This is a genomic window from Loigolactobacillus coryniformis subsp. coryniformis KCTC 3167 = DSM 20001, assembly GCF_002706425.1.
Classification (GTDB): domain Bacteria; phylum Bacillota; class Bacilli; order Lactobacillales; family Lactobacillaceae; genus Loigolactobacillus; species Loigolactobacillus coryniformis.
Window position 1 is genome coordinate 576,715 of sequence record NZ_CP017713.1, and the last position, 115,343, is coordinate 692,057.

Below are 115,343 nucleotides of genomic sequence, written 5' to 3' on the forward strand. Positions count from 1 at the left end.
TCCCAACTTCGCGGCAAATGATGGCGGCAGCTTTCGCTAAAGGCCGCCGGGTTAGTTTCAGTCGCCGTTTTGTGGCTTTTGTGGTCGATTGGCTTTGTTTGGCGTTAGTCACGGCAGTAGTCAGCCTGCTTAGTCGCCGGTTACCTTACGATATTACCAGCACACCGGCGATCTGGTATAGTTTGGAAGTGCTCGGCTATTTTGTACTTTTGCCGGGATTGTGGCATGGGACAACCTTAGGAAAACGGTTGGTGAAAATTAAAATTACTGCTGCGCTACCAGTACCATTACATTGGTGGCAGTTGATCTGGCGACAGCTTTTATTGTATGGTGCGGTGGTACCAACGTTTATTTTGCCAGTGATTCTTTTAAATGGCCTGAGTCAGGCACCACGTGCGCAGTTCGATTACTATTTATTAGCGTTACTGGTTGTGGGTGTCGTTTTAGCAGTGTTTTGTCTACATGCGCTGCTGACAATGCTATTTCGGCGTGATCGGTTATTCTACGAACGACTGAGCCACACCAAAGAAGTCAGTACGCTAGATCGTGCACAATAATTTAGCTAACACAGTCTAATTATTGTGTGTGGAAATATTTGTTTAAATTAGCGTCACGAATTAATTTTCGTGGCGTTTTTTCGTCGCGCGATACTTGTCAGTAATTCAGGACTAAGCTATGATTGATGGAGTAAATGCCATCCACTTGCATGATTGGTCTAGAGTGGTTTAAAAACTGTTCAGTGATATGATTTAGAATTGCGGCATATTTTGACCGAGCGTAGCTGCAGCGGAGTGGAAAATAGTTGTTTATTGGCATCACTGCTAATCGATAACTTTAATTTTAGAATAGAGGTAAAAAAATGACAGCAAAATATACGGTGATTTTGGCCGCTGGTCAAGGCACCCGCATGAAATCAAAGTTAGCTAAAGTCTTACATCCAGTTTGTGGTCGGTCAATGGTGGAACATGTTTTAACTCAGGCGGAACAGTTGCACCCCGATCAGATCGTAACGGTCATTGGTCACGGCGCAGATGCCGTCAAAGCTACTTTAGGTCAACGGACAGACTATGCGTTGCAGGCGGAGCAGAATGGTTCCGGCGATGCGGTTTTACGCACTGAGGCGTTGCTAGGCGCTAAAGACGGTATGACCATGGTCGTTAGTGGTGATACACCATTATTGACCGCGAAAACTTTTGAGCAGTTATTTGAATACCATAAAGAAAAAGGCGCTAAAGCCACCGTTTTAACGGCAACGGCTGCTGATCCCGCCGGTTATGGTCGCATCGTGCGCAACGAATTAGGTGTCGTTGAAAAAATCGTTGAGCAAAAGGATGCTAATCGTGAAGAAGCTGCGATCACGGAGATCAATACCGGCGTTTATTGCTTTGATAATCAGGCGTTGTTTGCGGCATTGCACGAAGTCGGTAACGATAATGCGCAAGGTGAATATTATTTAACTGACGTGATCGGTATTTTGAAGGCTAAAGGTGAGATCGTTTCGGCTTACCGGATGAAAGATTTTACGGAATCATTAGGCGTCAACACGCGCGCTGCCTTGGCTCAGGCAACAGTGATCATGCAGCAACGGATCAATGCGGAACATATGGCTAACGGTGTAACGTTGATCGATCCAGCAGCAACTCACATTGATGTTGGCGTTAAGATCGGCGCGGACACCACCATTGAAGCCGGTGTGACCTTGAAAGGCAAGACAGTGATCGGTAGTGATTGCTATATCAGTTCTGGCTCTGCTTTACGGGATGCAACGATCGGCAATAATGTGCGGATCACTAGCTCAACGATCGAAGAATCGATCATGCGTGACCACAGTAATATCGGGCCGATGAGTCATTTGCGGCCTCAATCTGATATCGGCGAATACGTTCATGTCGGTAATTTCTGTGAAGTGAAAAAGGCTAAACTAGGTGCGTACACCAAGATGGGCCACTTATCCTATGTTGGTGACGCCACGTTAGGCGAACATATCAACATTGGTTGTGGCGTTGTGTTTGTCAACTATGATGGTTTGAATAAGCATCATTCAACAGTTGGTAATTGGGCCTTTATCGGTAGTAATGCCAATATTGTTGCGCCGGTTAAGGTTGCGGATCACGCATTCGTTGCCGCTGGTTCAACGATCACAGCAGATGTTGATTTTCACGATATGGCCATTGCCCGTGCGCGTCAGGTCAATAAAGCAGATTATTGGGATAAGTTACCCCACGAACCTGAAAATTAGGCTTTCATGAAAATAGCGTAAGTTTTCGCAGTCACGCTTGATTTGTACGACTAAATTACCTATTATTTATAATGTGGGTTTAACTTAAACGACATTAAATTAAAATGGAGGCTCTCATGTCAGAACATTATTTTGATCCAAAGCTTAAAATCTTTGCTTTGAATTCAAACAAGCCATTGGCGCAAAAAATTGCCGATGAAGTTGGGGTCGAGCTTGGTAAGACCACGGTCGATCGTTTTAGCGATGGTGAAATTCGCATTAACATCGAAGAAAGTATTCGCGGCGATAACGTTTACGTCATTCAATCAACTTCAGCACCAGTTAACGATAATTTAATGGAATTGATGATCATGATCGATGCATTGCGGCGGGCTTCGGCTGCTTCAATCAATATCGTGATCCCTTATTACGGTTATGCACGGCAAGATCGTAAAGCTCGTTCACGGGAACCAATTACCGCTAAATTAGTCGCTAACATGTTAGCAATGGCGGGTGCAACACGGATTTTGGCTTTAGATTTGCATGCAGCTCAGATTCAAGGCTTCTTCGATATTCCAGTGGATCATTTAATGGGCGCACCATTGATCGCAGATTATTTCTTGACGCGTGGTGTTGACGATGATGCTGTTGTTGTTTCACCAGATCATGGTGGGGTAACGCGGGCCCGTAAATTAGCTGAATTCTTAAAAGCACCATTAGCGATTATCGACAAACGGCGGCCTAAAGCTAACGTTGCCGAAGTGATGAACATCATTGGTGACGTTAAAGGCAAGAAGTGTATCTTGATTGACGACATGATTGATACGGCTGGTACGATCACATTAGGCGCACAAGCCTTGATGGATGCCGGTGCTACTGAAGTTTATGCGAGTGCGACCCACGCAGTGCTTTCTGGCCCAGCTATTGAGCGGATCTCCAATTCACCGATCAAACAATTGGTGGTTACTGATTCAATTCAGCTAGCCCCAGACAAATTGATCGATAAAGTGGTACAAATTTCAGTTGGTCCATTGATCGGTGATGCGATCAAACGGATCCATGAAAACAAACCAGTTAGTCCTTTATTCGAAAATAAGTTCCACACAGATACTAAATAATAAATGAACTTAACCTGAGTGTGCTAAGCTAGCGGCAACGTCGCTGGTTTTAGTGCACTCTTTTTAATATCGTGGTCACGTTCCAACTTAACGTGAATCACCTTAGTAGTGGGATACGAAGGAGGGATGCCGATGTGGTGGCTGCTAAGTTTATTCGGTACGGGGTTACTACTTGCTTATTGGCGGCGTTACTTTTGGCTGGCCGGTTATTTGTTAACGCTAGTTGGTGGATTGGTTGGCTGGTATTTGGCTGATGAGTTGGCATTACTGAACTGGTTACTGAAGTTACAAATGATTATGTACGGTTTAGTTAGCGTGGTATTGTGGGGTGTCGGCGGCTGGTTTTGGCGCTTTGCCCACCAACTGCTACGCCGCCGGGGTGAAAGTATGGCTTACCGTGGTTTACAATTAGTGGCGATAATTTTGCTAGTGTTGCCAGTTATCACGCTAGGGTGGCAAACTAAGATGATACAACTACTTTGGTTAAGCGTTGGCTATTTTGCGATTGGATTGGTGGCCTATGTTGTGGGGTCATTGTTATTACTGAGTTATCCACGGCAACGTCAAGTACAGTATCTGATCGTATTGGGGTCAGGTATACGAGCTGATGGCCAGTTGACGGCGACTTTACGCCGTCGCGTGCAACGCGCTGCAAAAATTTATCATGGCGATAAAACACAATATCTCGTAGTTTCTGGTGGTCAAGGGTCGGATGAGCCAATTAGTGAAGCTCAAGCGATGGCGTCTGCTTTGCTCAAATTAAATGTGCCGCACAATGCCATTATTTTAGAAGCCCACGCTACTTCAACGCGAGAAAACTTACAATTTTCGTTAGCCCAGTTGCCGGCTACCGCGACAGTGGGAATGTTGACCAATGATTTTCATCTTTTGCGCGCGGCACTATATGCCCGACGATTAAGGCGACCATTTAGCTATTATGGTGCAACAACGCCACTAACTTATTTGCTACGCGGCGCATTACGTGATTATCTTGCTTTACTAGTCATGACCCGCTGGGCGCAGTTAGTCGGATGGTTAGTGTTACTGGGACTGGAAATTTGGCTATGAAAAAGGCCTACGTGATCAGCGTAGGCCTTAAGTCATTACTTATTTTGTTGTTGGGCTAAAAGGTCGCGGATCTCTTTTAAGTATTCTTCTTCCTTCGTTGGAACTGGTTCTTCAGTAACGGTCTCATGGTGTCCAAGTTCACGGAGCTTGGTAATTCCTTTGAGTAATAAGAAAATCACAAAGGCAATAATAACGAAGTTGATCACGTCATTCAAAAACGAACCAACTTTAAAACGGGCGGTGCCGAGAGTCAAAACGATCCCCGAAAGGTCGACCTTGCCGACGAACAAGGCTAATAATGGATTGATCAGATTGGTGGTCAGTGATTTGACGATCGTGGTAAAGGCGCCGCCAACGATAACGGCAACGGCCAGATCCATTACGTTACCGCGTAATAAAAATTCCCGAAATTCTTTGAGCATGATTATCCCCACTTTCTATAATAATTATAATTATAGCGAAAAGCCGCTAGAAACCCAATTGAAACCGGCTCTTTTTGCAGGTAAACTTGAATTAGCTTGCGCCCAACGCTGAGGTAGGCTAACATAGGCGTATTGTGAACGCATGAAAACGGAGGCAGTATAATGGTAAAAACGTCCATTTATGGATTGAACAAACAGGATTTAATTAATTGGTTTATTGAACATGGCGATAAAAAGTTCCGCGCAACGCAGGCTTGGGATTGGCTATACGTTAAGCGAGTTGCTAGCTTTGCGGAAATGACAAACTTGTCAAAGGCCACCATCGCGTCGTTAGAAGAAAATTTTGATTTCAGTCCGTTAAAACCTTTGGTCGTTCAAGAAGCTAAAGATGGCGAGACAACGAAATATTTATTTGAATTAGAAGATAAATTAATGATCGAAACCGTACTGATGCGTCATGATTATGGATTGTCAGTTTGTGTAACTACACAGGTCGGCTGTAATATCGGCTGCACCTTCTGCGCTAGTGGTTTAGTTAAAAAGCAACGTGATTTAACGGCTGGTGAAATTGTTGCGCAAGTGGTTCAGATCCAGCGTAACTTAGACGAACAAAACAAGGGTGAGCGGGTCAGTCATATTGTCGTCATGGGCATCGGGGAGCCATTCGATAACTTTGACAACGTCATGAAGTTTTTGGAGATCGTCAATGATCAAAAAGGCTTAGAGATTGGTGCTCGCCATATCACAGTTTCGACTAGTGGCTTAGCTAACAAGATCCGTGACTTTGCTGACCGTGATACACAAGTCAACTTGGCAATTTCATTGCATGCACCGAATGATGAATTACGCAGCAAGATCATGCGGATCAATCGGACTTGGAATTTGGAGAAGTTATTCGCTGCGGTGCATTATTATTTAGATAAAACTAACCGCCGAATCACCTTTGAATATATCATGTTGAATGATGTTAATGATCATACCGAAGAAGCGTTGCAATTAGCGGCGTTGCTTAAGGATATTCGCCACTTGGCCTACGTGAACTTGATTCCGTATAATCCAGTAGCCGAGCATGATCAGTATTCACGCAGTCCGAAAAAACATGTAACGGCATTTTATGATACGTTGACGAAACAAGGTATCAATGTGCAAATTCGCCGTGAATTTGGTACTGAAATTGATGCGGCTTGTGGACAACTACGGACTGAAAAAATGAAAGAATTAGATCAATTGAAAAAGTAAGCTAAAAATTAGACAAAGCGACTTATATTCTGCGTTATGCAGAATATAAGTCGCTTTTATTATAAACAATAATTTTAATTTATTTTTAATCTAATATTCATTTTTAGCTAGCTACTTAAGCGCAGTTCGGCTACAATATAGGTAATTTCAAAAGGGGGGTAAGTTCATGGATGAAATTGTGTTTGGTGAACGTGATCCTAAATTGACTTATAAAACCCGTATTGGTGCCTATGTGGTAGTGCCGGATGCAGCGCAAAAACAAATTTTAGTCGTTGAACCACCTAATCATTCGTATTTATTACCAGGTGGTGGTATTGAGCCTGGCGAATCTGATGTTGAAACGATTGTCCGCGAGTTGATCGAAGAAGTTGGTGGTACCATGCAAATTACGGATTATTTAGGCCGCGCTAGCGAATATTTTTACTCGACTTGGCGCAAGCAGGCCTACTATCATCCTGCTCACTTCTATGCGGGTACTGGCTTGATCAAAACGCAGGCACCATTGGAAGGTGATTTTAACCAGATCAAATGGATGCCGCTTGAGGAAGCCGCCGCAGCTTTAAAACGACCGACACATCGGTGGGCTTTGGCTAAATGGCGCCAACAACATCACTGTTAAGGCACTAGTGTTCCATTTAAAATATGACTTTGAAATTCTTGGTAAGTTGCGGCAAATAAGTTGTCGGTAGTTTCCTGACGTAGCATCTCTTTGGGGAAAAAGAAACGTTCGTCGCCGGTCATTTTGCCACTGATCGCGGCAACGATATCACTCAATGCGGATAACTCAATCAAGCTACCATCCGGTTGGCTGATCTCGATTTGCGTTTTTGGATTAGCTGAATGCGGATTATAGGCATCGTAGGGGAGATCGTAACTGTTGTTGATCGCGGTATAGTAGGTTGTATCATAACCAACCGCTGCAATCAATTGGCGCATTTTAGGTAGTAGATTTTGCGTTTTTTCGGTGACACTCACTGATTTTAATGGCCGCCGATTTAAGAAACGACTTGCCAAGTCGCTAAGGATCGGGTCATCGAAATCTTGCCAGTGAATGAAGTAAGTCGTCAGTACGCCATCATCTAATTTTAAATAATCAGCTAAGGTGAAATCGTTCTCCAAAAATGGTAGCAACAGATGAGGCACGGCTTCTGCTGGCAATGCATTTTCTTCATAAAGCGTTTTGACCCGCTGAAGCAAGTGCTGCAAGATGACTTCCATTGAGCGAGAAACGGGATGAAAATAAACTTGTAAATACATCTGAAAACGACTAAGAATGTAGTCTTCAACAGCGTGCATACCGTCCATGGAAAACGCAATACCTTCCTTGTAGGGCTGCATAACACGTAAAATACGAGTCAAATCGAATTTACCATATTCAGTGCCAGTATTGTAGGCATCGCGTAATAAATAATCCATCCGATCAGCGTCGATTTGACTTGAAATCATCTGGACGACCTGTGGATTAGGATAGTCATGGGTGATGACGCTGGCAACTTGTTCGGGAAATTCCGGACTCACACGCCGCAAAACCGCGTTGACTTCAGTTGCTGGATCAGTCAAGATCGCGACGGTCACTTGCTCGTGATTGGTGGCAAAAATATGCTCAAATGTGTGTGAGTAGGGACCATGGCCAATATCATGTAATAACGCGGCACAGAGGGCGACTAAACGTTCATGATCGTCCCACAAGCCATCACCAGGTTGTTGCGTTGGAAAATTACGCTGGAAATTATCACATATTTGGCGGGCAATTTCGTAAACGCCAACTGAGTGGCTAAACCGACTATGTTCAGCGCCGTGAAAGGTAAAAGAAGCAGTGCCCAATTGTTTGATGCGGCGTAAGCGCTGGAATTCTTTTGTATTGATCAAATCAAGGATCACTTGATGTTGTACGTGAATGTAGTTGTGCACAGGATCGCGGAGAACCTTTTCCCGTGGCAATATTTGATTACGATAGTCCATGGTTAACTTCCTTTTGAATTTAAATTGCGAACCGTTGTTTGCTGTTTATTGTTTTATTATACCTTTTCCACTGAAACACTGCAGTAAGTTGTGGATCATCAAATCACTAAGGTACGCAGAAATCAATGGGACTGATATAATAGGGTTATACAAATTGAAAAAAGGTGGCATTAATTATGGATCTTTCAACAAGCTTGCCGATCATGATTCATTTAGAAACGGTTGTACAGCAGGACGGCGAGTCCACCCAGCACATTTTTGATGAACCCGGACAGCTCGTACAAGTGGGGCGCTCGCTATATATTCGCTATAAGGAAACTTCTGAAGATGACGGTACACCGGTGCCAGTAACCATGAAATTAGAAGCGGATGGTGATGTGAAGTTAACTCGTGGCGCTAAGGAAGGCAATCAACGACTGCAATTACATTTTAGTCGCAATACTCGCGTGATTGCCCGCTACCAAACGCCATATGGGGTGATTCCGATTGAAACTGTTACGCCGCGTCTGGATATTCGAATCAAAGAACAACCAGTGTCTGGCGAAATTTATATTGAATATCAATTATTTGGCGGCAATGATCATCTCGGTGATTATCAATTACGACTTGTTTTTACTGCATGATATTGCTTTTTCGAATTTAGCATAGTATGATGTAGGATAGACTGCTGAAAGGACGTGTACCTGTTGGAACTCGACGTTTTTAAAGGACAGAAAAAAAACGAATTATCAATGATCGAAGTGGCGCATGCGATCTTAGAGCAAAAGGGTGATGTAATGCCTTTTGCTGACTTAGTCAATGCCATTCAAAAATATTTGGATGAAAGTGATGAGGAAGTCCGCAATCGTCTGTCGCAATTTTATACAGATTTAAACGTTGATGGTAGCTTTATTTCATTGGGCGAAAACGTTTGGGGTCTACGCTCGTGGTACCCATTCGATTCAGTAGATGAAGAGGTCAACCATCCAGAAGACGAAGAAGATCAGCCACAGCGCAAACGACGCAAGAAAGTTAATGCTTTCTTAGCTGATGTCAGTGATGACGATGATGTGATTGATTATAACGATGACGATCCTGAAGACAATGATGACGATTTAGACGCTGAAGAAGATTATGTCGATGATGACGACGTTAGTGGCGATACGGATCATGATTTATTGGCTGATGTTGACGCTGATAGCGACGATGCACCAGACGAAGATTTGCCTGATGGTATCGAAGGTGAATTAGCTGAATTCGATGATGATGACGATAGCTTCGCGGATGATAGCGATTCAGATGATGACGACGATAACGCTTAATTTATTTCATTGCAATTGAGTGCTTGACGCTTAAGTGATTTCCATGTATTATATTGCTTGGGCGCTTTACAAGTATTTGTAAAGCCAATGAACGGTTATGATAAGCTCCCTATTCTAAGGAATGGGGAGCTTATTTTTATTTTGAGAGTGTATGTTTTATGCGACCTGATTAAGTGTAGTGGCTGTAACCAAGTTAGCGTAAACGTGTTTTGAAAGGTAGGTTATTGCGTATAGTTACGCTTTCTGAACGATCCGCTGTGCGTATCTTATCAGCAAGCTAGACTATACTTCATAACCTGAGCACCTTTCAAAACACTCTCATGTGTTCCCCGAATAATATTGAAGGAGTTTTGATATGACCAAGTATATCTTTGTAACAGGCGGCGTTGTTTCATCATTGGGCAAAGGAATTATTGCAGCATCACTGGGACGGCTACTGAAAAACAGAGGTTTAAAAGTAACAATTCAAAAATTTGATCCGTATATCAACATCGATCCCGGCACTATGAATCCTTATCAGCATGGGGAAGTTTTCGTTACCGATGATGGTGCGGAAACCGATCTTGATCTTGGTCACTATGAACGTTTTATTGATGAAGATTTAAACCAATACTCCAACGTTACGACGGGTAAAATTTACAGCGAAGTTTTGCAAAAAGAACGTAATGGTGACTATCTTGGCGCAACCGTACAAGTTATTCCGCATATTACTGATGCTTTGAAAGAAAAAATCATGCGTGCCGCTAAAACGACGGATTCTGATATTATTATCACGGAAATTGGTGGTACGGTCGGCGATATTGAATCCTTGCCATTCGTCGAAGCCATTCGTCAAATGAAAGCTGATGTTGGCCGCGATAACGTGTTATACATTCACGCAACGTTGATTCCATATTTGCGTGCCGCTGGCGAAATGAAAACCAAGCCAACCCAACATTCAGTTAAGGAATTACGTGGCATGGGTATTCAACCTGATATTTTGGTCGTTCGTTCAGAAAAACCAATCACGCAAGATATGCGTAACAAGATCGCTTTATTCTGTGATGTGACTCCAGAAGCCGTGATCGAATCATTGGACGTTGATACGCTGTACCAAATTCCCGTCAACTTACAAAAACAAAATATGGACGATATCGTCTTAGATCGTTTCAATATGAAAAATGTACCAGCCGCTGATATGACGGAGTGGAACGGCCTATTACAACGGGTTCGTAATTTGAAGGGTAAGACTAAGATCGCGTTAGTTGGTAAGTATGTTGAATTACAAGATGCTTATATCTCCGTGACTGAAGCTTTGAAACATGCTGGCTACTTCTACGATGTCGATGTTGAGATCGCTAAATTCAACGCTGAAAACGTCAATGAAGATAATGTTGCAGAATTATTAGGTGACGCTGATGGTATCTTAGTTCCTGGTGGTTTTGGTGATCGTGGGCTTGAAGGAAAGATCACGGCAATCAAATACGCACGGGAAAATAATGTTCCATTTCTTGGTATCTGCTTAGGTATGCAAATGGCCTGTGTCGAATTTGCCCGTAACGTGGTCGGTTTGAAGGATGCGGGTTCTTCAGAAACCCAACCAGATATCGCTGACCCAGTAATTGATTTAATGGCTGATCAAAATGCTAAAGAAAACTTAGGTGGCACGTTGCGCTTAGGTTTATACCCTTGTGTGCTTAAAGAAGGCTCTGTAGCTGCAGCAGCCTATGATGGTGCCCATGAAATTCAAGAACGTCATCGTCATCGTTATGAATTTAACAATAAATACCGTGATCTATTAGCTGAAAAGGGCTTAGTATTCTCTGGCGTTTCACCAGACAATCGTTTGGTCGAAGTGATTGAATTACCACAAAATGATTTCTTCGTGGCTGCGCAATATCATCCCGAATTCTTATCACGGCCAAGTCGTCCGGAAGGCTTGTACAAAGCATTCATCAAGACTGCTAGCCATAGCTAAAAATAAACGCATCAAGGTAGGGAATTGCAGTAGTGCGATTCTCTATTTTTGTACATAGATCACGCAATGTGTATAATTCTAAATAATGAATCATGACGAGTAGCGAAGTACAAGCGCAAGTGTAGTTAGATAATCGTGCGTTTCATATTACATTAGATGACAATTATTAAGAATTTGTAAAATCCTAAAGTTGCTTAAAAGGCCTATTTTTAGGTATAGTTGACCTAGCTAGGCTTTATGGCTGTAAAGAGATTGTTAGAAATTACTAACCAATTCGGCTAAGGTATTGTATTTTTAGGTTACATTCTTTATCATTGAAATGATTATAATTGAAGTGAGGAAAGTAGCATATGAAGAAAATGAGGATCCAAGGTGGCAAACCGCTATCCGGCACGGTGACGATCGGGGGCGCGAAGAATAGTACCGTTGCGCTAATCCCCGCATCGATCTTAGCTGATACGCCGGTAACACTGGATGGGGTACCTGATATTCGGGATGTACATAATTTAATGTCGATCTTGGCATCGATGCACGTGACCTCAACGTTCACTGCGGATATCCTCAAAATCGATCCCACACAAATTGTGCCAACGCCACTACCTAATGGGCGAATCAAGAGTTTACGCGCTTCATATTATTTTATGGGCGCTTTGTTAGGTAAGTTTGGCGAAGCTATTGTTGGTTTGCCTGGTGGTGATGATATTGGACCACGGCCAATTGATCAGCATATCAAGGGGTTTGAAGCGCTCGGTGCCCAAGTAACGAATGAGCATGGTGCAATGTATATCAAAGCTCCCGCTGAAGGTTTACATGGTGCACGGATCTTTTTGGATATGGTTTCTGTCGGTGCCACGATCAATATTCTATTAGCCGCAGTACGGGCCAAGGGACGGACGATCATTGAAAATGCCGCTAAAGAACCAGAAATTATTGATTTAGCCACCTTTTTAAATAATATGGGGGCGCAGATTCGTGGCGTGGGGACCGATATTATTCGGATCGACGGCGTGGATCGTTTAGAAGCACACAATTCGCATACGATCATTCCTGACCGCATTGAAGCGGGCACTTATTTAGCGATGGCTGCGGCAATCGGGGATGGCGTGTTAGTTAAAAATATTATTCCCGAGCATTTGGATGCTTTCCTCGCTAAAATGGAGGAAATGGGTGTTCAACTAGACTATCACGAAGATAGCATCTATGTGAACCCATCAGATCATCTGAAAATGGTACAGATCAAAACATCGCCTTATCCAGGTTTTGCGACTGATTTGCAGCAACCGATTACGCCCTTATTGTTAAAAGCACGGGGCGAAGGGCTGATCATTGATACGATTTATCCGAAGCGAGTCAAACACGTCCCAGAACTGATTCGGATGGGGGCGGATATCACGATCGAAAACGATGTGATTATTTTGCATCATGCCGATCAGTTATTTGGTGCCGAAGTTTCAGCTGATGAAATTCGGGCCGGCGCTTGCTTAATGACTGCTGGTTTAATGGCGCAAGGCGAGACCGTGATCAGCAACGTAGAGAATATTTTGCGTGGTTACGATCGGGTGGTTGATAAATTGCATAGTTTAGGTGCGCAAGTCGAAATTATCGATGATGTCGAACAAATTTCGATCACTTCGCGCTGATCATGTTAATGGGACGAAGGGCGGCTAGCTTCGCTAATAGACTGAAGCAGCGTTTTTCGCCCTGTTTTTTTGTGGCATGACCTTTCTGACACGCGACTTTTAATGAACGGAGCAACATAATGAGTGACTTTTTGACTATGGGTGAGTTGGAAAACCAAACCCTGAAAGAGATTTATAAATACGCACGTGATTTCAAGATTCCTTATTACAGTCAAATGAACAAGAAAGAATTGTCGTTGGCAGTTTTGCGAGCACAGGCTAAGAAACAAGGTTTTGTTTCAATGGAGGGTGTTTTAGAAATTGTCAGCAACGATGGTTTTGGCTTTTTGCGGCCGATCAATTATGGTCCATCGCAAGAAGATATTTATATTTCAGCTTCCCAGATTCGCCGTTTTGGGTTGCGTACCGGTGATAAAGTGGTTGGCCGTGCGCGGCCGCCAAAGCCTAGCGAACGTTACTATGGCTTGATGCACGTTGATACAGTTAATGGCAAAGATCCAGAAGAAGCTAAGCAACGACCGCATTTTCCAGCGTTGACTGCTCTATACCCAGAACGGCAGTTACATTTAGAAACGACAGAGCAACAATTAGCAACACGCTTGATCGATGCGTTTGCGCCGATTGGCTTTGGACAACGAGGTTTGATCGTAGCGCCACCTAAGGCCGGTAAAACTAGTCTGCTTAAAGCAATTGCTGCAGGTATCGCTAAAAACTATCCTGACGCTTATTTGATCGTTTTATTGATCGATGAGCGGCCAGAAGAAGTTACCGATATTGAACGTTCGGTTAAGGGCGATGTGGTCTATTCAACGTTTGATCAGCAACCAGCTAATCATGCTCGCGTTTCAGAATTGGTTTTGGAACGGGCTGAGCGCTTGGTTGAAGATAAGCAAGATGTGATTATTTTGCTTGATTCGATCACGCGGTTGACCCGGGCGTATAATTTGACGACGCCTTCCAGTGGGCGTACCTTATCTGGTGGTTTAGATCCGGCAGCGTTCTATCGGCCAAAGCGCTTCTTTGGTGCGGCACGGAATATTGAAGAAGGTGGTAGTCTAACGATTTTGGCGACGGCCTTGGTGGATACTGGTAGTCGGATGGACGATGTGATCTATGAAGAATTCAAAGGTACTGGCAATTTAGAATTACATTTGTCCCGCGAACTATCAGAGCGGCGAATATTTCCGGCATTGGATATCAAACAATCAGGAACGCGCAAGGAAGAGTTACTGTTGGCTAAAAATGATTTGGAAGCCATTTGGAAGATTCGCCGTTCAATGACTGGTGATGCATTAGATTATACTGAGCAGTTGTTGCGCTTCATGCAGCGAACTTCGGATAATCGAGCATTTTTTAAAAACTTAAATAAATTAGAATTTAAACAGCATCGGCCAAGAAATTATCATCGCTGATTGCAAAATCAAATCGCACATGGTATTATTTATTGGTTGTGTAACCAAATTATCTCTGTTTCGCAGGCTAGCTTAGGTTTAACTAGTTAGGCTGTTTCCGGCTAACGACGTTAACACGCTAATGTTAGTATGATTCAGGGCAAAGGAGCGAATAGTAATGAAAAAAGGAATCCATCCAGATTACCATCCCGTTGTTTTCCGTGACTCTCAGACAGGTTTCCAATTCTTGTCTGGTTCAACGAAAACATCTGACCAAACGGTTGAATGGGAAGACGGTAACACTTATCCATTGGTTTTAGTTGAAATCAGTTCCGACTCACATCCTTTCTACACCGGCAAGCAGAAATTTACGCAAGCCGACGGTGCAGTCGATCGTTTCAACAAAAAATATGGTTTTACCGATGCCAATGCTGCACCGGCCAAAGACTAAGCAATTGCTATGGACGCTTGATAAAACTTTTGTTTTGTCAGGGGTCTTATTTTTTTGCACTAGAATAGAATAGGTTAAAATAAAGATAAATGCTGGTTTAAGTTGTGGTATGCTTTTTGCTGCAAGAAACACGGCAACGCGTCACGTGTTCTATGCGTCAGCGAATGGAACCTAATTGATTTAGTTTAAACATGAGCGTTCCGCTAAATAAAGGAGTCCCAGCCGCTCCCATTATTAAGTGAGATAGAGGTGAGGTTTAGTGAAAAAATGGCGTATTTATAATTATTTGTTAGCTTTTATTTTGATTTCAATGATCTTATCGCTGACTTTTACTGTTGTGGCGGTTTCAACAGTACCAGCAACCGGCCGTGGCAAGCAGCTGTTCTTGTTAGTGGAGATTGTGTTAGGGATCGTGATTCTGTTGTTACCGCAATGGATCGCTAAGTTAGGTAATTTTAAATTACCTGAAGTACTATACGTTTTATTCTTACTGTTCATTTATGGTTCCGTTTATCTAGGAACGGTTTATCAGTTTTATAGCCGCATTCCGTATTGGGACAAAATTTTACACGTTGGTAGCGCCATGTTACTAGGTTGTCTCGGTTATGCTTTGATCGGGGTATTTGTTCGTGGTGAGCAGCTGACGCATTTGTCGCCGTTGTTTATGGGGATTTTTGCGTTTACTTTTGGTTTGTCGATCGGTGTATTCTGGGAATTTTATGAATTTACTTTTGATGGCTTGCTAGGGCTAAATATGCAGCGTTATATGAGCCACGGCGTCTTGTTGCAAGGCCGTGCGGCATTAATGGACACGATGGGTGATTTGATTGCCGATGCGCTGGGCACTTTCGCAGTTGCCGCAATCGGTTATATTGGTATTAAGCGCGATATTCACTGGTTAGATAAATTTATGTTCCGCAAAATAGCACCAAAAAAATAATCGTCAGCTTATTGCTGGCGATTATTTTTTTGCTTTAAACGTAGTGGTTTGGTACTGCGCCAAACCCAAACGAAATTGATAAATTCTAATGCAGCGGTGGTAAAGAAAACACCATTATAGCCGAGAAAACCGGAGATTCCTGAACCAATTAATGGCCCAGAAACCTGACCAACTGATTGGAAGGATTGATTATAACTGAAAATTCGGCCGGCTATTGTATGCGGTGAATACTTGGCTAGAATTGTTTGGACGGCGGGTAATAACGCCGCATCGGAAATGCCGACAAAAACACGTAAAACGGCTAATTGCCAAACGTTAGTGACGAAACCTTGTGGCAAGTAGACGATAGTGGCGAAAATTAGTCCTAATAACAAGATCCGTTGTGTCCCAATCCGATCACCAAGTTTACCGAATTGGGGTGCGGCAATTAAAGTGGCGATCCCAGGTAAAGCAGCCACGATACCACTGATCAATGGCACATTACCATTACCATGCATTAATTCGCGCACGAATAAGGCAATGATTGGGCTGATTGAGTTATTGGCGGCCATGATAAACATGGTCGTGACAAACATCCCGATAATTAATTGCGGCTGCGGTAATTGTTGAATAATTGCCTTGGCTGGTTGTTGTTGCCCTTTTTCAACAGGTTCAAAGGTTTCATGAACGAAGAATAGGCATAATAAGAAACTAGTGGTCAGTAGCAAAGCAGTGATCAAAAAAGTGACCCGATACCCGAAAAAGCCGGCGATTGATCCGCCAAGTAAGGGGCCAATCATTTGACCAGTGACACCGCCAGTCGAAAGTGTGCCTAGTGCTTGTCCACTTTTGTTACGTGGTGCGGAAGTGGCAATTAGGGCATTAGCGTTACTGATGAAGCCAGAAACGACCCCCTGCAATGCGCGTAAAGCAACTAGCTGATAAACGTTAGTGACAAAGGCCATGGACCCAATGATGATCGCCATCCCTGCAGAAGCACGTAGCAACATTAATTTACGACCTTTACGATCGGCCAAGCGCCCCCACCAAGGGGAGACAATCGCAGTCACTAGATAAGTTGCGGAGTAAGTCAAACCACTCCAAAAATTAAGCTGCATATGAGTGAATTTTCCTAGTGTATCCACATATAATGACATAAAAGGTAGGACTAAACTAAAACCCATCCCGGTCATGAAACAACCAAACCATAAGACATAAAGGTTTTGTTGCCATTGCGGGCGTTTGCGCTGAACCGAGTTCAAGCGCTCACCTTCTTTCTGAAAAACGAGATAATTATATGGTAGCACGATTACGAAAAAATAAAAGGGGGCTATCCCACTATAAGCTGATCGTTAACTCGTAAGCGCCGAGACTAATTTAAAATAATGTAGACCAATCAACAATTTAGGCAGATTTTTTGCCTAATGCATCAATACTTTACTACAGTTTGGTTATATCCGAATTTTTGCGCTACGCTCTTAATTGACAAGTTGAATCGTATCTGTGACAATTAATGCAAATGAATAATAAAAAAGAAAAGAGGGTTTGCAATGCTGTGGATTATTTTAATTGCGATTTTATTAGCAGCGGTGGTCGTGATCGGTTACATTAGTTTCTATAATGGGCTGGTGCGAAGCCGTAATTGGACCGACGAAGCTTGGAGCCAAATCGATGTTCAACTCAAGCGGCGTAATGATTTGATTCCTAATTTAGTAGAAACGGTTAAAGGCTATGCTAAACATGAACAAGGAACCTTGGAAAACGTTATTGCCAAGCGAAATCAATTGGCGGCAGTCCCTAGTGACGATCATGAACAAACCATGGCCGTTTCTAACCAGCTCTCAGCGGGATTAAAGGATATTTTTGCCTTAGCGGAAAGCTACCCCGACTTGAAGGCTAATCAACAATTTGGTCAATTAATGGATGAACTGACTAACTCGGAAAACAAGATTGCTTATGCACGCCAACTCTATAATTCAAGTGCTGTAAATTATAATAATAAGATCGAAACTTTCCCAGGCAACGTGATCGCACCAGCGCATAATTTCCAGAAAATCAATTATCTGGAGACGCCGGAAGCAGAAAAAGCAGTACCTAAAGTTTCGTTCTAGAGATAATTAAGTTTATTTGCTAACTACCACATAATTAATTTTATGTGGTAGTTTTTATTAGGTAGCGGCTTGTTTTTTAAGTGGCTTTCCATTCTTTTCGTAGTACAATGTAGTAAGTATTGGTTAAAAGTGATGTGGAGTGGGATCATGAGTGTGAATGTTGTCTACGTTCATTTAGAGACGGTTTCTAATTTAATATTGTCTTACGGAATCAGTTTGCAGGATTTTGCTGGTGCGCTGCAACGCGTGCCGCATCATTTATTGCTACTGACGCCAGTCGATCTAGATGATGATGTTGATCCCCATACTGGGTTCAATGTTATTTCTGGTGCACCGGCGATTGCCGCATATTTTACCGATCCACATTTAACGACGCATAAGTGGATCGATTTTGCGCATGAATTGTATTTAGATCAGGTGACGCCAAATGAGGTGGCGCAGCTGCTTTATTTGGGGCACGCTTATACACATTTAGAATCACCATTTTATTATAAATTGCAGAACGATTATGTTTATTTAGATTTACCTGATGGCACGGTTAAAACCTACTACCGCCACTTACCGCAATTTTATGCCGTCTTGAATCGGAGCCTAAAGCGTCATTTACAGGAAAAATACCCGGATATGCGCTTCTTATTCCGGCGGCGCTCACTGATTCAAGATATTGATCCAGTGATCCTACAGCAATTGCAGCCATTATTCATCGATGGGGCGTTGTTCTCATTTGAAGATATTGACAGCCGGCAAAAGGAGATCCATATTCCAATTTTGTCCTTAAATAGTCGTTTCAAACTAGTTAATGACGACTGGCACAGTGCTGATCAAGAACGAGTAGCAGAATTAATTTATGATCATGGTATAAAAAAATGGCGTTTAAATGTGATCAATGAAGCAGCTTTTGCTAATCAAGGCTTGCTTTAAGCAAATGAAAGATAGAAAGTGTAGATCAATGACTCAAATTTAATGCACTGAGTCAGATGCGCTGGCGCATTTTCTACACTTTAGAAAGCAGGGCACGTATGCAGATTTACCTACTATATGGCGGTCAAAATGCCGAACATGATCTATCGATCGCTTCGGCGTTTGCAGTTATTCGCGCAATTTATTTTAAATATTATTCAGTGTGTCCAATCTACATTACGCAATCTGGTGAATGGTTGCGTGGGGCAACGCTGCATGAACCTTTACCTAGTGCTGCCACTTTACAGCTAGTGGCCGGTGATATAGCTAAATTTAATGAAAACAGTCCGTCGGTTGGTGTAGCGATTCGGCCTGGTGAATTAACGGTCAAAGACTCAATTGTTTTTCCAGTTATGCACGGTCAAAATGCTGAGGACGGTACGATTCAAGGCTTATTGCAGTCACTGGGGGTGCCTTACGTTGGTGATGGCGTCTTAGCTAGTGCAGTGGGGATGGATAAAATCGTCAGTAAAATGCTGTTTCAGCAAGCTGGTATCCCACAAGCACCTTATGTGCCCGTGTTAAAAGCGCAGTGGCAAGCAACCGCCGATAAAATTTTGGCTCGTTGCGAAGGCTCACTACTTTACCCGATGTACGTTAAACCAGCTAATTTAGGTTCAAGTTTAGGTGTTAGTCGAGTTAATGATCGCGCATCGTTAATTGCTGCAATTGAAAAGGCCTTTGAGTTTGCTTCGCGCGTTTTAGTTGAGCAAGGAATCGTTGCCCGTGAGATCGAATTGGGCTTATTAGGCGACGATACCTTGAAGTTTACCGTTCCCGGTGAAGTACTCAAAAAAGATAATTTCGTTGATTACGGTGCTAAACAATCGCGGGCAGCCTTGGCTTTGGACATTCCGGCCCAGATCAGTGCGGAAGTGATCACCAAAATGCAACAGTACGCACAACAAGCGTACGCGATCATGGACGGTTCTGGTTTAGCGCGCTGTGATTTCTTTTTGACAGCCAATGGGGATGTCTTGTTAAATGAGATCAATACCATGCCACTGTTTGATCAGTACGCAATGTATCCACAATTGTGGCAGAAAATGGGCCTTAACAGTGGCGATTTAATTGAAGAATTGATCCAATTAGCGTTGAAACGCTTTAAGCGACAACGTGCGCAACAGAATTTTTGATTAGACTAGCCATGTTTAGACTGATTTTTGGTGAATACTAATGTAGTAGCGACTTCAAAATAGGATCTGAAGTTGCACTATCCGTAACCTCAAAATTATTAGCGTATCTGGCTAATAACTACCTTAATTGTGAAGTAGGGCCATGTTTCTTGCGGTACGATTTTTGCCACAAGAATGGACACCGTTCGTAACCTCAAAATTATTAGCGTATCTGGCTAATAATTACCTTAATTGTGAAGTAGGGCCATGTTTCTTGCGGTAAGGTCTTTGCCACAAGAATGGACACCGTCCGTAACCTCAAAATTATTAGCGCACTTGCTAATAATTACCTTAATTGTGAAGTAGGAGTTTTTTATTTATGAAAATGCAACTTGCAGAAATTGCGCAGGCAGTAGCCGCGGAAAATGACTATTCACGTTGGCAAGATTTAGAAATTACCAGCGTTCACTTTGACTCACGCAAATTAAAAGCTGGGGCTCTTTTTGTGCCGTTAGTCGCCGCTAATGATGGCCACGACTATATTGGTAACGCTCAGCAAAACGGAGCCGTTGCTGCTTTTTGGCAATTAGGTCATCCCGGCAAACCAACTGATTTTCCAGTTTTGGAAGTTCGTGACCCGTTGAAAGCCTTGCAACAATTAGCGAAATACTACCTAAATAAAGTAGATCCCCGTGTGATCGCAATCACCGGTAGTGATGGTAAAACGACGACTAAAGACATGACTGCCGCAATTTTGGCGCCACATTCTAATGTGGTTAAAACCCAAGGTAATTTCAATAATGAAATTGGTGTACCGATTACTATTTTAAATATGAGCACTAACACTGAAACTTTGGTGATCGAGATGGGGATGGATCGTCCAGGACAACTGGATTTTCTTAGTCGGTTGGTCGCACCAGATGTTGCAATCATTACGATGATTGGTGAAGCACATATTGAATTTTTCGGCACTCGGGATAAGATCGCCGATGCAAAAATGGAGATCACGCACGGCCTAAAAGAAGATGGTGTGTTGATCTATGATGGTGATGAGCCATTATTACGGGAACGAACAGCCGATTTGGCACAGCGGACGAAGACTTTTGGTCAGCAAGATAATAATGATTTATATCCAACTGAGGTCACTGCTGGTAGTAAGCAGATTGATTTTAAGCTGAATCAATATCCGGATACAGAATTTAATTTACCGTTGTTGGGCGCATACAATGTTAATAACGCCATGGCTGCACTCACAGTTGGGAGTCTGTTCCAAATCCAACCGCAGCAGATGCAAGCAGCACTGGCAAATTTGCAATTGACCAAAAATCGGACGCAATGGCTGACTGGCGCACAAGGTGAACAGATTTTAAGTGATGTTTATAATGCAAATCCGACGGCAATGATGGCCGTGCTACGCGCGTTTGCGGCGGTACCAGTTAAAGGGCAACGAATCGCGGTACTCGGCGACATGTTAGAACTTGGCGAGCAAGCACCCGCATTGCATGCTGGGATAGCAACGGCCATCGACCCAACTAAAATAGAACAAGTTTATCTACTTGGGCCGATCATGCAAGCTTTGGCAACCGAACTAGCTAGAAATCCAGCATTTAAGGGGCGTGTTCATTATTACCCGCTTAATAAAAAATTAACATTGATCACTGATTTATTAGCAACAGTCACTGTCGATGACGCAGTATTGTTGAAAGCCAGTAATGGGCTACATTTGGATGAAGTTTTACGGGCATTACAAAATAAAGATTAGTGAGTTGAAGACTACAGTTAAGGCTGATAGTCTTTTATTTCGGCTGTGATTATTGACCAACGGAATGCATAATAATGATGGCTAGAACGATTTCATGAAAATGAATTGATACAAAAGTTTGTTTTTAATTAACTTTCGTGATAACATAGTAAAGATGCAAATTAGAAAGCATTAAATATTTTTTGCAAGGCAGACGCGAATGGGATCGGGAACTGTTTTGCAAATTGTTTAACAGACCCGAGGAGGAAACTATTTGAAATTTACAGATTTAGGTTTAGATCCAGAGCTATTAAAAGCAGTACGCCGTCAAGGCTTCGAGGAAGCAACCCCAATTCAGGCGGAAACTATTCCGTTGGCCTTAACTGGCGTCGACGTTATCGGCCAAGCCCAAACTGGTACCGGTAAGACTGCTGCTTTTGGCTTAGCAATTCTACAAAAAATCGATCTTGAAAATCCTAATGTACAAGCATTAATTATTTCACCAACTCGTGAATTAGCTGTACAAACACAAGAAGAACTTTATCGCTTAGGCCAAGACAAAAAAGTCAAGGTTCAAGCTGTTTACGGTGGTGCTGATATTGGCCGCCAAATTCGTTCGCTAAAAGATCATCCACAAATTATCGTTGGTACTCCTGGTCGTTTACAAGATCATATCAACCGGCGGACGATTCGTTTGGACCACGTTCAAGTATTGGTTTTAGACGAAGCTGATGAAATGTTGGATATGGGTTTCTTGGAAGATATTGAAAAGATCGTCCAACAAGTCCCTGATACTCGGCAGACGTTATTATTCTCCGCAACGATTCCGGCAGCAATTCGTAAAATTGCTGATCGTTTCATGCACGATCCCAAAATGGTTCAAATTAAAGCCAAGGAATTAACGGCTGATTTATTGGATCAATACTTTGTTCAAACTAAGGAATTTGAAAAGTTTGACGTCATGACTCGTTTGTTTGATGTTCAACAGCCTGAGTTGACGATCGTTTTCGGTCGGACTAAGCGTCGGGTTGACGAATTATCTAAAGGTCTACGTGCCCGTGGCTATAACGCCGAAGGCATCCACGGTGATCTATCCCAGCAAAAACGGATGAGTGTTCTACGCTCATTTAAGGCTGGCCGTTTAGACATCTTGGTTGCGACTGACGTTGCTGCTCGTGGCTTGGATATTTCTGGGGTAACTCACGTATACAACTACGATGTCCCACAAGATCCTGATAGTTATGTTCATCGTGTTGGTCGTACGGCTCGCGCAGGGCATAAAGGAACTTCAATCACATTCGTAACACCTAATGAAATGGGCTACTTGCGGACGATTGAAAAACTAACGCGCCTGAAGATGCAACCATTGAAGGCACCAACGGCTAAAGAAGCGCTTCAAGGTCAATTGTCTTCAGCAATCGAATCAATTCAAGAATTGATCGATAACAAAGACTTAAGCAACTATGAAGCACAAGGTGAAAAATTGTTAGATAGCTATACGCCATTGCAATTGGCAGCCGCTTTGTTGAAAGTAACCAGCAAAGATGATGCTTCTGAAGTGCCAGTTAAGATCACGCCAGAACGGCCATTACCACGTCGTAGTGCTGGTGGTCGTGGCGGTAACGGTCGTCGTAGTGGCGGTTATCGTGGCGGTCATCGTAATGATCGTGATCGTCGTGGCGGTAACGGTGGTGGCAGTCGTAATGGCGGCCATGGTCGTTCACGCGACAGTCACGAAGGCGGCGGTCGTTATGATCGTAAAAAGCGTTTTGATAAAAAAGATGGCGGCAAGCGTAACTATACTATTCATACGCACGCTTAATTAGACTAAAAAAGTCTGCGAATCTGCGCAGACTTTTTTATTTACTTGAAAGTACGATAATGGGAAGTCAATACAAATAAAAAATCATCAGTACTGCACGTAGATTTGCGCGCCAATACTGATGATTTTTTTGCTTATTTTGCTTCGTATAAGGCTAATTTGCCTTTAACGATCTGTTCACATAGATCAGGATAACTGATTCCTGCCGCTGCTGCTTCTTGTGGTAATAAGGAGAGTGGCGTCATACCTGGTAGTGAGTTACCTTCGATCACATAGATACCATCTTCGTTCCAGAAGAAGTCAATGCGACCATAGTTTGTCAGCCCTAAAACAGTCATTGTCTTAAGCGCGATAGCCTGCATTTCTGTGTGTACGTCATCTGGAATATCTGGTGGCGTTTGGAAAGTCGTTTGGTTTTCTTGGAATTTGTGTTCGAAATCGTACCAACCATCATTGACAATGATCTCAATTGCTGGCATCGCAACACCATTAACAACGCCCATCGAAAATTCGCGGCCTTTGATGAATTCTTCGATCACTACTTCGTCATCAAAGCGGTAAGCATCAGGTAGCGCAGCTTCTAATTCGGCTTGGTCATTGGCAATTTTCATCCCAATGCTGGAGCCACCATTGGAAGGTTTAACAACAACTGGAAAGCCGAAGTCGATTTGTGGCGTTGGTTCACCTTTTTTGACTGACACGTAGCCAGCCGTTTTGATGTGGTTGTGCAATAGTAATTCTTTGGAGATTTTCTTGTCCATGGTAACGCCTGAAGCCAGCGAACCACTACCGGTGTAACGAATACCGAATAGGTCAAAGGCAGCCTGCACTTTACCGTTTTCGCCATCTTCACCATGCAAGCCGAGGAAAACAATGTCAGCAGCAGCACAAATTTCTAAGACGTTTTTACCAAATAAACCTTTGGTGCCATCAGTGCGTAATGCATCGATGGCTTCGTCGGTCAAAATTTCGTCGCTGATCGCATAGTTTGTCGTCGTTGCATCCCGTTGGAACACATCAGCAACGTTTTTAACGTCGCTTAAGTCATCGCCTAAAAATAGATCGATCAAAACGGCTGCGTGACCTTTTTCGCGCAACGCGGTGGTGATCTTAGCGCCGGATGATAGGGAAACATTACGTTCTGGGCTACGTCCGCCCGCGAGTACAACAATCTTCATTAAATTAAGCCTCCGTATTGTATTGAACCTAAAGTTTACCACAAAATCGCATTAATCGGTAGTTGAAAGCGCTTTAAATTACCTTAAAAGTTTTTATCGGCTGATAACCGTAGTTTTTTGCAGCTAAACTAAAAATTTGCTAGAATGTACAAGTACATTATTTTTTAAAAAAGTGAGGCGACGCGGTTGATTTATGGTATTGGTGTAGATATAACAGATATTGCACGTATTCAAGCAGCTCAAGCTAAGAATGCACAATTTAAAGCGCGGGTATTAACTGCGGCTGAGCTAGCGATTTATGAACAGTTAACGCCAAAGCGCCAAGCAGAATACCTAACTGGGCGCTTTTCTGCCAAAGAATCTTTCGGTAAGGCGTTAGGCACTGGAATCGGCCGCGTTAGTCTACTTGATATTGAAATATTGGATGATGAACTAGGCAAGCCAGTGGTGACTAAAAATCCATTTGCTGGTCGTGCGCTAGTTTCAATTTCGCACACCGATACATTGGTGATGTCGGAAGTTATTTTGGAAAGAGGGACCGACTAATGGTAAGTGGGTTACATCGACCGACAAAATTAGTGATCGATCGGCAAGCAATTAAAGCAAATATTCAGCAAGAAATGCAAACATTGCCACAAACAACGGAATTGTGGGCAGTCGTTAAAGCAAATGGTTACGGTCACGGAATGGTAGAGGTAGCAGCCACCGCAAAAAGCGCTGGTGCCACTGGTTTTTGTGTGGCTATTTTGGACGAGGCACTAGCGCTACGACAGGCTGGATTTACGGAGCCTATCCTGGTGCTTGGTATTACTAGTCCTACATACGCTAAAGTTGCAGCAGCGGCGCATATTTCGTTAACCGTCGGCTCACAGGAATGGTTAGCAGCTGCTTTACCAATTTTACAAAGTGGGGCCCTAACGACTAAATTGGCTGTTCATTTTGCGGTCGATAGTGGTATGGGACGAATCGGTTTTCGTGATGCGGCTGGATTGCAAGCTGCCGATACTTTTTTACAGCAGCACGTTGAATTTGAATTAGAAGGTTTATTTACGCATTTTGCCACCGCTGATGAAAAGGATACGACTTATTTTAAGCAACAGGTGGCTAAGTTCCAGCAAATGCGTCAAGCCTTGGCAACCGAACCGCGATACGTGCATGTCTCCAATTCCGCAACTAGCTTATGGCATGCTGCTTGCAATGGCAATATGGTGCGTTTTGGCGTCGCTTTATACGGACTGAATCCCTCAGGAACAGCTCTGTCAGCACCATACCCCTTGCAACCGGCACTGACCTTTGAATCTGAGCTAGTTTTTGTTAAGCAAATGCAAACCGGCGATGCAGTTAGCTATGGCGCAACATACCATGCTAAACAAGCTGAGTGGGTCGGCACGCTTCCCGTCGGTTATGCCGATGGTTGGCAGCGTCGCTTACAGGGCTTTCACGTGTTGATCAATGGTCAGTACTGTGAAATCATCGGTCGCGTGTGCATGGATCAGATGATGGTTCGCTTACCAGCGCAGTTGCCAGTGGGGACGAAAGCCACTTTAGTCGGTGAAAATGGTGGCCAGACGATCAGTTTACAGGATGTGGCGGACTACGCCCATACGATCCATTATGAAATTGCTTGCAACCTGACAGACCGGGTGCCACGGACTTATTTACCTGAAAAGTCTTAGTAAAAAGAATTTAACTTTTCTTTCCCGTGTAAGCGTGGTACTATAATGTGGATAATAACTTGTATTGATGGGCTTTTTGGGGGTCACAAACATGGAAACACAAATAAAACAACGCTTATCTGTCGTTTGCGATAAGGCAATGTTGAACAAAGTTGACTTATTTTGCGACTATTACGGCATCAAAGAAAATGATTTAGGCAATGATAAGATTGCGTTTTTTAAAGCGCATCAAGCAAAACTAGATTCTCTCGCGCAAGGTTACGCCGAGATGGCATCTTTGAATACAGAAATTTGTGCGGAATTTTGCAATTGTGAAGAAGAAGCTGCTTTACGTATTCATTAAAGTAAGGGAATCGGTTAGGGGGTGCTGATTGGAGCTAGTTGTTAAGCGCGGTGACATATTTTTCGCTGATCTTTCACCAGTGGTGGGATCAGAACAGGGGGGCATGCGCCCTGTATTGGTGATTCAAAATAATATTGGTAATCATTACAGCCCAACTGTGATCGTTGCGGCAATCACCGCAAAAATTCAGAAGCCGAAAATGCCGACGCACGTTGGGATCAAGGCGCGACAGACAGGGATCGAGAAAGATTCCGTGATTTTATTAGAGCAGATTCGAACAATTGATAAACAGCGCTTACGCGATAAAGTGACTCACTTAAGTGATGAAGTGATGGCACACGTTGATGACGCGCTGGCAGTCAGTATTGCGCTAAAAAATCTATAATACTTAATGGCGAATTACAATTAAAGCGACTTTGTAATTCGCAGCAGTTTAATTTACTTATCAAGGGCAACAGCCGATATATCCCGGCTGCTGTCCTTATTTTTATGATCAAAAGAATAGCAAAACTCGTGCCATAAATTTAGATTTCTGAAAATGTAACACAAATGTAACTTATGCAGCGCGTCTATTTTATGTATACTGACTAATGTTGCTTAAAAACAGAAATTGTGAAATAGGAGATAATTATGCCACGTAATTTGAAAGAAGAAATTGTTTTTACAGCTATTATGGCTGGCTTGATGGTGTTCGTTATGGTTTGCTATAACGTTGTATTAGTTCAAGGATTTACTGAAGGGTTCTTATTGAACTCGATCAAGGAATATCCTGGTGGTTTGCTTGTTGCGATTATTTTAGATCTATTAATCGTTGGCCCCATTGCCAAGGGATTAGCCTTTAAATATATCATTAACGATTACATGAAGAAAAATGTAGTTCTGATTGGGATCACGATCTCAGTTATGATGGTTCTAGGTATGGTTTCATGCATGTCATTATTCGGGATGATCATGGCACATAACTTAGGTGGCAATGTATTAGCCACTTACGGTCATACTTGGATCTTCAACTTAATTATGGCTTTGCCATTACAATTGATTGTCGTTGGCCCAATTGCTCGCGGTGTTTTAGGTAAAATGCAAGCTGCTGCTGACAAAGCCAGCGCACCACAAGAAAAAACTGATAAAGAAATTGACTAACTAGCCGCGCTGTTGTCTTTAGAGACAGCGGTTGATCATATGAAAAAGCCCAAGCTGTTGCGATAATCCCTTTATGGTTGTCAGATGAAATACAATAATTCATCTAACAACTATGGAGGGATTTTTGTATGCCCAGATCTAAACATACGGTACTCGAAAAATTAGCAATCTTAAAGGAACTTACCCAATCAAAAACTGGACTACGGCCGGTGGCCAATCGTCATGGCATTGATCACAAGACGCTAGAACGTTGGCGAGATCGATACTCCCGTGATGGAATTAATGGTCTAAAGGAGGCTAAGAAAAACAAACACTATTCGAAAGAACTCAAACTTAAAGTAGTCCACGCATATCTTATAGGTGAAGGCACCTTTGATGAACTTGCAAATAAGTTTGGACTTCGTGGATCGCAGCAAGTCGTAGACTGGGTGAACAAGTATAATGGGGATAAACCTTTGACGGCGTCGCCGTCCAGAAAGCAGGTTCCCACTATGAGTCGTAAAACAACCTTGGAAGAACGCATTGAAATTGTCGAGTATGTCACCAAGCTGAAGCATTCATACACAGAGGCCGCTGAACACTTCCAAGTCTCTTATCAACAAGCACGTTCATGGGTGATCAAGGCCGAACACGGCGGCTATGAGGCACTCGTGGACAACCGTGGCCATCACAAAGAACAAGCTGAACTGACTGAACTCGATAAAGCCAATCTTGAAATCAGGCAGCTCAAAGCACAGCTCGCAGACAAAGAGCTTGTGGAGGCATTCGCAAAAAAATTGCTGGAACTCCAGCGCAGGGGGTGAGTAAACAACATCGACTGTCTTACTTCGCAATTAATGAGGTCAGTCAAGGCAAGCGCGGTGCAGTATCTACGCTGTTGGCCGTTGTCGGTGTAAGCCGGCAGGCTTACTACAAAGGGTTAAATCGAGAAGAAACTGCTTGGGAAACCCGTAATCGTCAGCTCAAGGAACGGACACAATACTGGTTTGATTTTCATCATCAAGGTATCGGTGCTGGGAATCTTTTAGTGAATCTTCAACATGATGAACTAATTGACTTCCCCGTTACTTTCAAGATGGTACGTCGTGTGATGCGGGAGCTTGGCTTGACATGTCAAATTCGGGTCAAGAAGCACAGTCGACATAAGGAGAACGAACAGCACATTCAAGACAATGTGCTCAATCAGAACTTCGACGTCGACAGTCCTAATCAGGTCTGGTTATCCGATTCGACGGAACTGACTTACGGCGTAAATAATAAGTATAAGGTGCGCTTGAGTGGCGTCCTTGATCTCTACGGCCGACGTTTGTTGTCCTACAATTTGAGCGCTACTGAAACATCAGCAGCAGAAATCGAGGTTTTCCAACGAGCCTTTGAGGCTTCTGGTGACGTCCACCCATTGGTTCACACTGATCGAGGATCAGCCTACACCTCTGGTGCCTTCAACAACTTTCTTGGTCGTTACAACGTCACACGTAGCATGTCTCGACCAGGAACACCATACGACAATGCACCAATGGAGCGCTGGTGGAACGAATTCAAGTTACGGTGGATGGCTCGCCATCCACTAGCAAAGACTTGCGAAGAGCTTGTGAGACTGGTTGAGGAAGGAATCGAATATTTCAATCACCACAATCGCTCAGCACAAAGAAACGGCCTCACCCCAGATGAATACTGGAGTGAAGCCGCTTAGAAACAGATTCAACTTTATATTATTTCATTTGTCAACTTGACAGGGCCTAGTGCTGTTGTCCAGCTTGGGCTTTTTTTACTTATTCGACGCGTAGATCTTCGACTTCGGGAACCGTGAATTCTTTGCGCTGTAAATGATCAATGATCTTATGCAGGGTTTCTTCAGAAGTGCCTGAAGGAAGCGTGAATAAAGTCCGGCGAATCAATTCACCAGGTTCTGAATCAAGCGTGATGCAGTTGGCGATGGACACATAGCGCGAAATAATTCGTGACATATCGGTTAGATCGCCGCGTTCGCCGGTGGAAACAACGGTTAGCACATAACTACCAACATTAACGTTCCAAGATTGCGATAACATGGTCATCAAATGATTATGCGTTAAAATACCGTAAAAGTAGTTTTGCTGATCCAAAACTGCCACGTAAGGTAAATCTTTGATTGTAAAGAAGACTTTGAAAAAGGGTGCGTCAACTGGAATATATTTAGTAGCATTTTTAAGTAAATGCGTCACTGGCAGATCCATGGCACCGCCGCGGGATTTATGGCGGTAAATATGCATTTTGTAAATATTGCCGCGAAAAATCTGACCAGATTCATCGAGGATCGGGACGCAGCGATAACCAGTGTCCTCAAGGATGGTCAATGCTTCAGCCAAAGTTGCTGTTTCCTTGATGCTGGTGATTTGTTCTTTAGTTTGCACCATTGATTTTAATAACATGGTTTTGCCTCCAGATTAAATAATTCTCATTTTACGTCTAGCATATCATAATATATAATCGAATAATAGACTACTATTCAGTTTGAAAAATTAGAGAACCTTAATGAAAGCAGGCAATTAATATGCACAATGAAATGATGCATCGTCCGGTGGTCAAACCTGCAGTGCTAGATTTTTTACGTCAAGGTACGACACAGTTAACGGGAGCACTCGGTGAATTAGAACAACAAGCCCATGAAAAAGGGGTTCCGGTGATTCCTCACGAAACGGTCACGTTTATGCAGACCTTGTTTAATCTGAAGAAGCCACAAACAGTTTTAGAGGTCGGTACAGCGATCGGCTTCTCGGCCAGTTTGTTTGCCACTTGTATGGGTGCTACAGGGCGTGTGACCTCGATTGATCGCTACCCGCTAATGCTGGAACATGCTAAAGAAAACATCGCGCATTTAGGCTTAGAAGGGCAGATTAAGTTACTGGCTGGTGATGCGGCGGATATTTTACCGACATTGACCCCCAGTTACGATTTGATTTTTATGGACAGCGCCAAAGCTAAATACCTTGATTTTCTAGATGATTGTTTACGGTTATTAGCGGCCGATGGGGTGCTGTTGATTGATGATGTCTTGCAAGGGGGAACCGTTTTTGCTGATGCAGCGACGGTCCCACACCGCAATAAAGCTATTTACCGCAAACTAAATCAATTGCTGACCCGTGTTTTCAATGATTCAACGTTAGTGGCGACCTTGTTACCATTAGGTGACGGTGTCTTGATGATCACCAAAAAATAAATTAAGATAACAAAAGAGCCACGACAGATAATTTCTGTCGTGGCTCTTTTACATCATTAGAAGATAACAACTGGCGTGCCGGTATCAACGAGTGAATATAACTTAGCCATTGTGGTTGGTGGAGTATTAACACAACCATGTGAGCCATGTTCTTTATACCAATCGCCGCCAAATTTAGGTTGCCATGAGGCATCGTGAATCCCAACGCCAGTATAATCGACAGGCATCCAATAGCTGACAGGTGAGGCATAAGCAGAACCGTCATCGTTAGTACCTTTCAAAGTAGCATTGGTTTGTTTGTTCCAGATAAAGTCAACACCAGATGGCGTATCCTGACCAGGTTTACCAGTCACTACATCGGTATCAAGTACTAACTGACCATCTTTGTAATACCACATATGCTGATTAGTTTTATCAACTTCAATGTAAGTATTACCGATATCGTTTTTGTCCGTGCTATAACCAGAGCCTTGCACAATTGGTGTCCGGGTAAAGTCTTTACCTGCTAACACTTTAGCGCTAAGTGCGGTCACTTCACTGGCAGTGTTGATGCTCCAACCGTAAGTTCCGGCTGGCACTGTAACCGTACCACGCTTAGTACTCTTGAACTGGCGATCTTTATTAATTGTTGCATACTGTTTGTTGAGGCTAACAATATAAGCCTTAACTTGCGCTGCATCTAGACTGACTTTACCGTTTGTGTAAGTTAGCCAACTATAAATTGTTGCCTTTGGTACAGTCACTTTATCGCCGTTGATCGCATAAGTGATCTTTTCGTTATGCAATTTTTCTAGCTTGGTGACTGCTTGCTTGAGACTGCTACTATCAGCGTTCACCGTAGGCTTAGCGTAAGCTGTCTTAACCGCAATCTGACCATTACTTGACGCTAGCCCTTGGCGAATCGTTGTTTTCAGCTGTTTAGCGGAAAGTCGATTACCGCTGACTGCACTGCTGATGGTAAAACTGCCATTCTTTTTAACGATTGTGGCGTTTTTACTAGCGGTGCGTCCTTGGTTGAGCTGTGTGATCGTTTTATCAACAAACTGATTGAATGTTGTTTGATCAACTGTCAGGCTTTGGCTGGCTTGTGCCATACTTGTACCCTTTACTAAATGCCATGGCCATGACCAAGGATTTTGTTGTTGCTTTAAACTAGCCAACTTTTGAGTGAACTCTGGCTTAACACCAGCTGTTTTCCCCGTGAAGCTCACTAGTTTCTTAGTGCCATCAACTAAGGTGAATTTTTGCTGTTCGAAATGCTTCTGTAATAACTGATTGGCCTGGGCTTCAGTTTTACCGCCTACATCTACGCCGGCAACATTGGTGCGTGGTAGATAGGTGTCACGGTAACGCTGACTTTGAAAAATATAAAGTCCGAAAACCGCAATGAGTATCACGCTGATAGTAATCACCATTCGACTGCGTTTTTTCATTGGATACGGTCCTCCTATTAATTATTCTTTAGCTGAGTGTAGCATTCGTGCAGTGAAAATGATAGCGAACGAACCTTTAATTTAGCTTAAGTATACAGCAAATAATACCAAACTTTGTTTATTTTAGGTAGATTGTAAAATTTAAGTTGAACATATTAGTGGACAGAAAAACCCGTAAAGGTCTTTAATGGTGTCACCACAACATTCCACTAGAAAGAAGGACCTTTATGGGCACCACTATTTTATCATTTGAAGACCGCGTTGTCATCGAAACACTTCATCATGAAAAGCACTCACTTCAATATATTGCCGATTATTTAGGCTTTAGTAAAACCACTATCTTTAATGAGGTTCATCGCTTAGCTGGTGAGTATCACGCAGTTAAGGCTCAAACTGACCATGAAGTTAAACTTAGTCATCGTGGTCGTAAAACCATCTTAACGACTAACCTAAAGCGATTGATTGAAGAAAAAATCAAGATCCAAAAATGGTCAATTGAACAAGTGGCTCATGTAGTTAGAATTGCCTACAAAACCATCTATAACTGGATTGATCAGGGACTACTGGATATTAATGTGACTGATTTACCTGACCATGGTATTCGTCGCAAACGATCTAAAGAAACCCGTGGTAGTTTTAGTCATGGACGTTCCATCGAAGATCGTCCAGCTGAAATTTCTGATCGTAATACTTCAGGTCACTTCGAAGCTGATACAGTTTTATCTGGAAAACGTAAAGGTCAAGCAGTAGCTACGTTTGTCGAGCGTAAGAGTCGGCTTACCATCGTTAAACGGCTTAATGGACGAGATAGTACTTCAATGACCAAGGCTATTTTAGAATTGGCTAACCAGTTAGGAGATAATCTCAAGACCCTTACTGTTGACCATGGGAAAGAATTCGCCAACTACAATTTGATTGAAGAACAGGCCGGTGTTCCGCTGTACTTTGCGCACGCTTATTCGCCACATGAACGAGGCAGTAATGAAAATCGCAACCGAGTACTACGCCGCTTCATTCCCAAAGGTCAACCGATTGATGAGATTACCGATGATGAATTGATTCAAATTAACTGGTATTTGAATTCCCGACCACTCAAATGTTTAAATTGGCGAACACCGATTGAGATCTTTTTGCGTAATCTGCGTTACTAAATTTGTTCAAGTTATTTCTTGCAATCTGCCATATTTTTTAAATAAAAAAGAACTTGAACATGATTGTCCAAGTTCTTTTGGTATTAATGGTCAAAGCATAATTAATTATTTACTTTTTCAGCACCTAAACGCTGAGTAAAGTTCTTAGAAATAACAACGAGATCGTCTGCGTAATCGCGCAAAGAACGATAACTATTGTAAGTAGCTTCCATTAACGAGCCAATATTACAACCAGTGACAACTTGCACTTTGTCGTTATGATAAGCTAATTCGGCGCAAACTTTAAATGGTGTACCACCGAAGATATCAGTGAACAATACGGTTGGTTCGCCTGGTTTAACTTCCTTAGCTAAAGCCTTCTTATAGTCAGCTTCGGCCATACCATTTTCAAAATTTACGAATTTATAATTATCGGGAATAATTGAAAGTAGGTTGAGGGTATTTTTGATCCCATCTGCGAAACTGCCGTGACCTGTGATAATTGTTGTGTATTGTGCCATAATGCATTCCTCCATTTTACTTTAGCCTATAGGAGTCGGTTTTTAAGTTTTAAAAACTGGCTTGTGATTCCTATACTCTTATGAAAGCATTTTTATGAATAAATGTCAACGCTTACACGATTTATTAAACGGTTTTTTGCAAGATTGTAATGTGGAATTAGCTTGGTACAGCAACCGATTACACTAATTTAAATAAAAATATCGTCTTGCAGCTGGCGGCGACCAAACGCAAGGCGATATCTGAAAAATCATTTAATTTTCATGAATATTATTGGCGAGTTTCAATTCCGTTTTCCTTAAAAGCACGATCGGCTAAGTCTTTCAATTCTTTACCTGACTTAGACATTGCGGCTTGTTCGGTTTCATTCAGTGGTAATTCGATGATGTGTTTAAGCCCACCGCGGTTGATCACTGCTGGTGTGCCGATATAAATATCATCTAAACCGTACTGACCTTGCATATAAGCGGAAAGGGTGATGATGGCATTTTCATCATCAAAGATTGCTTTGGTGATCCGCGCTAAGGCAGCAGCGATGCCATAGAATGTTGCACCTTTTTTCTCGATGATATCGTAAGCTGCGTCACGGACGCTAACGAAGATCTTATCAAGATCAGCTTGAGTCACTTCAGGATGATGTTCCATGAATTCGCTCATCCGTTCGCCACCGAAAGTTAAATGTGACCAAACAGAGAATTCAGAATCACCGTGTTCACCCATGATGTAGCCGTGCACTGAACGTGCAGCGACACCAACTAATTCAGCGACTGCTTGGCGTAAGCGAGCAGTATCTAAGGAAGTTCCTGAACCAATAACGCGTTCTTGTGGGAAGCCGGATAATTTCCAAGTGGCGTAAGTTAAGATGTCAACTGGGTTGGCTGCGACTAAGAAAATACCGTCAAAGCCAGATTCGACGATTGGATCAACGATTGATTTAAGAATTTTTAGGTTTTTACTAACGAGATCAAGACGTGTTTCACCTGGTTTTTGTGGTGCACCAGCAGTGATCACAACGACATCGGCGTCTTTAGCATCAGCATAAGTGCCGGCATAGATCGTTTTTGGTGAGTTCCAGGCTAACGCATGGGAAAGATCCAGTGCGTCACCTTCCGTTTTTTCCTTCGCAATATCGACGATGGCAATTTCTTGCGCAATACCTTGTAAGACAAGTGCAAAGGCATAACTAGAGCCTACCGCACCGTCACCGACCAAAAGCACTTTTTGATGTTTTTCAGTTGCCAAGATAGCTTTCATCCCTTCTTGTGGAGCAATTATTTTTTGGAAATTTCATCATAGCATACCCAGTTTGATTTGCCTAAGAAAAAGTGAAAAATCTAATGAAAATGCAAAGATTTAACTTAAAAGTTATTTTAGGATAAAATTATAGTTTATCTTTTTGCGGTTCCTGTTAACGAAAAACTAATATATGATGACTTCTAAATTCCATGTACCAACAGCACAGTAATGCGTTAGTGGGTATGTTATAATAGCCAATAATAATTCTGTTGTAACCGGCAATTTAATTTTGCCGGTCGTTTTCGTGTCATGATTTTTAAGAACGCGAAAAATATAGATAAGGTGGAGAGTTCACAAATGAAAATGATCGTTGGTTTAGGTAATCCTGGCAAAAAATATGAACAAACTAAACATAATGTTGGTTTTATGACTATAGATCGAATGGCAGCAGCACATCAGGTCACGTTTAGTCATAATCAATTTGAAGCAAATTACGCCACTTACTTTGAAAATGATGAAAAAGTTTACTTAGTTAAGCCGCAGACTTTTATGAATGATTCTGGGCGAGCAGTTAAGCCATTGATGACCTACTACCAGATCCAGTTGGCTGAGCTGATGGTGGTTTATGATGATATGGACTTAGTGCCCGGACGTCTGCGCTTACGGGAGCATGGTTCAGCTGGTGGTCATAACGGCATTAAAAGTTTGATCAGTTTCTTGCAGACATCTGATTTTAATCGCGTACGGATTGGTACAGGGCATCCTGAACGGCGTAGCGTGGTCGATTGGGTCCTATCACCCTTTAGTGATGAGGCACGGCCATTAGTTGATCGGAGTATTGATACCGCCATCGAGGCACTTGAAGATTGGGTCAAAGGCGCTGATTTCATGCAGGTAATGAATCATTACAATCGGAAGGGATAGTTATGGATTTAACAGAACTGCTTTTACAAGCACCGAAAATTAAAGATTGGCTAGGTCAGGTGACACCGCATAGTCGGCAGTTAGTTACTGGTTTACAGGACTCGGCGCGCTCATTATTGCTCAGTGCTATTTTACGAGCTAAGAAGCAGCCAATGTTAGTGGTAACAAATAGTTTATTTAATGCGAGTCAGTTAGTGGATGATTTGACGAATTTATTGCCGGAAACACAGGTTAAATTATTCCCGGTAGACGAAGTGATGGCGGCACAAGTAGCAGTCAGCTCACCTGAATATCGGAGTGAGCGGGTACAGGCGCTGACTTTTTTGGCGCAACAGCAGCCGGGGATCGTGGTTGCTTCTCTAGCTGGAATTCGCCAATTATTACCAACACCGGAAATGTGGCGGGCTAGTGCTTTGACCATCAAACCTGGCGGCGAGTTAGATCCGTTGCAATTACGGCAACAGCTAGTTGGCATGGGCTATACCCGCGAACAGCTAGTTGGTCGTCCTGGTGAGTTTGCGATGCGTGGCGATATTATTGATATCTACCCATTGACAGCCGCCAATCCCGTGCGAATTGATTTATTTGATACGGAAGTCGACTCATTACGGTATTTTGAAGCAAGCACGCAACGCAGTATTGAAAATTTATCTGAGTTTACCTTGTTGCCAGCAACGGATTTTTTGGTGACGCCAGAATTACTGCAACAGGCGGCACCGACAGTCAAAAAAGCCTATCAAACTGAGTTAGCCACTTTGAAAGAAGCCAGTGAACGGACTGCCCTGACGGATCATTTAACGCCAGTGATCGCAGCCCTAGAAAAGGGCGAAGTAGTCCCTGAATTAGTGCGTTATCGCGATTTGATCTATGCACCGGCCGCTAATTTAACCGATTATCTACCGGATGATGGCTTAGTGATTTTAGATGATTATCCGCGGATGCAAGAAAGCGAAACTGAATTAGCAGCGGACGCAGCACAATGGTTATCCGAGGAATTAGCTAATCAGCGAATGCTGCACAGCCAAAGCGTCAGTACAGAGTTGAAAACTTTGTTACGTAAAAATAAGCACACGCATCTTTATTTGACCTTGTTCCAAAAAGGGATGGGTAATTTACGTTTAGATCAGATCCTTGACTTACAAAATCGCGACATGCAACAATTTTTTGGCCAAATGCCGCTCTTAAAGGCGGAAATTGATCGTTGGCAAGTGCAGCAGCAAACGGTTGTGGTGATGGTTGGCGATGATGAACGGCGGGAACGTGTCGGTCGTATTTTGCGTGACTTTAAGATGCAAGCCACGTTGGCAAAACCCGATACACTGCAGCTGCAACAAGTACAGATCGTTGCCGCAACGCTACAAAATGGATTTGAATTACCTGATGCCAATCTGGTTGTGATCACCGAAAAAGAATTATTCAATCAACCAATTAAGAAGCGAGTGCGGCGGCAAACACTAGCTAACGCTGAACGAATCAAAAGTTACAATGAGCTGAATCCTGGTGATTACGTAGTTCACGTTAATCACGGGATCGGTAAGTATGTGGGGATGCAGACGCTAGAAGTTGATGGTGCGCATCAAGACTACATTACGATCTTGTACCAAGATAACGCTAAACTGTTCATTCCAGTTAGCCAGCTCAATTTGGTTCAGAAATATGTTGCCTCAGAAGGTAAAACGCCGCGGGTCAATAAACTTGGCGGTAGTGAATGGGCTAAAACCAAACGCAAAGTCAGTTCCAAAATCGAAGACATTGCGGATGATCTGATCGAATTGTACGCGCAACGAGAAGCCGAAAAAGGGTATGCATTCTCACCAGATAATGAATACCAGCGCGAATTTGAGGACGCTTTTCCCTACACGGAAACTGATGACCAACTGCGGAGTGTAGCTGAGATCAAGCACGATATGGAGCGGCCGAAGCCAATGGATCGACTGTTGGTCGGTGATGTTGGTTTTGGTAAAACTGAAGTGGCTTTACGGGCGATTTTTAAAGCAATTCAAGACGGCAAACAAGCGGCCTTTTTAGTACCGACAACAATTTTGGCGCAGCAGCATTTTGATACAATGATGCAACGCTTCGCTGATTTTCCGGTGCAAGTCGAATTGTTATCGCGTTTCCGGACGGCCAAGCAGATCAAGGCTTCGTTAGCGGCAATCAAAAGTGGTCAAGCCGATGTAGTTATCGGGACTCACCGTATTTTATCGAAGGACGTTGAATTTCGAGATCTTGGCTTGCTAGTGGTTGATGAAGAGCAGCGTTTTGGTGTTAAGGCCAAAGAACGGCTAAAAACATTGCGTTCTAATGTCGATGTATTGACGATGACCGCGACGCCGATTCCTCGGACGTTGAATATGTCAATGGTTGGGGTGCGTGATCTATCCGTGATCGAGACGCCACCAGCTAATCGGTATCCAGTGCAGACTTATGTAATGGAACAAAATGCAGGGGCACTACGTTCTGGAATTGAACGCGAATTGGCGCGTGGTGGTCAAGTGTTCTATTTGCATAATCGAGTGGAGGATATTGAACGAACAGTGGCCAATATTGAGGCACTAGTGCCGGAAGCAACCGTCACTTATGCCCATGGTCAGATGACTGAGGCACAGTTGGAGAACACGTTATATGAATTTGTGCATGGTCAGTATGATGTGATCGTGACTACGACAATCATCGAAAACGGTGTTAATATGCCGAATGTCAATACATTATTTGTAGAAGACGCTGACCATATGGGCTTGGCGCAGCTATATCAGTTGCGGGGTCGAGTTGGTCGGAGCAGCCGGGTAGGCTATGCTTATTTCATGTACCGACAGGATAAGGTGTTAACTGAAATCAGTGAGAAGCGGTTAGCAGCGATCCGAGATTTTACTGAACTAGGTTCCGGCTTCAAAATTGCTATGCGTGACTTGTCGATTCGCGGTGCTGGTAATTTATTAGGTAAGCAGCAGCACGGTTTTATTGATTCAGTTGGCTACGATCTGTACTCGCAGATGCTGGCGGATGCTGTCGCCCAGAAACAAGGCAAAGCCGTGCAAGCTAAAAGTGATGCTGAACTTGATTTAGGTATCGAGGCTTATTTGCCTAGTGAGTACATCACTGATCAACGGCAGAAAATTGAATTGTATAAGCGTGTGCGCGAATTATCTAGTCCGGCTGACTTGGAAGAATTGCAGGCTGATCTGTTTGATCGCTTCGGGGATTATCCGGATCCAGTTGCTCATTTACTGGCGATCGGCTTATTGAAAGTCTATGCGGATCAAGCGTTAGTTGAACGTATTCGCCACGTCGACCAACAGTTGCGGGTCAAATTATCGGCTAAAGGAACGCGCCAGATCGCACCAGAAGATGTGTTTAAGGCGTTAAGTAAAACTAAATTAAAGGCCACTGTTAAAATGGATGGCGATAAATTAGTGATCACCTTGATCATTCAGCCGAAAATGCGCCAACCGGATTGGCTGGAAGAACTAACTCAGTTCTTAACGGGTCTGGCTGCCATCGTTCAACAGGCGACACCTGCATGAGCTATATTGTTAGCGTGGGTGTAGCCGTCAAGCAAGTTGCTAGATGCGGAGTAGAGGTGAGTGATGCAAAATAAACAAATGAAGCACGTCGTCAATGGCGCATTTATCTTATCGCTGGCAGCCCTGATTGCGAAGATCTTGAGCGCTGTGTATCGCGTGCCCTTTCAAAATTTAGTTGGGAATACTGGCTTTTACGTTTACCAGCAGATCTATCCGTTATACGGAATTGGTATGACCTTTGCGTTATCTGGCTTACCCGTTTTTATTTCCAAACTGATTGCCGAACAAACTGATTCTGGGTGGCAACGTGAAACGTTGCGCCGTAGTGCCGTACTTTTGACATTTCTATCGGTGCTAATTTTCATCGGTTTACAAGTTGGCGCAGAGCAGATTGCGCAGTCAATGGGTGACCATCAGTTAGCGCCATTGATCGATGCAGTCGCATGGATGTTTCTTTTTATGCCATGGTTGGCCGTTAGTCGTGGCTTTTTCCAAGGTCGTTTTATCATGGTACCGACGGCGTTGTCACAAGTCATTGAGCAGATCGTACGCGTGGCCGTTATTCTGATTGCTGCAGTTTGGGCAGTGCAGGGGCACTGGTCTGTTTATAAAATGGGAACCTGGGCGATGAGCGGTGCGGCTTTTGGGGCATTGGCTTCTAGTGGTGTGCTGCTTTATTTTTGGTGGCGGCGTGAACGACAACCACAGGGCAATATGAGTGAAGTAGCGGTCCCGCGTTATCGCGATTTATTGCGTCGCTTCTTAGCTGAAGGTGGTTCGTTGTGCCTATTTGCATCGTTGATCGTCTTGCTACAGTTAGTCGATTCCTTTTCAGTTAAAAATAATTTAGTTGTGGCTGGGCTCGGTCAAGCGGCGGCTAAAAGCTTAAAAGGGGTATATGATCGTGGGCAGCCATTAGTTCAACTTGGTTTAGTCTTGGCAACGGCCTTATCCACGTCACTGTTGCCTAGTTTGACCAGAGCGCTACAACGACAACGGCAAAATGAGTTTTATCGACAAGCAGTGATGATGATTCGATTGAGCTGTGCGTTTTCTGTGGCGGCCGCTGGTGGGTTGATTGCCTTGATGCCCGGTGTTAATCGATTATTATTTGGGGATACCCACGGTGATCTTGCGTTAGGCCTATATATGTTGAGTATTGTTTTAGTCGCCTTGATCTCAAGCTACAGCAGTGTTTTCCAAAGCTTAGGTGAATACCATTTACCCACAGTGGCTTTACTACTTGGGTTAGTCGTCAAATTAGCGATCAATGGCTGGGCAGTGCGACAGTGGCAGATCAATGGGGCCAGTGGCGCAACAGTTTTCGCATTGGCAGTTATGTTTTGGCTGCTTTGGTGGCATTCGCGTAATTATATTCGCCAGGCACTATTCCGGCAGAATTTTTTAGGTAAGCTATTTGTCTGCACTGGTGGGATGGTACTAGTAGTTGGTGTTTTGTACGCACAACTTGTACAATGGTTACAACCTGGCCGTTTAGCCACCGGAGGCTTAGTTTTACTTTGTGTTGCATTAGGTGGCGGCGTGTTCCTTTTTCTGGCGCGTAAGTTGCGCCTGCTAACTATTCGTGAATGGTTGGCGTTGCCATTAGGTAAGAAATTTTTACGCCGATTCAAATAGTAGTACATCGCGCTGTATTTTTGACATAAAATTAACCACTATTGAGAGGAAGTTAAATATTATGCGTTTAGATAAGTTTTTAAAAGTATCGCGGATCATCAAACGACGGACCGTTGCTAAGGAAATTGCCGATAAAGGTCGTATTTTGATCAATGACAAAGTGGCAAAATCTTCCACGGACGTTTCGGTTGGTGATATCATCACAATCAAATTTGGCAATAAAACGTTGACGGTTAAAGTCAATGCCTTGTTGGAAACAACTAAAAAGGATGCGGCTGAACAAATGTATGAAATCGTTTCAGAAACTTTTGCCGAAAAGTTTTAAGCATACGGGCTGGAAGCTAATAACGTTATTAGCAAAAAACACTAATATTAATTGAATTTTATGAAATAATAGTTGTTTCTGCGTGGACACTACGAGGAAAGCTTGCTATACTTTGGGTAGAAATCAGGTGTGGTTTAGAACACCGATGGAACAGCAGTTTAAGGCTGCCTAGAGTGTGTGAAAAATTGATACTGCGTCAGTATTTATGCTTTAATTTAGCGTAAACGTGGTTGAAAAAATAGATTATGAGCTACGTTAAGTCAAAGATCTTATTGATTAGACCGGCTGTCGGTCATGATTTAAGCACTTTTCCAACACACTTGCATACTTTGAATGAAAGTGAGGATGCGGTTATGTTGCTTACTCAGAAAAAAAAGCCAACTAAACAATCAGCTAAAGCGACAGTTGACCCCTATACTGAGATTGAACGTGCACGACAACAAAAGCAAGCGCGGACGCATTATGTGCATCGGGTGCACAAGCGACGAATCATATTGTTGTTTGCGTTATTAGCCGCAATCTTTTTGGTATGTGGCGTGCAGATCTATCAAGCACGACAATCGTTAGCAACAACTAATGCCCAAGTTGCCACCAAAAAAGTTAAACTTAAAAAAAATCAAGCGCAGCAACGTAAATTAAAATTACAGGAATCACAGTTGAAAAACGATGATTATTTACAACAGGTCATTCGGCAAAAGTACTATTATTCAAAGAATAATGAGACTATTTATAGTTTGCCACAGGATAAAGCCCCGACGATCTCAACAAAATAAAACCATTGTAAGACGCTTGCAACGACCCTTTCCTGTGCTATACTTATGAGTACATGATTTAAGGAGGAAAAACTTTTTTATGTCAATTGAAGTCGGAGCTAAAGTTTCTGGTAAGGTTTCTGGAATCACGAATTTTGGTGCGTTTATCGATTTAGGTAATCGTAAGACAGGCCTAGTTCATATTAGTGAAATTTCGGATAGCTATGTTAAAGATATTCATGATGTTCTTTCTGTTGGCGATGAAGTCACAGTTAAGGTTATGTCCGTTGGTGATGACGGTAAGATCGGTTTATCGATCCGCAAGGCGGTTGATAAGCCGGCTACTGAACACCAAGAGCACAACAATCATCACGCACCACATCGTTCAAATGATTCTAATCCGCGGCAGAATAATCGTTCCAATCATACTAGCTCACATACATCAGGTCGAGCTAATGGTGGTCGGCGCCATTTTCAAGAAACCAAGAAGGAAGACTTTGACGATCTTTTATCCGATTTCCTTAAAGACAGTGAAGCACGTTTAACTGACTTAAAGCGAAATACTGAAGGCAAGCGCGGTGGCCGTGGCGGTCGTCGTAGTTAATATACAAAGTCAGCGAGCTCGGGATTTCCTGAGCTCGTTTTTTAGTTGAGTGAAAGTGAGGTGGTTTACATGCAAGACGCATTTACGGCCCATATCGAGCAATTGCAGTTGTGGCGTGCGCAGACACCAGTATTAGTGGCGGTATCAACAGGAGCGGATTCAATGGCGTTACTCGACTTACTAGCGCATTTACCAGTAGCACTACGCCCGCAAATCAATGTCGTTCATGTCAATCATCAGTTACGAGCAGCCAGCGTGCGCGAAGCCGCTTTTTTGACTGATTATTGTGCTAGGCATGGCTGGCCACTTTATCAGACCAAGTGGCCAATGGCGGAACATCCAGTACACGGTACTGAGGCGGCGGCACGGGCGTTTCGCTATGCTTATTTTGCTCAGGTCTTACAGCAACAGAAGATTTCAGTATTGCTGACGGCACATCACGCGGATGATCAGTTAGAGACGCTATTGATGCGTTTAGTGCGTGGTGGTGATATCCAGCAATTAGCGGCGATCGCAACGCAGCGTCCCTTTCACCAGGCAAAGTTGGTGCGACCACTATTACCATTTACGCGGCAACAATTACGTACTTATGTAGCCGCGCGAAAGCTGACTTTTTTCGAGGACGAGACGAACCAAGATCCGCGATTTACGCGTAATCGTTTGCGGCAACGGGTGGTGCCGGTATTGAAACAAATGCAACCATTGGCGGCTGAACATGCGGCCGATTATGTTGTGCAACTGCAACGGTTATTACGGGTAAATCAGCGCCAAATGGATCAGGTTCTAGCTGATTGTGGTGATTTTTTAGCGATTGGCTATCGGGGCGATTTGACTCAGTGGCAGCAATTAGATACTGACGTTCAGTATCTGGCATTGGAGCGACTCTTAACACGTTTGTTGGTGCAACAAGGCATCACGGTTAAGCAGCGGCAAAAAAAAGAATTGCAGCAATTGTTGCAGCATTCGCGCGCGCAGACAACTTTAAATTTAGCCGCTGGTTGGCAATTTGTGAAAAGTTATCAGGCGTTTACGATCATGCCCGCTACAACAGCAGTGGGCCAAACGAGTTACACCTTGGCACCAGGAGCGACTTGCCAAGTGAACGGGCTGCAAGTGAGTTTACAGGCGGGAACCGCTACTGTATCAGAAGCTGACGATAGTTTAGAGGTTTGGTTAGCATCGGCTGAACTACCGCTAAAAATTCGCCACCGACAACCAGGCGATCGCTTATCATTGCGCAATGGTCATCAAAAAATTAACCGAATTTTGATCGATCAAAAAATTCCGCAGCAGCAACGGGACCGCCTGTGGTTGATCACAACGCAGCAAAATACCGTACTTTGGCTACTAGATGTGAAAAAATCGCAATTGTTTAACCCGCAACAAACTGATAAAATACATTACAGACTAATTATTAAAAAATAAGGTTGATTGCCTGTGTTTATGGTAAGCTGTTTGTTGAGTACTACTGCTAATAAACAGCTTAAATGTGTCTAGAAATAGTGTGAAAAAGATACTGTCTCAAAATGGACAATTAAGGCGCAACTAGTGTAAATTGGAGAGGAGTTTACTGATGCATCAGGATATTGAAAGTATTCTGTACGATCAAGAAGCAATTGCCCAAGTAACCGCGCGCTTAGGACAACAATTGACCACTGATTATGCAGGAAAAAATCCACTGGTGATCTGTGTTTTAAAGGGTGCGATGCTATTTATGGCGGATCTTGTCCGGCAGATCGATACGCATTTAGAGATGGATTTCTTAGATGTTTCCAGTTATCAAGGTGGTACAGAGTCGACTGGTGAGGTCAAGATCATTAAGGATCTTGATACGCCGATCAAGGATCGTGACGTTTTGATTGTGGAAGATATTGTGGATACGGGACGCACTTTGAATTATTTGGTTGACCTACTTAAGTATCGTCAAGCTAAATCAGTTAAGATCTGTACTTTATTGAATAAGCCAGAGACCCGTGTTGTTCCTGTTGAAGCAGACTATGTCGGTTTTAAGGTGCCTAATGCCTTTTTAGTTGGTTATGGTCTAGATTATGCTGAACAATACCGTAACTTACCGTACATTGGTATTTTAAAAGCTTCAGTTTACCAAAATAAATAAAGCATTTTTAGTGTCACACGGTAGTGATTCGTACATAAAAGGTTGAACGATCATAATCTTGGTAGATCACTGCACAAACTGATACTAAGCTGGTGCATAAAATCTGAATGCTTTTCCAAACCAACTCTGGTTTAAGCCCTGTATTTGCAGAAAATCAGTACGTCAATACTGATGAAATTCATCAAACGAAATAATAGTCAATGAAAGTCAAATATGCTATTATCAATAACTGAAATGATATGACAAGGTATCATTTTTAAATCGAAATAGTAATTTGGAAACGGAGGTCACGTATGAATAATAAGCGAAATGGACTTTTTCGCAATAGTCTGTTTTATATTGTTATTTTCCTAAGTTTGATTGGGATCATTTACTTCTTCTCAAACGGGCAGTCAAATTCGCAGTCTAAAGAATTACAGTCTAGTGAATTTATTAGCCAATTAAGAAATAACAAGATCAAAGACTTTAGTGTACAGCCAAATAATGGTGTCTATAAGATCACCGGTGACTATCGCAAAGCGCAAAAAGTTTCCTCAAATAGCGGCGGTTTTGGTTTAGTGCCAAATTCGAAGACAAGTGTTAAGAGCTTTACAACAGTCATGTTGGATAGCGATTCACAAGTAGCACAAGTCGTTCGTTTAGCTGAAAAGAATAATATTAAGATGGATACCAAGGCTGAAGAGTCAAGTGGTTTCTGGATTCAAATTTTGTTGTACGCTCTACCATTAGTGATGATCATTTTCTTCTTCTACATGATGATGGGTCAAGCTGGTCAAGGTGGCGGCAACAACCGGGTCATGAACTTTGGTAAATCCAAGGTCAAACCTGCCGATAAAAAAGCTAATAAAGTTCGTTTCTCTGATGTGGCCGGTGCCGAAGAAGAGAAACAAGAATTGGTTGAAGTCGTTGAATTCTTGAAGGATCCACGTAAGTTCGTCTCCCTAGGTGCCCGCATACCGGCAGGTGTCTTGTTGGAGGGTCCTCCTGGTACTGGTAAAACTTTGCTGGCTAAAGCAGTTGCCGGTGAAGCTGGCGTTCCGTTCTACTCGATCTCAGGCTCTGACTTCGTTGAAATGTTCGTCGGTGTTGGTGCTAGCCGTGTTCGTGACTTGTTTGAACAAGCCAAGAAGAGTGCGCCAGCAATTATCTTCATTGATGAAATTGATGCCGTTGGTCGTAAGCGTGGTAATGGCATGGGTGGCGGTCACGATGAACGTGAACAAACCTTAAACCAATTGTTAGTTGAACTTGATGGTTTTACCGGTAGTGAAGGGGTTATCGTCATTGCGGCAACTAACCGTTCTGATGTCCTTGATCCAGCCTTACTTCGTCCCGGCCGTTTTGACCGTAAGATTTTGGTCGGCAGTCCTGACGTTAAAGGCCGTGAAGCTATTTTGAAAGTACATGCTAAGAATAAGCCATTGGCCGATGATGTTGATTTGAAGGTTTTGGCTAAGACGACACCAGGTTTTGTTGGTGCTGATCTGGAAAACTTATTGAACGAAGCGGCTTTAGTTGCGGCTCGCCGTGATAAGAAGAAGATCGACGCTGCTGATGTTGATGAAGCTGAAGATCGGGTGATCGCTGGTCCTGCTAAGCGTGATCGTGTTATCAGTCCTAAAGAACGTAATATGGTGGCTTTCCATGAAGCTGGCCATACGATCGTTGGTTTAGTCTTAAGTGATTCACGTGTCGTTCGTAAAGTAACCATCGTACCACGTGGCCGCGCAGGCGGTTATGCAATCATGTTGCCACGTGAAGATCAATTCTTGATGACTAAGAAAGAATTGACTGAACAAATCGTTGGTTTGCTTGGTGGACGGACGGCCGAAGAAATTATTTTCGGTACTCAATCAACTGGGGCTTCTAATGACTTTGAACAGGCAACCCAATTAGCACGAGCAATGGTGACTCAATACGGGATGAGCGCTAAATTAGGTGACATTCAGTATGAAGGTCCCGCAATGCAGCAAACAGAATTTGGCGTTCGACCATATTCTGAAGCAACTGCAACTGCAATTGATGATGAAGTTCGTCGAATTATGAACGAAGCACATCAACAAGCTTACGAAATTATTCAAGCACATCGAGATCAGCATAAGTTGATTGCTGAAGAATTGCTCAAGCGCGAAACCTTGAATGAAAAACAAATTCTCAGCTTGTTCAACACTGGTGAAATGCCCGATGAAGCTGGTACGGAAGAATTTCCAAGTGAAAAGGCAGCAACTTTTGAACAATCCAAGCAAGAATTGGAACGTCAAGATGCTGAAAAACAAGTGAAAGATAAGCAAAATACCGATGGTTCTGATTCAGCAACAGCACAATCAGATGATTCGGCTGCAACTGCTGACTCAACCGCTGCTGATTCTGCGTCCGCACAATCTGACGTTGCTTCTAACGCCGATTCAGCTGACTCGCAATCAGATGACGATCATAATGCATAAAACAAAGGGCTGGAGCAAATGTTCCGGCCCTTCGTTTCGTAAAAAATTTACAATAAAATAAGGGAGCGCGATTAACGAATGCGTGATTATTTAGTTAAAAGTATGGCTTACCATGGTACGGTGCGTGCTTTTGCAGTCGATGCCAGTGGCGTTGTTGCCGAAGCACAACGGCGTCATGGAACGTGGAGCGCTTCATCTGCAGCACTTGGCCGCACACTGGTGGCAACATTGTTAATGAGTACTGCCGGCCTACAAGATGAACAAAAAATGACAGTTAAAGTACTGGGCAACGGTCCGGCTGGCGCCATCGTTGCTGATGGTAACGCTCATGGTACAGTAAAAGGGTATATTCAAAATCCTCATGTACATTTACCACTGAACGAAAAAAAGCATATTGATGTCCGGGGTGCAGTTGGGACTGCTGGTACGATCGCAGTCACTAAAGATCTAGGCCTAGCCCAACCATTTACCGGACAAACCCCGATCGTTTCTGGTGAACTCGGTGATGACTTTACTTACTACATGGCGAGTTCAGAACAGATTCCTTCAGCAGTTGGCGTGTCTGTATTTGTGAATCCAGATAACACCATCGAAGTTGCTGGCGGTTTTCTGATTGAAATGATGCCTGGTGCGGATGATGAAGTTGCGGCCGACTTAGAGGCTAAGCTAAAAACAATTCCTTTGGTTTCGGAATCGTTACGCCAAGGAAAAACGCCGGAAATGATTTTACAGGAGATTTTTGGGACCGACTTGGAAATCCTAGACACATTGCCGGTTGCGTTTAAATGTGATTGCTCCAAAGCGCGTTTTGGTAAATCGATCGCAGCATTGAAACCAACCGAAATTCAAGCAATGATCGATGAAGATCATGGTGCAGAAGCAGTTTGTCAGTTCTGTGGGACTAAGTATCAATTTAGTGCTGCGGAGTTACAAACACTTAAAGATAACTACGAAGGATAGATGTAAGCTAGATGCGGCCAATCAATGGTCGCATCTTTTTTTCTGAAACAAGCGAGCTAGTCGGTTTTCGTTGGTGGTGATTTGTGCTATGATACAAAAGATGTTTCTGAAAAAAGTGCGTAGGTACTTTGAATAATGAATGCGTAGAAATGTGGTGCAAAAAGCAGTTCACGCTACTTAACAACTCTAGTCAACGCTCCGCTGAAGCGTATCTTATGTCTAAGTCCGGTTAAGTGCCGTGATCTAAACGCTTTTTGCCTCACGCTGAATTTTATTTAAAAGGTGGTCAATTAAAATGGAATGGCAGATCGGTAATGTTAAGATTCCCAATCAAGTTGTCGTTGCACCAATGGCGGGCATCACAAACGCCGCTTTCCGAGTGATTTGTCGGCAGTTTGGTGCAGGCTTAGTGGTTTGTGAAATGATCAGTGATCGCGGGATTCTACATCACAATACAAAAACGTTAAGCATGTTGTTCGTTGATCCAACGGAACATCCGGTTAGTGTGCAGATTTTTGGTGGGACGAAGGAAACCTTGGTTGAAGCAGCTAAGTTTGTTGATCAGCATACCGGTGCCGATATTATTGATATCAATATGGGTTGCCCAGTCAATAAAGTTGTGAAAACTGATGCTGGCGCACGCTGGTTGCTTGATCCGAATAAAGTGTATGAGATGGTTTCTGCCGTAACGGCTGCAGTGAGCAAGCCAGTTACCGTGAAAATGCGGACTGGTTGGGATGAAGATCATATTTACGCAGTTAAAAATGCTATGGCTGCTGAAAAAGCTGGTGCCGCAGCACTCGCAATGCACGGTCGGACCCGTAAACAAATGTATAGTGGCCACGCTGATTGGAATATTTTAAAAGATGTGCGCGACCATATTTCAATTCCGTTTATGGGGAATGGCGATGTGCGCACACCAGAAGATGCAAAACGGATGCTGGATGAAGTCGGTGCAACCGCAGTGATGATCGGCCGGGCTGCCTTAGGCAATCCGTGGATCTTGAAACAGACGGCAGAATATTTGGATGACGGTATTCTTTTGCCACAACCAACGCCACGGCAAAAAATTGCTACAGCTAAAGCACATTTGCATCGTTTAGTTGAATTAAAAGGTGAACACACTGGGGTACACGAATTTCGGACTTCCTCTGCTTATTATTTGAAGGGGATTGCGCGAGCAGCTAAAACAAAGGTAGCGGTCAATCAGGCTGAGACTGAAGCTGAAGTTGATACGATCTTTGATGATTTCGTTGAACAAACCGAAGCACGTGAGTTGGAACGGGCTAAATAAACGGTAAAAACCAAAATGGGCTTGCAATTTAAAGCTTAAATCGGCAAAATATAGATATGTATGACGTTGAAATGGAGGAATTATAGTGGCTAAGAACGGTCAAAAACCGACTGAAATGAATGACCAATTGCGGGTTCGCCGCGAAAAAATGGATGAATTGCGCACAGAAGGTATCGATCCCTTCGGTCAGCGTTTTGAACGTGACGCAACGAGTCAACAGATTCGTGAACGTTACGCTGATGAATCAAAGGAGCAATTAGAGGCGGAAGAACATATTGTCACAATTGCTGGACGTATGATGACTAAACGTGGAAAAGGGAAGGTCGGTTTTGCAGATTTTGCAGACCGCGACGGCCGGATTCAAGTTTATGTACGTAAAGATCGAGTTGGCGAAGAAAACTACCATATTTTCAAGCGCTCTGATTTAGGTGACATTATGGGTATTACTGGTGATGTCATGAAAACTGATACTGGAGAACTAACTGTTCGTGCAAGTCATGTGACTTTCTTGACTAAGGCATTACGTCCATTACCAGATAAGTATCATGGTTTACAAAATGTTGAACAAAAGTATCGGCAGCGTTATTTGGATTTGATCGCTAACCGCGACAGTTTTGATCGCTTTATGAAGCGTAGCAAGATCGTCAGTGCAGTTCGTGAATACTTAGATAAGAATGAGTTCGTTGAAGTGGAGACTCCAGTATTGCACACGCAAGCTGGTGGTGCTTCGGCACGGCCATTTATTACGCATCATAATGCTTTGAATATCGATTTGTATTTGCGGATCGCATTAGAATTGCATCTCAAGCGCTTGATCGTTGGTGGGATGGAACGTGTCTACGAAATCGGTCGTGTTTTCCGTAACGAAGGGATCGATACTAAGCACAATCCAGAATTTACGATGCTAGAAACTTATGCGGCTTATTGGGATCTTAGCGATGTAATGGATGAAACTGAAGGTATCGTCCGTTTCGCTGCTCAAAAAGTTAACGGTACTGGTCAGATCACTTATCAAGGTCAACCAATCGACTTGGACAAACCATTTGCTCGTGCGCATATGGTTGATTTGATCAAAGAAAAGACTGGTGTTGACTTCTGGCCAGAAATGACTGTCGAACAAGCACAGAAATTAGCTGATGAACATGATGTTAAGTATGAAAAATGGTGGCAAGTGGGCCACATCATCAATGCCTTCTTTGAAGACTTTGTTGAAGCAACTTTGACACAGCCAACCTTTGTTTACGGACATCCAATCGAAATCTCACCATTGGCGAAAAAGGATCCGAAAGACCCACGTTTTGTTCAGCGGTTTGAGTTATTCATTCACGGTGGCGAGTATGCCAATGCCTTTACCGAATTAAATGATCCAATCGATCAAAAGGCACGGTTTGAAGCACAGGCAACTGAACGTGAAGAAGGTAACGACGAAGCTCATGGTATTGATGAAGATTACGTTGAAGCTTTAGAATACGGGATGCCGCCTACTGGTGGGTTAGGTATTGGGATTGATCGTTTAGTGATGTTATTAACTGATGTCGACTCAATTCGCGATGTCCAACTTTTCCCAACCATGCGTCCGGAAAAAGCATTATCTGATGAAGAATTGTAATTAGATTGACGAATATATGGTTATAAGGTTAGTGGACACAAGCTACCTTGGGTAACATGCTTTTACTATATTATGTGGAAAGCTAAAAAAGAGTCGCGATATAAATAGGCTCTTTGTCAAATCCTGTTGATGAATAGCTTTTACAGAGTTGAAAGTCATGCGACTTTCAACTCTGTTTTTTTCATTGGTTTTGTTCTCATTTGCCGTAACTTAATACGTGAAATCATATGATGGTAATTACGGAATCCAAATGCTGTGCGTTGAATTTGTTTAATCATTCGATTCATGCCTTCGACTGGGCCATTCGTATAGTCCGATTCACTGGCGTTGAGTACAACCACTAAGTTCTTTTTGAACGTTTGAAACACTGCTTTCATGTAGGGACTTATATTTTGATTTGTATATAGATCTTCCACAAGCTTGTCTTTGTCTTGATTCTTAAGGTTTTCCATGATGCTTTGCATCGACTCGTACGATGCTTTAAGTTCTTCGTTAATTGTCAGTCCTTGTTCTACACGTTCTAGTTGTGTGAGTTGTTTTCGCAGGTGTCGGTCATAAAAGACATGTTCCTCATCTAGATTTCCGGCATACTTCAAATAAAGCCGTCAGGCGAACTTTAACGTGCGATATTCATAGGATCTTTTATTGTACTTTTTCATGGTTTGCACCCGAGTTTGATTAAAAGCTCGAGTCATCATTGCAACGATGTGAAAGCGGTCGATCACAATTTTTGCCTGCGGAAACATTGCCTTGGCAATGTCTTGATAGTAACTATTTAGATCTACGGTAACTGTTTTGACACGTGCTCGAACACTTGCTGGAAATTGTTTAAAATAATCAGTAATACTTTGCTTGAATCGGTCTGGCAGAATTTGTTGAATTTCGTGCTCACCAGCGCCATTAATACAGATGAAATGGAGCCGACCACCAATTCCTCTAAATTCATCCATGGCGAGATGAACCGGTAGATAGTTAAGATTTCTGCGAAATAAGTCATCATAGTTGTCTAAGTAACGACAGACAGTGCTAGCTGATATGCCGGCATCGATCGCAATGCTAGCTTGAGTGCGGTCGTCTTGTAGACTCATAAACACTTTCTGACGCGTGGCTCGGGAGATACAACAGTACTTGTCTACCACATCAGAAGTAGCCATAAACGACGCTTTACAATTACGACAAATGACGCGTTCTTTATGGAGTTCTAAATAAACTGGTTCACTCGCATTCGCTGCCAGATAGGTCACGCGTGATACGTAGTGTCCATTATGACTTAGCTCGCAAAAGCCACAGTTAGCGCAATGTTTCTGGTCGAACTTAACCGTGGCTATATATACTTTTGCGCGCTTAGCTTTAATCACTTGATAGTTATATTTGTAAAAAACTACATTTGGGTCTTTAATACTGAGCGCAAATTTTATATTATTATCTACAGGGTCCATAAGTTTTCACGTCCTTTAAAAAAGATGCTGTAGTGGGTGGATTTTTTAGGTGCGAGGCTTACGGGCCTTTTTTATTTTGCACTAAAAAATCCTGCTAATAGATTACCATGTTAAGTAAGCTATCAACAGGAAAAAGTATAGAACCTATAAATATATGTCGCGGCTCTTTTTGTACTGAAAAACCAGCTAAGTCGTTGAACTTAACTGGCTTTATTTTAGTCGGTGAGATAGATTTTCTTCAGATCGGTAATGTCTTGGGAGCTCAGTTGCAAGTAATCGTGTAAATAACCGGATAGCGAACCAGCTAGTTCATTGATCGTTGTCCAAGCTGTTTCTAAGTATTCAGGATAAACGGACATTAAATCACGCACGCCAGCAACCTGTGCCGCAGTTATTCCCGGATAAGCCTCAACTTGCGCCATATTAAGTGCAAATTGTTGGGCGGATGCTTGCTGTGTGAGTAGATAATCTGCAGTGATCTGCGTCAATGGAACGCCTAAAGCGCCAAGAAATAACGCTGCACCAATTCCAGTACGATCTTTACCTGCAGTGCAGTGGAAGAGTAAACTACGCTCAGCGGCCTCATTAGATAGTAAATAAGCAAAGAATTGACGGTAGGTCTGTTGTGCATGAGCATCGCTAATTAGATTGCGATAGACCTGGATCATCTGCTTATGACCGTCAGGATCGCGACGCAATTCGTTTAGCAGCGCTTGCGGTGCAATTGAATTTTTAGTTTCATCGATTGCAAAAACGGGTAAGAATTGATAGCGACTTTTTGCAGGGACTCGATCTGGTGCAGCTGCTTTTTCTTCTGGCGAACGGAAGTCGATGATTAGCTGTAGCCCATATTCGTTGAGCCAGTTTAGATCAGCATCACTAAGATCATTAAGTTGTGCGGCCCGAATCACTTTGTGCCACTTTACTTGTTGGCCGGAAATTGTCTGATAACCACCAAGTTCGCGGAAGTTATAACCTTTTTCTAGTGGTAAAATGCGCGGATAACTCATAATTACACCTGCTTTTATAGATAGTTGATTCTTATTTTAAGTGATTTGGCCAGAAAACACAAAGAAAGCTGAAGTGACGGAAGTTAAAAAGTGGTTATTTACTCATTTAGCCGAACATTCAAACAAAATAGATGGAAAATGTCGGTGAAACTAATTTTTTCATGAAATTCCTTGACGGTATTTAAAAAGGCTGGTATAATATTCTTTGTTGTCAATTAAGGAAATCACGTCATTAAAAAAGTTTTTAAAACTTTTTGTTGACAGATCTTGCTTAACTTGATAAACTAATAAAGTTGTCACTTGTTGAGTTATTCATTCCTACTTGCATAAAGATGCAGAGGGGAAGCTTGATTTAACAAGACATAGCAAAATCAGAAATGAACGTCTTGAATATTTATTCAAAAAGTTCTTGACAAGCTTCGCTCGTCATGATAAACTGATTAAGTTGTGTTGAGCAACAAGGTAGACCTTTGAAAACTGAACAAAGTTTCGACAAATCAAATGTGTAGGGTCTTTATTTTTTACCGGCCTTCGGACTGGTTCGAGATAAAGCAAACATTTGCGAAGTCAATTCAATTTGAATTATAACTCGCTAGCAACAAAATCAATTGAGCAATCAATTTTCATTTTATATGAGAGTTTGATCCTGGCTCAGGACGAACGCTGGCGGCGTGCCTAATACATGCAAGTCGAACGCACTGACGTCGACCGAAGCTGCTTGCAGTGGACGTTGATTGACGTGAGTGGCGGACGGGTGAGTAACACGTGGGTAACCTACCCTTAAGTGGGGGATAACATTTGGAAACAGATGCTAATACCGCATAACCATTCAGACCACATGGTCTGAATGTAAAAGACGGCCTTTGGCTGTCACTTTTGGACGGACCCGCGGCGTATTAGTTAGTTGGTAAGGTAACGGCTTACCAAGACAATGATACGTAGCCGACCTGAGAGGGTAATCGGCCACATTGGGACTGAGACACGGCCCAAACTCCTACGGGAGGCAGCAGTAGGGAATCTTCCACAATGGACGAAAGTCTGATGGAGCAACGCCGCGTGAGTGAAGAAGGTTTTAGGATCGTAAAACTCTGTTGTTGGAGAAGAACAGGGACTAGAGTAACTGTTAGTCCTTTGACGGTATCCAACCAGAAAGCCACGGCTAACTACGTGCCAGCAGCCGCGGTAATACGTAGGTGGCAAGCGTTGTCCGGATTTATTGGGCGTAAAGCGAGCGCAGGCGGTTTTTTAAGTCTGATGTGAAAGCCTTCGGCTTAACCGAAGAAGTGCATTAGAAACTGGGAAACTTGAGTGCAGAAGAGGACAGTGGAACTCCATGTGTAGCGGTGAAATGCGTAGATATATGGAAGAACACCAGTGGCGAAGGCGGCTGTCTGGTCTGTAACTGACGCTGAGGCTCGAAAGTATGGGGAGCGAACAGGATTAGATACCCTGGTAGTCCATACCGTAAACGATGAATGCTAAGTGTTGGAGGGTTTCCGCCCTTCAGTGCTGCAGCTAACGCATTAAGCATTCCGCCTGGGGAGTACGACCGCAAGGTTGAAACTCAAAGGAATTGACGGGGGCCCGCACAAGCGGTGGAGCATGTGGTTTAATTCGAAGCAACGCGAAGAACCTTACCAGGTCTTGACATCCTTTGACCACTGTAGAGATACAGCTTTCCCTTCGGGGACAAAGTGACAGGTGGTGCATGGTTGTCGTCAGCTCGTGTCGTGAGATGTTGGGTTAAGTCCCGCAACGAGCGCAACCCTTATGACTAGTTGCCAGCATTTAGTTGGGCACTCTAGTAAGACTGCCGGTGACAAACCGGAGGAAGGTGGGGATGACGTCAAATCAGCATGCCCCTTATGACCTGGGCTACACACGTGCTACAATGGTCGGTACAACGAGTTGCGAACCCGCGAGGGTAAGCTAATCTCTTAAAGCCGATCTCAGTTCGGATTGTAGGCTGCAACTCGCCTACATGAAGCCGGAATCGCTAGTAATCGCGGATCAGCACGCCGCGGTGAATACGTTCCCGGGCCTTGTACACACCGCCCGTCACACCATGAGAGTTTGTAACACCCGAAGTCGGTGGGGTAACCCTTTTAGGGAACTAGCCGCCTAAGGTGGGACAGATGATTGGGGTGAAGTCGTAACAAGGTAGCCGTAGGAGAACCTGCGGCTGGATCACCTCCTTTCTAAGGAATAATTACGGAAACCTACACGATTTGTTTTGAAACTTTGTTTAGTTTTGAGAGGCTTACTCTCAAACGTTGTACTTTGAAAACTGGATATTCAATTTCTTTGTAATATATAAACCGAGAATTAACACTGCGTTTTAAAGAGTTTTTTAAGAAAGTATTTCTTAATCGCTAAACTCTAACCGTGATACCGTTAGGTATCAAGTAGGTTAAGTTAAGAAGGGCGCACGGTGGATGCCTTGGCACTAGGAGCCGATGAAGGACGGTACTAACACCGATATGCTTCGGGGAGCTGTACGTAAGCTTTGATCCGGAGATTTCCGAATGGGGGAACCCAGCCAACTTAGTCGTTGGTTACTCATAAGTGAATACATAGCTTATGAGAGGTAAACGTGGGGAACTGAAACATCTCAGTACCTGCAGGAACAGAAAGAAAATTCGATTCCCTAAGTAGCGGCGAGCGAACGGGGAACAGCCCAAACCATGATGCTTGCATTGTGGGGTTGTAGGACTGAACTTTGGAGTTACCAAAGTCGTTGATAACTGAGTCAGTTGGAATGCTGAACAAAACAGGGTGAAAGTCCCGTAAGTCAAATCAACGGCTCTTCGTTCAGGATCCTGAGTACGGCGGAACACGTGAAATTCCGTCGGAATCTGGGAGGACCATCTCCCAAGGCTAAATACTACCTAGTGACCGATAGTGGACCAGTACCGTGAGGGAAAGGTGAAAAGAACCCCGGAAGGGGAGTGAAACAGTTCCTGAAACCGTGTGCCTACAATTAGTTAGAGCCCGTTAATGGGTGATAGCGTGCCTTTTGTAGAATGAACCGGCGAGTTACGTTTGCATGCGAGGTTAAGCTGATAAGGCGGAGCCATAGCGAAAGCGAGTCTGAATAGGGCGTTTAGTATGTAGACGTAGACCCGAAACCAAGTGACCTACCCATGTCCAGGTTGAAGGTGTGGTAAAACACACTGGAGGACCGAACCCGTGTATGTTGAAAAATGCTGGGATGAGGTGTGGGTAGCGGTGAAATTCCAAACGAACTTGGAGATAGCTGGTTCTCTTCGAAATAGCTTTAGGGCTAGCCTCGGAATTGACCATCATGGAGGTAGAGCACTGTTTGGACTAGGGGCCCGTCTTGGGTTACTGAATTCAGATAAACTCCGAATGCCATTGATGAATTATCCGGGAGTCAGACAGTGAGTGATAAGATCCATTGTCGAAAGGGAAACAGCCCAGACCACCAGTTAAGGTCCCCAAATTTATGTTAAGTGGAAAAGGATGTGGGGTTGCATAGACAACTAGGATGTTGGCTCAGAAGCAGCCACCATTTAAAGAGTGCGTAATAGCTCACTAGTCGAGTGACCTTGCGCCGAAAATGTACCGGGGCTAAACATAATACCGAAACTGTGGATGACCACTTATGTGGTCATGGTAGGAGAGCGTTCTAAGGGCGTTGAAGGTTGATCGTGAGGACAACTGGAGCGCTTAGAAGTGAGAATGCCGGTATGAGTAGCGAAAGACAGGTGAGAATCCTGTCCACCGTATGACTAAGGTTTCCTGGGGAAGGCTCGTCCTCCCAGGGTTAGTCGGGACCTAAGCTGAGGCCGCAAGGCGTAAGCGATGGCCAACAGGTTGAGATTCCTGTACTAGTTTATTTTGTTTGAACGATGGAGGGACGCAGGAGGCTAAAGGATCCGCACGATTGGAAATGTGCGGCCAAGCAATAAGTCTTGGTGTGAGTCAAATGCTTGCACCTGTACGGACAAGTTGTGATGGGGAGCGAATTTAAGTAGCGAAGTCCTTGATGTCACACTGCCGAGAAAAGCTTCTAGTGAGAAATAAACTACCCGTACCGCAAACCGACACAGGTAGTCGAGGAGAGTATCCTCAGGTGTGCGAGAGAACTCTCGTTAAGGAACTCGGCAAAATGACCCCGTAACTTCGGAAGAAGGGGTGCTGATCTAACGATCAGCCGCAGTGAATAGGCCCAGGCGACTGTTTATCAAAAACACAGGTCTCTGCTAAATCGTAAGATGACGTATAGGGGCTGACGCCTGCCCGGTGCTGGAAGGTTAAGTGGATGAGTTAGTACTTCGGTACGAAGCCCAGAAATGAAGCCCCAGTAAACGGCGGCCGTAACTATAACGGTCCTAAGGTAGCGAAATTCCTTGTCGGGTAAGTTCCGACCCGCACGAAAGGCGTAACGATCTGGGCACTGTCTCGACGAGAGACTCGGTGAAATTATAATACCCGTGAAGATGCGGGTTACCCGCGACAGGACGGAAAGACCCCATGGAGCTTTACTGTAGCTTGATATTGAGTGTTTGTACCGCTTGTACAGGATAGGTAGGAGCCGTTGAAGCCGGAACGCTAGTTTCGGTGGAGGCATTGGTGGGATACTACCCTTGCTGTATGAACCCTCTAACCCGCGCCACTTAGCGTGGCGGGAGACAGTGTCAGGTGGGCAGTTTGACTGGGGCGGTCGCCTCCTAAAAAGTAACGGAGGCGCCCAAAGGTTCCCTCAGAATGGTTGGAAATCATTCATAGCGTGTAAAGGCATAAGGGAGCTTGACTGCGAGACTTACAGGTCGAGCAGGGACGAAAGTCGGGCTTAGTGATCCGGTGGTTCCGTATGGAAGGGCCATCGCTCAACGGATAAAAGCTACCCTGGGGATAACAGGCTTATCTCCCCCAAGAGTCCACATCGACGGGGAGGTTTGGCACCTCGATGTCGGCTCATCACATCCTGGGGCTGTAGTTGGTCCCAAGGGTTGGGCTGTTCGCCCATTAAAGTGGTACGCGAGCTGGGTTCAGAACGTCGTGAGACAGTTCGGTCCCTATCCGTCGCGGGCGTAGGAAATTTGAGTGGAGCTGTTCCTAGTACGAGAGGACCGGAATGGACATACCGCTGGTGTACCAGTTGTGCCGCCAGGCGCATCGCTGGGTAGCTAAGTATGGCCGGGATAAACGCTGAAAGCATCTAAGTGTGAAGCCCCCCACAAGATGAGATTTCCCATTCCTTTATGGAAGTAAGACCCCTGAGAGATGATCAGGTAGATAGGTTGGAAGTGGACGTGCCGTGAGGCATGGAGCGGACCAATACTAATCGGTCGAGGACTTAACCAAGTAGCATGTACGTAGTGTTAGTTTAAGGGCAAAGAAATGAATATCCAGTTTTGAGAGCGCAACGTTCTCAGAAAGTGGTGTGGTGGCGATAGCAAGAAGGATACACCTGTTCCCATGTCGAACACAGAAGTTAAGCTTCTTAGCGCCGAGAGTAGTTGGGGGAGCACCCCCTGCGAGGGTAGGACGTTGCCACGCACTTTTAAAAAGGCAGTCAAGTCAGTAATGGCTTGGCTGTTTTTTTGTGCGCATAAATAAAATCAGCCAGCGCATATGGCTGACTGATCAATTGAAGATTAACTAATTTGCTTGCTAGTTGTTAAGCGTAGCGTTTTAGGTGCATATTTCCAATATTCATTACGCAATGGATGTGGGCGAACACCAAACTCGATCCATGGCTTACTCCGGCCAGAGTAATGGATCAGCACTGGCGCCTGCCGGGCTTCTTCAGCAAGGATTTCGCCAGGAGCTAAGGGATGAACTTGTTCGTGACGAATCAAACGTGATTGCATATTATATTTAGGGTGTAAATAATACCATTTATCAGCCAAGACGGCGTTCAGTGCGTCCTGATCATGGTATTTTAGTTTTTCAGGATGATGATTGATGAAGGCCATCACTTTACTTGTCAGATTTTCATCACGCCAACGTTTTAGATCAATTAACATGACACCGGAGTTGAAGTAAAATGGCTGTTCCGCTTTGATTCCCATCTCAGCTAAGCGCGGAACGTAGCCAGCGTCTTCAACTGCAGCAATTACTTTACCATTTAAATTAGTCTGCCATAGTTCACTAATATCACTGGTACAGATCAAATCACAATCAAGATAAAGGATACGATCTAATTCCGGTAATAGGTCTGCAGTATAAATGCGATAGTAAGCTGATTTGACGATACGTTCATCGGTTACGACCTGTTGGAAAAGTGATTCGTCAACTGATAAGTAGGCGACTTTATGACAATTGGTATAATCTATTTCCAAGCGATTAAGTTGTAGCTTATCTTCGGCAGTCAATTGATCGGCAAAGATATAAAAGGCGAAATCGTTGGTCGGGTTATTAACGAGAATTGAGCGATAGAGTGTGGCTAATGGGGTAACGAAATTCGAATTAGTGGTTGAAACGATCGAAATCATGGTCATAAACGTTCCTCCTCGTAAATATTGTCTGCTACTGAAATGTCTATAGGTTACCTTAGTAGCTATGAATATTATGACATGGTTATAGACTTGATTAGTTAAACTATACAAAATAGCAACTAGTTACGACAACTTTTATGCATGAAACGGGCTGTATCTAAGTGGAAAAGCATGCATCTAAATTGCAACCGGCCGAGCTTTGATGCTAATATGGAGATGTACCATAATAATCAATTCTATAAGAAAGGACTGATTGATATGCTTCACTTACTCTGGGTATTAATTGTTGGTGCGGTTATCGGGGTCATCGCTGGTGCAGTCACGAGTCGTGACTTGCCTTTAGGCTGGATCGGTAATATTATTGCCGGTTTAGTCGGTTCTTGGCTCGGTGAGATGATCTTAGGTAGCTGGGGACCGATGATTGCAGGTATGGCAATTATTCCATCAATTATCGGTGCCGTTGTCCTCGTATTGATCGTCTCCGTGATTATCGGTACGCGGAAAAAGAAAAGTTAGTTGGATAATTGACCACCTATGGAAGGTTGACTAGCCAAAATAGTTATCATTCGGAACCGCAAAGATTTGATGGAATAGAGGGAGGAATGCGATGTGCGCCCAATTTTCAAATTTGCGCTTGGTTTGCTGGCATTTCTAGGCCTGTTAGAAGCGATTTGGTTTGGTCTGTTGATTGAGCCCATGGCTAACTGGTCAGGCCAATTGATGCAGTGGCAGCAAGAACAAATTTGGTTGTCCTGGGTCGGCTTAGGTTTGGCGATCATTGCGGGACTAATTTTTCTGGTCTTGCTGTTTATCGCATTATTTAAACGGTCAACGACCACTAGCTTGAACATGAAAACTAAGCACGGGCAGCTAAATATCAGTCGTACTGCAGTGGAAAAATCTGTTAAGTATGCTGTACAGGAGCAGCACCCAGTGACTGAAGTTGATGTGGCCGTTCAATTGCTTAAGCACAAAGCTTTAGCCAATGCGCAGGTCAATGCCACTTTAACGAGTACAACTAATGATTTAGTCGGCGCCAGTCAACGAATTGAGAAAACAGCCAAACGTGAATTAACTGAACGCCTAGGTGTTCCAGTGAAAAATGTTGATGTTCATTTGTTAACCGTCGACCAACGTAAGCAACCAATGACAGACGTGATTTAATGAGGTGAGTAAATGCAGCGAGAAATGAAAGGCGCGCTCATTGGCCTGATCTGCGGCATTATCTGGATCATGCTAGGTTTTTGGCAGCTAATTTTGATTCTGTTGTTGAGTGCGATCGGTTTTCTAATCGGTCGTTACAGTGAACGATTACCAGAATTAAAGCGCTGGTTGTTGCAAGTTCTTGAGCGCTGAATAATGTAGTCGAATTGGTGTTTGTAGGTTTTATAGCAAAAAGTCTGCTGAATAGCCAGTGAGATAGAGGAGGTATTCGATGGATCAACCAAAAGTACAAAAACGTAAATTGACGTTTGAGGATAATGTGATCAAAAAAATCGCCGGTAATGTTTCCGGTGATATTGACGGTATTTTATCAATGAACGGTGGTTTGATGAGCAACATCGCTGAACGCTTCCGGAGTGATACGGATGTGACTAAGGGTATCGATGCTGAAGTAGGTCAAAAACAAGTTGCGTTGGATATGGAAGCAACTTTAGAATATGGTGCCGATGCACGTGTCATTTTTGACCAACTCTGCGACCGCGTTTATCAAGCGTTGAAACAGATGACAGGTTTGGAATTGATCGAGCTGAATTTAAACGTGACGGATATCATGACTAAACGTGAATGGGCTAATCAAACGAGTGAAGGCAAAAAAGAAACTAAGGACCGGGTTAACTAAATTAGCGTTAAACGAAAGGATGACTAACAAAATATGGACGAAAAAATGAAGAATAATGCGCCACAAGCCATCGAAAGTGAATTAAATTATAACGAAGACGTGATTGCAAAAATCGTTGGTCGGACGATGACGACAATCCCTGGTGTTTTAACGGTTGAGGGGAATGTGATCGAAAACTTAGCTGATCGTTTCCGTGATAATGATGACCCTACTAAAGGGGTAAAAGTGGACTTAGATGACGATGCACAAACTGCAACGTTAGAATTAAGCGCAACATTGGAATATGGGCGTAACGCACCTAAAATTTTCGATGAAGCAGTTAATAAAGTGCAGGCAGAAGTTACACGAATGACTGACGTAAAGCTGACTAGCTTTAAAATGACGGTTACTGATATGCTGACTAAGGAAGAATGGCAAGCTCAGCAGGATAAAGCAAATCAGAATAAGTCAGAATAATATAAAAAGGTTAGGACATTAAATTGGCCTAACCTTTTTATTTGCATTCAATTTACAACACCTCTAGTCTAAAGTATGATAAAATAATTGACCGCTGGAATAAATTTTACTGGCGACAGAAACGGTGCGTCGGTTTAAAATCCGTACTGTTTTTTTAAAGTATATTTAGGCTAAATTAGTGAAACTATACCTTAGCAAAATGCTTTAATATTATTAAAATAGAAATAGAGGAGGTCGTTTGAATGGATGCAGAAACTAAGCAGCAGGAACAAGCGCGCGTAACTGATGTGATCGCTAAAATTGAGCAACGATTGCAAGATAAAAACGCACAATTGGACCAGGCACATCGTGAGACTACCTCGATTGAACGAAATTATGGCGATAACACGCGGGTCAATATTACTGAAGCGGATGACCGAATCGAAACTAATGCTGCCGTGCAGCAGCAAAAACAATTAGTTGCACGGACTGTTGAAAATGAGTCGATCTTAAAACAGCAGATCACTCAATTAAAAGATCTACAGCAGTCACCTTATTTTGGCAGAATCGATATTGATGAAGCGGGTGATCGCGATACATTATATATTGGGACCTCGTCATTTATTGATGCTAAACAGAACTTTTTAGTTTATGATTGGCGGGCGCCAATCTCGGGTATTTACTATAATGGTACGCTGGGTAAAGTGAGTTATGAAACGCCGACTGGCCCGGTACAAGCTGAATTACTGAAGAAGCGGCAATTTTTGATCGAGCACGGTAAAATTGAAAATTTATTTGATACCAACGAAACAGTTGGCGATAGTATGCTGCAACATGTATTAGGTGCTGATAGTGATGAATATATGCGTAATATTGTTGCGACGATTCAACAGGAACAGAATGATATTATTCGTGATACGAAACATGATATTTTGATCGTACAGGGGGTAGCTGGTTCAGGGAAAACATCGGCTATACTGCAGCGGATCGCTTTTCTGCTGTATCATAGCCGCGAATCGTTAAATTCTGAGCAGATGATTTTATTTTCACCGAATCGCTTATTCAGTCATTATATTTCGGAAGTGCTTCCCAGTTTAGGTGAAAAAAATATGCGTCAGGTCACTTTAGCCGAATTTTTGGAGCAGCGCTTTTCTGGCCTACGGGTGGAGACCTTGTTTGATCGCTATGAACAGGATCAATCTAGCTTTCCTAGAACAGCACAAAAAATTCGACGCTATAAAGAAAGTTATACGTACATTCAGGCTGTGGAACATTATTTGCGCCAAGCCCAACCGCAACAATTAGCCTTTACGGATGTATATTTTGAAGGTCGCGCTTTCTTCACTAAGGCAGAAATTGCGGCAATTTATGCCCGGCTACCAGTTAAAATGTTGGCGGCGGATAAATTCCTCGCAACTAAGAACACGTTGATCAAGCGGTTGAAGCGGCGCATTCATGAGGAAGCTAAAGCTGATTGGGTGGCGGCAGAAGTTGATATGCTCGATGAAGATCGTTATCGGAGCATTGTCGGTGAGCAACGCTTTGACAGTGGTGATGATGAGTTTCAATTTATTGCTGAAAAACTGGTGCGTGACCGCTTAGCCATTGTTTATGACGCATTGTACAACGATTATTTTATTGATATGTACGAGCAGTATGCTGATTTTATGCGCCAGGCCACACCGAACGATGTGACCGCTAAGGTTTGGCAGACTATGATTGCGAGTTACAAGCAACAATTAGAACGGCACCATCTACGTTTAGAGGATGCTGCGCCATTGCTGTATTTGCGCGATCGTCTGACCGGTAGTGGGCAGAATCACGCGATGCAACATCTATTTATTGATGAAATGCAAGATTACACGATGGCACAATTAGCTTACATCAAGCACGCTTTTCCTAAAGCTAAATTAACTTTATTAGGCGATCGTGCGCAGGATTTATTTACCGCCCACTACCGACAAAATGATTTTATTGATGAATTGACGACTATTTTCCAGACCCACAGCATCAATTTGATCACGTTGAATAAAAGTTACCGCTCGACCTTCCCAATCACGACTTTTGCGGCAGCGTTATTGCCAGCTGGAAATGAGATCCAGGCCTTTACTCGCGATGGTCATAAGCCACTGTTGGTTACGACGGATTCAACGGCTGATAGTTTGCAGCAGATCACTAAACAATGTCGGCGTTTACTCTTACAGCACGAAACAGTCGCAGTTTTGACTAAGGATCGTGCAACAAGTGCGCGATTGTATGCACGGTTAAAGTTGGATGTTGAGACAACGCTGATGACGGACGCTGATCGCGCTTTGCCCAAGGGCGTTTTGATTTTACCAATCTATTTAGCGAAGGGCTTAGAATTTGATGCAGTCGTTGCTTATGATGTATCTGCTGTGCATTTTAATGCAGAGGGTGATCGTGATATCTTATATACAATCGCTTCACGGGCGATGCATGAATTAGTGTTGATCAGTACCGGTGCGCCATGTCAATTTATTGATGCTGTACCAGCAGAAATGCTAGCTCGGGATACTGTATTACCGGCAAACGAATTATCCTGATTAAAGGTGTTGCATTCATTTAGAATATATAATATACTATTTAGGCAGTGTTCTGATCAGACTGTTTAATTGTATATTTATGCCGTCTTAGCTCAGCAGGTAGAGCGCATCCATGGTAAGGATGAGGTCGTCGGTTCGAATCCGATAGACGGCTTAAGTTGAGAAAGCTGATAACGATAAAGTTATCGGCTTTTTTGTCGTTCAATTTAGCTAAAAACGACATAATATTTCGTTTAAGCAAGAAAGTAGCTATCCAGGTTATAAAATCAATGGTATTCTATTAATGGATGGTTATTGTATATAGAGGAGAAGGGCAATATCTATGGTTAAATTATTAAACAAATTCAAGCAGCAACAGTTGGTTAAACATTTAGCCAGCCAAGCTGAAGTGAATTTACATTTTGCTAGGGCTAACGCGGACTATACAGTCTGTCAATACGGGACGGAATTTGGTAACGGAATCGTTGTGGTAATTGATTTAGCGGATAGTGAATTACGGGTGCACCAAAGCGGTGGAAAAACGCAGTATCTGCCATTGGCGAATGCTAGTACAGAGCTATATGATCTTCTTTGTGAAGAGCGCGATCATCGGGCAATCAACGCAATTATCCCAAATTAGTTTGGCGTTTTAGTGGCGTCATTGAATTACATAATAAAATAAGTCTTGTCAGAAAGTGTCGTTGCAACTTCAGCAAAGTTACGCAGTAATTGAGCATAGTCGAACACGGTGACTGACACTTTGACACCGCACCATGAAATCGGTACAATTAAGTTAATATGTTGACGGGGAAGAGTAGCCGTAAGTGGATCTAAAGCGAGTCATTGGTTAGTGCGAAATGGCGGTCGCTAACGGTGAATGGGCCCTAGAGTGCCAGCGTGAATTAAGTAGCGGTGGCGGTGTTTGCGCCTTAAGCAAGAGTGGTGTCGCAGTGGCGGCACAATTTAGGTGGTACCACGACATTGAGCGTCCTATTGATAGTAATATCAATAGGATTTTTTTTATGAAAGAAGGAAATGGATATGACAAAAAAAGTAATTTTAACGGGTGATCGGCCAACTGGTAAGTTGCACATTGGACACTATATCGGTTCATTAAAAACGCGGGTGGCTATGCAGAATTCTGGTGATTATGATCCTTACATCATGATTGCAGACATGCAAGCATTAACTGACAACGCGCGTGATCCAGAAAAGATTCGGCATAGTTTGTTACAAGTTGCTTTAGATTATTTGGCGGTAGGAATTGATCCGGCTAAATCGACGATCTTAGTTCAGTCGCAGATTCCAGCTTTAAATGAATTGACGATGCACTATTTGAATATTGTCAATGTGTCGCGGTTGAATCGCAACCCAACGGTTAAAAGTGAAATTCAACAAAAAGGTTTCGGTCAAAGCATCCCAGCCGGCTTTTTGATTTATCCAGTTAGTCAGGCAGCTGATATTACGGCTTTTAAGGCTAGTGTGGTTCCGGTTGGCGATGATCAGGAACCCATGTTGGAGCAAACTCGCGAGATCGTGCGCAGTTTTAATAATATTTATCAACGGGATGTATTGGTTGAACCTGAGGGCGTTTTTCCACCTAAAGGTCAGGGCCGATTACCTGGCTTAGACGGTAATGCTAAAATGAGCAAATCACTGAATAACGCTATTTACTTGGCTGATTCTGCTGACGAGATCCAAAAGAAAGTTATGTCGATGTACACTGATCCTAACCATATTCATGTTGAAGATCCAGGTCAAGTTGAAGGCAACGTGGTTTTCACATATTTGGATGTTTTTGCTGAGGATCAGGCCCATGTTGCTGAATTAAAAGCACAGTATCAAGCCGGTGGTTTAGGTGATGTTAAGTTGAAACGCTATTTGAACGAAGTCTTACAGGCTGCTTTGGCACCAATTCGTCAGCGTCGCGAAGAATATGCGCAGGATCCTGCTGCGGTGTATGATATTCTGGCTAAGGGTAGCGCTAAAGCAAATGAAGTTGCCAATAAGACTTTAGCTGAAGTGCGAGCCGCAATTGGTATCAATTATTTCGATTAATGTGAGGCAGTTATATTGATCTAGCATATGCTTCAGCGTAAACTAATTTCAACCAATAACGAATGTAGGTGACAGAATGGAACTTGAGCAATTTATGCACGAGCTTGCGTCTAAGGCACCAACTCCTGGTGGCGGTGGTGCGAGTGCTTTAAGTGGTGCCACTGCAGCAGCGTTGGCTAGTATGGTGGTCAATTTGACCCAAGGTAAAAAGAAATACGCGGTCTATACAGATGAGCTGGCACAGATTTTAACGACAACGCAGCAACTGATCACAGATTTATTGGCGCAGATTCCTGCCGATGCTGCAGCTTTTGCACCGTTAGCGGACGCCTATCGCATTCCGAAAGAAGCGCCGCAACGTGCGGCAATTTTAGAGGCAGCACTGGCTCAAGCGACGTCAGTGCCATTAGCTGTTTTACGGCAATTAGACAGTTTAGTCCCTTTGATTGAAAGTTTAGTGACTAAGGGCAGCCAAATCATGCAAAGTGACGTTGGCGTAGCGGCAGTTACTTGTCGTAGCGCCTTAGAGGGTGCAGTACTAAACGTCTACATCAATACGCGTTTAATGCATGACCGCCAGCAAGCGTTGGCGTTAAATGCTGAGGCAGCAGCATTGGTCAATGATAATGTGATCCGCTGTCAGCGCGTCTATCAACAGGTTATGGCTAAGCTACAATAAGTATGCGGTGATGATTTCTTGAAATGGAAGTGATCTGGTGAAAATTCTCAGTGGTCATCCAGTAGTTCAACATTTATTTACTGCTTTGGAAACGCCAGTTGCACAATTACGTGCACAAGGTATTGTGCCTTGTTTAGCTTTGATTCGTGTTGGCGCAGATCCGGCTGCACAGAGCTATGCACGGACGATTCAAAATCGGTTTGCTAAAGCCCAAGTTGCCGTTCAGATAGTAGATTTTCCAACGGATGTGCAACCAACGATAGTGGTGCAGGCAATCAAACAACTGAATCAAGATACTGCCGTCCATGGGATCATGGTTTTACAGCCTCTGCCGTCACAGTTAGCGGTGGCACAATTGGCCGAAGTGATCGCACCAGCCAAAGATGTTGACAGTATCAGTCGGCTGAATCAGGCGGCCAACTATTTTGACATCGAAAGTGGTTTTTATCCTTGTACGGCTGAGGCAGTAATGGCGCTGTTGGACTATTATCAGATCAATTTAGCGGGTCAGCGCGTGACTGTGGTCGGCAAAAGCATGGTTGTAGGCAAGCCAGTGGCATTAGCACTGATGAATCGTGATGCCACCGTGACGGTGGCGCATAAGTTGACTCTGGACTTGCAGCAGACTTGTCAAAATGCAGATGTGATCGTCGCCTGTGCAGGTGTTCCCAATTTGATCGATGAAACCATGGTCCATGCGGGGCAAGTGATCATCGACGTTGGAATCAATCGCGTTAATGGGCGCTTAGTTGGTGATGTCGATTGGCCAGCAATTCACCCAATCGTGGCAGCAGCAACGCCTGTACCTGGTGGTGTAGGGACGATCACCACCTCAATTTTATTGAAACACACGGTTCAAAGTGCTTGGTTACAGCAACCCAGCGCTCAACCGCTAATAATTGAATAGAATAAGTTGTTCCGTCGTGCAAGCGCCGGTTTTTTTGTTAAAATGAAGTTGAGTAACCGTTTTATAATGGGGGTGGCAAAATGGTGCAGCCAAAACTTTTTGGTGCGATCGTAATGAGTGCACAAAGTCTTGATTTGAGTATCGTTAATTTGCGAACATTAGAAGTGATCGAACGAGTCAGCGCGCCGGTGGCCTTAGGTGAGCGTTTATTTTCTGATGGTGGGATCGATTTTGATGCAGTTAACGCAGCAATCGAGGCGTTACGCGGTTTTCAACAATTGATGCGTGATTATGGGGTCAGTGACGAACGAGTAGTAGCTAGCCACACGATTACGTCAGCAGAAAATATCAATTTTGTGCGTGATCAAATTTATACGAAAACGGGATTAACGGTTCATTTTACAACGGTCAGTGAAGAATTACTATTTCGTTATGAAGCCGCTGCGGTTTATTTGCCTAATTTTAAGCGTTTATGTCAGCAGAATACTGTTTTACTGCAATTAGGCGCTAGCTCGATTACGTTAATGGTCTTTCAGCATGGTGAATTGACTTTAACTCGGGAGTTGCAATTAGGCCCGATGCAGGTGGCACAACGCATGGCCGAACTGGAACATCGCGCAACGGCTTATGAAGATATTTTAGCCGACTATATCCATTCCAAGTTATTGGATATTTTGCGCTTTTTACCACAGGTGGCCTTTACTCAAGTGATCTTAATGGGGTCAAAATTGACCTTGCTGGAAAATATGATTCCGCAAGGCCAGCGAAGTTTGGCAATCACCCATCAGCAATTCAATCAGCGTTACCATCAAGTGATGACATTGTCACCGCAAGAATTACAAAATGACGAACAATTACCAGAAATTGAGGCTAATGAGGTTGCACCGACCTTCTTATTATTAGACGAGATTTTTGATACTTTGCATACCGAAACGATTTGGTTGTCGAATATTAAATTGCTCGATGGTTTTGTGGTGCATTTAGGTAGTCATAATGGCAAATATAAGCAATGGGACTTTGATGCGGCAGTGATCGCGGCAACACAACACGTGGCAGCACGCTACAATATTGATAGTGCCCACCAAAAGCAAGTTTTGAAATTTGCGGTGCAGTTATTTGATCGTTTACGTAAGATTCACGGCTTAGGCCGGCGGGAGCGCTTATTATTACAACTGGCGGCAATCTTGCAAGATACGGGGCTGTACTTAGATGCGAATCAGCACGCTTTTCATTCCGAATATATTATTCGTGCAAGTGAAATTCTGGGATTGGATCATACGGAGCAATTGATCGTGGCTGCAGTGGCCCGTTACCATAGCTCGGCGGCACCGTCGGCGGATCTGAGCCATTTTAATCAGTTACCGTTGATTCAACGCTTAGTGATTGCTAAGCTGGCCGCAATTTTACGGTTGGCTGATGCGCTGGATGACAGTCATCAAACAAAAATTAGCGCTATCAGCGTTAGTATTCGCCGCACGACGGTCACAATTACTGCCACTGCGCAAACGGATATTGAGTTAGAGAAATGGACTTTCGCTCAGAAAGCTGACTTCTTTACTAATGTTTATGGGCTGCAGCCGATTTTACAGCGGAAGGGGAGTTTATGATGAATTTTGCTAAGCCGGAATATTTTGTTAATCGTGAATTAAGCTGGGTCGATTTTGATGATCGCGTACTGGAAGAAGCCCGCGACAAAAACAATCCGTTGTTGGAACGGGTCCGCTTTCTCGGAATCACCCAAAGTAATTTAGACGAATTTTTCATGGTGCGGGTAGCTTCACTGCGGAAAATGCAAGCAGTGGCTTATTCCAAACCCGATGCTGCCGGGATGTCACCGACCACGCAGTTAGCGGCGCTAAGTGCCAAAATTCATCCCCTCGTTGAAAAACAGTATTCGACGTGGACGCGGTCATTGTTACCTCAATTGGAAAAAGTGGGCATCAATTTATTAGACTATAGCCAACTGTCAAAAAAACAATTGAGTTTTTGTAGTCAGTATTTTCATCAAGTACTCTATCCCGTTTTGACACCGCTAGCTGTGGATGCATCGCGGCCGTTCCCGTTTATTGGCAATAATACGCTGAATTTAGCGCTACGTTTAGTTAAGGCTGATGTCGCGGAGAAAAAAGATCGCCGATTTGCCATGGTCCAAGTGCCCGATGTTTTTCCGCGGGTGGTTACTTTACCTGGCGAAAATCAATTTATTCTGTTGGAAGAAGTGATCAAGCCATTTATCGGCGAATTATTTACTGGCTTCAAAGTTAAAGAGGTCCAGACCTTCCGCGTGATCCGTGATATGGATTTTGATGTGGCCGAAGAAGATGCTTCTGATTTAATGAAAGAAATCGTCCATCAGCTGGCGATGCGTGAGCACACGAAAGTGATGCGCTTAGAGTTAGCAGCCGAAACTAGCAAAACATTGCGTAAACGCTTGATCAAGGCGCTGGCAGTCCACGAAGCCGATGTGTACGATATCAAAGGCCCCATCGACTTGACTGTTTTAAGTAAGTTAGTCAAAGCTGTTAAAAATCATCCTGAATTATTATATCAACCGTTTAAAGCTTATACGCAGCCGGCGTTGCGGCAAACCGATCTGTTTGCGGCGATTCGCCAACAAGATCTGTTTCTGCATCACCCCTATGATAGCTTTGATCCGGTGGTGCAGCTGATCAAGCAAGCTGCCAATGATCCAGCAACGCTGGCTATTAAGATGACGCTGTACCGCGTGTCCAGCGATTCGCCAATCATTCAGTATCTTGGGGCGGCGGCACAAAATGGTAAGCAGGTCACCGTGCTAGTTGAATTAAAGGCCCGTTTTGACGAAGAAAACAACGTGCATTGGGCCACCGAATTGGAAAAGAAAGGCTGCCATGTGATTTACGGCTTAGTCGGTTTGAAAACGCATTGTAAATTGCTGTTGATCGTTCGTCGCGAAAGTGATGGCATTCGCCGGTATATGCATATGGCAACCGGTAATTATAATGATGTGACCGCACGCTTGTACACGGATATGGGCTTATTCACGGCTGATCCGAAAATGGGCGTCGACGCTTCGAACATTTTTAATATGCTGTCAGGCTTTTCTGAACCCGATCATTTTGCTGAATTAAACATTGCGCCGCTGACGTTGCGCAAGTTTTTGAATGCGCGCTTCGACGATGAAATTGCCAACGCCAAAGCCGGTAAAAAAGCACTGATTCGGATGAAAATGAACTCTTTGTCAGACAAACAAATGATCGAAAAAATCTACGAAGCCGCTGCTGCCGGAGTCAAAGTTGATTTGATCATTCGTGGCATCTGTTGTTTGAAGGTCGGGTTACCTGGTATCAGTGAGAACGTAACGGTTCATTCGATCGTCGGCCGTTTCTTGGAACACAGTCGAATCTACTATTTTTATGCTGGTGGCGAGGAAAAACTATACCTTTCGTCAGCCGATTTAATGAATCGTAATCTCAGTCGGCGGGTCGAGTTATTATTTCCAATTTTGCAGCCTAATATTAAAGCACAAATCGTACAAATTTATGAGTTAATGTGGCAAGACAACTTAAAAACGCGAGTTCTGCAAGCTGATGGCAGTTATCAAAAAGTCGATCGGCGGGGATTAGCGCCATTGGATGTGCAGGCGCATTTAGTGACGGTGGCGAATACTGAACAAAAAGCGGCAACCACTAAGCCAGCAACACCACCGACGCATTTTACGCCAATGAAAAAGCCATGGTCGCCGGTAGATGACGATTAGTAGTTTAAGTAAAGATATTCAATTTGAATAAAAGGAAGCGTACAGGATGGAAAATTTTGTGGTCATCGATCTAGGCTCTAACTCGGTACGGATGTCAGTGACGGAAATTGATAGTGATGGTAGTTTTCGTGCGGTCCAACAGCATAAAGAAATGGTACGTTTATCGGAAGATATGGGCACGGAAAAGATCTTACAGGAGCCGGCGATTGAGCGGACAATCGCCGCGCTGCAAAAATTTGCGGCAATCTATCAACAGTTGCCAAATGTAACTTTGCGTGCAGTGGCAACGGCAGCGGTCCGCAGCGCTAAAAATCAAAAAAAGTTTATTAAGCGTGTCGCGGACGAGGTTGATGGCTTGAAAATCGAAGTGATCCCCGGCACAATGGAGGCTTACTACGACTATTTAGGTGTTATCAACACCTTGCCGGTCACCAATTGTGTCATTATGGACACTGGTGGTGCTAGCTGTGAATTAGTCCTGGTACAAAATGGCAAGGTCCAGAATCTGATCAGTTTACCGATCGGTGCGGTTAATTTGACCGAAACTTTTTATAAGAATGGCGTTGATCAGTTAAAAGCAGAGGATCTGTTCTGGGAGACTACTTTTGTGAATCGGTTATTCAATGGTGTTTGGTGGCTGCATCGTGGCCAAAATTTACCGATCATTGCCTTAGGGGGGAGTAATCGGACACTAGCCAAAATTCAACGCAAGGGTAAAAATGTGCTGAATTTTGAAGATATTCATGGTTTTCGCATGAATGTTGCTGAGGTCAATGATGTCTACGCTAAAGTGATCAGTAAAGACTTGGCGGGACGTAAAAAAATTCCTGGCTTAGCTAAGGATCGGGCCGATATTATTGCTGGTGGTATGACCCCAATTGTGACGATTTTACGTTTTCTTGACTCTGATCGAGTGGTTTTCTCGCAGAATGGGGTACGTGAAGGCATTCTGTACGAGCACATCAGTCAATTGCAGGAGCAGGGGGATGTGCAGTAAAGTTAACTAAAAATGGTGCTGCAACCTTAATTGATTGCAGCACCATTTTGGTTCTATACTTTTTCCTGTTGATAGCTTACTTAACATGGTAATCTATTAGCAGGATTTTTTAGTGCAAAATAAAAAAGGCCCATAAGCCTCGCACCTAAAAAATCCACCCACTACAGCATCTTTTTTAAAGGACGTGAAAACTTATGGACCCTGTAGATAATAATATAAAATTTGCGCTCAGTATTAAAGACCCAAATGTAGTTTTTTACAAATATAACTATCAAGTGATTAAAGCTAAGCGCGCAAAAGTATATATAGCCACGGTTAAGTTCGACCAGAAACATTGCGCTAACTGTGGCTTTTGCGAGCTAAGTCATAATGGACACTACGTATCACGCGTGACCTATCTGGCAGCGAATGCGAGTGAACCAGTTTATTTAGAACTCCATAAAGAACGCGTCATTTGTCGTAATTGTAAAGCGTCGTTTATGGCTACTTCTGATGTGGTAGACAAGTACTGTTGTATCTCCCGAGCCACGCGTCAGAAAGTGTTTATGAGTCTACAAGACGACCGCACTCAAGCTAGCATTGCGATCGATGCCGGCATATCAGCTAGCACTGTCTGTCGTTACTTAGACAACTATGATGACTTATTTCGCAGAAATCTTAACTATCTACCGGTTCATCTCGCCATGGATGAATTTAGAGGAATTGGTGGTCGGCTCCATTTCATCTGTATTAATGGCGCTGGTGAGCACGAAATTCAACAAATTCTGCCAGACCGATTCAAGCAAAGTATTACTGATTATTTTAAACAATTTCCAGCAAGTGTTCGAGCACGTGTCAAAACAGTTACCGTAGATCTAAATAGTTACTATCAAGACATTGCCAAGGCAATGTTTCCGCAGGCAAAAATTGTGATCGACCGCTTTCACATCGTTGCAATGATGACTCGAGCTTTTAATCAAACTCGGGTGCAAACCATGAAAAAGTACAATAAAAGATCCTATGAATATCGCACGTTAAAGTTCGCCTGGCGGCTTTATTTGAAGTATGCCGGAAATCTAGATGAGGAACATGTCTTTTATGACCGACACCTGCGAAAACAACTCACACAACTAGAACGTGTAGAACAAGGACTGACAATTAACGAAGAACTTAAAGCATCGTACGAGTCGATGCAAAGCATCATGGAAAACCTTAAGAATCAAGACAAAGACAAGCTTGTGGAAGATCTATATACAAGTCAAAATATAAGTCCCTACATGAAAGCAGTGTTTCAAACGTTCAAAAAGAACTTAGTGGTTGTACTCAACGCCAGTGAATCGGACTATACGAATGGCCCAGTCGAAGGCATGAATCGAATGATTAAACAAATTCAACGCACAGCATTTGGATTCCGTAATTACCATCATATGATTTCACGTATTAAGTTACGGCAAATGAGAACAAAACCAATGAAAAAACAGAGTTGAAAGTCGCATGACTTTCAACTCTGTAAAAGCTATTCATCAACAGGATTTGACAAAGAGCCACCATTTTTAGTTATTTGACCATGAAATTCATTGCGGACAAGAAATCATGGATCCGTTCCGTTGGTTCGGTGAAGAAGGTTTTGGGATCACCACTGTAGAGAATCTCGCCTTCTTCTAAGAAGATGATTTGATCAGCAACACCGCGAGCAAATTCCATATTGTGTGTCACCACGATCATCGAGTTGTGTTCTTGGGCGAGCTTTAATAAGACGCGCAAAACGTCAGCTTCTAGCTCAGGATCCAGCGCTGAAGTTGGCTCGTCGAAGAACATATACTTCGGTTTCATCGCTAAAGCGCGGGCGATGGCAACACGCTGCTGTTGACCGCCGGACAACGCCGTCGGAAATTGATCCGCTTTGTCCGCTAAACCAACTTGGGCTAATAAGCCTTTAGCCGTTGAAGTCGCTGCAGCCGGTGATTGTTTCAAAACGTGAATCGGCGCTTCAGTGACGTTTTTTAAAACAGATAAATGAGGGAATAAATTGAAACTTTGGAAAACCATCCCAGTTTGGCGGCGAATACTCAGAATATCTTTTTCGGCAATTGCTTTACTAAAATCTAATTCTAGATCATCGAAGTGATACAAGCCGCTTTCCGGCCGTTCCAGTAAATTCAATGAGCGCAGTAACGTCGATTTACCGGAACCAGAAGGACCAACGATCACGGTGGTTTTATGTTCAGGAAAGGCGATGTTCACGTCGTTTAGCGCGTGGCGCTCGCCGTAAATTTTATTAACGTGTTCAAGTTTTAGCATAGGGCCCTCCTTAAATTAATGTTGTGTTGGAACATAGCGTGACGTCCATTTTTCCAAGTAGCCTTGTAGGATCGTCAGTGCGGTACAGATCACTAGATAAACGAGCGCAACCAGTGAATATAACAGTAGGGGTTCGTAGGTTTTAGCTGAGATCTGTTGACCAACAGTGAACATTTCTACGATCGTGATGCTGGAAGCCAATGAGGTGTCCTTAACTAAACCGATAAATGAGTTGGATAATGGTGGTAAAGAAACACGTACGGCTTGCGGTAAAATAATGCGGAAAAGTACTTGACGTCGGGTCATGCCTAGCGTTAAGGCAGCTTCCCATTGACCATTAGGAATCGACAAAATCGCTGCACGGATCGTTTCCGAACTGTAGGCACCGACATTTAGTGTGAAAGTAATGATTGCTGCAGTCCACGGGCTAAACTGAACACCCAGGTTAGGTAAACCGAAGAAAACAATAAATAATTGAACTAATAGTGGTGTGCTACGGAAAATCCAAACATAACCCCAAAATAAGCCGCGAATAATTTGGAATGGTCCACGGATCGGCGATAAGCGCACCATCGCGGTGAGCAATGCCAATAGTAAGCCGAGAACAAATGAAATTAAGGTTAGTGGGATCGTGTATTGGATCGCGGCGGTAATGATCTGTGGTAAAGCAGAGGTCACGATTTCCCAAGTACTGCTCGACATGAAAAACATCCTTTCGTGCGATATATGTAGAAAGAGTGGACCAGCTGGTATTCATCCGGATTTGGATGACGCCATGACCCGCTGTCCCACTCTCAAACGTGCATCGTTATTTTTTAGTTACATCAGTACCAAAGTATTTTTGTGATATTTTCTTTAAAGTACCATCTTTTTGTAGACTCTTTAGGGCTTTATTAACGGATTTGTTCAAATTCTTATCTTTCTTATTCAACATACCCGCGATTTCTTGTGTTTCTAATTTTGAACCACCGGAGATCAATTTGATTTTAGCATTAGGCTTTTGCTTCAAATAAGCACCAAATGCTTCAACTGAGTTGATCGTCCCATCGGCACGACCTTGTTCAACTAATTCGATCGATTGTTCAAAACCACTACTTGAGACGATCGATGCACCTAAATTACGTGCATCGGTCGCATTATTACTAGAAGCAGTTTGGGCCATCTTTTTACCTTTGATATCCGTGATCTTCTTAATATCTTTATTGCCCTTTTTAACTGCTAATTCGGACTTGCTGTAAATATACGGAGTGGTGAAACGGTATTTGGCTTTACGTTGTTTAGTTACAGCCATGTCGTTCAATACGAGATCGTATTTATTAACGTTTAAACCGGCGATCAGTGAGTCAAATTGTGTTTCGACAAAGACAGGTTTGAGCTTCATTTTCTTTGCAACGGCCTTACCGACTTCAACTTCGTAACCAGTCAGTTTGCCATCTTCATGGTAGCCATAAGGTTGATAGGTGCCTTCCAAACCGATCTGGAGGGTGCCCTTTTTATTTAGTTCAGCGGTGACGGCTTTACTAGCTGCGTGAGTTGGTGTTGCTGCAGGTGCGACGGCCAACAAAAAGGCTGCTGCTGTTGCCCCGAGAATCCCCAAAAACTTTTTCATTATCTAAATCCACCTCAATTAATATTTTAATAACTTACAAATCGTCAACAAGCATAAGTATATAACATTTCAAGGCATTTTTTAACCAAGTTGATGAATTTTCTTAATGAGTGACGTGTTAAAATGAAATACAAATCGTTATAAAGGGTGAATTGATCCTCTCAGTCAATGGTACGTGCGGGATGAACATAGAAGTTAAGCCAGTACCTATTTTGGCATAGAATCTTATCACATTAACATGTTACTTAAAGGAGTGCTTTTCTTGGCCAAGAAATTTTATCAACTTAATCGTTTACAACGGATCACCTATTTAGTTAAAAATAAAATGCTAACACTGCGGGATGCAGCATTTTTTACTAATCATACTGGATTAACTCAAGAACGAGCTGGGCAATTGGTGGAAAATCAGTTGACCACTTTTGCTTTGCCAGAAGGGATTGCGCGCAACGTACTGGTCAACGGCAAGTTACATCAGGTGCCAATGGTGACTGAAGAGCCTTCAGTGATTGCTGCTGCCAGTAATGGGGCTCGCTTAGCTGCATTTGGTGGCGGCTTTACGGCAACGCAGCCACAACGGCTGTTGATTGGGCAGATCGTGCTAACTGAGGTGCTGGATATTGCAACAATCACGGATCAGATCACTGATCAAGAAGCACAACTGTTACAAGTGGCTGATCAGGCGCATCCCTCACTGAAAAAACGGGGTGGCGGAGCACGTTGGCTGCGGGTACGTCAGTTGAGCACACAAGAGCTTTCAATTGATTTAGCAGTTGATGTGCAGCAAGCAATGGGGGCTAACATGTTAAATTCTATGTTGGAGGCAGTGGCTGATTACTTGCAAACTAAATTGGCGCTGACCCCGTTGATGAGTATTTTGTCGAATTATATACCTGAAAGCACGGTGACAGCTACTGTTGCGATACCGGTAGCTGTTTTGGCGACTGCAACTATTTCCGGGGCAACCGTGGCAGCGAAAATAGTAGCGGCTAGCCATATTGCCCAGATAGATCCATATCGGGCGGTTACGCATAACAAAGGTATTATGAATGGTATTGATGCAGTGGTACTGGCCTTTGGTAATGATTTTCGCGCAATTGAAGCTGGTGTTCATGCTTATGCTGCGCGTGATGGTCAGTATCGTGGCCTTAGCCATTGGCAGGTCAATGGTGCTGAACTGCGGGGAGAATTGACTTTACCGTTACCAGTCGGTTTTGTTGGTGGTGCGACTAAATTATTACCGGCGGTGTTACCTAACCAGCGCTTAGCCGCAGTCGATTCAGCTGAAGAGTTAATGCAAGTAATCTGCGCACTAGGCTTAGCCCAAAATTTAGCGGCTTTAAAGGCATTGGTAACCACTGGTATTCAGCAGGGCCATATGTTATTGCAGGCTAAAAGTTTAGCTGTGACCGCTGGTGCGCAACCAAACGAAGTTACAGCAGTGGTTGCAGCTTTACAACAGGCGACAACGATGGATCTCGCTACGGCTAAACGATTATTGGTACAATTGCGTCAGTTACAATAATTGCTGGTCTAAAAATAAGTATCTTTTTCTATGTAATTTTCACATTATAGTTATGAGATAAAGTTTGAATTTAATGCAAATTAGCGCTTTTATTTCACCACTGATAGATTGATCGATTTACTTGCTAGTATATTTATTGCGCGCTAAATTAAAATGAATTATATTAAAGATACACTCCTAATAGGTTATTATCAGGTGAATGACTGACTGTCGAAACGACGGTCGGTCATTTATTTATATTTTTGAATGCTGCTGTTAGCGTCCAATTATTATTTACTAGGCCTATTTTGCTTATTGAAAGAAAAAATTTATTTTTATGATAACGACTATTGATTTAACCGCTTACTTACTGTTATAATAACTATGATGTTAGCAAGAGGAGTGGTTAAATCATGGGATATCGTAATGGGGAACGTGATGAATTAACTTTAACCGTCGTTGAGCCGTGGCAACGCCAGTCGGGTGAGTATTATTTACTACTCCAAGATCGAAAGGGCCAGCAGTATGAATGGCAGCAGAGTTACCCGCGGCGATTATTTGAACATACAGGGTCAGCTTTTCGCTTGTGTACCGGTGATCAGTTAGTAGTTAAATTTACTGTACGAGTGTTATTGCAGAATCAGCATTATAGTATTCAACATGTTTTTATTAAGCAAATTCGCCATCTTGTTGCGCGTCCTGATTTACCACCAGAAAAACAGCGTGAATTAAAACGATTAGAGGCTGAATTAGCTGAAGGTAAGTCGTTATACGAAACTTATTAAAATTAAGCAATATATTGAAGTGAAATCAGTTATCAACTAGTTCAACAGCGGTATTCAGCAATCTGCTCACCCAATTAGTTGCTATGACTGGTTTTTTTATTTTTGTTGTATCGCGCCATCGCCAATTAGTTTCGTTAGTTTAGTCGTGGTGTTAGAGTGGAAGCAAGGGAGGAGGAATCAGCGATGAAACATAGTTATAAATTGGCTGCGACGGTCGTGATCGGTATTGTCGCGTTGATCTTGCAATTTGTTTTTGGGCAACCAGTAATAGCGCAAATCTTGGTCACTGGTTTAGGGACATTGATGGCATTTTCGATGTTAATTGAGATGATTAGAACGCTGCGTTCAGGTAAATACGGTATTGATTTATTGGCGATCATGGCCATTGTCGCTACTTTAGCGGTGGGCGAATACTGGGCTAGTTTGCTGGTCTTGGTTATGCTGACTGGTGGTGATTCACTGGAAGATTATGCTGCGCAGCGTGCCGGCTTGGAATTAAAATCGTTATTGGATAATTCGCCGCAGGTCGCGCACCAACTAGTGAATGATCAGCTAACCGATATCCCAGTAACTGCGGTAAAAGTTGGTGATCATTTGGTGGTTAAGCCAGGGGAGATCGTGCCGGTGGATGGACGTGTCCTGAGTGGTGTTTCTAGTTTTAATGAGGCGTCACTGACCGGTGAAGCACGGCCGATTGAAAAGCCAGTCGGCGCTGAATTATTATCGGGTTCGCTTAACGGTGATATTTCCGTGACGATGGTCGTTGATCAAATTGCTGCTAACAGCCAGTATCAAGCGATTATTAAGCTAGTTAAACAATCAGAAGCGCAGCCAGCTCACTTTGTACGGATGGCTGATCGTTATGCGGTACCGTTCACTTTGATCTCACTATTGATTGCCGGCGCAGCATGGGTGTTCTCTGGCGATCCAGTACGGTTTGCGGAAGTGCTGGTGGTTGCATCGCCATGCCCGCTGATCTTGGCGGCACCAATCGCGCTAGTTGCAGGGATGAGTCGGGCTAGCCGGAACGGTATTATTGTTAAAACTGGCACGACTATTGAAAAATTAGCCCGTGCCCGCACGATCGCCTTTGATAAAACAGGGACGATCACTCAAGGCCAGTTAACGGTAGCTAAGGTTGTGCCTCTAGCACATTTGAGTGCTGCTGAATTATTACAATTGGCGGCTAGCGCAGAGCAACAATCAAGCCATATTTTAGCGCGTTCGTTGGTTGATTACGTTGGAACAACTGAGTTACTGCCACTGAGCCATTTAAATGAAGTAACTGGGGCTGGTGTTACCGCTGACGTGGCGGCGCACCATGTTAAAGTCGGCAAATTGAATTATGTGGCACCGCAAGTGACTAAATCACCGACTCAGCAAACCGCGATTCACGTTGTGGTTGATGAAACTTATGTTGGTTATATTGAATTTAGCGACCAAGTTCGTCCTGAAGCTGCGGCGACGATTACGCGTTTACGGCAACTGGGTTTGCAACAAGTGATGATGCTGACTGGTGATCAGGCAACCACTGCACAAACAATCGCACAGGCTGTTGGTGTGGATAAAGTTCACGCTGGTTGTTTACCACAGGATAAAATTAATTTACTTAAGGCGGTAGCACCCGAACAACAGCCGGTGATCATGGTCGGTGATGGAGTCAATGATGCGCCATCGTTAACGGCAGCTGATGTGGGAATCGCAATGGGCGCTCATGGTGCCACGGCTGCCAGTGAGTCGGCCGACGCGGTTATTTTGAAGGATGATCTTAGCCGAGTGGCACGTGCAGTGAGGATTGCCCAAGAAACAATGCGCATCGCAAAAAGTGACGTCTTAACTGGTATCGTGATCTTGGTTATTTTAATGCTGATCGCGGCAACAGGTGTGATCCCAGCCTTACTTGGTGCGCTTTTCCAAGAGGCAGTTGATACGATCACAATTTTATTAGCGTTACGGGCACGGCGAGATCGGCAACCAGTGGTACCAACTACTATCAGTAAATTAAGTTAATATTTATTAATTGAGTGTCAAAAGTTAACTATTTTATGAGCTGGAATAATTTACTATTACTGATTTAGACAGCGGCAAAAAATATGCGTAGATTGAGTTGTAAATTTAGCAACGGTGCAGTCACTTTTTAATGAATGATCAGACTAGCCATGGGTTTTCTTATTAGGTAACTTAGCAGCAAACTTGCGGGTTGGCTGCTTTTTTTATTCAGCGGAAAAGATAGTAGTCAATTATGTATTGGTAGCGCATAATAAGACGAGAAATCAAAGTGAAAAGAGTGAAAAAGTGTTACAAGCAAGAAAAACAAAAGTGACTTGGTCTGCGGCACAGTGGCGGCAATACGAAAGTCGTGGCGTGCAGTTGGACCAGTACGCCGTTTTTGAAAACACGGATCAAACAGTAGCTTGGTATGGCTTTGGTGCAGTAGCAACTTATACCCCTAGCTCACCGGCGGCTTTTACAGCGGTGGCGGCATGGGTAAAGCAATTGCGGCAGCAACTAGTAAGTGCGGTATCTAGCCAGGATATTGCCATTCTAGGTGGCTTTGCTTTTTCTACACCAGGTGCCACACAGCATAACGGATGGGGCGCGCTGGCTAATGGTTATTTTATGTTGCCGCGTTTCTTGGTCAAACGTTCTGGTGGGCAAACCGAGTTGATTGAATTGTCTGCAGCAGCTTTTGCCTCGGCTGATCTTTTAGCTGATTTTGAACAATTTTTGCCGGCTATAGTGCAACCTGGGGTCGAAGTGGACTTACTACAACAGGTTGAAGATGCCGCATCTTGGCAGCAAGCTGTACAGCAGGTGGTTACACGGCTACAAACTGACGCGTATTTACAAAAAGTTGTTTTGGCGCGGACTTTAATGGTGACGGCAGCTCAACCGTTCAGTGTGACACAACTACTCTTAGCATTACGTCAAGTACATACACAGGTCTATCATTTGGTACTCAAGGTTGCTGATCAATTGTTCATTAGTGCGACACCGGAGCGTCTAGTAGCAGTGCAAGGTCAACACTTAGCCACAGCTGCCGTTGCTGGTACGACCGCGCGGGGAGTAGATGCAGCCACCGATGCGGCGTTAGGGGCTGCCTTGCTAAAGGACCAGAAGAATCGTGCTGAGCAACAGATCGTGGTCACGGCAATTCAGCAGCGGCTACAAAATTTGACAACGGAATTAGTGTTACCAGCGCGGCCGCAATTGTTAAAGAGTCAACAGGTGCAGCATTTGTATACACCGATCACCGCCAAACTACAGCCAGCAGCTGATTTATTTACGGCAGTGGCGGCGTTACATCCAACTCCAGCATTAGGTGGTCAGCCAGCAGCATTGGCGTTGCCATTGATCCAACAGTTGGAACCAGAATATCGCGGTTTATTCGGTGCGCCTTTTGGCTATGCAACATTAGCCGGTGACGGTGAATTTGCAGTGGCAATTCGCTCGATGCTGGTGCAGCAGCAACAAGCGTTTTTATTTGCCGGTGCGGGAATCGTGGCTGCTTCAAAACCGGCTGCTGAGGTTCGCGAAACTACTTTGAAGTTTCAGCCGATGCTACAACTATTGCGAGGTGTTGATCATGCAAAATGAAACATTAACGTTAAATACGCACCGTTTGATCAGTGGGTTGATCGCGCAGGGGGTCCACCAATTTGTGATTTCACCTGGCTCGCGGTCAACACCAGTAGCACTATTGATTGCGGAGCGGGTACAGCAGCAGCCAGCGCTACGGATTTTTGTTGATGTAGATGAACGTTCGGCGGCCTTTTTTGCGCTGGGTATGGCCAAAACGCAGCAAGTTCCGGTGGCTCTAGTTTGTACTTCGGGCACTGCAGCTGCCGAATATTTACCAGCTTTAGCCGAGGCGCGTTTATTACATATTCCGTTGATCGTTTTGACCACTGATCGGCCGCTGGAATTAACTAATATTGGTGCACCGCAGGCAATCGATCAAACTGAACTATATGGGAAGCAAGTCAAACAATCACAGCGGCTTGAACTACAACAGCCGGGAACGACTAACGCGGACTTCATTGCGTTTCAAAGTCAGCGCAGCGTATTGACAGCAATGGCTTTGCCCCGTGGTCCGATTCAGCTTAACTTACCACTACGCAAACCGTTGTTACCAGACTTAGGCGTTACGCCGCCGCAAATCAAAACAGTGACAGTACCCCAAGCAACGGTGGCCTTAGCGCCGACTGCTTTGACTGAACTGGCAGGTCAGCTACAAGGTAAGCGTGTCTTATTGATTGCTGGTCCAGAAGAAGACTCCGCTTACCGAGCAACCTTGTTAGCATTAAGTCAAAAATGTCATTGGCCACTTTTGGCAGATAGTTTAGCTAATCTACGGGGACGCGGTGCGGTGATCAGTAACTTTGATCTGCTTTTTCAAGCGCGAACCACATTGCCGGCTGCCTTACAACCGGATGTGATCATTCGGTTTGGTAGCACGCCCGTTTCAGCGCCATTGATGACGTGGCTGGAGCAACAAACGGTGCCGCTTTATTTGGTTGGGGCACAACGGCAAATGGCTGACTATAGTCGGGCCACCACCCATGTTTTGGCAGCAGATGAGCAGCTCCTATTGGCGGAACTTTTGGCGGTGATGCCAGCCCAAGATGCAACCTATTTAGCTAATTGGCAGCAATATGCGCAGCGACTGCAGACCAAGCTAACTGTGCCAACTGAGTTAAATGAAGTGACGAGCGTGCAGGTGTTGGATCGTTTATTGCCAGCAACTAGTCGCCTATTTATCAGCAATAGTATGCCGATTCGCGATGTGGAAGATTTTTATTCTGGTCAGGCGGTACGTGAGCTTTACTGTAATCGCGGTGCTAATGGTATTGATGGTGTAGTTTCGACGGCCGCGGGTATGGCGACTTTAGGTGGCGCCAATTATTTATTGATCGGTGATCTAGCCCTATTCCATGATATGAATGGTTTGATGATGTTACGCCGTTATCAATTACCATTGACAATTGTGGTAATCAATAATAACGGTGGCGGTATTTTCTCATTCTTACCACAGGCAGCTGCAACTGATTATTTTGAAGATCTATTTGGTACGCCACAAGCACTTGATCTGGCGCAAGTTGCAGCTCTATATCAGCGCTCGTACCAAAAAGTCACTACACTGGTCGAATTTGAACAAGCGCTGCAGATGCAGGTGCAATTTATTGAAGTGATTTCGCAACGCGCAGATAATTTACAATTACATCGGCGTTTGGTTAGTTGCTTGAAACAGGAGTTGAGCGGTGATGATTAAACGCACATGCAATATTCGGGGTCAAATTTATCGATTGACGACTTGGGGACAGCCGCAAGCACAAGCATGGTTATTTTTACATGGGTTTATGGGCAGCGCGGCTGATTTTGCCCCCATTGCTGCGGAACTAAATGGTTATCGCATCTGTTTGGATTTGATTGGTTTTGGACCGCAAGCACCAACCGTGCCTGCACGACGCTTAAGTATGGCTGCACAGATAACCGATCTAACCTTAATATTAGCTGAATTAGGCGTGACGCAGGTCAAATTAGTTGGCTACTCAATGGGCGGCCGTTTAGCGCTGGGTTTTACCTTAGCACAGCCACAATTGGTTCCTCATTTGTACTTAGAAAGTAGTACGGCTGGTCTAGCCGGTCCGCAGCAGCGTGAACAGCGGCAACGCCATGACCATGAATTGGCGGTTCAGCTCCGTACTACCGGATTGCCAGCCTTCGTGGCCGCATGGGAACAATTACCGTTATTTGTTAGTCAACGGCAAATGCCGCCGATACAGCAACACCGGATGCGGCAACAACGCCTACAACAAAACCCGGAAAATTTAGCGGCTTCGCTGGAACAAATGGGTACTGGTAGTCAACCTAATTTTTGGCCACTACTTCCGCAAATGACGACGCCGACAACCTTGATCGTCGGTGGCCAGGATCAAAAGTTTTATCAGATTGCGCAGCGGTTGCGAAGGTTGATACCAAAAGCCAAGTTAGTGGTATTGACTGATGCTGGACACAATACTCATTTTGAAGCGCCGGAACAATTTATTAACCTGCTAAAGGACGGTTGCTAATGCAAATAACCCAAATACAATTACAACAGATCGGCCTGCCGTTACAGACGCCATTTGTTACCGCTCATGGCACGACCAAATTACGGATCACAACGTTAGTCACCGTTTATTTGGACAACGGTTATAGTGGTGTGGGCGAACTTACCGCCTTTACGGATAGCCGTTATTTACCGGAAACCCAAGCTAGTGCATGGACGGTTTTGCAGCACGAAATTGCGCCGTTATTACGTGGCTTTGAGTTTACACGGCCAAGCGAACTGGCGACCTATTTACAGCAGCAATTACGTGGCAACCAACTTGCTTGTGCCGCGGTGGAAACGGCAGTGTGGGCAGCATATGCAAAGCGACAACAGCAGCCGTTAGCTCACCTGCTTGGAGGTAACGTGCGGCCAATTCCAGTTGGTATTAGCTTAGGCCATTTTGCGACAACGACTGAATTATTAGCCCAGGTCACGGCTAGTGTGGCTGCTGGTTATCAGCGGGTCAAGTTAAAATTGACAGGACCGGCTGATGTGGCCCAAGTTGCGGCTGTTCGGGCAAGGTATCCACAATTAACGCTGATAGTTGATGCCAATTCGGCGTTCACGCCTGCTGATTTGCCAGCACTACAGCAGCTGGATCAACTTGATTTGGCTTTGATCGAACAGCCATTTGCTAACGATGACTTTGTTCAACACGCATGGTTGCAACAACAGTTACATACTGCTATTTGTTTAGATGAAAATATTTTAACGTTGGCTGATGCTCAAACAGCGGTGGCCTTGAAAAGCTGTCGCGCAATCAACTTAAAAATTACCCGTGTCGGTGGATTAACGACTGCATTGGCCATTGTTGCTTTTTGTCGGCAGCAGCAAATACAAGTTTGGTGCGGCGGTATGTTGGCGAGCGGTGTTAGCCGAGCCTTTGATTTGGCTTTGGCTAGTCGTATGGAATTTACGCTACCAGGTGATATTTCGGCCAGCGCGCGTTATTTTAAACAAGATGTTTTGCAGCAACCATTAGAATTACGGCATGGTTGCCTACAACTAGCCGCTACACCAGGCTTAGGCGTCACGGTTGATCAGCAAGTGGTACAACAGCATTTGCTTAAAGAAAAATGGTTACGGCTATAAAAAAGAACGCAAATCAATGCGTTCTTTTTTGCATATATTGATGCCAATAATAAAGTGGTAATCCAATAGCAGTCAATCCTAGGCCGGTAAAAGCAAGGCTCGGCTGTGTTAAAAAGGTGGCTACTAAAATGAATAGACCACCGGCTAAAGCTAACAATGGGATAACTGGGTAGCCGGGTACTTTGTATGGTCGCACCATCTCTGGTTCGCGCCGGCGTAAAATAAAAACAGCGATAAAAATCAAGCAACTGAAGATCCAAATCACGAATACCAGCATATCAGTCAATAAATCAAAACTGCCAAGTAACATCATAATGATCGCCACTGCTAATTCAAATAATCCGGCCAGGTAGGGAACCTTGGTGTGTGTGGTTAAGCGCCGTAAATATTGACTGAACGGTAATTGATTTTCGTAAGCCAAGGCAAAGGGGATGCGCATACCCGTTAGCGTGTAGCCGTTGATCGCACCGTAAACAGAAATCAAAATGCCAATCGTCACTAATTTACCGCCTAAATTACCAAATATCTGAAAGGCCGCATCAGCCGCCGCGTTAAGATTACCTTGCAAAGCGGTCAGTGGTAAAGTCCGGAGAAAAACAAAATTGATCACCACATAGATCAATGTGATCAAGGCTAAACCAAGTACAATCGCTAACGGTAGGTCGCGCTTTGGCCGTTTTAATTCACCAGCAATACTACCAACGTTGAGCCAACCATCATAGGCAAACATTGTAGCCAACAAGCCACTACCTAAGGCGGTCCAGAAATTATGTTCCGGTGCTGCTGTCAATGGTAACAACGAAAAATGGACTGGAGCTGGAGCTAGTAAGCCGAAAATAACGATCAAGGCGATCGGAATCAATTTGAAAATCAAAGTCACGACTTGCAGCGCCCCGCCAACACGCGCACCAAGAAAATTGATTAGCGTCAGACTGACGGCACATAGAATCGCTAGTGGAATCAGTAATCCAGCGGTTAAATGAAATAAATTGATCAACTGCGTGCTAAAAACGATCGAAAGTGCCGCAACATTGGCTGGGAAATAGATCAGCATTTGTGCCCAACCTAATAAAAATGCCCACGGTTTGCCATAAGTGTATTCAATATATTTGATTGCTCCGCCAGTTTGGGGTATGGCAGTGGCTAATTCAGCAACCGTTAAGCCGGCACAAATTGTTAGGAGACCGCCGAGCAGCCAAACAAATAAAGTGAGATTAGCTGTGCCTGCTTCAGTGGTGACACTGGCAACTTTGAAGAAGACACCACCGCCGATCACTGTGCCCATTACCGTTGCTAAGGCTGAAGCTAAGCCCATCTCGCGTTTTAAGCCATTTTGTTCCATTAATAAAAATCCTCACTAAAATAGAATAATCGGATTATAGCATGGCTTTCTGAAAATTCAGTGAAAGTTGCTTAGAAATCAAAGCGAAAAAAGAAGTACCACAACGTCAGTAGACTTAATTGTCTAGTGATGCTGTGGTACTTCAGAAGGACTATTTTTTATCGACGGCGTGGCCACCAAATTGATTACGTAAAGCTGCAACTACTTTACCTGTATAGGTATCATCTTCTAGTGAACGGTAACGATTCATTAAGCTTGCCGCAATAACTGGTGTGGGTACCTGCAAGCGGATGGCTTCTTCTAATGTCCATTTACCTTCACCGGAGGAGTACATTTTACCTTGTAAATGTTTCAAGCCTGGATCTTCCTTGAAGGCCGCTGCAGCCAATTCCATAAGCCAACTGCGGATCACTGAGCCGTGGTTCCACATATCAGCAACCGCAGCATGATCGTATTTGTATTCACTGTGTTCCAACACGTCAAAACCTTCAGCAATTGCCTGCATCATGCCGTATTCGATACCATTATGGATCATTTTTAAATAGTGACCGCTACCGACTGCACCGGTATAAAGATAACCAGCAGGCGCCGCGATTGACTGAAAAATAGGTTCGATCGTTTTGAATAAGTCTTGATCGCCACCGATCATAAAGTTACCACCATTTAATGCGCCGGCCATACCGCCAGAGGTTCCAACATCGAAGAAGTTAATGCCTTTGGTAGCCAGTAATTCGCTATGCGCAATCGAGTCGCGATAAAAAGAATTGCCGCCATCGATGACAATATCGCCAGCGGATAACTGCTGGCTTAATTCAGTAATCACACTTTGGGTGATTTTACCCGCCGGCACCATTACCCAAATGATCCGTGGTGTTGCTAATTGTGCAATTAATTCGGTTGTATCTGAAGCCGGCTGCGCACCAACTTTAGCGGCTTGTGCCCGCGCGGTTTCATCTAAATCATACGCAATGACTTGGTGGTCGTGGTTTTGCAGATTAGTCACCAAATTTAAGCCCATCTTACCTAAACCAATCATCCCTAGTTTCATGTTGCGTCCTTCTTTCGTAAAAGTTATCGACTGCAGTATACGAAAATATTTTTCTAAAATCAAGTGCATTTTAATGAAAATATTTTTCCAACAGTTTCATTTATGTTATACTAAATCTAATGAAAAAAGTCTACTGTATAGCATTTGCTTGAAAAATTTTCTTGCGGTCGTGGTAAGAATATTGCGGCAAAGAAGCGCCTTTATGACTTATTTGCTAATTAAGTAGCGGTAGCGCGGAGGTGAACCGGATGAATGAGATCAGTCAGCGGGTACAGCAATTTGCAGCTGAACTATCCAGTGCAGAAAAGAAACTTGCGACATTTTTGCAGCAGTCACAAAATCTACCTGATAATTTAACGATTAGCAGTTTAGCCCAGGCTAGTAAAGTTTCCACAGCGACAGTTTCGCGCTTTGCTAAAAGTTTGGGTTACGCAAATTTTGCGGCATTACGGGTGGCATTGATCAGTGAAGTCCAACGAAATGGGGCATTGTTTGAGGAAGTGGAGGCTAATGACGACGCGTTGACCGTGGCCCATAAGGTCTTTGCTGCTAACCAACATTCATTGAGTAGCACACTAGCGTTACTGGATCAAAGTGATCTGGAGCAAGCGGTCAAATTACTGACTGCGGCGCGCAAAGTGAGTTTCTTTGGTCTCGGTGGCTCGAATGTTGTAGCTGCGGATGCTTATCATAAATTCATGCGGACACCACTAGATGTGAATTTTAATACTGATTTTCATTTGCAATTAATGCAGGCAGCACGGCTACAAGCACAAGATTGTGCGGTGGTGATTTCGCACACGGGTCGGGATGAGCAAGTGTTGCAATTGGTTCACCAGTTACAAGCACATCAGGTACCCTTGATCGTACTCACCAGTTTTGCTAAATCACCACTGGCGCAGAAAAGTACGGTCACATTTATTTCTATGGCTGATGAGTCTAAGTATCGTTCTGAGGCACTGTCTTCAATGTTGGCACAGATCAGTATCATGGATACCTTATTTTTACTAGTCAGCTTGGCTTTACCAGCAAAAACGCAGGTCACCTTCAACCAAATTCGCCAAGTGATTGGGCAGACGCGGCGCGGCAAATAAAAAAGTCGCACCTGAGTCAGCGCGACTGTGAACAATTTAATGTTTATTTTGTTGAATTGGGTAAGTACGGTGATCCGCTTCGTCATAGATCTCAAATGGACGTTCGTAGGCGGCTGTAATCTGTAATTCATAACCGTACTGATCAAGAAATAATAGTTGATGGGCTGTTAAAGTCGTGACGGTACCGGCTAATGGATGATCATCGATACTGATGGTTAATTGTGGTGAAATTTTAAGTTGGTGGTGGCGGGCTTGTTTGATATCATAAAAAAGCCATGTACCCACATAGATCGCTGTGGGGTCATTTTTTTGTGCCGCTTTAGCGGGTAACTTAAATTTGAATTGTTGAAGCCGCTGCAGCAAGCTTTGGCTACGGTCAAAAACATTTCTAAACATTCGCCTAGCACCTTCTTAGTGATTAGCCCAAGTGACTAATTTTCACTCGATTTTTAGACCGCTTTCCGGCGGCATGCAACGCCCAGCTGAGTAGTTATTTTATTAATTTCATAATAACACGTTTAGGTACTTTGTGGCTGAAAAGACAGTGAATATTGTTGCGATTTTTGTTCACATTCAAATCAGCGCATGTTTATCGCTTTTTAGGCGTAACTAAGGTAAAATTAAGCCAGAAAGTAACGCAGACAATGTGGCAGTAATAATGGCAAGTAGTAAGTCTATTCAGATGAGGAAAGGTGAGGTTATGTTAAAACTTGGTATTATTGGCACGAATTTCATTACGGATCAATTTATTGAGGCAGCGTTGGCTACCGGCAACTATCAATTGACAACCGTTTATTCACGTAGTCAAGAAAAAGCCCAAGCAGTAGCAGATAAATATCAGGCTAGCGAAACGTTTACTGATATCGATCGCTTTTTCGCTGAAGGTGCATTTGAAGTGGTTTATATTGCGTCACCGAATAGCTTGCATTTTCAACAGGCTAAGTTGGCAATCGCTGCCGATAAGCATGTGATCGTTGAAAAGCCGGCCTTTTCCAATCCAACCGAAATGGCGAATATTACGGCATTATTGTCCAATAAGCCACATTTATTCTTGTTTGAAGCTGCGCGGCACATCCACGAACCTAATTTTAAGGTTGTGCAAACGGCCATTAAACAATTGGATAAATTGCAAGGGGCAGTATTGACTTATATGAAATACTCATCCCGCTACGATAAATTTTTAGCAGGTGAAGAACCCAATATCTTCTCGCCAAGCTTTTCTGGCGGCGCATTGCAGGACCTAGGCGTTTATGTGGTTTATGATGCGATTGCTTGGTTTGGTGTGCCGGAAGCGACACACTACTATGCAAGCTTATTACCAAATGGGATTGATGGTCGTGGAACGGCTGTTTTACGGTACGCCGACTTTGACCTAACGTTAATGGTGGGTAAAAATGCAACTTCTTATTTACCATCAGAAATCTACGGTTTGAAAGAAACGTTGGAACTAGGTAATAACGCAGCTGACTTACAATCAGTTAAACTGCACCGCGGCGCTGAAACTAAAGTATTGAGCACCCCACCAGAAACTAACCCAATGATCGCGGAAGCACAAGATTTTTACCGGATCATCACCGAAAATGATCGTGCGGCAGCTGCGGAAAATGCGCAACTTAGCCGTCAGGTCAACCAACTATTGTATGATTTACGCCGTTCAGCAGGAATCGTATTTGCTGCGGATATAGAGGAGCAGAAAAAATAATGGTCAGCAAAATTTTTGAACCAGTTTGGCAAGAACTAGGCTTTGATGCACCAACCGCAATTCAAAATGCGGTCTACGAACCTTTGAAAACCGATGATTCCATCTTGGGCTTGGCACCAACTGGCTCTGGGAAAACCTTAGCTTTTGCTTTACCTTTGATGGAAAAAATTGTGCCAGGGGATGGCTTACAACTATTGATCTTAGCACCAGCTCAGGAATTAGCCATGCAGGAGCGTACCGCAATTCAACCATTTGCCCAAGCTGCAGGTTTGAAGATCCAAGCGGTTGCTGGCGGAGCGAATATTCGCCGCCAAATTGAACGTTTGAAACAAAAACCAGAAGTTCTGGTGGCGACGCCAGGACGGTTATTGGAACTGATCGATCAGCGCAAAGTTAAAATGCATAAATTGCAAACAATCGTGATCGACGAAGCTGACAAACTGTTGACGGATGAAAGTCGAGAAATGACGCGTGATGTTGTTCGCCGAGCGCCAGGAGAAACGCAACTGGCGTTCTTTTCTGCGACGAAAATTCCGGTGCTGGATGAACTGCCAAAATGGTTCGGCGTACCGGTAACCCTTTTTGATGTTCGTGCTGAAGACAATAGTGCTGGCGAGGTTCAACATTTATTTTTGGAAGCGCCAATTCGTAAGCGGGTCGACTTATTACGGCGGCTAAGCCATATCGATGATTTTTACGGCTTGGTCTTCTTTGCTACTTTAGCTGAACTGGAAAAAGTGGCTAAAGTTTTACAACATCAGCATGTACCCGTTGCAATTTTAGACAGTGATCTACGGCAAACAGAGCGGGAAAAGGCCCTAACTGGATTGCGCAAACGGCAGATCAAATTATTGCTAACAACTGACGTTTCTGGACGTGGATTAGATATTGCAGCTTTGCCAGCGGTGGTCAATTATGATCTGCCGATTGATTTGATCACTTATATCCATCGAGCAGGGCGTACTGGCCGGATGGGCCACGCCGGGATGGTGGTTACGTTAGGTAATGAGCGCCAATTCCGTGATCTCAAACAGTTAGTGCGCAGTCGCTATCAGGTTGCGCAAGGCTATTTATACCAAGGAACACTGACCACAACTAAACCCGCGCATGAACAACATCCACTGAAGAAGAAAAAGCCGGCGCCAATGGCAGCTAAACCAGTAACACCGGTTAAGCCAAAGAAGAAAAAGCAACGGCAACGTAACCGATTAAATAAAGGTAAACGAAGAAAGACGAACGAAGGCGACAAAAATGATTGAGCATAATGTTGCTGAAGTCATGACCATCATGACTAGTAGTACGCAGGCGCATAGTTTGTTGGAGGCGGCGTTAACGGCAGCTAAAACTAATGATTTTGTATTGGCACGGCATAAGCTGCAAGCTGCTGATGACGCGCTGACCGAAGCGCGCAATGCACAGACAACTTTATTGACGCGGGAAGCGCGCGGGCAGACGGTACCGATGACGTTACTGTTGATCCACGCGCAAGATCATTTAATGAGTACGGTCACGTATCGGGATGCGGTTAGCGAAATGATCACGCTGTATCAAAAAATTGCGGGTCTTTTAGCAGAAAAAACGTCTGATTAATTTTAATTTGGCTGTGAGTAGCGTATACTAACAAGCAGAAAATAGCATTATTAATACGGACTTTTTTGATGGTGACCGTAAGTTTTACGCGGAGAAGTATAATGTTGGGTTGCTACGTAATGTTTTTGTGGCCAACAAAATGATGATTGTCCGTAACATCAGAGATTTTTTGGTACAAAAAATAACCACGTTTGTGGGGTAGAACCATGTTTCTTGCGGTACGGTCTTTGCCACAAGAATGGCTATCGCCCGTAACATCAGAGATTTTTTGGTACAAAAAATAACCACGTTTGTGGAGTAGAGGTGATCGTAAATGAGAATTGAACAGTTATTGAACGTTCCTGCCGCATTCTTGTATCATCAAATTATTGATGCGGAACTTTTTGAAATTCACGCGCACACTGGTCGCCAGCTAACTGCTGCTCAGTTAGAGGGCTTTACTTATCAAAAACAATTAGATGATGCAACGCGGGCTCAGGTAACGATCACCAAAAATGTGCTGAATCGTAGCTATCATTATCAAACGGTGACTGAGTTCAATCGGTACGAAGTTAAGTATGATATGTTACCAATCGAAACTGATAAAAGTAAGATCGTTTACGAAGAAAAAGTCATTGCGCGCGCTTGGCAACAGCGGCTGCTTGATTTTGTCAGTAATACGTTACTCGGCGGTTTGCGGCGGCATAACTTTAGAAAAATGTTTCAACAAATTGAAAAGTCATATTAGTGCAAAAAAGTCCGCCAGTTTCCTGGTGGACTTTTTTTGCTTAAAGCTTGATCATTGGGTGTTCGCCACGATGATTGCAAATCTTTTTTGATTCACGAATATGTGTCCGATTGTACCCAGCAATGTATAATGCGATCAAGGCGATCGTAATAAAAGCTGCCATAATTTCACTTCCCTACATGTATATGGCGCTTCGGGCAAAACAACTAAAAAGGGTGTTAGATTACCTTTTTAGGTTTATTTGGTCGGAAAAGACTAGCATAGTACTTTGCCAACTTGCTCAAATATTCATACTAGAATAACATAATTTAGCGGATTTGTAACCCTTTTTGCCTAAACTGCGGTTACAAAGGGAGTTCAGTATTTACAAGAACCCAAAATCATGAAATAATAGATTACATGGCCCCTTAGCTCAGCAGGATAGAGCAATCGCCTCCTAAGCGATAGGTCACCGGTTCGATTCCAGTAGGGGTCATAGTCGCAATAAGCAGATCAATTGAAGCACTTGACTTGATTAGACATTCAGTCTAATCAGTTTCGGTAGCTTTACGTTGATCTGCTTATTTTTATTCCCATTTATATAGTGGACCACCGTTCAGCTTGCGTTCGTTGATTTCTTCTAACGCTAACGGAAGGAATCGTGGTTGTGGCCGTTGAATACTATCGGCAAAATTTTTCGGCCATTCGCGGAGACGCCGGCCGAAACTTTTCTTTGCAGGTTTAGTCACTAATACAACCTCCTTACAGTATAAGCCGAAAAGCAAATCAAATTATTATTTGTGCTTGCGGTCTAACTTTTCTTTGGCGTCTTCAAACGATGCTTCAGCCGTGTCTTTAGCATCCGCAACTTTTTTCTTTGCTTTGCCTAGTAAGTCTTGCGCTTTACCTTTAGTTTCCTGCTTTTTGTCACCGGTAGCTTTACCAGCAGCTTTGTTTAATTTACCTTCTGCCTGTGTTTTAGCGCTATCTAAACGTTCTTCTTTAGTCATTGAAATTCCTCCTTGTAATTGAGTTATATTACTTATAATTAGTATAACTTCAACCCAAATATGAAGGCAAAATAAATGCAGCGCAAAATTTACGCTGCAAAGTAGTGACGTTTTTAATATTGATCTAACAATCCCGGTACCCAATTACCATTGCGGAAAATGGGGATTAGTCGGTCATCTTTGGTGTAGGCATCAATGGCCATGTCAGGTGCGCCAACCATGAAATCGACGTGTAATTGACTTGTATTGAGCGCGGCTGCTTTCAATTGAGCATCGATCATACTAGTACCGTCTTTGATTGAGAAGGGATAGGCGCTACCAAAGGCTAAGTGATTAGCGGCGTTTTCGTCAAAAAGAGTATTATAGAAAATTAGCCCTGAACGTGCGATTGGTGTTGCTTCTGGTACCAATGCCAGTTCACCTAAATGCTGTGCTCCGGCATCGGTGGCTAATAAATGATCTAAGGCAGATTGTCCATGATCGGCATGAGCTGCAGTGATCCTACCGTTAGTGAATGTGAAGACCATACCATCGATGATCGTGCCAGCATAACTTAAAGGCTTGGTCGCCGTAACGGTACCGTCAACGCGATAACGATCTGGTGCGGTGAAAATCTCTTCAGTTGGCATATTCGGCATAAATGTTTGCCCGTGACTATTTTCAGAGGTTGCACCGCTCCAATTATAATTTTTGGGAAGACCAATTGTGAGGTCGGTTTTGGCAGAATAGTAATGTAATCGATCAAGGGGTAATTGATTTAGTTTTGTTGCGTAGGCTTTCAGTTCAGCAGCGTGTTGTTGCCAAGCAGCGATAGGATCAGGTTGATCGATCCGTGTGATCTTGAAGATCAATTGCCATAATTTTGTCACCGCGACATTGGGCGGCAAATCAGGAAAAACGTGGTGTGCCCAATCCACCCCTGCGGCAGCAACTACCGTCCAACTAAAGCGATTGGCTTGTAAAGCTTGCATTAGCGGCTGCTTGATCTGTGCTTGAGTTTGCTGGTAAGCAGCAATTCGTTCGGCTGGTAAGCCACTTAAACTACTGGGATCGGCTGACATAACGACGATTCGTGTTGCTGCTTTGTCTAACCAATCATTAACTTGTGCGGTGGCAACCTGATCGACAGTTGTCAACCGTTCAGTGGCTGCATGAGCGATAAAAGCTTGTTGTGTCGCAGTATCTTGCCAGTTTACGATCACCTCAGCGGCGCCACGTTGATAAGCCGCAGTGGTAATCAAATGGGCAAGTTCACTTTGTTCAACTTCGATTTGTAACATCACCGTTTGGCCAGGCTGGACATTACCGCCGACTGCGACGATCAGTTCGGCGTACTGCTGTAATTGTTGTTTAAAATGAGACATAGTTAGTTCCTCCGTTTCACAACTCAGAAATAGGGATCATTTGACGTTAATACGCTTCGTCCTGAATATTCACTTGTTATCTAAAATGTTATCAATGCATAGCTGCAAGTATAGTGTCGTTCGACTACTTAAGCCGGAAAACTTCAAATCGTGTTCGTTAAAAATTCATAAGCTTTTGTTATTGTAAGGATAATCAAAATATTAGGGGCGTGCGTCATGGTTAGAAAAAAGCAGATTACACGAGAAAGAATTTTAACAGGTGCTTATCAATTAGTGGTTGCTCAAGGCTTTACTCATTTTACTGCGCGAAATGTGGCGCACGCAATTCATTGTTCAACCCAACCCCTATATCAAGAATTCGGTTCAATGGCAAACTTAAAACAGGCAATTTTGTTAAAGCTACAACATTACTTAGTGAACGAAGTGTACAACCGCCAAGTTACTGGCGATCGGATGCTGGATATGGCACTGGACTATATTAAATTTGCTCAAGATAATCCTGAATTGTATCATGTGATTTTCGTTGAGGATCATTTTGGAACCAATGCGATGCATGATTTTACTTACTGTTATGGTCAACGATTGCTGGCACATTATAAACCAGCTAAACAACTGTCCGCCGCCGCTAGTGAAAATGTCATCACTGGGATGTGGATCATTGCCCAGGGAATTGCTTCGTTGGTATCATCTAGTTTCATTACGATCAGTGAGAAGCAAGCCATCAATTTATTGCGTGCTGCGCTATATGACTTCATCCACAATAATCGTTTGGAAGATGGTCAGATCACAGTCAATTCATTACAACAATTAGATCAACTAACCAAAATATGAAAAAAGGGTTGCCGGCAGTTGCCAACAACTCTTTTCAGATTACATACTAAAGGTTGAAAGTTAATATTCCCAATTGAGTCCCAATCTGTTGGGGCTTTTTTGTTATAAAAATAGACACGAAACACTCCGTATCTGTATAATTGAGTCGTCTAAAAAACAAACATACAGAGGAGTTTTCGTGCCATGTCTACTATACAACATTCTACCCCTAATATTCACCTAGCAATGCAACATTTTTCTAAATTGGTCCAGTTACCTGACGTTTTACGTCGCGCTAATATCCATAAAACTCGTGGTATTCAGGTGCCAGTCCTGTTTGAATGGCTGATCACCACTATTTTTACGCGCTATTCCATCTTTCGTGCCGAATCTGATCCACATTTTACTAAGAAAACCGCCCGCAACTGTCTCAATAATCGCCATACAAATTGGCAACGTCTAGTTATTTTACTCGCAGTGCGGCTAATTCAATATGTTAAACACTTTACGGATACCCGCCGTGCACAAGCGCTCATCCTAGATGATTCCTTATTCAAGCGTGAGTTCTCGCGTAAAACTGAGTTATTAGCTCGGGTTTTTGATCATAATCACCAGCGCTATTATCATGGCTTTCGTACGTTAACTTTAGGTTGGAGTGATGGGAATACTTTCTTGCCCGTTGATTTTGCGCTGATGTCATCTGGCAAAGCCAAAAATCAATTAGGTCCGATCAACCAATTTGATCCGCGTACATTAGCCGCACAGCGACGAGCACAAGCCAAACGAAAAATGAATGAGGTTGCCTTAGAGCTAGTTGATTCGGCTTTAAGTGCTGGCATTAAAACTAAATACGTTCTGTTTGATAGCTGGTTTGCTTCACCAAGACTATTTTTTGAGTTACTGCAACGCGGTCAGTTTGGTGTAGGTATGCTCAAACGCAGTGAGAAAGTTTATTTTCGTTATCGTGGTCGCCAAATGGATGTTAAATCGTTGTACGAGCGCCTTCGGCGGAGTAAATGGCCTCAGCATCAGAATTATCATTATAGTCCCATTGTCACTTTCGAAGTTGGAGGTCAGCCCATGAAAGTTAAATTAGTTTTCGTTCCTAACCGAACAGATCACAGTCAGTATCTGGTTTTAGGTACAACAAAAACGACCCTAGAACCTGACCAAATCATTCAACTTTATGGTCGTCGCTGGCAGATCGAGGGCTACTTCAAAGTAGCCAAACAATACCTGCGTTTTGATCAAACCCAAGTCCAAAGTTACGATGGACTGTGCGGCCATATGGCCATGGTCATGATGAGTTACGATATTTTAGCGCTGCATCAACGCGAACAAGTTGATGAACGAACGCTTGGCGATTTATTTTATAATTTTGGCCGCCCGTTGCCGGATATTGAGATCGCAGTCGCTTTAGCTTGGTTGATGCGCCAATTAACTGGTCTAGGTGAAAAGTTAGGGCTCACAACAACCATCATTGATGAACTCTTCGATCAATTTATCCGAACACTGCCCAATAATCTGGCCCAATTATTGGGCAATGGCGTGTAATAACTGAATTAACTAATTTTTAGTCTTCAAACTCAGGACTAGCAGGAGTTTGAAGTTATTTGGGTACTTTCAACCTTTAGTTACATATCTGCTGCTTTTTCTGCTAAGCTTTTAGCAAAAGCTTCTAAGTGTTCAATGTCGTCTTCTTCGGCTTCGAGATCGACTTTAACGATATCGGCACCTTTTGTTGCACCAGTTTTTTCGAAAGCAGCTGCGAAATCATCAACCGATTTGCCAAAGCTGTCATCGTAGAAGGTATCGCCGGAACCACAGACACCATAAACCTTACCGCTAAGATCTTCATCTTGTAGATCTTCATAAAAATCAACGGCTTCATCAGGTAATTCGCCGTCACCATATGTATATGTTGCGACAATGCAGATATCAACGTCTGCGAAGTCTTCGGTATCAGCTTGTGAAATTTCACTAACGTCAACATCGACGCCTAAATTTTCCAAAGCCTCAGAAACAATATCGGCAATTTCTTCATTATTGCCGGTCATACTTGCATAAATAATTTTTGCACTAGCCATCTGATCGCTCCTTTAACTCATTGTTTTCGATTAACAAAATCCGGCGAGCGCCTGTTATTTAAGGTTGTTCGTCTATTTATTTGTTTGGTTCGATTCAGATTGATTATAGCAAAGATTCTGATAGATGAAAATGTTCCCGCGTGAATTAGTTCTGTTAGGAACCATTCTGCTTTCGTGCTAAAATAGGAAGGACGCTATTTTTTAGCGCGATTTTTTAGTGAAGGCGAGGCAACGATTGGCTATGAAAAAAGCGCAGCGACCGATTCCAATGAGTCGGCGGCAACGCGGCGGGCGCTTCATTTATTTACTGATGGCACAATTAAAAACGTCAGGAATCAATGATGCAGCTGTAGTGGTGGCTTTTTGGGAGTTACTATCGCTGTTTCCGTTAATTATTTTTGCGGGTAACGTGGTCCCATTATTACACATTGATGGTCAAAATATACTTGATTATGCAATCACTGCAGTACCACCAACGATTGCCAAACAGATTTTACCGATTGCAGAACACTTTATGCCTAAAAGTGGTAGTAATAATAGCTTGTTATCAATTGGGGCGATCGGGACTTGGTGGGCTGGTAGCCGCGGTATCAACGCGTTAAAACGGATGATGGATCGTACTTATGGTGTATTAGGACAACAAAACCCAATTTTGTTGCGGATGATCTCGCTGTTTATGACGGTTTTATTGGCGATTGCTTTAGTTGCGATCGTGGTCGTTTTCAGCTTTGGTCAACAGGTGTTGGATTGGATCACACCGCTATTAAATATTCCTGATACGTTGTCGAGTTGGTTCAGTACATTAAAATGGCCGGTAACGTCAGCGGCAGTTTTTTTGATGTTGGTATTGATCTACTATGTATTGCCGAATGTTAAATTACGTTTACGTAGCGTTCTGCCAGGAGCTTTTTTGACGACTTTTGGTTGGTTGCTATTATCACAATTATTTTCGTTATATGTGCGATACTTTGCTCAAACGGTGCTCAGTTACGGAACAGTCGGTTTCTTTATTGTTTTGTTGCTGTAGTTGGATTTTTCCGCCTGGATCATGATGTTTGGTGCGATGATCAACGTCGTTGTGCAGTACACCTTTTTTGGCGAAATTGGTCGCAATAAAGGCCGGATGCAACATATTCATTCGCCGAAAAAGGATGAAGCTGCCGATAAAGCACAAAATACGGTATAATAAGTGAGAAGAACAACCTGATTCAAAAAATTAAGCTTTGATCAAGGAGGAGTATTTTCATAATGAAGGTTCGTAAAGCAATTATTCCAGCCGCAGGACTGGGGACACGTTTGTTGCCAGCAACGAAAGCGATGGCTAAAGAAATGTTGCCGATCGTCGATGTGCCAACGATTCAATTTTTAGTCGAGGAAGCTAAGGCAGCCGGGATCGAGGATATCTTGATCATCACCGGTAAAGGCAAGCGACCAATTGAAGATCATTTTGACTCAGTGCCTGAATTGGAAATGGTTTTGAAGAATCGGCATAAGGATAAGTTATTGAAATTAGTTGAAAGTACCACCGATATCGGGGTACGGTTATTCTTTATTCGGCAATCTTATCCTAAAGGTCTCGGCGATGCAGTTCGTTTGGCTCAGGACTTCGTTGCCGACGAACCATTTGTGGTTATGCTCGGCGATGACATTACACAATCCAAGGTCCCATTGACTAAGCAGTTGATGAACGATTATGATAAAACCCACGCTTCCACGTTAGCGGTTATTAAAGTGCCGCATGATGAAGTTTCTAAGTATGGGGTCATTAAGCCCGTTGCGGAAACGGAAAAAGGGTTATACAACGTTCAAAGTTTTGTTGAAAAACCTAAACCAGAGCAAGCACCTAGCGATTTAGCTATCATCGGGCGTTACTTGTTTACACCGGAAATTTTTGATAGCTTAAATATTCAAAAACCGGATGCTGGCGGTGAAATTCAGCTGACCGATGCCATTGATCATATGAATAAAACCCAACGCGTATTTGCCCGTGAATTTACCGGCAAACGTTATGATACAGGGAACAAATTGGGCTACTTAACGACTAATATTGAATTTGGTCTGCAGCATCCCGAGATCAAAGACGAATTGTGCGATTACATTATTAAATTAGGGCATAAGTTAAGCCAAAAATAATAGGTAATAAAATAAACGTTCAAGTGATCAGAAGTGATCCTTGAACGTTTATTATTTTACTTGAATTTTACCGCAGTTCCATAAGCAGCAATGGTTTCCATACCGTCAGTGATCGAGTCGGAGTCAAAACGCATCATGACCACGGCATCAGCGCCTAAAGCAACTGCATTTTCACGGAGCCGCTCAATTGCTACATCACGCGCTTCCGTCAATAAATCAGTGTAAGCGTGGATCTCGCCACCAGCGAGACTCTTTAAGCCAGCACCAATATTGCGAGCAATGTTTTTAGATTGCGTGGTTAAGCCAAACACTTCGCTAATGATTTCATATTCATGCCCAGGAATGTGCTCAGTGGTGGTGACTAAAATTTTATCGGCCATAAAATCGCCTCCTAAGGAAATTTAAGTTTCAACCTAAGTTTATCATTGTAAGCGATTTAACGATAGATATTTCTTTTTTCTAACCGGACTACGGCTTCGACGCGTGCCGTTTGTGGAAACATGTCGATCGATTGAATATAGTCAACGGCATAGACTTCACTAAGACGGACTAAATCGCGGGCTAAAGTTGACGGATTACAACTGATATAGACAAATTTTTGTGGGCGACTATCAAGTATTGCGTGCAACAAAGCTTGATCTAAGCCAGTCCGGGGTGGATCAACGACTAAAGCATCAGGTGCAAAACCCGCGGCCAACCACTGTGGTAATAATTCCTCAGCCTTACCGACTTCGTATTTAGCATTATCGATGTGATTTAAGTTAGCATTTTCCTGGGCATCGGCAATTGCTGCCGGCACAATGTCCATACCGCGGACTTCGCTAGCGGTATCCGCCAGCGACAAACCAATCGTACCAACACCACAATAAGCATCCACTAAGCTTTCGTGGGGAGCTAATTGTAATGCTTCACGTGCTAGAGCATACATCTTAGCTGTTTGGGCAGGATTGAGCTGGAAAAAAGCACGAGCAGATAATTTAAAAGTCAGGCCGGACAGTGTTTCCGTAATATAGTCATCGCCGGCAAGATTGAAGGTTTCTTCACCCCAGATCAGCGAAGTTCGTCCTTGATTCAGATTTTGCATAATCGACGTGATCTGTGGCATTTTGGTGTGAATACGGCTCAGCAACTCACGTTTATGTGGTAATTTACGTGAATTGGTGATGAAAGTGAGTTGCAGGTGCCCAGTACTAAATGATTCGCGGACGACTAAGGTTTTGACGATACCAGAATTTTGTTCTTCATTGTAGATCGGTACCTTTAATTCTTCTAACAATGCCACTACATACCGAATAACTTGCATCGTGGCTGGCCGTTGCGTGCTAAAAGTTTTCAAATCGACTAATTGATGGCTATGTTCTTGATATAAACCGGCGGCAACATGACCGTTTAGTTCACGTACCTGGAACTGAGCCTTATTACGATATTCATATGGCTCAGCCATACCGATCGTTGGGAGTAGCTTGTAATGTTGATAACCGCGTGGCTTGAATTTTTCCAGCGATTGGCGAATAACATCGACTTTAAAGGCTAATTGAGCAGGGTAGCTTAAATGTTCTAGCTCGATACCACCAACATGACCATAGTAATCAGCGTCACGAGGCTCAACTCGCTGTGGACTTTTTTTACGTAGTGTATGAATTTTAGCGTTAACGTATTTGGGTGCCGTGGCAGTGACTTCGACTACAATGACTTCATCAGGTAAAGCGCCTTTTACGAAGACAATCGTCCGCTTGTAATAGCCGATTCCTTCACCGTTGATGCCGAGCCGTTTGATTGTCAAAGGAAAACGCTGGCCAACTTGAATGTCATGAAAATAAGTAATTTCTGGCATATTTGCCTCCTAGATAGATTTAAATAAAGTTTTTCGTTAAATTTGCTGTTTTAGTATAACATAGCTCAATTGGAGTACAAGCAACGCGAACAAACATTTGCATCTACTATTAGGCTTGATATAATGAAAATAGCTTAATGGAGAGTGTGACGTAAGACGCCCAGCTACTACGCCACAGTAGTGGTTGATTTTCGTACCGAAATAAAACCGCCAAGTTGAAACATGGCACACGTTTTAACTATATTGTTCGGAAGTGCAAAGAAGACGTCGGCCATAAATTACTTATGACACAACGTCCTAATTATGTAGGTAAGGAGGCGGTACGTGATGCCAACAATTACAAAAATTACGACGCAGAAACGTAAAGGACGCTACAATATTTACCTTGATGAGGAATATGCTTTTCCAGTCAGTGAAAGTGTGCTGATTAAGTTTCGCTTAACTAAAGGCATGGAAGTGCCTGCGGAATTGCGCGCTGAGATCGATACCGCTGAGGCTCATGCACAAGCCTATCAGTTAGCACTAAATTATTTGTCGTATCAATTGCGTACAGAGATGGAAGTGCGTATCTACCTAAAACAACACGATATTCCAGTGGCGGTACGGCAACAAGTCATTCAACGCTTGTATGAACTAAATCTCTTGGATGATGCCGGATATGCGGCTAGTTATGTGCGCACCGCGATGCGCACCAGTGATAAGGGCCCCCAAGTGATTCGAACCAAATTACGCGAAAAAGGGGTCAAACCAGAATTGATCACTAATGCTTTGGATTTATTTACTACTAATGATCTACTGGCTAACGGGTTGAAATTAGCTGAAAAATTAGCTAAACGCTATCGGCAACAAAGTTTTCAGAATCGGCAACAGAAAATTCGACTAGGTCTACGGCAAAAAGGATTTGATGCTGATGTGACTAATCAAATTATTAGTCAGCTAGAATTAGTTCGGGATGACGATACAGAATGGGCAGCACTAGTTGAACAAGGTGAAAAAGTTTGGCGGAAAACAGCACGCTACAGTGGCTATGAACGGAAACAAAAGGCTAAGCAGCAACTTTATCGTAAAGGATTTGCATTGGATCAAATTGATCACTTTTTAACTGAAAAGCAAGCTGAAACAGAATAATCGAGCGCGTTTACTGAAAATCTAGGAATAAAGTTTCGTCATTTGCAGTAAACTTTGATATAATGTTCATGATAATTCGGTGTTATCAACTTCAACGTAATGAACGTCAGAAAGTAGGTTAGCGCATGCGTATTCCGAAAGAAGGGGAATCGGTCGCGATCCAAAGTTATAAACATGACGGAAGTTTACACCGGACGTGGCGTGACACGATGATTTTAAAAACATCGGAGAACGAGATAATTGGTGTTAATGATCATACTTTGGTAACGGAGTCAGATGGACGGCGATGGCTAACGCGGGAACCGGCAATTATATTTTTCCACCGACATTATTGGTTTAATGTCATTGCCATGATCCGTGATAACGGGGTTTCTTATTATTGTAATCTGGCCTCGCCGTTTGTATTAGACCGTGAAGCACTGAAGTATATTGATTATGACCTGGATGTCAAAGTTTTTCCGGATGGCGAAAGAAAATTATTGGATGTCGATGAATATGAAGCCAATAGCAAACGTTGGCATTACTCCAATGCGACAGACAAGATTTTGAAGGCTAATGTCAATATCTTGGTCGATTGGTCTGATCACCATAAGGGACCTTTCTCGCAAGAATATATTGATATTTGGTATCAACGTTACCTGGAACTTGCCCACCGGTAAGCGGAAGTCAATTGGATCTATGCACAATAAAAAACGACTAAGACGATTTTTGTCTTAGTCGTTTTTTTGCGCTGGTTGTTGAACAAAGCGAACATATAAAGCACTGATCGCCAGGGTAAATAGTAGCCGGCCAATAAAGTAAGTTAAGGTGATCTGACCATTGAGCGCGAGTCCGTTAAGCAGCGCGCATACCAGTAGACCAACGATTCCGCTCCAGAAAAACCAGCGACTAAAATGAGTTAAGTATAAAAGTAGGGCAAAGCCTAAATTAACAACCATCAGTGGCACAGAAAGTTCACCCATAATACCGCTGGTAAGCGCGCCGATCAACATACTGAGCGCGTATAAATAGATTAAAATTTGAGTCATCAACCGCATGGTTACTGGCTCCTTTCATTTTGCTTGAGCGTATGCTAATCAAGTTTTTTTTGCATTTCATGATGGGGGATACCAGCGTCTAAAAAGCCAGGTCGTGCGGTTCGACTGAAGCCTAATCGTTCGTAAAAACCTAATGCATGATCTTGTCCACCTAAAGTCAGTGTTAAACGATCGTGTTGGCGGGCATAATCTTCTAACGCGGCAAATAATTCACGCCCATAATCGTGACCGCGGTGCTCGCGTAAAATAGCCACGCGTTGAACGTGATAGCCGCCAGCTTCAGGTAATAAACGGGCTGTAGCGACTGGTTGCTGCCCAATGTAACCGACAAAATGAATCGTTTTGTCTTCATTTTCAATTTCTAAATCGATCGGCACGTGCTGCTCTTGTACAAAAACAGTTTTGCGGATCGCAAGTGCGTCGTGATAAATCGGACTATTTAAATCAGTAGTTTGGCGAATTTCCATAAGTACGCTCCCTATTTTAAAATAAGTATTGGTTTTGCTGACTAAGCTAGCAGCGTAGATTTGAACGACAATTTAAGGCGGCTGTGCAGGCTTAAATAATCGCTGTACGCTGTTGGTTGTGTATTAAGTTTGGTAGAATGATTATAACATTATCTACAAAAACTGGCGGCGCTAATTTATTGATTTTGGATGAAGTCTAGCGTTAGCTACCGGTTAAACTTTACGTGGTTTTAACACTCACGCTAACCATTGATTAACCCAAATTTAAATTTAATGGATAAGGAGCTTTGCTGATGTTTGAACAGATTCGTCATTCACGGCTGATGTTTTGGTCACTAGAATTGTTGATCGTGGCGACTTTAATTTTCATGTGTACAAAGATCGGCTTCATTTTTTCACCGATTGGCACATTTATTGCCACCTTATTTGTACCGATCCTGATCTCGGGATTTTTATTTTATCTATTTAATCCACTGGTCAAGTTGTTAGGCCATCTGAAAATTTCTCGTAATTGGGCAATTTTGATCGTATTCGTCATTTTCTTTGGCGGTTTGGCTTTGATCATCTGGGCGGTGATCCCTAACTTGGTCAATCAAATCACCCAGTTACTGAGTAATTTACCAACGGTTGCGAAAGATATGGAACATCTAGCTAAAAGCTTGATGAAGAACCCGCTTTTAAAAAAGGTGGATCTGGAAAAAGCAATCACCGATATGAACCTTTCGTTTAGCAGTATCATGCAATCTCTGTTAAAATATTTCACCAGTAGTATCGGTTCAGTTGTTGGGACGGTGACTAGTGTTGCGGTGACTGCAATCACAATTCCGGTGATGCTGTTTTATATGTTGAAGGATGGACATCGCTTGATTCCTAATGTGCAGCGGCTACTTCCGGCAAAGTATCGAGCTGAAGCTACTGATCTGTTGTTAAAAATGGGCGACACGATCTCCTCGTATATCGCCGGCCAACTGATTGAATGTTTGTTTGTTGGCGTCTTTACTTTTCTTGGTTACCTATTGGTCGGGATGCCTTATAGTTTCTTACTTGGTTTTATTGCCGGTTTGTGCAATATTATGCCGTATGTTGGTCCGTATTTTGGTATTGCACCCGCATTGATCATTGCGGTGACGGTTTCGCCAATGATGGTAATTTTAGTTGTGGTGATCGTCGTTGTTGTTCAGCAGATCGATGGTAACTTTGTTTACCCCAATGTGATCGGGCGCACGCTGTCGATCCATCCGCTGACAATCATTGTATTGTTGTTAGTAGCTGGTAATATTGCTGGCTTGCTGGGAATGATATTAGCCATTCCGTTTTACGCCATCGTCAAAACCGTCGTGCAATATTTCTGGGGAATTTACCAATTGCGTGAACAAGCCAAAATTGCGGAAGTGTCACCGAAAAGTCATGATCAGTTATAAGTAATAATTAACAAGGGAAAATTGAAAAATACCGGGTTTCATGCTAAGATTTGACAATAGATGAAGTGATCGGAGTGGATGTGTCGATGAGTTCTGACCCGGATAGTCATATATGGGGACAGTTGATCGTATTAATTGTTTGTTTAGTTTTAAGTTTGTTGTTTGCAACGTTAGCATTTTTAATGACTGACGTATCAACGCAGCGCTTAGACGAGGAAGCAAAAACGGGTGATAATAAAGCTGCCCGTGTTTTAAAATTACTGCAACGACAGGCGACTGTTTTGGTGGCATTACGCAGTTTTACGGTGGGCACCGAATTGATTGCCAGTGTGACGCTTTTTAACTTAGTTCGCACTTGGTTGCCAATAACGGGAACGGGTATGGTCGTTGTGTGGCTCGTCATTTTTGTGTTCGCTATTTTGCTATTATTGGTGATTGCCAATTTATTACCGCAGCAAATTGCGTTACACAATCCTGAGCAACTAGCTAAACGCTATAGTGGCATCATTTTAAGCTTGCAACGTATTTTACAGCCGTGGTCGTGGTTGCTATTATTCATTACGCGGGGATTGGCACGTTTGCTGGGCTTACCATTTCATAATGAGGTCAAGCGTGAGTTAAGCCGTGAAGAAATGATTGAAATGATCGAGCACGGTTCTAAATCTGGTGCGATCGAAGCCGATGAATTTCAAATGTTTGAAGGCATTATCGATATGCAGGATAAAATGGCACGTGAGGTGATGGTGCCACGGACGGATGCCTTTATGTTAAATATTGAGGATGACGATGCGGCTAATATCAAGCAAATCTTGGAGCAAAATTATTCACGGATCCCGATCTATCGTAGTGATAAGGATAAAGTGATTGGTGTCGTCCACATCAAGAAGTTATTGCAGCGGGCCCACCAAGTCGGTTTTGCTAATGTCAAAATCGCTGACGTGATGCAAGAACCATTGTTTGTTCCAGAAACCATCATGATCGACCGTTTACTTTATGAATTTAAGAAAACACAAAATCAATTGAGTATTTTACGTGATGAATACGGTGGTTTAGTCGGTTTAGTTTCAATCGAGGATCTATTGGAAGAGATCGTTGGTGAGATTGATGATGAAACTGATGAAGCCGAAGTTTTGTACCGACAGATTGATCCACGGCATTATGTCGTTAAAGGAAATATGCCGTTAGATGATTTTAATGAGTTATTTGCTACTGAAATTGATAGTCCAGATGTGGATACGATTGCTGGTTATACCTTAGCTGAATTAGGCACTATTCCTGATCTTGGTGAGCAGTTAACTTTAAAATTAACGAATGGCATTGAATTACAAACTGGGGCAGTTGAAGGTTCACGTTTACTTGAGGTGTTGGTGACTTTACCTGAAGATAAGCCGGCTACCCCCGCAAAAGCAGAAGAGTGAAACAACTAGAATTCGAGTCGCTGACTCGAATTTTTTATGGAAGGAAACGATTATGGATAAAAAAGAATTAACAACGGCGGTTGACCGGCGGCGGACTTTTGCAATTATCTCCCATCCTGATGCTGGTAAAACGACGATCACGGAGCAGTTATTGCTTTTTGGTGGCGTCATTCGTAAGGCGGGTACGGTCAAGGGTAAAAAATCAGGACAATTCGCTAAATCTGATTGGATGGAGATCGAAAAGCAACGTGGGATCTCGGTAACCAGTTCAGTCTTGCAATTTGATTATCAAGGTAAACGGATCAATATTTTGGATACGCCTGGGCATGAGGATTTCTCTGAAGATACGTATCGGACTTTGATGGCCGTCGATTCTGCGGTGATGGTAATTGATGCGGCTAAGGGAATCGAACCACAGACAAAGAAGTTATTTAAAGTTTGTCGGATGCGCGGTATTCCAATTTTCACTTTTATGAATAAATTAGATCGTGATGGTCGTGAACCTATGGATCTGATCGATGAATTAGAAGAATTATTGGATATCGAGGCATTTCCAATGAATTGGCCAATCGGTATGGGAAAAGGCCTTGAAGGTTTATACGATATTCATAAACAACGTGTTGAGTTATACCATGAAGACGCAAACGGACAGCGTTACTTACCAGTCGATGAAGACGGTCAGATTGTTGGTGAACATCCGTTGAAGAAGGAATCGATTTATCAGCAAGCGTTGGAGAACGTTCAGTTATTACTGGAAGCCGGTAATAAATTTGATGCAGATAAAGTCGCCCGTGGGGAACAAACACCAGTCTTCTTTGGTTCCGCATTAACCAACTTTGGGGTCAAAACATTTCTGGAAAGCTACTTAGAGTATGCGCCAGCACCAGCGGCACATAAAACACAAGCAGGTGACATGGTGGCACCAACTGCGGATAACTTCTCCGGTTTTGTTTTTAAGATTCAGGCGAATATGAATCCTAATCACCGTGATCGGATTGCTTTTATTCGAATCTGTTCCGGTGAATTTGATCGCGGCATGGATGTGACGTTACAGCGGACCCAGCGTAAATTACGTTTGGCCAATTCAACGGAGTTTATGGCGGATAGCCGTGAAAGTGTTGAAACGGCAGTGGCAGGCGATATTGTTGGTCTATATGATACGGGGAACTTCCAGATTGGCGATACGATCTATACCGGTAAGCAAAATATCCAGTTTGAAAACTTACCTCAATTTACGCCGGAATTATTCGTTAAGGTTACCGCCAAGAACGTGATGAAGCAGAAGTCGTTCCACAAAGGAATGGAGCAATTGGTTCAAGAAGGTGCCGTGCAACTTTACCGGACCTATACGACCAATGATTATGTACTAGGTGCCGTCGGCCAATTGCAATTTGAAGTCTTCCAATTTCGGATGAAGAATGAATATAATTCGGATGTTGTGATGGAACCGATGGGTGAAAAAATTGCCCGTTGGATCGATCCTGAGCAATTAGACGAGAAAATGTCCTCGTCACGGAACCTTTTGGTACGTGATCGTAGTGGGGCACCATTGTTCTTGTTTGAAAATCAATTTGCTGAGCGCTGGTTCAAACAGAAGTATCCCGATATTAAATTAACGGAAAAACTGTCTACGGATACTGTCGGGGCATAATAAAAAATCGTAGCCTTGCGATAATCCCTTTGTGGTTGTTAGATGAAATACAATAATTCATCTGATGATTATGGAGGGATTTTTGTATGTCCAGATCTAAGTTCACAGTTCTCGAGAAGCTCAATTTAATTGAAGATTATCAGCAGTCGGGGCTCCCTAGGGCTACTTATGAAAGGCGGCATGGGATCGGTAAAGATACACTTAGAAGTTGGTTGATACGTTATCAAAGAGATGGTCTAGAAGGTCTGCAAGAAGCAAAGAAGAATATTCACTATAGTAAGGAGCTGAAGCATACAGTTGTCTTTGCGTACTTAAATGGAGAAGGTACATTTGGTGAGTTGGCGGACAGATATGGTCTGCGTAACGCTACCCAAGCACAAAACTGGGTTACCAAGTATAATGAGGACAAACCTTTGACGGCATCGCCGTCCAGAAAGCGGGTCCCCACTATGCCTAAGAAGACAACTTTCGAAGAACGAATTGAAATCGTTGAGTACGTAGTCAAACATAAACATTCATACGCTGAGGCCGCAGAGCACTTTCAAGTCTCCTATCAGCAAGCACGATCTTGGGTGCTTAAGGCCAAGAACGGTGGTTATGAGGCCCTCGTCGATAACCGTGGTCATCACAGGGACGAGTCTGAATTGACTGATCTCGATAAGGCAAATCTTCGCATCCGCCAGCTGGAAGCTGAGCTTAAAGATAAAGAATTGGTGGAACAATTCGCAAAAAAATTGCTGGAACTTCAGCGCAAGGGGTGAATAAACAGCATCAACTGGCCTACGTCGCAATCAAAGAGGTCAGTCAAGGCAAGCGCGGTGCGCTTACCAAGTTATTAGCTGTTGTCGGCGTAAGCCGGCAGGCTTACTACAAAGGCTTAAAGCGTGAAGAAACAGCTTGGGAAGTTCGTGATCGTCAACTCAAGGAACGGATACAATACTGGTTTGATTTCCATCATCAGAGCATCGGTGCTGGGAATCTCTTAGTGAATCTACAGCATGATGAATCGATTACGTTTGAAGTGACCTATAAAATGGTTCGGCGTGTGATGCGAGAGCTTGGACTGAGGTGTCAGATTCGAGTCAAGAAACACAGTCGTCAAAAAGCTAGTGAGCAGTACGTCCAAGACAATGTCTTAAACCAAAATTTTGATACGGACGCGCCTAACAAAGTTTGGTTGTCCGACTCGACTGAATTGAGATTCGGCCCGAATGGTGAATACAAAATTCGACTGAGTGGCGTTCTTGATCTCTATGGACGCCTTCTCTTGGCACACAACCTTAGCATTACCGAAACCTCAGCTGCGGAAATCGAAGTGTTTCAACGTGCATTTGATCGTGTTGGAGACGTTCATCCATTGATTCATACGGATCGCGGCTCAGCTTATACATCTGGTGCCTTCAACAACTTTCTAGGCCGTTACGATGTGATACGCAGTATGTCTCGTCCAGGCACACCATACGATAACGCGCCGATGGAACGTTGGTGGAATGAGTTTAAATTGCGTTGGATGGAGCGTCATCCGATGCCTAAGACCCTTCAAGAACTCGAGAAGCTGGTTGAAGAAGGTATTGAATACTTTAATCACCACAACCGTTCGGCACAAAGAAACGGCCTCACTCCAGATGAATACTGGAATGAAGCCGCTTAGAAACAGATTCAATTTTTTATTATTTCATCTGTCAACTTGACAGGGCCTAGTGCACCTATAAAGGTTACGATTTTTTATTGCAGTCGTTTAATTGGCGATGTGAAGTCATGACCGGCTGATAGTAAACGTAGATAATGTTCTTCAAGCCAAGTATGATCCTCCAGTTCATACCACACACTGTTGTTCGATAGGATCAAACCATGAATGATGTTGACGATTTGCCCATGTTGCAAGTAATTCGCCGCATCGCCATAAGGCTGTGTCCAAGTACGTAAGGAGCGCTGTGGAATGAAATCGACGACCGCGCGCCGTGAACCCGGAATAACCGCTGCTTGTTGAAATAGTGGGGCCGCAATTACTTGCTGCTTTGGCTGCTGATAGTATTCAACACGTTCCGTATGGTCAGTTGCGATCCATTGTCCGCCTAAGTCATACCAAGTTTGCCGATCGGTGGTTTGAACTTTTTGGTAAACGCGCCAAATGGTATTAGTTGGTAGCTGTTGTGCTAATGCTGCCTTACCAGGTTCACGATAACTGGTAACTGGCATCGTTAGACGCACAAAGCCAGTTAAGTAACGATTAGCCCACCGAATGACTCGTGGTCGATAAGAATAAGTCACGATTTGTGTTTGTTCGCTGAAATGGCCTACCTGATTGGTAGTCACATGTTGAACGCGATAAAGTTGCGAATCGAGAAAATGGGTTTCATAATGTTGCCCCAGCTGCCCAACTAAATATTCTGGTGGTGTCAGTAAGTGATGATTTTCGTCAAAGTGAAAAACGATAACTGGCGCCGCTGGTTGTTGAGCGTAAATTAACTGGATAATGGCCCGTGGATAAACAAAATAACCATGATAATTTTCGATTCGGCTAATATAATAGTCATCAAATTGATGGACCGTGAATTTGAAAGCTTGGCCGCGCACGCCACTAATAATCTGTGGTTTAGCTAAGCGTTCACCGGTTTCTGTAAAGTAAAAAACGATCACAAAAGAATCGGGCTGAACATGAATACTAGGTTGATGATGACTTGAAATTGGCAGATAGGCTTGGCGAGTTGGTGAGGGTAGTAGAATTGGCCGCCGCCGCGCAATTGGTTGATAATCTGGTCCCATCGGTAGCTGTGCAGTTGCAACTTGCTGCTGAGGGTTAAAGAAAGCTTTGAGTCGTTTTAAAAAGTTCACTTGATTTAACCCTCCTATCTTTCTTTTTGCTTGGCTTTTTTAATACGTTCAGGCTGAGTTAGTGGTATAAACTAACTTAGCAATAGATTTCAAAATACTAGTGATTTAATGAAATTTCGGCTAATTTTTCGGAAGTGATCACGTTAAGCCCCGCTCGTGTCCGTTGTGCGAGTTGTTCAAGAACAAAATCAATCTCTGCAGGAGTAATGTTACGCTGTCGATTCGTTAATAGAATCTCGTCGTGGGTAGGGGCTTTTGAAAAGATAACTAATGTATCGGTCAAAGAAAAAATTTGTACACTAGTGGCATCGGTATTATTTAATTGACTAGTAACTAAGTTTTCGTAATCGGTAGTAACCTCTTGTAGTTGCATTAACGCGCACTTCCTTTATTAATATTTAGCGCTGATGAACCTAAATAATGATGACACTTACATTATAGTGGAATTTCACCCAAAACAAAATAAAATTCACGATAAAAGCATAATCGATCAGTTTTATTTACAAAAAAGGAGTGTGATATAAGGTGCCCAGCTACTACTTCACAGTAGCAGTTGATTTTCATACTGAAAATCCTTGATGTTTCGGACGTTGACCATTCTTGTGGTAAAAAACTTGCCGCAAGAAACATGGCAAGCGGAAAAAGTTGCCTTATGTCACACGTTTTGGCTATATTGTTTGGAAGTATAAAAAAAGAGTTGCGACATAAATTACTTATGTCGCAACTCTCTTAATCAACTGGCGCTAGTCGTCAGTTTTTTTATCTTCTGTTTTTGGTGTTGGTTCTGTTGGTTGGTAGGGACCAATTACGATTTGATCATCCTTAACGTTAGCCGATAACGACTTGGTCTCTGCATGATCCAAATAATAATCAGCGATTCGATCTTCGATTTGTTCTTGGATCACACGCCGTAATGGCCGTGCCCCCATTGCAGGGTTATAACCTAAGTCAACTAATTTTTCTTTAGCTGGTTGAGTGACGTGAATCGTCAAACCTTGATCAGCGGTCATCTGATTAACATCGTTCAACATTAAATCAACGATCTGAATCAAATCTTGTTTCTTCAACGCATTGAATTCAATAATATCGTCGAATCGATTTAAGAATTCAGGTTTGAAGTAATTAGATAATTGATCCAAAATTGAATGCGTGTTGCCAGAAGCAGAGGCACTGAAACCAACATTTGCTTCAGCGTCGCCCTGACCGGCATTAGACGTCATAATAATGATCGTATCCTTGAAGCTAACAGTCCGTCCTTGCGCATCGGTCAAGCGACCATCATCCAAAATCTGCAGGAACATATGCATAACATCAGGATGGGCTTTTTCGATTTCATCTAATAGGACCAAACTATATGGGTTACGCCGAACCTGTTCAGTTAATTGACCAGCTTCTTCGTAACCAACATAGCCAGGAGGTGAACCGATTAATTTAGACACTGAGAATTTCTCCATATATTCACTCATATCAAAGCGAATCATTGAATCCTCAGAACCAAATAGTTCAACTGCTAATTGCTTAGCCAATTCTGTTTTCCCGACACCAGTTGGACCAACGAAGAGGAAGGAGCCAATTGGCCGGCCAGATTTATTGAAGCCAATCCGGTTACGCCGAATTGCCCGAGCAACTTTATCAACCGCTTCAGTCTGGCCAATTACATGACTGTCCAAATCAGAAGCTAGAGTTTTGAGTTGCTTTTGTTCCTTACT

General features: G+C 43.4%; 105 protein-coding genes, 2 tRNA genes, 3 rRNA genes, 1 pseudogene and 1 other annotated feature (2 of these 112 only partly in view). Of the genes and pseudogenes, 82 read left to right on the forward strand and 29 right to left on the reverse strand.

The genetic code is table 11. From position 1 onward, the window contains the following. The 4 genes from LC20001_RS02795 to LC20001_RS02810 form a co-directional block, all read left to right on the forward strand. Positions 1-557, forward strand: the final stretch of a protein-coding gene (locus LC20001_RS02795) for a VanZ family protein (protein WP_010009360.1). It extends 583 nt beyond the left edge of the window; only the last 557 of its 1,140 coding nucleotides appear in the window; its start codon lies off the left edge, out of view; the stop codon is at positions 555-557. 302 nt (positions 558-859) lie between these two features. Further along, on the forward strand, positions 860-2,239 hold the full coding sequence (gene glmU / locus LC20001_RS02800; RefSeq protein WP_010009358.1) for a bifunctional UDP-N-acetylglucosamine diphosphorylase/glucosamine-1-phosphate N-acetyltransferase GlmU: 1,380 nt from the start codon (positions 860-862) through the stop codon (positions 2,237-2,239). A 116-nt stretch (positions 2,240-2,355) separates the two neighbouring features. Then, positions 2,356-3,336, forward strand: coding sequence for a ribose-phosphate diphosphokinase (locus LC20001_RS02805; protein WP_010009357.1), 981 nt, complete (start codon positions 2,356-2,358; stop codon positions 3,334-3,336). A gap of 132 nt (positions 3,337-3,468) precedes the next feature. Then, positions 3,469-4,404, forward strand: a complete 936-nt coding sequence (locus tag LC20001_RS02810; protein ID WP_010009355.1) for a YdcF family protein — start codon at positions 3,469-3,471, stop codon at positions 4,402-4,404. Positions 4,405-4,439: 35 nt separating this feature from the next. Here the strand turns inward: LC20001_RS02810 and mscL are convergent, their stop codons facing one another. Continuing rightward, positions 4,440-4,826 carry a large-conductance mechanosensitive channel protein MscL gene (gene mscL / locus LC20001_RS02815; protein WP_003677643.1) on the reverse strand — a complete coding sequence of 129 codons (387 nt, stop codon included), beginning with the start codon at positions 4,824-4,826 and terminating at the stop codon, positions 4,440-4,442. Between the two features lie 162 nt (positions 4,827-4,988). On the opposite strand from mscL, the gene rlmN reads away from it, so the two are divergent. Beyond that, positions 4,989-6,065 carry a dual-specificity RNA methyltransferase RlmN gene (rlmN, locus tag LC20001_RS02820; protein ID WP_003677640.1) on the forward strand — a complete coding sequence of 359 codons (1,077 nt, stop codon included), beginning with the start codon at positions 4,989-4,991 and terminating at the stop codon, positions 6,063-6,065. 166 nt (positions 6,066-6,231) lie between these two features. Continuing rightward, positions 6,232-6,684 carry an NUDIX hydrolase gene (locus LC20001_RS02825; RefSeq protein WP_003677638.1) on the forward strand — a complete coding sequence of 151 codons (453 nt, stop codon included), beginning with the start codon at positions 6,232-6,234 and terminating at the stop codon, positions 6,682-6,684. On the opposite strand, the gene LC20001_RS02830 is transcribed toward LC20001_RS02825, so the two are convergent. Next, entirely contained in the window at positions 6,681-8,027 is a 1,347-nt protein-coding gene (locus tag LC20001_RS02830; protein WP_010009353.1) for an HD domain-containing protein, read from the reverse strand. The two genes, LC20001_RS02825 and LC20001_RS02830, sit on opposite strands and share 4 nt — an antisense overlap. 176 nt (positions 8,028-8,203) lie before the next feature. On the opposite strand from LC20001_RS02830, the gene LC20001_RS02835 reads away from it, so the two are divergent. The 7 genes from LC20001_RS02835 to LC20001_RS02865 all read left to right on the forward strand — a co-directional run bounded on the left by LC20001_RS02835 (position 8,204) and on the right by LC20001_RS02865 (position 15,707). Then, positions 8,204-8,650, forward strand: coding sequence for a YwiB family protein (locus tag LC20001_RS02835; RefSeq protein WP_010009352.1), 447 nt, complete (start codon positions 8,204-8,206; stop codon positions 8,648-8,650). A gap of 63 nt (positions 8,651-8,713) precedes the next feature. After that, on the forward strand, positions 8,714-9,328 hold the full coding sequence (rpoE, locus tag LC20001_RS02840) for a DNA-directed RNA polymerase subunit delta (RefSeq protein ID WP_056943286.1): 615 nt from the start codon (positions 8,714-8,716) through the stop codon (positions 9,326-9,328). Between the two features lie 355 nt (positions 9,329-9,683). Then, on the forward strand, positions 9,684-11,285 hold the full coding sequence (locus LC20001_RS02845) for a CTP synthase (RefSeq protein WP_010009308.1): 1,602 nt from the start codon (positions 9,684-9,686) through the stop codon (positions 11,283-11,285). Between the two features lie 350 nt (positions 11,286-11,635). Next, positions 11,636-12,925 (forward strand): UDP-N-acetylglucosamine 1-carboxyvinyltransferase, encoded by a 1,290-nt coding sequence (locus LC20001_RS02850; protein ID WP_010009307.1) that lies wholly within the window; start codon positions 11,636-11,638, stop codon positions 12,923-12,925. A gap of 119 nt (positions 12,926-13,044) precedes the next feature. Beyond that, positions 13,045-14,337 (forward strand): transcription termination factor Rho, encoded by a 1,293-nt coding sequence (gene rho / locus LC20001_RS02855; protein WP_010009306.1) that lies wholly within the window; start codon positions 13,045-13,047, stop codon positions 14,335-14,337. A 157-nt stretch (positions 14,338-14,494) separates the two neighbouring features. Then, positions 14,495-14,767, forward strand: coding sequence for a type B 50S ribosomal protein L31 (locus tag LC20001_RS02860; protein ID WP_003677625.1), 273 nt, complete (start codon positions 14,495-14,497; stop codon positions 14,765-14,767). A 259-nt stretch (positions 14,768-15,026) separates the two neighbouring features. Beyond that, positions 15,027-15,707 carry a DUF2238 domain-containing protein gene (locus LC20001_RS02865; protein ID WP_056943285.1) on the forward strand — a complete coding sequence of 227 codons (681 nt, stop codon included), beginning with the start codon at positions 15,027-15,029 and terminating at the stop codon, positions 15,705-15,707. An 8-nt stretch (positions 15,708-15,715) separates the two neighbouring features. Here LC20001_RS02865 and LC20001_RS02870 read toward each other — a convergent pair whose 3' ends face one another. Next, complete coding sequence (locus tag LC20001_RS02870) at positions 15,716-16,948, reverse strand: multidrug efflux MFS transporter (RefSeq protein ID WP_029507954.1); 1,233 nt, start codon at positions 16,946-16,948, stop codon at positions 15,716-15,718. 288 nt (positions 16,949-17,236) lie between these two features. Between LC20001_RS02870 and LC20001_RS02875 the strand changes: the two genes are divergently transcribed. The 5 genes from LC20001_RS02875 to cshA all read left to right on the forward strand — a co-directional run bounded on the left by LC20001_RS02875 (position 17,237) and on the right by cshA (position 23,435). Next, positions 17,237-17,797, forward strand: coding sequence for a LemA family protein (locus tag LC20001_RS02875; protein ID WP_003677618.1), 561 nt, complete (start codon positions 17,237-17,239; stop codon positions 17,795-17,797). Between the two features lie 147 nt (positions 17,798-17,944). Beyond that, entirely contained in the window at positions 17,945-18,718 is a 774-nt protein-coding gene (locus LC20001_RS02880; RefSeq protein WP_003677616.1) for a hypothetical protein, read from the forward strand. Positions 18,719-18,816: 98 nt separating this feature from the next. Further along, a complete protein-coding gene (locus LC20001_RS02885) occupies positions 18,817-19,893 on the forward strand; it encodes a D-alanine--D-alanine ligase family protein (protein ID WP_010009303.1) in 1,077 nt (358 codons plus the stop codon). Positions 19,894-20,251: 358 nt separating this feature from the next. Continuing rightward, the gene (locus tag LC20001_RS02890; protein ID WP_010009302.1) at positions 20,252-21,634 is read left to right on the forward strand and encodes a UDP-N-acetylmuramoyl-tripeptide--D-alanyl-D-alanine ligase; all 1,383 of its coding nucleotides are present in this window, start codon (positions 20,252-20,254) and stop codon (positions 21,632-21,634) included. A 253-nt stretch (positions 21,635-21,887) separates the two neighbouring features. Then, on the forward strand, positions 21,888-23,435 hold the full coding sequence (cshA, locus tag LC20001_RS02895) for a degradosome RNA helicase CshA (RefSeq protein ID WP_003677612.1): 1,548 nt from the start codon (positions 21,888-21,890) through the stop codon (positions 23,433-23,435). Between the two features lie 134 nt (positions 23,436-23,569). Here the strand turns inward: cshA and LC20001_RS02900 are convergent, their stop codons facing one another. Continuing rightward, positions 23,570-24,613, reverse strand: a complete 1,044-nt coding sequence (locus LC20001_RS02900) for a D-alanine--D-alanine ligase family protein (RefSeq protein ID WP_010009301.1) — start codon at positions 24,611-24,613, stop codon at positions 23,570-23,572. A 186-nt stretch (positions 24,614-24,799) separates the two neighbouring features. On the opposite strand from LC20001_RS02900, the gene acpS reads away from it, so the two are divergent. From acpS to LC20001_RS02935, 7 genes are all read left to right on the forward strand, one after another. Continuing rightward, the gene (gene acpS / locus LC20001_RS02905) at positions 24,800-25,159 is read left to right on the forward strand and encodes a holo-ACP synthase (protein ID WP_010009300.1); all 360 of its coding nucleotides are present in this window, start codon (positions 24,800-24,802) and stop codon (positions 25,157-25,159) included. Next, on the forward strand, positions 25,159-26,289 hold the full coding sequence (alr, locus tag LC20001_RS02910) for an alanine racemase (RefSeq protein ID WP_010009299.1): 1,131 nt from the start codon (positions 25,159-25,161) through the stop codon (positions 26,287-26,289). The genes acpS and alr overlap by 1 nt, the downstream gene beginning before the upstream one ends. Before the next feature lie 91 nt (positions 26,290-26,380). After that, positions 26,381-26,632: a hypothetical protein gene (locus tag LC20001_RS02915; RefSeq protein ID WP_010009298.1), complete on the forward strand. Its 252-nt coding sequence runs from the start codon at positions 26,381-26,383 to the stop codon at positions 26,630-26,632. Positions 26,633-26,660: 28 nt separating this feature from the next. Continuing rightward, positions 26,661-27,017, forward strand: a complete 357-nt coding sequence (locus tag LC20001_RS02920) for a type II toxin-antitoxin system PemK/MazF family toxin (RefSeq protein ID WP_010009297.1) — start codon at positions 26,661-26,663, stop codon at positions 27,015-27,017. A gap of 245 nt (positions 27,018-27,262) precedes the next feature. Beyond that, positions 27,263-27,772 carry a DUF2798 domain-containing protein gene (locus LC20001_RS02925; RefSeq protein WP_003677600.1) on the forward strand — a complete coding sequence of 170 codons (510 nt, stop codon included), beginning with the start codon at positions 27,263-27,265 and terminating at the stop codon, positions 27,770-27,772. A gap of 128 nt (positions 27,773-27,900) precedes the next feature. Then, a complete protein-coding gene (locus LC20001_RS02930) occupies positions 27,901-28,575 on the forward strand; it encodes a helix-turn-helix domain-containing protein (RefSeq protein WP_010012236.1) in 675 nt (224 codons plus the stop codon). Continuing rightward, positions 28,572-29,465, forward strand: coding sequence for an IS3 family transposase (locus LC20001_RS02935; protein ID WP_010620863.1), 894 nt, complete (start codon positions 28,572-28,574; stop codon positions 29,463-29,465). The genes LC20001_RS02930 and LC20001_RS02935 overlap by 4 nt, the downstream gene beginning before the upstream one ends. 79 nt (positions 29,466-29,544) lie before the next feature. Here LC20001_RS02935 and cbpA read toward each other — a convergent pair whose 3' ends face one another. Continuing rightward, positions 29,545-30,183 carry a cyclic di-AMP binding protein CbpA gene (cbpA, locus tag LC20001_RS02940; protein WP_003677599.1) on the reverse strand — a complete coding sequence of 213 codons (639 nt, stop codon included), beginning with the start codon at positions 30,181-30,183 and terminating at the stop codon, positions 29,545-29,547. A gap of 122 nt (positions 30,184-30,305) precedes the next feature. Between cbpA and LC20001_RS02945 the strand changes: the two genes are divergently transcribed. Next, positions 30,306-30,971, forward strand: coding sequence for an O-methyltransferase (locus LC20001_RS02945; protein ID WP_003677595.1), 666 nt, complete (start codon positions 30,306-30,308; stop codon positions 30,969-30,971). A 56-nt stretch (positions 30,972-31,027) separates the two neighbouring features. Here LC20001_RS02945 and LC20001_RS02950 read toward each other — a convergent pair whose 3' ends face one another. After that, positions 31,028-32,404 carry a L,D-transpeptidase family protein gene (locus LC20001_RS02950; RefSeq protein WP_010009295.1) on the reverse strand — a complete coding sequence of 459 codons (1,377 nt, stop codon included), beginning with the start codon at positions 32,402-32,404 and terminating at the stop codon, positions 31,028-31,030. Between the two features lie 227 nt (positions 32,405-32,631). Here LC20001_RS02950 and LC20001_RS02955 point away from each other — a divergent pair, with 227 nt between their 5' ends. Next, positions 32,632-33,555 (forward strand): IS30 family transposase, encoded by a 924-nt coding sequence (locus LC20001_RS02955; RefSeq protein WP_099267109.1) that lies wholly within the window; start codon positions 32,632-32,634, stop codon positions 33,553-33,555. Positions 33,556-33,656: 101 nt separating this feature from the next. On the opposite strand, the gene LC20001_RS02960 is transcribed toward LC20001_RS02955, so the two are convergent. Together LC20001_RS02960 and LC20001_RS02965 are read right to left on the reverse strand one after the other, a co-directional pair. Further along, a complete protein-coding gene (locus LC20001_RS02960) occupies positions 33,657-34,055 on the reverse strand; it encodes a PTS sugar transporter subunit IIA (RefSeq protein ID WP_010009294.1) in 399 nt (132 codons plus the stop codon). Positions 34,056-34,323: 268 nt separating this feature from the next. After that, positions 34,324-35,307: an L-lactate dehydrogenase gene (locus LC20001_RS02965; protein ID WP_010009293.1), complete on the reverse strand. Its 984-nt coding sequence runs from the start codon at positions 35,305-35,307 to the stop codon at positions 34,324-34,326. Positions 35,308-35,646: 339 nt separating this feature from the next. Between LC20001_RS02965 and pth the strand changes: the two genes are divergently transcribed. The 12 genes from pth (at position 35,647) to lysS (ending at position 51,479) form a co-directional block, all read left to right on the forward strand. Beyond that, on the forward strand, positions 35,647-36,213 hold the full coding sequence (gene pth, locus LC20001_RS02970) for an aminoacyl-tRNA hydrolase (protein WP_010009292.1): 567 nt from the start codon (positions 35,647-35,649) through the stop codon (positions 36,211-36,213). A gap of 2 nt (positions 36,214-36,215) precedes the next feature. Next, complete coding sequence (mfd, locus tag LC20001_RS02975; protein WP_003679464.1) at positions 36,216-39,737, forward strand: transcription-repair coupling factor; 3,522 nt, start codon at positions 36,216-36,218, stop codon at positions 39,735-39,737. 63 nt (positions 39,738-39,800) lie between these two features. Further along, positions 39,801-41,375 (forward strand): putative polysaccharide biosynthesis protein, encoded by a 1,575-nt coding sequence (locus LC20001_RS02980; RefSeq protein ID WP_010009291.1) that lies wholly within the window; start codon positions 39,801-39,803, stop codon positions 41,373-41,375. 61 nt (positions 41,376-41,436) lie between these two features. Beyond that, a complete protein-coding gene (locus LC20001_RS02985; protein WP_003679460.1) occupies positions 41,437-41,700 on the forward strand; it encodes an RNA-binding S4 domain-containing protein in 264 nt (87 codons plus the stop codon). A gap of 353 nt (positions 41,701-42,053) precedes the next feature. Then, a complete protein-coding gene (locus LC20001_RS02990) occupies positions 42,054-42,473 on the forward strand; it encodes an FtsB family cell division protein (RefSeq protein ID WP_035457457.1) in 420 nt (139 codons plus the stop codon). A gap of 79 nt (positions 42,474-42,552) precedes the next feature. Next, positions 42,553-43,056: a S1 domain-containing RNA-binding protein gene (locus LC20001_RS02995; RefSeq protein WP_003679458.1), complete on the forward strand. Its 504-nt coding sequence runs from the start codon at positions 42,553-42,555 to the stop codon at positions 43,054-43,056. A gap of 69 nt (positions 43,057-43,125) precedes the next feature. Next, complete coding sequence (gene tilS, locus LC20001_RS03000; protein WP_010009288.1) at positions 43,126-44,481, forward strand: tRNA lysidine(34) synthetase TilS; 1,356 nt, start codon at positions 43,126-43,128, stop codon at positions 44,479-44,481. Between the two features lie 148 nt (positions 44,482-44,629). Continuing rightward, positions 44,630-45,172, forward strand: coding sequence for a hypoxanthine phosphoribosyltransferase (gene hpt, locus LC20001_RS03005; protein WP_010009287.1), 543 nt, complete (start codon positions 44,630-44,632; stop codon positions 45,170-45,172). Positions 45,173-45,465: 293 nt separating this feature from the next. After that, entirely contained in the window at positions 45,466-47,616 is a 2,151-nt protein-coding gene (gene ftsH / locus LC20001_RS03010; protein WP_010009286.1) for an ATP-dependent zinc metalloprotease FtsH, read from the forward strand. A 78-nt stretch (positions 47,617-47,694) separates the two neighbouring features. Beyond that, positions 47,695-48,576, forward strand: a complete 882-nt coding sequence (gene hslO / locus LC20001_RS03015) for an Hsp33 family molecular chaperone HslO (protein WP_010009285.1) — start codon at positions 47,695-47,697, stop codon at positions 48,574-48,576. Positions 48,577-48,871: 295 nt separating this feature from the next. Further along, positions 48,872-49,870, forward strand: a complete 999-nt coding sequence (dusB, locus tag LC20001_RS03020; protein ID WP_003679447.1) for a tRNA dihydrouridine synthase DusB — start codon at positions 48,872-48,874, stop codon at positions 49,868-49,870. Between the two features lie 115 nt (positions 49,871-49,985). Beyond that, positions 49,986-51,479 carry a lysine--tRNA ligase gene (gene lysS, locus LC20001_RS03025; RefSeq protein ID WP_050781688.1) on the forward strand — a complete coding sequence of 498 codons (1,494 nt, stop codon included), beginning with the start codon at positions 49,986-49,988 and terminating at the stop codon, positions 51,477-51,479. 155 nt (positions 51,480-51,634) lie between these two features. Here the strand turns inward: lysS and LC20001_RS14720 are convergent. Beyond that, positions 51,635-52,918: pseudogene (locus LC20001_RS14720) on the reverse strand (ISL3 family transposase). Between the two features lie 215 nt (positions 52,919-53,133). Continuing rightward, positions 53,134-53,928, reverse strand: a complete 795-nt coding sequence (locus LC20001_RS03035; RefSeq protein ID WP_003679443.1) for a tyrosine-protein phosphatase — start codon at positions 53,926-53,928, stop codon at positions 53,134-53,136. Positions 53,929-54,556: 628 nt separating this feature from the next. On the opposite strand from LC20001_RS03035, the gene LC20001_RS03040 reads away from it, so the two are divergent. The 3 genes from LC20001_RS03040 (at position 54,557) to rrf (ending at position 59,454) form a co-directional block, all read left to right on the forward strand. Next, positions 54,557-56,126: ribosomal RNA gene (locus LC20001_RS03040) — 16S ribosomal RNA — on the forward strand. A 210-nt stretch (positions 56,127-56,336) separates the two neighbouring features. Beyond that, a 23S ribosomal RNA gene (locus LC20001_RS03045) occupies positions 56,337-59,259 on the forward strand. Between the two features lie 78 nt (positions 59,260-59,337). Next, positions 59,338-59,454: ribosomal RNA gene (gene rrf, locus LC20001_RS03050) — 5S ribosomal RNA — on the forward strand. The 16S, 23S and 5S rRNA genes sit together here, the layout of an rRNA operon. Before the next feature lie 98 nt (positions 59,455-59,552). Here rrf and LC20001_RS03055 read toward each other — a convergent pair. Next, the gene (locus LC20001_RS03055) at positions 59,553-60,398 is read right to left on the reverse strand and encodes a glycosyltransferase family 8 protein (protein ID WP_003677237.1); all 846 of its coding nucleotides are present in this window, start codon (positions 60,396-60,398) and stop codon (positions 59,553-59,555) included. A 255-nt stretch (positions 60,399-60,653) separates the two neighbouring features. Between LC20001_RS03055 and LC20001_RS03060 the strand changes: the two genes are divergently transcribed. The 15 genes from LC20001_RS03060 to LC20001_RS03135 all read left to right on the forward strand — a co-directional run bounded on the left by LC20001_RS03060 (position 60,654) and on the right by LC20001_RS03135 (position 75,062). Further along, positions 60,654-60,911 (forward strand): GlsB/YeaQ/YmgE family stress response membrane protein, encoded by a 258-nt coding sequence (locus tag LC20001_RS03060; protein ID WP_029508014.1) that lies wholly within the window; start codon positions 60,654-60,656, stop codon positions 60,909-60,911. Between the two features lie 93 nt (positions 60,912-61,004). After that, a complete protein-coding gene (amaP, locus tag LC20001_RS03065) occupies positions 61,005-61,559 on the forward strand; it encodes an alkaline shock response membrane anchor protein AmaP (protein WP_010010865.1) in 555 nt (184 codons plus the stop codon). Between the two features lie 12 nt (positions 61,560-61,571). Beyond that, entirely contained in the window at positions 61,572-61,751 is a 180-nt protein-coding gene (locus tag LC20001_RS03070; RefSeq protein WP_010010866.1) for a DUF2273 domain-containing protein, read from the forward strand. Positions 61,752-61,830: 79 nt separating this feature from the next. Continuing rightward, a complete protein-coding gene (locus LC20001_RS03075) occupies positions 61,831-62,238 on the forward strand; it encodes an Asp23/Gls24 family envelope stress response protein (protein WP_003677236.1) in 408 nt (135 codons plus the stop codon). Between the two features lie 33 nt (positions 62,239-62,271). Further along, on the forward strand, positions 62,272-62,694 hold the full coding sequence (locus tag LC20001_RS03080) for an Asp23/Gls24 family envelope stress response protein (protein WP_010010867.1): 423 nt from the start codon (positions 62,272-62,274) through the stop codon (positions 62,692-62,694). 242 nt (positions 62,695-62,936) lie between these two features. Continuing rightward, on the forward strand, positions 62,937-65,237 hold the full coding sequence (gene helD / locus LC20001_RS03085) for an RNA polymerase recycling motor HelD (RefSeq protein ID WP_010010868.1): 2,301 nt from the start codon (positions 62,937-62,939) through the stop codon (positions 65,235-65,237). Positions 65,238-65,318: 81 nt separating this feature from the next. Then, positions 65,319-65,391: transfer RNA gene (locus tag LC20001_RS03090), tRNA-Thr, on the forward strand. A 168-nt stretch (positions 65,392-65,559) separates the two neighbouring features. Then, complete coding sequence (locus LC20001_RS03095) at positions 65,560-65,856, forward strand: hypothetical protein (RefSeq protein WP_010010869.1); 297 nt, start codon at positions 65,560-65,562, stop codon at positions 65,854-65,856. Between the two features lie 152 nt (positions 65,857-66,008). Then, positions 66,009-66,212 (forward strand) — a binding site (T-box leader). 45 nt (positions 66,213-66,257) lie between these two features. Continuing rightward, entirely contained in the window at positions 66,258-67,274 is a 1,017-nt protein-coding gene (gene trpS / locus LC20001_RS03105) for a tryptophan--tRNA ligase (protein ID WP_003677229.1), read from the forward strand. 76 nt (positions 67,275-67,350) lie between these two features. Continuing rightward, entirely contained in the window at positions 67,351-67,953 is a 603-nt protein-coding gene (locus LC20001_RS03110; protein WP_010010872.1) for a cyclodeaminase/cyclohydrolase family protein, read from the forward strand. A 37-nt stretch (positions 67,954-67,990) separates the two neighbouring features. Further along, positions 67,991-68,860 (forward strand): bifunctional 5,10-methylenetetrahydrofolate dehydrogenase/5,10-methenyltetrahydrofolate cyclohydrolase, encoded by an 870-nt coding sequence (locus LC20001_RS03115; RefSeq protein ID WP_010010873.1) that lies wholly within the window; start codon positions 67,991-67,993, stop codon positions 68,858-68,860. 80 nt (positions 68,861-68,940) lie between these two features. Next, the gene (locus LC20001_RS03120) at positions 68,941-70,467 is read left to right on the forward strand and encodes a Ppx/GppA phosphatase family protein (protein WP_010010875.1); all 1,527 of its coding nucleotides are present in this window, start codon (positions 68,941-68,943) and stop codon (positions 70,465-70,467) included. Beyond that, positions 70,467-72,599, forward strand: coding sequence for an RNA degradosome polyphosphate kinase (locus LC20001_RS03125; protein ID WP_010010876.1), 2,133 nt, complete (start codon positions 70,467-70,469; stop codon positions 72,597-72,599). The genes LC20001_RS03120 and LC20001_RS03125 overlap by 1 nt, the downstream gene beginning before the upstream one ends. 46 nt (positions 72,600-72,645) lie before the next feature. After that, on the forward strand, positions 72,646-73,596 hold the full coding sequence (locus LC20001_RS03130) for a Ppx/GppA family phosphatase (RefSeq protein WP_003677224.1): 951 nt from the start codon (positions 72,646-72,648) through the stop codon (positions 73,594-73,596). Between the two features lie 194 nt (positions 73,597-73,790). Further along, positions 73,791-75,062: an ISL3 family transposase gene (locus tag LC20001_RS03135; protein ID WP_099267111.1), complete on the forward strand. Its 1,272-nt coding sequence runs from the start codon at positions 73,791-73,793 to the stop codon at positions 75,060-75,062. Positions 75,063-75,132: 70 nt separating this feature from the next. On the opposite strand, the gene LC20001_RS03140 is transcribed toward LC20001_RS03135, so the two are convergent. From LC20001_RS03140 to LC20001_RS03150, 3 genes are all read right to left on the reverse strand, one after another. After that, the gene (locus LC20001_RS03140; protein ID WP_003677222.1) at positions 75,133-75,876 is read right to left on the reverse strand and encodes an amino acid ABC transporter ATP-binding protein; all 744 of its coding nucleotides are present in this window, start codon (positions 75,874-75,876) and stop codon (positions 75,133-75,135) included. Positions 75,877-75,891: 15 nt separating this feature from the next. Continuing rightward, positions 75,892-76,578, reverse strand: a complete 687-nt coding sequence (locus LC20001_RS03145) for an amino acid ABC transporter permease (protein ID WP_010010879.1) — start codon at positions 76,576-76,578, stop codon at positions 75,892-75,894. 106 nt (positions 76,579-76,684) lie between these two features. Continuing rightward, positions 76,685-77,485, reverse strand: coding sequence for a transporter substrate-binding domain-containing protein (locus LC20001_RS03150; protein ID WP_010010880.1), 801 nt, complete (start codon positions 77,483-77,485; stop codon positions 76,685-76,687). Positions 77,486-77,747: 262 nt separating this feature from the next. Between LC20001_RS03150 and LC20001_RS03155 the strand changes: the two genes are divergently transcribed. From LC20001_RS03155 to menC, 7 genes are all read left to right on the forward strand, one after another. Further along, entirely contained in the window at positions 77,748-79,007 is a 1,260-nt protein-coding gene (locus LC20001_RS03155) for a hydroxymethylglutaryl-CoA reductase, degradative (protein WP_010010881.1), read from the forward strand. Between the two features lie 392 nt (positions 79,008-79,399). Continuing rightward, entirely contained in the window at positions 79,400-79,771 is a 372-nt protein-coding gene (locus LC20001_RS03160; RefSeq protein WP_010010882.1) for a hypothetical protein, read from the forward strand. A gap of 183 nt (positions 79,772-79,954) precedes the next feature. Beyond that, the gene (locus LC20001_RS03165) at positions 79,955-81,781 is read left to right on the forward strand and encodes a heavy metal translocating P-type ATPase (protein WP_010010883.1); all 1,827 of its coding nucleotides are present in this window, start codon (positions 79,955-79,957) and stop codon (positions 81,779-81,781) included. Between the two features lie 285 nt (positions 81,782-82,066). Further along, positions 82,067-83,368, forward strand: a complete 1,302-nt coding sequence (locus LC20001_RS03170) for an isochorismate synthase (RefSeq protein ID WP_010010884.1) — start codon at positions 82,067-82,069, stop codon at positions 83,366-83,368. Next, positions 83,358-85,043: a 2-succinyl-5-enolpyruvyl-6-hydroxy-3-cyclohexene-1-carboxylic-acid synthase gene (gene menD, locus LC20001_RS03175; protein WP_010010885.1), complete on the forward strand. Its 1,686-nt coding sequence runs from the start codon at positions 83,358-83,360 to the stop codon at positions 85,041-85,043. Before LC20001_RS03170 ends, menD begins: the two co-directional genes overlap by 11 nt. After that, entirely contained in the window at positions 85,036-85,845 is an 810-nt protein-coding gene (gene menH, locus LC20001_RS03180; RefSeq protein ID WP_010010887.1) for a 2-succinyl-6-hydroxy-2,4-cyclohexadiene-1-carboxylate synthase, read from the forward strand. The genes menD and menH overlap by 8 nt, the downstream gene beginning before the upstream one ends. Next, the gene (gene menC / locus LC20001_RS03185; protein WP_010010888.1) at positions 85,845-86,957 is read left to right on the forward strand and encodes an o-succinylbenzoate synthase; all 1,113 of its coding nucleotides are present in this window, start codon (positions 85,845-85,847) and stop codon (positions 86,955-86,957) included. Before menH ends, menC begins: the two co-directional genes overlap by 1 nt. Before the next feature lie 13 nt (positions 86,958-86,970). Here menC and LC20001_RS03190 read toward each other — a convergent pair whose 3' ends face one another. Next, the gene (locus tag LC20001_RS03190; RefSeq protein ID WP_010010889.1) at positions 86,971-88,299 is read right to left on the reverse strand and encodes an APC family permease; all 1,329 of its coding nucleotides are present in this window, start codon (positions 88,297-88,299) and stop codon (positions 86,971-86,973) included. Between the two features lie 151 nt (positions 88,300-88,450). Continuing rightward, positions 88,451-89,383, reverse strand: coding sequence for a phosphogluconate dehydrogenase (NAD(+)-dependent, decarboxylating) (gnd, locus tag LC20001_RS03195; RefSeq protein WP_003677204.1), 933 nt, complete (start codon positions 89,381-89,383; stop codon positions 88,451-88,453). Between the two features lie 212 nt (positions 89,384-89,595). Between gnd and LC20001_RS03200 the strand changes: the two genes are divergently transcribed. Further along, positions 89,596-90,441, forward strand: a complete 846-nt coding sequence (locus LC20001_RS03200) for a MurR/RpiR family transcriptional regulator (protein WP_010010891.1) — start codon at positions 89,596-89,598, stop codon at positions 90,439-90,441. Positions 90,442-90,477: 36 nt separating this feature from the next. Here the strand turns inward: LC20001_RS03200 and LC20001_RS03205 are convergent, their stop codons facing one another. Continuing rightward, positions 90,478-90,837: a DUF4828 domain-containing protein gene (locus LC20001_RS03205; RefSeq protein WP_010010894.1), complete on the reverse strand. Its 360-nt coding sequence runs from the start codon at positions 90,835-90,837 to the stop codon at positions 90,478-90,480. Positions 90,838-91,141: 304 nt separating this feature from the next. Here LC20001_RS03205 and LC20001_RS03210 point away from each other — a divergent pair, with 304 nt between their 5' ends. The 4 genes from LC20001_RS03210 (at position 91,142) to LC20001_RS03225 (ending at position 94,460) form a co-directional block, all read left to right on the forward strand. Next, on the forward strand, positions 91,142-92,143 hold the full coding sequence (locus LC20001_RS03210; protein ID WP_010010895.1) for a Gfo/Idh/MocA family protein: 1,002 nt from the start codon (positions 91,142-91,144) through the stop codon (positions 92,141-92,143). Beyond that, positions 92,143-93,402 (forward strand): DEAD/DEAH box helicase, encoded by a 1,260-nt coding sequence (locus LC20001_RS03215; protein ID WP_010010896.1) that lies wholly within the window; start codon positions 92,143-92,145, stop codon positions 93,400-93,402. Before LC20001_RS03210 ends, LC20001_RS03215 begins: the two co-directional genes overlap by 1 nt. Next, positions 93,395-93,733, forward strand: a complete 339-nt coding sequence (locus LC20001_RS03220; RefSeq protein ID WP_010010897.1) for a PTS lactose/cellobiose transporter subunit IIA — start codon at positions 93,395-93,397, stop codon at positions 93,731-93,733. The genes LC20001_RS03215 and LC20001_RS03220 overlap by 8 nt, the downstream gene beginning before the upstream one ends. A 313-nt stretch (positions 93,734-94,046) precedes the next feature. Further along, positions 94,047-94,460: a DUF3284 domain-containing protein gene (locus LC20001_RS03225; protein WP_010010898.1), complete on the forward strand. Its 414-nt coding sequence runs from the start codon at positions 94,047-94,049 to the stop codon at positions 94,458-94,460. 40 nt (positions 94,461-94,500) lie between these two features. Here the strand turns inward: LC20001_RS03225 and LC20001_RS14665 are convergent, their stop codons facing one another. After that, positions 94,501-94,623, reverse strand: a complete 123-nt coding sequence (locus LC20001_RS14665; protein ID WP_010010899.1) for a hypothetical protein — start codon at positions 94,621-94,623, stop codon at positions 94,501-94,503. A 238-nt stretch (positions 94,624-94,861) separates the two neighbouring features. Here LC20001_RS14665 and LC20001_RS03230 point away from each other — a divergent pair. Beyond that, positions 94,862-94,935: transfer RNA gene (locus tag LC20001_RS03230), tRNA-Arg, on the forward strand. Positions 94,936-95,026: 91 nt separating this feature from the next. Here LC20001_RS03230 and LC20001_RS14370 read toward each other — a convergent pair. The 3 genes from LC20001_RS14370 to LC20001_RS03240 all read right to left on the reverse strand — a co-directional run bounded on the left by LC20001_RS14370 (position 95,027) and on the right by LC20001_RS03240 (position 96,813). Next, positions 95,027-95,188 (reverse strand): hypothetical protein, encoded by a 162-nt coding sequence (locus LC20001_RS14370; RefSeq protein ID WP_010010900.1) that lies wholly within the window; start codon positions 95,186-95,188, stop codon positions 95,027-95,029. Between the two features lie 45 nt (positions 95,189-95,233). Then, positions 95,234-95,449 carry a CsbD family protein gene (locus LC20001_RS03235; protein WP_010010902.1) on the reverse strand — a complete coding sequence of 72 codons (216 nt, stop codon included), beginning with the start codon at positions 95,447-95,449 and terminating at the stop codon, positions 95,234-95,236. A gap of 113 nt (positions 95,450-95,562) precedes the next feature. After that, positions 95,563-96,813: an aminopeptidase gene (locus LC20001_RS03240; protein ID WP_010010903.1), complete on the reverse strand. Its 1,251-nt coding sequence runs from the start codon at positions 96,811-96,813 to the stop codon at positions 95,563-95,565. Positions 96,814-97,029: 216 nt separating this feature from the next. Here LC20001_RS03240 and LC20001_RS03245 point away from each other — a divergent pair, with 216 nt between their 5' ends. Further along, positions 97,030-97,644 carry a TetR/AcrR family transcriptional regulator gene (locus LC20001_RS03245; protein ID WP_010010904.1) on the forward strand — a complete coding sequence of 205 codons (615 nt, stop codon included), beginning with the start codon at positions 97,030-97,032 and terminating at the stop codon, positions 97,642-97,644. A gap of 183 nt (positions 97,645-97,827) precedes the next feature. Continuing rightward, positions 97,828-99,177, forward strand: a complete 1,350-nt coding sequence (locus tag LC20001_RS03250) for an IS4 family transposase (protein WP_035457969.1) — start codon at positions 97,828-97,830, stop codon at positions 99,175-99,177. Between the two features lie 80 nt (positions 99,178-99,257). Here LC20001_RS03250 and LC20001_RS03255 read toward each other — a convergent pair whose 3' ends face one another. Next, positions 99,258-99,710, reverse strand: coding sequence for a flavodoxin (locus LC20001_RS03255; protein WP_003677192.1), 453 nt, complete (start codon positions 99,708-99,710; stop codon positions 99,258-99,260). 241 nt (positions 99,711-99,951) lie between these two features. On the opposite strand from LC20001_RS03255, the gene LC20001_RS03260 reads away from it, so the two are divergent. The 3 genes from LC20001_RS03260 (at position 99,952) to galU (ending at position 101,843) form a co-directional block, all read left to right on the forward strand. Further along, complete coding sequence (locus LC20001_RS03260; protein WP_010010905.1) at positions 99,952-100,737, forward strand: YihY/virulence factor BrkB family protein; 786 nt, start codon at positions 99,952-99,954, stop codon at positions 100,735-100,737. Positions 100,738-100,773: 36 nt separating this feature from the next. Continuing rightward, positions 100,774-100,896 carry a hypothetical protein gene (locus tag LC20001_RS14670; RefSeq protein ID WP_258421010.1) on the forward strand — a complete coding sequence of 41 codons (123 nt, stop codon included), beginning with the start codon at positions 100,774-100,776 and terminating at the stop codon, positions 100,894-100,896. 62 nt (positions 100,897-100,958) lie between these two features. After that, positions 100,959-101,843, forward strand: coding sequence for a UTP--glucose-1-phosphate uridylyltransferase GalU (gene galU / locus LC20001_RS03265; protein WP_010010908.1), 885 nt, complete (start codon positions 100,959-100,961; stop codon positions 101,841-101,843). A 56-nt stretch (positions 101,844-101,899) separates the two neighbouring features. On the opposite strand, the gene LC20001_RS03270 is transcribed toward galU, so the two are convergent. Then, positions 101,900-102,223, reverse strand: a complete 324-nt coding sequence (locus tag LC20001_RS03270) for a heavy metal-binding domain-containing protein (RefSeq protein WP_003677187.1) — start codon at positions 102,221-102,223, stop codon at positions 101,900-101,902. 56 nt (positions 102,224-102,279) lie between these two features. Then, a complete protein-coding gene (rlmD, locus tag LC20001_RS03275; protein WP_010010910.1) occupies positions 102,280-103,677 on the reverse strand; it encodes a 23S rRNA (uracil(1939)-C(5))-methyltransferase RlmD in 1,398 nt (465 codons plus the stop codon). 327 nt (positions 103,678-104,004) lie between these two features. On the opposite strand from rlmD, the gene recX reads away from it, so the two are divergent. Then, on the forward strand, positions 104,005-104,805 hold the full coding sequence (recX, locus tag LC20001_RS03280) for a recombination regulator RecX (RefSeq protein ID WP_010010911.1): 801 nt from the start codon (positions 104,005-104,007) through the stop codon (positions 104,803-104,805). 125 nt (positions 104,806-104,930) lie between these two features. Further along, on the forward strand, positions 104,931-105,464 hold the full coding sequence (gene ntdP / locus LC20001_RS03285; protein WP_010010912.1) for a nucleoside tri-diphosphate phosphatase: 534 nt from the start codon (positions 104,931-104,933) through the stop codon (positions 105,462-105,464). A 54-nt stretch (positions 105,465-105,518) separates the two neighbouring features. On the opposite strand, the gene LC20001_RS03290 is transcribed toward ntdP, so the two are convergent. Together LC20001_RS03290 and LC20001_RS03295 are read right to left on the reverse strand one after the other, a co-directional pair. Then, a complete protein-coding gene (locus tag LC20001_RS03290; RefSeq protein ID WP_010010913.1) occupies positions 105,519-105,842 on the reverse strand; it encodes a hypothetical protein in 324 nt (107 codons plus the stop codon). A gap of 35 nt (positions 105,843-105,877) precedes the next feature. Then, positions 105,878-106,309, reverse strand: coding sequence for a GNAT family N-acetyltransferase (locus LC20001_RS03295; RefSeq protein ID WP_010010915.1), 432 nt, complete (start codon positions 106,307-106,309; stop codon positions 105,878-105,880). A gap of 293 nt (positions 106,310-106,602) precedes the next feature. On the opposite strand from LC20001_RS03295, the gene LC20001_RS03300 reads away from it, so the two are divergent. The 5 genes from LC20001_RS03300 to LC20001_RS03320 all read left to right on the forward strand — a co-directional run bounded on the left by LC20001_RS03300 (position 106,603) and on the right by LC20001_RS03320 (position 112,450). Then, positions 106,603-107,730: an AI-2E family transporter gene (locus tag LC20001_RS03300; RefSeq protein WP_010010916.1), complete on the forward strand. Its 1,128-nt coding sequence runs from the start codon at positions 106,603-106,605 to the stop codon at positions 107,728-107,730. A gap of 86 nt (positions 107,731-107,816) precedes the next feature. Then, positions 107,817-109,148 (forward strand): hemolysin family protein, encoded by a 1,332-nt coding sequence (locus LC20001_RS03305; protein ID WP_010010917.1) that lies wholly within the window; start codon positions 107,817-107,819, stop codon positions 109,146-109,148. 52 nt (positions 109,149-109,200) lie between these two features. Continuing rightward, positions 109,201-110,799, forward strand: a complete 1,599-nt coding sequence (locus LC20001_RS03310; protein WP_010010918.1) for a peptide chain release factor 3 — start codon at positions 109,201-109,203, stop codon at positions 110,797-110,799. Positions 110,800-110,885: 86 nt separating this feature from the next. Next, a complete protein-coding gene (locus tag LC20001_RS03315) occupies positions 110,886-111,560 on the forward strand; it encodes a helix-turn-helix domain-containing protein (protein ID WP_035456673.1) in 675 nt (224 codons plus the stop codon). After that, entirely contained in the window at positions 111,557-112,450 is an 894-nt protein-coding gene (locus tag LC20001_RS03320) for an IS3 family transposase (protein WP_035456720.1), read from the forward strand. Before LC20001_RS03315 ends, LC20001_RS03320 begins: the two co-directional genes overlap by 4 nt. Positions 112,451-112,524: 74 nt before the next feature. Here LC20001_RS03320 and LC20001_RS03325 read toward each other — a convergent pair whose 3' ends face one another. The 3 genes from LC20001_RS03325 to LC20001_RS03335 all read right to left on the reverse strand — a co-directional run. Continuing rightward, positions 112,525-113,634, reverse strand: coding sequence for a MucBP domain-containing protein (locus tag LC20001_RS03325; protein WP_010010921.1), 1,110 nt, complete (start codon positions 113,632-113,634; stop codon positions 112,525-112,527). 97 nt (positions 113,635-113,731) lie between these two features. After that, positions 113,732-114,007 carry a DUF1827 family protein gene (locus LC20001_RS03330; protein WP_010010922.1) on the reverse strand — a complete coding sequence of 92 codons (276 nt, stop codon included), beginning with the start codon at positions 114,005-114,007 and terminating at the stop codon, positions 113,732-113,734. A 370-nt stretch (positions 114,008-114,377) separates the two neighbouring features. After that, positions 114,378-115,343 carry the end of an ATP-dependent Clp protease ATP-binding subunit gene (locus tag LC20001_RS03335; RefSeq protein WP_029507742.1) on the reverse strand. Its footprint extends 1,269 nt past the window's final position, so 966 of the gene's 2,235 nt are visible here — the last part of the coding sequence; the start codon falls outside the window, past its right edge; its stop codon occupies positions 114,378-114,380.

Excerpts from the sequence above, each read along its gene's own strand:
- LC20001_RS02980 (WP_010009291.1), top strand. The coding sequence starts at position 39,801 with ATGCAAAATAAACAAATGAAGCACGTCGTCAATGGCGCATTTATCTTA.
- glmU (WP_010009358.1), top strand. The coding sequence starts at position 860 with ATGACAGCAAAATATACGGTGATTTTGGCCGCTGGTCAAGGCACCCGC.
- tilS (WP_010009288.1), top strand. The coding sequence starts at position 43,126 with ATGCAAGACGCATTTACGGCCCATATCGAGCAATTGCAGTTGTGGCGT.
- LC20001_RS03055 (WP_003677237.1), bottom strand. The coding sequence starts at position 60,398 with ATGACCATGATTTCGATCGTTTCAACCACTAATTCGAATTTCGTTACC.
- LC20001_RS02825 (WP_003677638.1), top strand. The coding sequence starts at position 6,232 with ATGGATGAAATTGTGTTTGGTGAACGTGATCCTAAATTGACTTATAAA.
- LC20001_RS03210 (WP_010010895.1), top strand. The coding sequence starts at position 91,142 with ATGTTAAAACTTGGTATTATTGGCACGAATTTCATTACGGATCAATTT.
- LC20001_RS02860 (WP_003677625.1), top strand. The coding sequence starts at position 14,495 with ATGAAAAAAGGAATCCATCCAGATTACCATCCCGTTGTTTTCCGTGAC.
- LC20001_RS02880 (WP_003677616.1), top strand. The coding sequence starts at position 17,945 with ATGAGTGTGAATGTTGTCTACGTTCATTTAGAGACGGTTTCTAATTTA.
- LC20001_RS03295 (WP_010010915.1), bottom strand. The coding sequence starts at position 106,309 with ATGGAAATTCGCCAAACTACTGATTTAAATAGTCCGATTTATCACGAC.
- galU (WP_010010908.1), top strand. The coding sequence starts at position 100,959 with ATGAAGGTTCGTAAAGCAATTATTCCAGCCGCAGGACTGGGGACACGT.
- LC20001_RS03120 (WP_010010875.1), top strand. The coding sequence starts at position 68,941 with ATGGTGCAGCCAAAACTTTTTGGTGCGATCGTAATGAGTGCACAAAGT.
- LC20001_RS02955 (WP_099267109.1), top strand. The coding sequence starts at position 32,632 with ATGGGCACCACTATTTTATCATTTGAAGACCGCGTTGTCATCGAAACA.
- LC20001_RS02875 (WP_003677618.1), top strand. The coding sequence starts at position 17,237 with ATGCTGTGGATTATTTTAATTGCGATTTTATTAGCAGCGGTGGTCGTG.
- dusB (WP_003679447.1), top strand. The coding sequence starts at position 48,872 with ATGGAATGGCAGATCGGTAATGTTAAGATTCCCAATCAAGTTGTCGTT.
- LC20001_RS03300 (WP_010010916.1), top strand. The coding sequence starts at position 106,603 with ATGTTTGAACAGATTCGTCATTCACGGCTGATGTTTTGGTCACTAGAA.
- LC20001_RS02810 (WP_010009355.1), top strand. The coding sequence starts at position 3,469 with ATGTGGTGGCTGCTAAGTTTATTCGGTACGGGGTTACTACTTGCTTAT.
- LC20001_RS03070 (WP_010010866.1), top strand. The coding sequence starts at position 61,572 with ATGCAGCGAGAAATGAAAGGCGCGCTCATTGGCCTGATCTGCGGCATT.
- LC20001_RS02930 (WP_010012236.1), top strand. The coding sequence starts at position 27,901 with ATGCCCAGATCTAAACATACGGTACTCGAAAAATTAGCAATCTTAAAG.
- LC20001_RS03235 (WP_010010902.1), bottom strand. The coding sequence starts at position 95,449 with ATGACTAAAGAAGAACGTTTAGATAGCGCTAAAACACAGGCAGAAGGT.
- ftsH (WP_010009286.1), top strand. The coding sequence starts at position 45,466 with ATGAATAATAAGCGAAATGGACTTTTTCGCAATAGTCTGTTTTATATT.
- ntdP (WP_010010912.1), top strand. The coding sequence starts at position 104,931 with ATGCGTATTCCGAAAGAAGGGGAATCGGTCGCGATCCAAAGTTATAAA.
- LC20001_RS14670 (WP_258421010.1), top strand. The coding sequence starts at position 100,774 with ATGATCAACGTCGTTGTGCAGTACACCTTTTTTGGCGAAATTGGTCGC.
- LC20001_RS02850 (WP_010009307.1), top strand. The coding sequence starts at position 11,636 with ATGAAGAAAATGAGGATCCAAGGTGGCAAACCGCTATCCGGCACGGTG.
- LC20001_RS03305 (WP_010010917.1), top strand. The coding sequence starts at position 107,817 with ATGAGTTCTGACCCGGATAGTCATATATGGGGACAGTTGATCGTATTA.
- LC20001_RS03160 (WP_010010882.1), top strand. The coding sequence starts at position 79,400 with ATGGGATATCGTAATGGGGAACGTGATGAATTAACTTTAACCGTCGTT.
- LC20001_RS03270 (WP_003677187.1), bottom strand. The coding sequence starts at position 102,223 with ATGGCCGATAAAATTTTAGTCACCACCACTGAGCACATTCCTGGGCAT.
- menH (WP_010010887.1), top strand. The coding sequence starts at position 85,036 with ATGATTAAACGCACATGCAATATTCGGGGTCAAATTTATCGATTGACG.
- LC20001_RS02945 (WP_003677595.1), top strand. The coding sequence starts at position 30,306 with ATGCACAATGAAATGATGCATCGTCCGGTGGTCAAACCTGCAGTGCTA.
- LC20001_RS03190 (WP_010010889.1), bottom strand. The coding sequence starts at position 88,299 with ATGGAACAAAATGGCTTAAAACGCGAGATGGGCTTAGCTTCAGCCTTA.
- LC20001_RS03245 (WP_010010904.1), top strand. The coding sequence starts at position 97,030 with ATGGTTAGAAAAAAGCAGATTACACGAGAAAGAATTTTAACAGGTGCT.
- mscL (WP_003677643.1), bottom strand. The coding sequence starts at position 4,826 with ATGCTCAAAGAATTTCGGGAATTTTTATTACGCGGTAACGTAATGGAT.
- LC20001_RS02925 (WP_003677600.1), top strand. The coding sequence starts at position 27,263 with ATGCCACGTAATTTGAAAGAAGAAATTGTTTTTACAGCTATTATGGCT.
- LC20001_RS03130 (WP_003677224.1), top strand. The coding sequence starts at position 72,646 with ATGGAAAATTTTGTGGTCATCGATCTAGGCTCTAACTCGGTACGGATG.
- LC20001_RS03165 (WP_010010883.1), top strand. The coding sequence starts at position 79,955 with ATGAAACATAGTTATAAATTGGCTGCGACGGTCGTGATCGGTATTGTC.
- LC20001_RS03215 (WP_010010896.1), top strand. The coding sequence starts at position 92,143 with ATGGTCAGCAAAATTTTTGAACCAGTTTGGCAAGAACTAGGCTTTGAT.
- rlmD (WP_010010910.1), bottom strand. The coding sequence starts at position 103,677 with ATGCCAGAAATTACTTATTTTCATGACATTCAAGTTGGCCAGCGTTTT.
- LC20001_RS03220 (WP_010010897.1), top strand. The coding sequence starts at position 93,395 with ATGATTGAGCATAATGTTGCTGAAGTCATGACCATCATGACTAGTAGT.
- LC20001_RS02845 (WP_010009308.1), top strand. The coding sequence starts at position 9,684 with ATGACCAAGTATATCTTTGTAACAGGCGGCGTTGTTTCATCATTGGGC.
- hslO (WP_010009285.1), top strand. The coding sequence starts at position 47,695 with ATGCGTGATTATTTAGTTAAAAGTATGGCTTACCATGGTACGGTGCGT.
- LC20001_RS03125 (WP_010010876.1), top strand. The coding sequence starts at position 70,467 with ATGAATTTTGCTAAGCCGGAATATTTTGTTAATCGTGAATTAAGCTGG.
- LC20001_RS03255 (WP_003677192.1), bottom strand. The coding sequence starts at position 99,710 with ATGGCTAGTGCAAAAATTATTTATGCAAGTATGACCGGCAATAATGAA.
- alr (WP_010009299.1), top strand. The coding sequence starts at position 25,159 with ATGGTAAGTGGGTTACATCGACCGACAAAATTAGTGATCGATCGGCAA.
- LC20001_RS03035 (WP_003679443.1), bottom strand. The coding sequence starts at position 53,928 with ATGAGTTATCCGCGCATTTTACCACTAGAAAAAGGTTATAACTTCCGC.
- LC20001_RS03225 (WP_010010898.1), top strand. The coding sequence starts at position 94,047 with ATGAGAATTGAACAGTTATTGAACGTTCCTGCCGCATTCTTGTATCAT.
- LC20001_RS03145 (WP_010010879.1), bottom strand. The coding sequence starts at position 76,578 with ATGTCGAGCAGTACTTGGGAAATCGTGACCTCTGCTTTACCACAGATC.
- LC20001_RS03240 (WP_010010903.1), bottom strand. The coding sequence starts at position 96,813 with ATGTCTCATTTTAAACAACAATTACAGCAGTACGCCGAACTGATCGTC.
- LC20001_RS02985 (WP_003679460.1), top strand. The coding sequence starts at position 41,437 with ATGCGTTTAGATAAGTTTTTAAAAGTATCGCGGATCATCAAACGACGG.
- LC20001_RS03200 (WP_010010891.1), top strand. The coding sequence starts at position 89,596 with ATGAATGAGATCAGTCAGCGGGTACAGCAATTTGCAGCTGAACTATCC.
- LC20001_RS02960 (WP_010009294.1), bottom strand. The coding sequence starts at position 34,055 with ATGGCACAATACACAACAATTATCACAGGTCACGGCAGTTTCGCAGAT.
- LC20001_RS03110 (WP_010010872.1), top strand. The coding sequence starts at position 67,351 with ATGGAACTTGAGCAATTTATGCACGAGCTTGCGTCTAAGGCACCAACT.
- LC20001_RS02950 (WP_010009295.1), bottom strand. The coding sequence starts at position 32,404 with ATGAAAAAACGCAGTCGAATGGTGATTACTATCAGCGTGATACTCATT.
- rlmN (WP_003677640.1), top strand. The coding sequence starts at position 4,989 with ATGGTAAAAACGTCCATTTATGGATTGAACAAACAGGATTTAATTAAT.
- LC20001_RS03310 (WP_010010918.1), top strand. The coding sequence starts at position 109,201 with ATGGATAAAAAAGAATTAACAACGGCGGTTGACCGGCGGCGGACTTTT.
- LC20001_RS14665 (WP_010010899.1), bottom strand. The coding sequence starts at position 94,623 with ATGGCAGCTTTTATTACGATCGCCTTGATCGCATTATACATTGCTGGG.
- helD (WP_010010868.1), top strand. The coding sequence starts at position 62,937 with ATGGATGCAGAAACTAAGCAGCAGGAACAAGCGCGCGTAACTGATGTG.
- LC20001_RS02915 (WP_010009298.1), top strand. The coding sequence starts at position 26,381 with ATGGAAACACAAATAAAACAACGCTTATCTGTCGTTTGCGATAAGGCA.
- LC20001_RS02990 (WP_035457457.1), top strand. The coding sequence starts at position 42,054 with ATGTTGCTTACTCAGAAAAAAAAGCCAACTAAACAATCAGCTAAAGCG.
- lysS (WP_050781688.1), top strand. The coding sequence starts at position 49,986 with ATGAATGACCAATTGCGGGTTCGCCGCGAAAAAATGGATGAATTGCGC.
- LC20001_RS03135 (WP_099267111.1), top strand. The coding sequence starts at position 73,791 with ATGGACCCTGTAGATAATAATATAAAATTTGCGCTCAGTATTAAAGAC.
- LC20001_RS03080 (WP_010010867.1), top strand. The coding sequence starts at position 62,272 with ATGGACGAAAAAATGAAGAATAATGCGCCACAAGCCATCGAAAGTGAA.
- LC20001_RS03075 (WP_003677236.1), top strand. The coding sequence starts at position 61,831 with ATGGATCAACCAAAAGTACAAAAACGTAAATTGACGTTTGAGGATAAT.
- LC20001_RS03150 (WP_010010880.1), bottom strand. The coding sequence starts at position 77,485 with ATGAAAAAGTTTTTGGGGATTCTCGGGGCAACAGCAGCAGCCTTTTTG.
- LC20001_RS02830 (WP_010009353.1), bottom strand. The coding sequence starts at position 8,027 with ATGGACTATCGTAATCAAATATTGCCACGGGAAAAGGTTCTCCGCGAT.
- trpS (WP_003677229.1), top strand. The coding sequence starts at position 66,258 with ATGACAAAAAAAGTAATTTTAACGGGTGATCGGCCAACTGGTAAGTTG.
- rho (WP_010009306.1), top strand. The coding sequence starts at position 13,045 with ATGAGTGACTTTTTGACTATGGGTGAGTTGGAAAACCAAACCCTGAAA.
- recX (WP_010010911.1), top strand. The coding sequence starts at position 104,005 with ATGCCAACAATTACAAAAATTACGACGCAGAAACGTAAAGGACGCTAC.
- LC20001_RS03060 (WP_029508014.1), top strand. The coding sequence starts at position 60,654 with ATGCTTCACTTACTCTGGGTATTAATTGTTGGTGCGGTTATCGGGGTC.
- LC20001_RS02835 (WP_010009352.1), top strand. The coding sequence starts at position 8,204 with ATGGATCTTTCAACAAGCTTGCCGATCATGATTCATTTAGAAACGGTT.
- LC20001_RS03315 (WP_035456673.1), top strand. The coding sequence starts at position 110,886 with ATGTCCAGATCTAAGTTCACAGTTCTCGAGAAGCTCAATTTAATTGAA.
- hpt (WP_010009287.1), top strand. The coding sequence starts at position 44,630 with ATGCATCAGGATATTGAAAGTATTCTGTACGATCAAGAAGCAATTGCC.
- pth (WP_010009292.1), top strand. The coding sequence starts at position 35,647 with ATGAAAATGATCGTTGGTTTAGGTAATCCTGGCAAAAAATATGAACAA.
- menC (WP_010010888.1), top strand. The coding sequence starts at position 85,845 with ATGCAAATAACCCAAATACAATTACAACAGATCGGCCTGCCGTTACAG.
- menD (WP_010010885.1), top strand. The coding sequence starts at position 83,358 with ATGCAAAATGAAACATTAACGTTAAATACGCACCGTTTGATCAGTGGG.
- cbpA (WP_003677599.1), bottom strand. The coding sequence starts at position 30,183 with ATGTTATTAAAATCAATGGTGCAAACTAAAGAACAAATCACCAGCATC.
- LC20001_RS02995 (WP_003679458.1), top strand. The coding sequence starts at position 42,553 with ATGTCAATTGAAGTCGGAGCTAAAGTTTCTGGTAAGGTTTCTGGAATC.
- LC20001_RS03140 (WP_003677222.1), bottom strand. The coding sequence starts at position 75,876 with ATGCTAAAACTTGAACACGTTAATAAAATTTACGGCGAGCGCCACGCG.
- LC20001_RS02805 (WP_010009357.1), top strand. The coding sequence starts at position 2,356 with ATGTCAGAACATTATTTTGATCCAAAGCTTAAAATCTTTGCTTTGAAT.
- LC20001_RS02965 (WP_010009293.1), bottom strand. The coding sequence starts at position 35,307 with ATGAAAGCTATCTTGGCAACTGAAAAACATCAAAAAGTGCTTTTGGTC.
- LC20001_RS03260 (WP_010010905.1), top strand. The coding sequence starts at position 99,952 with ATGAAAAAAGCGCAGCGACCGATTCCAATGAGTCGGCGGCAACGCGGC.
- LC20001_RS02900 (WP_010009301.1), bottom strand. The coding sequence starts at position 24,613 with ATGAAGATTGTTGTACTCGCGGGCGGACGTAGCCCAGAACGTAATGTT.
- LC20001_RS03205 (WP_010010894.1), bottom strand. The coding sequence starts at position 90,837 with ATGTTTAGAAATGTTTTTGACCGTAGCCAAAGCTTGCTGCAGCGGCTT.
- LC20001_RS03330 (WP_010010922.1), bottom strand. The coding sequence starts at position 114,007 with ATGCAACTACAAGAGGTTACTACCGATTACGAAAACTTAGTTACTAGT.
- LC20001_RS02890 (WP_010009302.1), top strand. The coding sequence starts at position 20,252 with ATGAAAATGCAACTTGCAGAAATTGCGCAGGCAGTAGCCGCGGAAAAT.
- LC20001_RS03250 (WP_035457969.1), top strand. The coding sequence starts at position 97,828 with ATGTCTACTATACAACATTCTACCCCTAATATTCACCTAGCAATGCAA.
- mfd (WP_003679464.1), top strand. The coding sequence starts at position 36,216 with ATGGATTTAACAGAACTGCTTTTACAAGCACCGAAAATTAAAGATTGG.
- LC20001_RS02885 (WP_010009303.1), top strand. The coding sequence starts at position 18,817 with ATGCAGATTTACCTACTATATGGCGGTCAAAATGCCGAACATGATCTA.
- LC20001_RS03095 (WP_010010869.1), top strand. The coding sequence starts at position 65,560 with ATGGTTAAATTATTAAACAAATTCAAGCAGCAACAGTTGGTTAAACAT.
- LC20001_RS03290 (WP_010010913.1), bottom strand. The coding sequence starts at position 105,842 with ATGCGGTTGATGACTCAAATTTTAATCTATTTATACGCGCTCAGTATG.